Below are 115,343 nucleotides of genomic sequence, written 5' to 3'. Positions count from 1 at the left end.
GGAGTCCCTGCGGGCAGGCGTGCGGGCGATCGAGTCCGGACTCGGCCCCTGCCGGCTGGCGCTCGGCGTGAGCGGGCCGGGGCCGGCGTCCCGGCTGCGGGCCTCGCTGGACGAGGCCCGGTACGCCAGGGGAGTGGCCGGTCATAACGGCGTGCGCGCGGCCGTCGTCGCCGGCTCCGAACTGGCGTCACACCAGCTGTTGTTCGGGGCGCTGCCGGAAGAGCTGCGGCAGTCGTTCTGCCGGCGACTGCTGGGCCCGGTGCGGGCGTACGACCAGGAGCACCACTCGGAGCTGGTGGAGTCGCTGCGGGTGTTCCTCGACTGCTCCGGCTCGTGGAGCCAGGCCGCCGCCCGCCTGCACGTGCACGTCAACACGCTGCGGTACCGGATCGGCCGGGTCGAGGAACTGACCGGCCGCGACCTGTCCCGCTTCGCCGACCGGGTCGACCTGTTCCTGGCGCTGGAGCTGACCCGCTAGACCAGGGCCACGACGGCCAGGCCGGCGGTGACCGCGAGGAAGGCGGCGGCGCCGATCATCGCCCACGACCGTGGCGGGCGGCTGACCAGCAGAATCGCCACCGCCGCGGAGGCCACACCGGCTGCGGCGACGAGCGCTCGTGGGTCCAGGGCGAGCAGGCCGATCACCGCGAAGCAGCAGCCGCCGGCGAGACCCAGGCGCGGCCAGTGCAGCTGCCGGTCCAGATCGTCGGCGAGCATCAGCCCCGACGGCCCCTCGGCGACGGAGATGATCCGCACGTCGTCCTCGTAGGTGAGCCGGCGTCGCCACGCCTCGACGTCGGCCGGCGACGCCGGCAGCACGCGCTCGCCGGTCGGCAGGCTGAGCGTCAGGCTGGTCCCGCTCGCCGCGATCACGGTGCCGTGCACGACCGGGCGTCGCACCCGCCGATAGCGCGGGAGGGACACGGCTGCCGCCAGCACGCCCAGCACCGCGAGGACCGCGCCGACGGCGGGCATCACGAGGAGGCGATCTTCCAGATGCCGTCCTGCTGGACCATGCCGAACGTTGTGTGCTCGGTGGTGGTGCCGCCATTCTTGTACGTGTACGTGATGTCGGCGGTCACCGTGTTCGGCAGCGTCGCGGTGACGTTCGCCAGCGAGACGGCGCTGAACTGCTGCCAGTAGCTCTGGTAGCCCGCGAAGCCATGGGCCTTGTTCTGCTGGTAGTCGGCCGTCATGCGGTTCCAGCCGTCCTGGAGGTCGTTCGGCATCAGCTTGTAGTAGTCGTTGATCGCGTTGACCAGTTGCGTCGCGACGTCGGCCGGCGGGTTCGTGGTGACCGACGACGTGGTGGTCGTGGTCGCCGGCGGGTTGGTGGTGCTGGTCGTGGTCGGCGCGGGCGTCGTGGTGGAGGTCTTCGGGGCCGTCGACGTGGCTCTGGTGGTGGAGGACGGCCCGCCGGCGGTGCCGGACGGCTGCGGCTGGTTGAGGGCGTAGACCACGACGATCACGGCGACGATGACTGCACCCAGCACCAACGCGATCGCCACCCCGCGCCGACGGTCCGGCGCCTCGGCGGTGGCAGCGGGGGCCTCCTCCACCGGCTCTGCCGGCACGGGAGCGGGGGCCGGCATCTCCGCCGGCATCGTCTCGGCGAGCGCGCCCAGCGCGTCCTGGACCTCCTTCGCCTCCGGGCGGTGCTTCGGGTCCCGGCGCAGCATCCACACCAGCGTCGCCGTCAGCGGCACGGCGTGCTCCGGCGGCGGCACCTCCTCGGTGGCGATCCGGTGCAGCAGCGCCACGGCGTTGTCGTCGGTGCCGAACGGCGGCTTGCCCTCCACGGCCGCGTACAGCATCGCCCCCAGCGAGTAGACGTCGCTGGCGAAGGTCGCGTCCTCGCCCTGCGCCACTTCCGGCGGCAGATACGCCGGCGTGCCCGCGAGCAGGCCCGCCGCCGTCACGGTGGCGTCGCCGTCGGCGCGGGAGATGCCGAAGTCGGTCAGCTTCGCCACGTTGTCGCCGGTGAGCAGCACGTTGGCCGGCTTCACGTCCCGGTGCACGATGCCGGCCGTGTGCGCCGCGGCCAGCGCGGAGGCGATCTGCGTGCCGATCCGGGCGACCGTGCCCACCGGCAGCACGCCCTGCTCGGCGATCAGGTCCGCGAGGCTGCTCGACGGCAGGTACTCCATGATCAGGCATGGGCGGCCCTCGTACTCGACCACGTCGTAGATCGAGATGACGTTCGGGTGGTGCAGCCGGGCGGCCAGCCGCGCCTCGCGCATCGCCCGGTTGCGGGCCTCGTCGGTCTGCAACTCGGTCATGCCGGTGCGGACCAGCAGCTCCTTCACCGCGACGTCCCGGCGCAGCAGCTGGTCGCGGGCCTGCCAGACGGTGCCCATCGCGCCGCTGCCGACCTTCCTGACCAGCTTGTAGCGCTCAGCGATGAGGTCACCCTCGGTGGCCACAGCCATTCCTCCCCGACTACTCGACGTCTCGGCGTCCCACCATCCTTTCATCGAAGTTGTGCATGCCCGCCGACGGAGGGGTCGACGGGCATGCGGTCAGACGTGTCGCCCGGCGTCCCCTCGGACGTCGGGCGACACGATTGCCCGCTCAACCTGTGACAGATCCTCGTGAACTGTCACGTTGCGCGATGCGCGGACTCAACGCCGTCCGTCGGCGAATTCGTATCCGGCCGCGATGACGGCGGCGTGCACCTCGTCGTCGGGGACGGGGTGGTGGGCGGTGACGATGACCCGCCCGGTCGCCAGGTCCACGTCGACCTCGTCGACGCCGTCGATCGTGCTGATTCCCTCGGTCACCGATCGCACGCAGTGCCCGCAGGTCATTCCGGTGACCGTGTAGGTGGATTCAATCATGAAAGACCTCCGTTGGGAGTGAATGGCCGTTCCGGTCAGCGCTCGATTTCCATCTGGCCCATCATTCCGGTGCCGTTGTGCTCCATGATGTGGCAGTGGTACACGTATCGGCCGGTGTAGTCGTGGAATCGCACCTTGATGCGCACGGTCTCGCCCGGGCTGATGGCTACCGTGTCCTTCAGTCCGCTTTCGGACGCCGGTGGCCGACGGCCGTTCCTGTCGAGAACCTTGAATCGTTCGAGATGCGTGTGGAAGGAGTGGGGAATCCGGTGCGCGGCGTCTCCGTTGACGATCGTCCACACCTCGGTGTTGCCGACCTTGGGGCGGATGTCGATCCGGTCGGCGTCGAACTCCTTGCCGTTGATGAAATGGCGGTTGTTCCGGACGTCGGAGGTCAGGACGAACCTGCGCTCGACGACCGGCGGCCCGTAGTCCTCGAGCGGGAGGAACCGGTCGGGAATGCGGCTGGTGTCCTGGGCCGGGCGCACCACGTCGAAGCGAAGCACGTCGGGACACTCGTCCTCGCAGGCCTCGGTGTTCTCCAGCACGATGCGGCTGCCGAGCGGATAGCGGCTGAAGTCGATGACGACGTCGGCGCGTTCGGCCGGCGACAGCCGCACCTCGGAGACGTCCACCGGCTCCGGCAGGAGCCCGCCGTCGGAGCCGATCTGGACCATGCCGCCACCGCCGCGCAGGCGCAGCCCGAAGAGCTGGTGGTTGGCCACGTTCGCGATCCGGAACCGGTACTTGCGGGCGGCCACCTGGAAGTACGGCCGGGGCCGGCCGTTGACCAGCACGGCGGGGTGGTCGGGCCCGTCGGGGTCGTCCGCGTCGTAGATCAGGTTCCCCGACGGGGCGAAGCGGCCGCCGCGGATCAGCAGCGGGATGTCGTACTCGTCGCGGGGCAGGGGCAACTGGTCCTCGTACTCGTCGGTGAGCAGGTAGGACCCCGCCAGCCCGCGGAAGACGTTCTCGGCCTCCTGGTGGTGCGCGTGGTCGTGGTACCAGAGCGACGCCGCGGGCTGCGCGTTCGGGTAGTAGTAGTCCCGGGTGTCGCCCGGCGGGATGGTGTCGGTCGGGAAGCCGTCGTCGCGGGACGCGACGTGCCCACCGTGCAGGTGGACCGCCGTCGGCACGCTGAGCTTGTTGGTCTGGCGGATGATGACCGGTTGGCCCCGTTTCGCGAGGATGGTCGGTCCGGGAAACTGACCGTTGAACGTGCGCAGTCTGGTCAGCCGGCCGGGCAGCACCTCCACCGAGGTTTCCGCCATCGTCATCGTGTAGAGCAGGCCGTCGGACGTGCTGGCCGACGGTCGGAGCACGGGCGGCACCGACATCGGCACCGTGAACGACTGCGCCGGCGCGGCGGGCGACGCCGTCGCGGCCCGGGCCAGGGGTCCGGGCAGCAGGGCTACGGCCGCGCCGGCCGTCACGCCTGCCTTGAGAAAGTTCCTGCGTTTCAACAAGCTTCCTTTGACTGAGAGTGCGAATTCCCGCGGAAACGGGTTGCCGGCCCGTCCCCGCTGATCGAGATGGCGCATGCGCCGACGCCGGACGATGCGACCACGTCCGGGGCCTTCCTGGATATTCTCGCGATGCCGGAACGGTGCCGCGGCCTCGCGGATGCAGGGTGTCGAAGCCTCCTTTCGTCTATTGTGGACAGAGTGTTCAGGGCATGCGTGAGTGGCGCGATCGGGTGAAGTCTTCTGTGGTGCAGAAAATGTCGCGGATCGCCTTTGTCGGGTCGAATTCAGGCGTCGGAGACGGATTTCGCTCGGTGTGGCGAAACCCGTTTCCGGTGCGGCGAACCATGGACTGCGGTCGTCGTGCGACGAACCGTCGGGCATGATGGACCCGCGGTCGGCAATCGACCAGAAATCATCCCCAGTGTGACCGAATCGGTCAAATAACCTTGCGACTCCCTTATTGACAACCAATGTCGGCGTATTTGCGGTGATCAGTTTGCTGACAGGTTTTCGCCGATGGAAAGGGGCCACTCGGCTGGCCCCCTGGCGTGCGGAGGTCGGTCGGAGCCTGTTTACGCTGGTCACATCGCCCGTGAAAAGCCGGAGCCGGGCCCGTGTGCGGTGACATCCGTGCCGGGGCCAGGGCGAATCGGGTGACGGCTATTGGGCGCAACGGGGCCGGATGTGAGGAAGGTGTCGACGGCACTCGGCTGCCGGCGAGGCGGTGGAACCCGCTCGACGTCGGGGCCATCGGCGCGTCATAGGCCGGCGGGACCATGGGTGCCGGGAAGCCATGCATGTCCACGCACACGAACGGGCCGCTGGACGGAATGAAAACCGTCCAGCGGCCCGCAGTGGGGACGAGATCGCGACCAGGGTCTTCGGCGGCGTTGCCGTGGGCTCGCCGCCGGACCCATCGGCGGTCAGCTCATCGGGTACGCGCGAACTGCCGGAGTCGCCAGTGGACTCACGCCCGCTGCCCGTGCGCGAGGAAGCGGGTCAGCCCCGCCAGTTCGTAGGCGTTCTCCCAGTGCTCCACGATCAGGCCGTCGCGGAACCGCCACAGGCCGCAGAAGGGCACCGCCACGGTGTCGCCGTCCCGGTGCGCTCGCAGGACGCCGAGCACGGCGCCGAAGTGGTCGTCGGCGACGATCTGATCCACGTCCATCACGAGCGTGTCGCCCGTCAGCCGGATGAGTTCTTTCTCCTTGTCGACAACTGCTCGCCTGCCCACGTACCGGATGTCGGCGGGTCCGCGTTCCGCCGCGTGCAGGACGACGTCGGCACTGGTGTACTCGCCGATCCTGGCCAGATCCGCGTACACGGCGCGCAGGGTCTCGACATTGGGATGCGGGCCGGGGACTGCGGCGGCGAGTTCGTCGGCGCTCAACTGTCGCTCCTACACGGCTTCGGTGGCCGGCTGCTCCACCGACGGACGCCAGGGACGGACCTCCGACCGGACGACCGCGTCGACGATGGCGTTCATGCGGTGTTCGTCGAGCGCGATCTCGGCGGCACGCATGTTGTCCTCGAGATGCCGGATCGAGGAGGTGCCCGGGATGAGCAGGATCTGCGGTGAGCGGTGCAGCAGCCAGGCGAGGGCGAGCTGCGCCGGCGTCACGCCGTACGCCGTGGACAGCGCGGCGAGCGGGCTGCCCTTCCCGGTGAGGTCGCCGTGGCCGAGGGGGAACCACGGGATGAACGCGATGTCGTGCTCCTCCGCGTACCACAGCACGTCTTCGCTGGTCTGGTCGGCGACGTTGTACAGGTTCTCCACGGCGACGATGTCGGCGATCTCGCGGGCCTGGACGAGCTGGTCCACGGTGACCGCGGGCTGCCCGGAGATGCCGATGTGGCGGATCTTGCCTTCGCGCTGGAGTTCGACGAGTTCACCGAGCTGGTCGGCGAGCGGCACGAGCGGGTCGATCCGGTGCAGCTGGTAGAGGTCGATGGTCTCCAGCCCGAGGTTGCGCAGGCTCATCTCGACCTGCTGGCGCAGATATGCGGGCCGGCCGAGGGCGACGATGTACGGCGCCCCGCCGCCGCGCACCCAGTCCGACGGGCCGGAGCGCAGCATGCCGCCCTTGGTGCCGATCACGAGGTCGTCCGGGTAGGGGTGCAGGGCCTGGCGGATGAGCTGCTCATTGGTGTCGGGGCCGTACGAGTCGGCGGTGTCGATGAAGGTGACACCGAGATCCACCGCCCTGCGCAGCACGCGGACCGCTTCGTCCGGATCGGCGGGCGGCCCCCAGTAACCGGGACCGGTCAGATGCATCGCGCCGTAACCGAGTCGGCGCACGGGCAGATCCGTGCCGAGGGTCAGGGCGAGCTCAGGTCGGGCTGCGTTCATCGAGATGTGTCTCCGTTCCGGGGGAGTGGGAGGGATCGCGTTCGCGACGGCGTCAGCTCGCGGTCGCTGTTCGGTGGTTGTCCAGCGTCGGAAATGGAGTCCCGCCAGTCGCCAGTCGCGATCCGGCCACACCTCCGTTTCGGGCCAGTGGGTTCGCGCAGATGCGAGACTGGGCCGCGGCCGGTTCGTGCGTGTGGTCGTGGGTCCACGTGCCGACGGCCATCTCCGCGGTGATGCCGGGGCCGAATCCGGCGATCACACCGCGCCCGTGCTCCGCGACGAGCCCCTCGGCGAACAGCCGGCCGAGGGCGTCGAGCACCACGGCGCTCGCGATGTTCCCGTACTCGGTCAGCGTTGCCCTGCTGTGCCGGAACGCGTGGCCGTCCACCTCGAGATAGGTGCTCAGATCGTCGAGGATGCGGGGCCCGCCGGCATGCACGATGTAGAAGTCGAGGTCCGAGGCGTCCCAACCGTGCGCGGCGGCCAGGTCGCGCAGCGCCGGCGCGAGGGGCTTCATCGTCGTCGGCACGCGCTTGTCCAGCTGGAAGTGGAAGCCGGTGGACTTGACCGCGTAGGAGATCCAGTTCTCGGTGTGCGGGATGAGGTAGGAGGCGTTGCGCTCCAACGACATCCCGGAGCCGCCGGAGCCCCGCACCACCGCCGCCGCGACCGCGTCGCCGAACAGGCCGTCCGAGAGCAGGGAGCCGATGTCGTCGTCGGTCGGCTGATAGCAGAGCGAGCAGAACTCGCAGGACACGATCAGCGCGTTCGTGCCGGGATGGGCGGCGCAGAAGTCGCGGGCGAGGTTGATCGCCGCGCCGCCGCCGGCGCAGCCCAGCTGGGAGATCGGGATCTGGCGGGTGTCGTACCGGAAGCCCATGGTGTTGATCAGCCACGCCGTCATCGACGGCATCATGAAGCCCGTGCAGGACACGTAGACGATGACGTCGATCTCGCGCTCGCGCAGCCCGGCATTGTCGAGCGCCTGCCGCACGACCTCGGGCAGGCGGGCCTTGGCCTGCTCCTCGTAAATCCTGTTGCGAATCTCGAAGCCGGGATGGGCCAGCGTCTTCTCGATCGGCTGGATGATGTGCCGCTTGCGTACGCCGGTGTTCTCGATGAGTCGCAGCACCAGCGGGAGATTGGGATTGCCGGCATGGAGCCTGCGTGCGATGTCCAGAGTCTCGGCTCGGGTGATGACGTATTCGGGGACCATTACGGCAGGGCGACACAAGGTAGGCATGGTGATCTCCCGACCCTAGTCTCGGTGTGGCGGCACGCCGTTCGATTAGTGCGCCTTTTGTTTCTCTGTGTTGCCAAGTGAAACAGACGGCGGTTGTGGCCGGCAAGAGGTCGCGGATGTCACCAATGAGGTGGAAATGCCATCGCGACCCTCCGGCGTCAGAACGGGCTCCTCGGGCGGGGTGTCACGGGGTCGGCGTCCGCAGGCCCCGGGTCCGCCTCTGCCGGCCCGTGTCGACGCCAGGAGCCGAGGTCGGCGAGGATCGCGACCAGGTCCCGTCCGGCCGGCGTCAGGTGGTAGCGCACCTGAACCGGACGCTGCGACCCGTCCACGTCCCTGAGCACGACGTGCTTTTCCTGAAGGCGTCGGAGAATCCTGCTCAGCTGCTTCGCGTCTATGCGCAGCGCGCGGGCCAACTGGCTGTGGCGCAGAGCGCCGTTGTCCAGCAGTGCCAGGACGGGCAGCACCCACTTGAGGGAGAGGATCTCGATTATGGCGGCGATCTCGAGCCAATTCACGAAGTGGGTCTCCGGTGTCGGAGTCGGTGCGTCGTCCGCCCACTCCGAGTCGGTGGCCTCGTTCGGATTCACGGCAATTCAGTCCTCTTTTCAGCGTCGTCGAGCGCCGCTGTGTGCTGCTGCCGCCCGCACCTCTCGCCGTTCGATCCCATGGCGACCGAACGGCTTGGGTTCCTGCTTTCACTGTTTGCAGGATGTCAAGGATTATGTTTGTTGGTTCCGTCCGCAACAAGAGGCCAGACGCTTGGCCCTGCGCCGCTCGCGAAGCCGGCCGGCGGCGGTCAGGCCGCGGTTTCCAGCACCGCGGGGCCCAGCTTCAGCCGACCGTCATCCAGCGGCACGCAGCGCACGCCGCCGTGGCCCCGAAGGCCACGCCATGCGCCCGGCCCGACGACGACGTCCATCCAGGCGCACGGGTGTGCCGGCCGGTGGCCCTGGAACCGGATCGGGCCGTCGCCCGCTTCCAGGCTGAACACCTGCTTCACCAGGTCGTCGACGGGAAATCCGCGCAACACGATGTTGCGGCGCACCACATGCGGATCGGGCTGTGGGTCCAGGCGCAGCGCATCCAGCGACTCGGCCGCGAACAGCGTGACTGCCGCGTTGCGGTGCGCGCGGTGGTTGAAATACCGGTCGCCGACCAGCCCGAGGTCGGCTCGCACGTCCACGTGATCACGCGCCACCGGCAGCGCATCCGGACGCGGTCCGTCCTGCGGGCGTCCCTCGAACGCATGTGTGGGGGAGACGAGCAGCGCGACTATCTCCACGTCGTGCCTGGTCACGGTGCCAGTCTACCGACAAGTTCCTTGCGCATCAGCGTGCAGACGGTGTCGTACCAGACCGTCGTGCCGTCCGGCCCCTCGACGTCCCAGCCGTCCTTCTCGGTGCCGTAGGCACGGTAACCGAGCCGTTCGTACAGCGCCCGCGCCCGGGGATTGTCCTCTTCGACGCTCAATTCCGCGGTCGACAGCGCTCGCCGGAGAATCCGCTCCTCGGCAGCGTTGATCAGAATCGTGCCGATGCCACACGACTGCAACGCCGGCATCACCGCCAACTGCCACAGCACGCCGCTACCGGGCCTGGCGACGTAGTCGACGCCGCCGATCGCCACGGGGAGATCTGCCGGCCCGCACACGGCGAGGTAGTCGACGACGCCATCCCCGGCCCGCGCCAACTGGACATGGAGCTGCTCCAGGTGCAGCCGGCCGCCCGACCACGGGCAGGCCGGCACGTCCTCCGGCGTCAGATCGCGAACGGTGAGCGGCACGTGGATCTCGGTCACAGTGCCAGATTGTCGGTCCACGCCCGGTGCTGGCAACGGGACGTGACTATTCGCCCACGCACCGGTGGGATCGTTTATGGTCGGAAGCAGACGGAGGGGGGCCGTTTCGATGGGACGACGCGAGGCGCTGGCCGCCGACGGCGTGCGCCAGGGCCGGCTGTTCGCCCGTACCTACCAGGCGTTTCTGGCCTACGGTGACCGATCCAGGCCGTTGCTCGACCGGCAACATGAGCGACTGTCGGCGTTGCTGACGCGGGTGCTGCGGACGGTTCCCGCGCTGCGGGCGCGCGGTGTGACGCCCGGCGACGACCCGTTCGCGACGCTGGCGCGGCTGCCGACGATGACCAAACAGCAGATCAGGGACGACTATCGCGGTCACTTCGCCGAGGACATCGACCCCCGCGACTGCGCCTCCGTGGTGACCAGCGGGACCACCGGCGTGCCGCTGAAGATCGTTCACAATTCCGAGCACTTCGTGCACGTGAACGCCCTGGCGCTGCGGCGGGCGCTGGAGTGGGGCCTGCCGCTGGACCGGAAGGTGTTGCGGCCGTTCAAGTCCGAGGCCGACGGGTGGCTCGAGTACACCGTGCCGTCGGCCGGGTTCCTGCGCTACGGCGAGTTCGGCTTCGTCACCGACGAGGCCGCGATCGCGCGCCGCTGCCTGGAGTTCGGGCCGGACGTCGTCTTCACCCACCCGTCCCGGGCACTGGCACTGCGGGACATGCTGGCCCCGCACGGCGTGTTGCGGCCCCGCGTCGTGCAGACCTTCGGCGAACAGCTGACCGACGCCGCTCGGCAGGCGATCTCCGAGCACTTCCAGGCCCCGGTCCGCGACTGCTATGGCGTCAACGAGGCCAGCACCGTCGCCGCCCAGTGCCCCGAGCACGGCCGCTACCATATCGAGGGCGAGCGGGTGTGGGTCGAGATCGTCGACGACGACGGCAATCCGCTGCCCGACGGCGTCGAGGGCGACATCGTCGTCACCAACCTGTTCAACACGGTCATGCCGTTCGTCCGCTACCGCACCGGCGACGTCGGAGCCCTGTCGGCTGAGCGCTGTCCGTGCGGGCGGGAGCAGAAGGTGCTGCGGCTGATCACCGGCCGTCAGCACGGCGCGATCGCCCTGCCCGACGGCTCCCGGACCGACGTGCTGCGGCTGGTCAAGCTGATCGAACGGTTCCCGGTGGAGCGGTTGCAGGTGGTCCAGGACAGCCGCGAGTCGCTGACCGTGCTGGTCCGCCCGGCCGCCGGCTGCACCGACGACGACCTACGCCGCGCCGCCGACGCCGCCACGGCCGCGCTGCACGGGCGGCTCCCCGTGCGCCTGCGCCGCGCCCGACCCGACGAGTTCACGGAGTCCCGTGCCGGCAAGCACCTGAACTTCGTGAGCCTGATGGAGAACTAGCGAGGGGAGGAGGCACGGATGTCCATCGAGGACTGGAACACGATCATCGACGAGATCGACTCCGCCGACGCGGCGGCGGAGACGCTCTGACGGTGGGAGGTGTGGGGCGGGCGGCCGCCCGCATCTCTCGGCCGCCCGCATCTCTCAGCCGAAGGTGCGCGGCAGCGCGGTGTCGTGCAGCCAGGAGCGGAAGAACCGGTCCAGCGGCTTGACCGAGTGCTCCTGCGCGACGGCGACGAACTTGTCGGTGGTGACGGTGCTGTGCCGGTGCTTCTCGGTCCACTGCCGCAGCACGGCGAAGAACCGCTCGTCGCCGAGCCGCACCCGCAGCGCGTGCAGCGTGAGGGCGCCCCGCTGGTAGACGCGGTCGTCGAACATGCGGCGCACGCCGGGGTCGCCGATGCGGATGTCCTGGCGCTGCCGGGCGATCTCGGCGTGCGAGCGCTCGGCCAGGACGGCGGCGGACAGGCCGCCGGACGCCTCCGACCACAGCCACTCGGCGTAGGTGGCAAAACCCTCGTTCAGCCAGATGTGGCGCCAGTCGGCGATGGTCAGGCTGTTGCCGAACCACTGGTGGGCCAGTTCGTGGGCCACGAGGTGCTCGGAACCGCGGTGCCCGTCCACGTGGTTGGTGCCGAAGATGGACAGGCCCTGCGCCTCCACCGGCACGTCCAGCGCCTCGTCGACGACCACCACGTGGTACTCGGTGAACGGGTAGGAGCCGAACATGGCGACGAAGGAGGCCATGATCTGCGGCTGCCGGCCGAAGTCGTGGCCGAACACGCCGACCAGCCGCGGTGGCACCGCGGCCCGCTGGCTCGCGGACACCTCGACCTCGGCGTACGGGCCGATCTGCACGGTCGCCAGGTAGGTGGACATCGGGGCTAACTGCTCGAAGACCCAGGTGGTGGTGCTGCCGCCGACCCGCCGCGACACCAGCGCGCCGTTGGCGACGACGGTGTACGGCGACGGCGTCGTGACGGCGATCCGGTAGGTGGCTTTCTCGCCGGGCTGGTCGTTGCACGGGAACCAGGACGGCGCGCCGATCGGCTGGCTCGCCACCAGCGCGCCCTCGTCGAGCTGCTCCCAGCCGATCTCACCCCAGTGCGGGGTGCGCACCGGCTTCGGCGTGCCGGTGTAGCGCACCTCCACGGTGAACGCCGCCCCGACGGTGATCGGCCGGGACGGCGTGATCCGCAGCTTGTCGCCGCGATGGCTGTAGCGGGCCGGCTTGCCGTTGACCAGCACCCGCTCGACCCGCAGGCCGTGCAGGTCCAGGCTGAACCCGGCCAGGTCCGCGCGGGCCTGCGCGGCGATCCGGGCCCGGCCGGCGAGGCGGCCGGGACCCGGCTTGTAGTCCAGCTCCAGGTCGTAGTGCGTGACCCGGTAACCCCCGTTGCCGTGCTGGGGGAGGTACGAGTCGGCGGAGCGATCCGCGCCGATCGTGCCCCTCACCCGCGCTTGCTCCACGCGGCGATCGGGTTGCCCAGCCAGCGGGTGTTCGCCGGCACGCTCTCGCCGCGCATCACCAGCGAGGCCGGGCCCACCGTGGTGCCAGCCCCGATGGTCGCCCCGGGCAGCACGATGCCGTGCGGCCCGAGCGTCGAGCCGTCGGCCAACGTCACGTCGTCCATGCGCATGATTCGATCATGGAAGAGGTGGGTCTGCACCACACACCCCCGGTTCACGGTCGCACCCACGCCGACGCTGACCAGGTCGGCCTCCGGCAACCAGTATGTCTCGACCCACGCGCCGCGGCCGATCCGGGCCCCGAGACCCCGCAGCCAGGCGTTCATCACCGGCGTGCCGGCGACCGACCCGGCCAGCCACGGCACCGCCAGGACCTCGACGAACGTGTCGGCGAGCTCGTTGCGCCAGACGAAGGAGCTCCACAGCGGGTGCTCGACGGCCTTGAACCGGCCGACCAGCAGCCACTTCGCCGCCACCGCGACCGCGCCGGCGACCAGGCCGCAGGCGATCAGCACCAGGCCGCTGAGCAGCGCCGCGGCGGCGAACCCGGCGACGGCCGCGCCACCGCTGACACCGGCCGTGCTCGCCACACCGGCGAAGCCCGATCCCAGGACGCTCGCCAGGCCGGTGATGCCGAACAGGGCCAGCACGCCCAGCGCCACCGAGGCCATCACCGGGATCACCCGGCAGATCTCCACCAGGCCGCGGGCGACCACCAGCTTGGTCGGCGGGTCGAAGGTGCGGCTCTGGTCGCCGTCCTCGACCGCGCGCGGCAGCTTGATCGGGGGCATGCCCAGGTAGGAGCTGCCGGCCTTGGCGCCCTTCGGCGTCGAGGACAGCACGCCGACCAGGCCGCGCTTCGGGACCGCCCGGCCCGGCGCGGTCATGCCGGAGTTGCCCAGGAAGGCCCGCTTGCCGATGCGGGCGTTGGCGATGCGCAGCCAGCCGCCGCCCAGCTCGTAGCTGCCGACCATGGTGTCGTCGGCGAGGAACGCGCCGTCGCCGACCGTGGTCATGGACGGCAGCGCCAGCACGGTCGAGGCCTCGACCCGGCGGCCGACCTTCATGCCCAGCGCCCGCAGCCACACCGGCGTGAACAGGCTGGCGTACAGCGGGAACAGCGTGGTGCGGGCCATGTTCATCAGGCGCTCGGTGGTCCAGGCCTGCCACGCCACCCGACCGAACACGGGGTGGTAGCCGGCGCGCAGCCCGATAGAACAGAGGCGGACCCCGATCAGCACCAGCAGCCCGTACGCGGCCAGCGAGGCCACCGTGGCCGCCGGCACGGCGAGCAGCGCCGACCCGAGCGTGGGCGTGTCGCGCAGGAACAGGGCCACGATCGCGAGGCCGGGCAGCGCCGCGGTGACCGGCAGCAGGCCCAGGGCGAGGGTGGCGGCGCTGTAGGCGAACGCCCAGCGACGGTTGCGCGGCGGGCGGCTGCTCGGCCACCGGTGGGTGGCCTTGCCGTCACGCGTGGCCGGCACGCCTGACCAGCGCTGCCCGGCCGGCACCGAGCCGGTGACGCCCGAGCCCGGCGCGACCTCGGCGCGCTTGCCGATGCGGGCGCCCGGGAACAGCGTGCTGCGGGTGCCGACGGTCGCGCCGGCGCCGATCCGGATCTTGCCGACGTGCAGCACGTCGCCGTCCAGCCAGTGGCCGGACAGGTCGACCTCGGGCTCGACCGCGGCGCCCCGGCCGATCTTGAGCAGGCCGGTGACGGGCGGCAGCGAGTGCAGGTCCACGCCGTCGGCGATCTTCACGCCGAGCGCGCGGGCGTAGCGGGTCAGCCACACGCCGGTGAGGTTGGTGGCCCCGGTGACGTTGGCCAGCTGCTCGGCGGTCCACAGCCGCAGGTGCGTCTTGCCGCCACGCGGGTAGCGGCCCGGCTTCACCTTGCGCAGCAGCATCCGCGCGCCGCCGGCGGCGACCGCGACGCGACCGGCCGGGTGGAACAGCACCAGCCACGCCAGCGCGATCGCCCACCACGGCACCGTCGGCGCCCAGGCCGCGCCCAGCAGGTTCAGCACCGTGCTGCCGGCGGCCGCGGCCACCGTCCAACGCAGGCCGATCAGCGTGGTCAGCGGCAGCATCAGCAGCAGCTGCTTGACCTGCGCGGCCCGCGGCGTCGGCGCGACCGTGCGGGCCTTCGTCTCACGGGCGTCGAACTCGTCCAGCCGCGCGGCCATCGCCCGCAACGTCGGGAACTGGTAGATGTCGCTGACCGAGCCGCTCGGGTGCTTGGCCCGGATCAGTCCGACCAGGCGTGCCGCGGCCAGGCTGCTGCCACCGCTGGCGAAGAAGTCGGCGTCGCCCTCGGCCGGCGCGACACCGAGCACGGCGCCCCACTGCTCGGCCAGCCACGCCTCGGTGCCCACGAGCTTGGAGGTGTCGGCACTCTGCGGCAGCGGCCACGGCAGCGCGTTGCGGTCCACCTTGCCGGACGTCCGCGTCGGCAGCGTCTCGACCTCGGCCAGCAGCGGCACCAGCGCCGCCGGCAGCGCCGAGCGCAGCCGCTCCAGCGCGACCTCGCGGTCGAACTCGGCGGTCGGCACGACGTAGCCGACCAGCAGCGTGCCGTTGCGCACGGCCGCGGCAGCGCCGGCGACGCCCGGCAGCGCCTGGAGCGCCGCGTCGACCTCGCCCAGCTCGATCCGCCGGCCGCCCAGCTTGACCTGCTCGTCGGCGCGGCCGACGAACAGCAGGCCCTCCGGCTCGGCCCGGACCAGGTCACCGCTGCGGTAGGCGCGGTCCCAGCCCATCGCCGGCAGCGGCGCGTACTTCTCGGCGTCCTTGGCGCGGTCCAGGTAGCGGGCCAGGCCGACGCCGCCGATGACCAGCTCGCCCTGCTCGCCCATGCCGACGAGCTCGCCCTGCTGGTCCACCACGGCCAGCTCCCAGCCGTCCAGCGGCAGACCGATGCGCACCGGGCCCTCGCCGGTCAGCTGCGCGGCGCAGGCCACCACGGTCGCCTCGGTCGGGCCGTAGGTGTTCCACACCTCGCGGCCCTCGACGGCGACCCGCTCGGCCAGCTCCGGCGGGCAGGCCTCGCCGCCGAAGATGAGCAGCCGGACCTCGTCCAGCGCCTCCGCCGGCCACAGCGCGGCCAGCGTCGGCACGGTGGAGACGACGGTGATCTCCCGCTCCACCAGCCACGGGCCCAGGTCGATGCCGGTGCGCACCAGCGCGCGGGGCGCCGGCACCAGGCACGCGCCGTGGCGCCAGGCCAGCCACATCTCCTCGCAGGAGGCGTCGAACGCCACCGACAGGCCGGCCAGCACCCGGTCGCCGGGGCCGATCGGCTCGTCGACCAGGAACAGCTCCGCCTCGGCGTCCACGAACGCGGCCGCCGCGCGGTGCGACACCGCGACGCCCTTCGGCTTGCCGGTGGAGCCGGACGTGAAGATGATCCACGCGTCGTCGTCCAGGCCCGGCGCGCCGAGCACGCCCATCGGGGTGCCGACGACCGACACCTCGCGGTCGGCGCCGATCACCGCGCACACGTCCGCCTCGCCGAAGACGAGGTCGGCCCGCTCCTGCGGGTCCTCGAAGTCCACCGGCACGTAGGCGGCGCCGGCGGCGAGCACGGCCAGGATGCTGACGTAGAGGTCGACGGTGCCCGACGGCGCACGCACGCCGATGCGGTCGCCGACGCCGATGCCGTGTCCGGCGAGCACCTCGCGCAGCCGGTCGACCTCGGTCGCCAGCGCGCGGTAGCTGAGCATGGTGGCGCCGTCGTCGACGGCTGCGGCGGCGGGGTGCCGACGCGCGGTCTCGTTGAAGACGTCGAGCAGCGTGCGGGCCGGGGCCGCCCCACGCGTGGTGAACACCGCGTTCCGAACAAGAACGCGCGGATCCTGAACTGCGGTCAATTCAAGCCTCTCCGAGGTGCCGGGTAGCCCGGCGCACCGGTTAGCTCAGTCCACAGTGGACGAGCAACGATCTTGTTCACCGTCGCGGGCCGACGGCCTACTTTACCCGTTGTTCACCCGCACGTCTCTGTCGGGGGCGTCACAGGTGTACGCCCGGGCCTGCAAGGAATACGACTCCGCGTACCGGCCGCCTGCGTTGACCAGCCCCGCATGTGTGCCCTGTTCCACCACCTTTCCCTTGTGCGGCAAGTAAATCCAGCCGGCGTCCCGGACGCCGGCGAGCCGGTGCGTGATCAGCACGACCGTCCGTCCGCCGGCCAGTTCGCGCAGCGTCTCGTAGACCGCGAACTCCGCCTCGGCGTCCAGCGGCGCGGTCGGCTCGTCACAGATCAGCACCGGCGCGTCCCGGAAGATCCCGCGCGCCACCGCCAACCGCTGCCACTGCCCGCCGGACAGCTCCCGGCCGCCCCGGAAGTACTTGGACAGCACGGTTTCCCACCCGTTCGGCAGGTCCGCGACGACCTCGTCCGCGCGGGCCGGCGCGGCCGCCGACCGCAGCGCCCGGCCGCCCGGGCGTCCCGGTCGTGCCGGCCGATGCGGACGTTGGCGCGGGCGGTGTGCGGCCACCGCACCGCGTCCTGCGGCACCATCACCACCCGATCCGTCACCGCATCGGGTGAGATCTGGGCTACATCCGCGCCGTCCCGGTCGATCGAGCCGGTCGCCGGCCGGTACAGCCCGGCGATCAGCTTGGCCAGCGTGGTCCTGCCGGACCCGTTCCCGCCCACCAGCGCGACCGTCCGGCCGCAGCGCTGCGTGGGATCCGCGCCGGACAGCCGGCCCGTCACGCGCGCCGCGTTCAGCTCCAGGACCAGGGTCCGGGTCACCTTGCGGCGCACCGTTTCCAGCACCGCTACGGCCGCGCCGTCGTGCAGCGCCTTCGCCTCGGCGGGGGTGAGGCTGGCGATGCCGCGTGTCCGGCGGAACGACGTCGGCCAGCTCCGATACCGCGTACTCGCCGCCGACGTACAGCGGGCCGGCGTTTTCCCTGGTGACAGTGCCGAGCGGGGAGGTCACGCTGCCTTCGGAGTGAAGGGCAGCGTTTGCGGCTGGTAGTCGGCGGTGGCGCGCAAGTTACGGCCGGGCAGAGCGAAACGCCTTTCGCGCCGACAACTGCCGTGGCCAGTCCCGCATTTCGGGGAGACCTGCGCGGTCACGGACCGCAGACTCTCCGCCATCGTTCGCGCCGCGGGAGGTTCGATGAGCGAGTTCATCCCGATCGACACCGGTCCGGAGCCCACCACCACGACCGTCAAGACGGACGTGAACCACGGGGTGCAGGCGCAGACGATCAACGGCGGCGTCACGATGTCGCTGTGGCCGACGGAGCCCGAGCTCGTGGCGTGCACACCGACCCGCGGCGACCGGCGCGCTGCCCGCGAGCTCTACGTGCCACGCGACGGAATTGAGCGGGCACGTCGCGACCTGCGGGAGGAGCGCGTCACGTTGCTCGCCGGCCGGGGCAACGGCTGGGAGATCGCGGCGCTGCGGTTGCTGGAGACGGAACTGTCGGCGAAGACGGTGCACCTCAACCCGATCCGCCGCCTCGACAGCGTGCGAGCCGACGAGCTGCCACGCCGCGGCGGGTACGTGTGGGCCGCCCGGCGTAGGTTCGACGAACTCGCGTTTCGGCAGGCCGTCGACGCCGTGGTGGCGGCCGAGGGATACCTGGTGTTGCTGATCGAGCATCCGGACGAGGTGCCGAACGCACTACGCCAGAAGGTGGTCTTCCTCGGCGCGCCGGATGCGATGGACTTGGCGTGCAAGCAGATCCGGGACGTCTGCGCGCCGGCGGAGGACAAGCCGCTGCGGGTGCTGGACGAGACGTTCGGGGCGGCCCTGCGTGCCGGCACCACGCCCCGCAAGGCGGTGCAGGCCGCGGATCTCGCGACGCGTCAGGCAAGCGGCGAGCTCAGCGAGGGCGAGGCGCTCGAGATGTTCGGCGAGGAGTTGGCACAGGCCGTCCGCAAATGGTTCGAGTCGGAGCGCTGGATGACCGAGTACACGGTCATGGTCGCGGTTGCAGTGCTGGAGAACATGTCCGCCGACATCGTCTTCGCGGCCGCCGAGAAGCTGGAACTCGCCGTCCGTGCGGCGGAGCTCCCCGCGGACCGGGCACCCCGGCCCCGCCGCGTGTTCACATTCGCCCGGGACAACCTGTTGGACACCATCGGCGCGACCGTCGACAAGCGAGAACACCCGCGCTACAGCACGCTGACCGAGGAGACGGTGCGGTTCCGGCGTCAGGACTGGGCCAGGGCCCTGGTCAGACACGCCTGGGCGCAGTACCCGGCGTTGCAGTCGACGCTCGTACAGTGGATGGTGGACTCGGCGGAGCCCGCGCAGGGCGCGCCGGCGCTGTGCACGGTGATCCTCGACGTCCCGGCCAACGATCCGCTGCGGCACCTCACCACTCTCGCGGGCGGCGCCCGTAAGGACGAACGCGTGTTCGCCGCGGTCACACTCGCCTTGCTCGCCGGCCATTTCGACCGGCAGAGGCTGGTCGACGAGACGCTGGACCGGTGGATCGACGCCCCGGACGGGGTGCGGCGCAAGCTCACGGCGGCCATGGTGCTCGGGCTGATGTACGGCACGCGGCCGGTGAAGGACGGGCTGGACCGGCTGGAACGGATCGCCGACACGGACAAGAAGCACCTGCTGGACGCGGTGATCTGGGCCGTGATGACGATCCGGGTTCACGGCCGCAACCAGGTGCCGGTGCTACAGACGATGTGCCGGTGGCTGTGCTCTCCGTACGAGTGGGACGGCCAACGCGTGGTGGCCCTGTCGGTCGGCTGGCAGATCGTGGGGTTGGGCCGCAGCGCGGGATTCGCGTTCCCGGAGCCGGCGGAGGTGGACCGGACGGCAGCCACGGCGCTCACTCGGGCCCTGTTCGGCCACATCATGCGGGACCGGGTCTTCGGGGCGAAGGCGATCGAGGTGATGATCGGGCTGGCGGAGCGGGGGCGGTACGACCCGGCCGCGACCCGGCAGCTGTTCGTTCTGATGGCGATGGTGCTCGGCGACCACAGCCGCCGCGCGGCCAGGAAGGCTCTGGTCCGCCGCCATCCCTATCTGCGCCGCCGGATCGGGCGGCTGTTCCGGCTGGTGCGCCTGTTGGAGGGTCGGCCGTGGTGGGCGGTCGTGGCAGGGTGGTGGCATGGATCTCGACGAGCTGGTGACGCGACTGGATCTTGACACGAAGGCGGCCCTGCTGGCGGGACATGACCGCTGGGCGCTCCCCGCGGTGCCGGAGATCGGGCTGGGGTCGCTGGTGATGTCCGACGGTCCGATCGGCGTCCGGGGCACGCGGGCGACGCCGGAGGACCCGTCGGTGGCGCTGCCTAGCCCGACGGCGCTGGCGGCCTGTTGGGATCCGGAACTGGCGCGGCGGGTGGGCCGGCTGCTGGCGCAGGAGGCGCGCCGCAAGGGCGTGCACGTGCTGCTGGCGCCGACGGTGAACCTGCACCGGACGCCGTTGGGTGGCCGGCATTTCGAGTGCTACTCCGAGGATCCGCTGCTGACGGGCCTGGTGGGCGCGGGCTACGTCCGGGGCGTGCAGGACGGCGGCGTGGCGACGACGGTGAAGCACTTCGTCGCCAACGACTCGGAGACGCAGCGGTACACGGTGGACGTCCGGGTGGACGAGCGGACGCTGCGGGAGCTGTACCTGGCGCCGTTCGAGATCATCGTGCGGCAGGCGCGGCCGTGGGGCGTCATGGCGGCGTACAACTCGGTCAACGGCACGACGATGACCGAGCACGGCCCGCTGCAGAACGGGATCCTGCGCGAGGAATGGGGATTCGACGGCTTCATCGTGTCGGACTGGACGGCGACCCGGCACACGGAGCGGGCGGCGCTGGGCGGTCTGGACGTGGCGATGCCGGGCCCGATCACGCCGTTCGGGCCGAAGCTCGCGCAGGCGGTCCGTGACGGCAAGGTGCCGGCGGACGTGGTGGACGCGATGGTCCGCCGGGTGCTGGTGCTGGCGGCCCGCGTCGGAGTCCTGGACGGCTTCGAACCGGCGGTCACGACTCTGCCGGAGCCGATCGACGGCGACAGCCTGGCGCGTGAGGTGGCGGCGCGGTCCTTCGTGCTGCTGCACAACAAGGCGGGATTGCTCCCGCTGGACGCAACGAAGGCGGCAAAAGTCGCAGTGCTCGGCGGCGCGGCGAGGGACGCCCGGATCCTCGGCGGCGGCAGCGCGGTGGTCTACCCGTCGGAGGTGATCTCCCCGCTGGACGGCCTGCGGGAGGCGCTGCCGGTGGTGTACGAGCTCGGCGCGGACCCGCGAACGCAGCTGCCTCCCTTGGGGGACAACGCGGAACTCCGCTGGATCGCGCGGGACGGCGACGGCGACGAGGTGGCGACCGGACCGCTGGAACGCGGCGAGATCCGGTGGATAGGCGAGGCGCCGGCAGGCGTGGATCCACAACGAGTGCGATCCGTGGAGATCGCCGGCACGTTCACACCGGTCGAGTCCGGCCCGCAGACGTTCGGGTTCATCGGCCTCGGCGAGGCCCGGCTCGAAGTCGGCGGCACGGTCCTGTTCGACGGCTCGAACCAGCCCGCGGGCGACGACCCGTTCACGGCGGTGCTGAACCCGCGGGAACGGCGTTTCGACCTGGAACTGCCGGCGGGGGAGCCGGTCGAGGTGAGCTTCCGCCTGACGCCGCTCGGCCTCGAACGCGGCATCAACAAGTACGTGTGGATCGCCCTCACCCTTGGCCACAGTGGACCGGAAGCCGATGCGGAGCGCCGGATCGAGCGGGCGGTGGCCGTCGCCCGGGACGCCGATGTGGCAGTGATCGTGGTGGGCACGACCGACCAGAGCGAGAGCGAGGGCTTCGACCGCACGACGCTGGCGCTGCCGGGTCCGCAGGACGAACTCGTCCGACGGGTCGCCGCCGCGAACCCGAACACGGTCGTCGTGGTGAACGCGGGCTCGCCGGTGGAGATGCCGTGGGCCGACGACGTGGCGGCGGTGCTGCTGACCTGGTTCCCGGGACAGGCGGCCGGCGGCGCGCTGGCCGACGTCCTGCTGGGCCGCGAGGAGCCCGGCGGCCGCCTGCCGACGACGTGGCCGAAGCGGACCGAGGACGCTCCGGTGCTGAACGTGACGCCGGCCGACGGAGTCCTCGGCTACGACGAGGGCGTTTTCATCGGCTACCGGGCGTGGCTGCGTTCGGACGTCGAGCCGGCCTACTGGTTCGGGCACGGAATCGGCTACACGGAATGGGCGTACGAATCGGTCGAATTCACACCGGCGTCCACTGAGGACATTCTCGGCACGGCGACGGTCACGGTGCGGAATTTTGGAACCCGGCGCGGCCGCGAGATCGTGCAGGCCTATCTGGCGCCGGCGGAGGCCGATCCGGAACGGCCGGCGCGCTGGCTGGCCGGGTTCGCGGCGGTGGCCGCCGGTCCCGGCGAGCGGGCCACCGCGGTGATCACCGTGCCGAGGCGCTCCGCCCAGGTGTGGCGGGACGGCGGCTGGCGGGAGGCGGCCGGTCCGCACCGGCTGGAGGTCGGACGCTCGGTGGCCGACCGGCGACTCACTGTTGACCTCAAGAACGGTACAGTAGCCGGTTGACGGTGAGTTCTTCGAGGTGAGAGTGGTGGGTGTGGCAACAGGGCGGGTGCTGCGTTTCGACGATGTGCGCGGCTTCGGGTTCATCGCGCCGGACTCGGGCAGCGAGGACGTGTTCGTGCACGCGAACGACCTCAGCGAGGACAAGTCGGTGTTCAAGCCGGGCACCAACGTCGAGTTCCAGATCGAGGAGGGCGACCGCGGCCTGAAGGCCGTGGACGTGCGGCGGGCCGGCCGGTCGGCCAACCGGGGCGGCGGCGGTCCGGTGTCCGGGTTCGGCGCCGAGCTGACCGAGGCGCTGCTGGTCGAGGTGCCGGAGTTGACCGGCGCGCAGATCGTGCGGATCCGCCAGACGGTGGCGGACGTGGCGAGGGCCCGCGGCGTCTCGCTGTGACGGGGCGGGCGGTGGCCACGGCCGCCCGCCTTTCCGTGCCAGTCCTCGGATTTCCGGACACGAGCGTTCGGCTCCGGTGTAGCGTTCGATCTTGTTAACGCCGTTTATGTGCGGAGGCAAGACCCGTGGCTACTGGTGAAATCACCGCCTGCCCATACCCATTCCCCGAGGCGCCGGCGCTGGAGCTCGCCCCCGAGTACGGCGAATTCCGTCGCGCCGCGGGCCTGCCGACGCTGGAGATGCCCTACGGCGGCCGGGCCTGGCTCGCCACCCGGCTCGAGGACGTCAAGTTGGTGCTGGCCGATCCCCGCTTCAGCCGGGCCGCCGCACTGAACAAGGACATTCCGCGGAACATGCCCATGCTCGAGACGACGCCGAACATCCTTGCCATGGACCCGCCGAACCACAGCCGGGTGCGCCGCGTGGTGGCGAAGGCGTTCACCGCCCGCAACATCGAGCTGCTGCGGCCGCGGGTGGAGGCGATGATCGACGGCCTGCTCGACCGGATGACCGACGGCAAGGACACCGCCGATCTCGTCGACGAGCTGGCCCTGCCGATGGCGGTCACCGCGATCAGCGAGATCCTCGGCGTGCCGGAGGACGAGCGCGACGAGTTCCACGACTGGTCCATGGTCGCGAGCGCGGTCAAGGGCCCGACGATGGAGGAGATCGTCGCGGCCAACGACGCGCTGTGGGCGTTCTTCCGCCGGCTGGTCGCCGAGCGCGCGGAGCGGCCGAGCGACGACCTGATCAGCATCCTGTTGGCCGCGCACGACACCGAGGGTCGGCTGTCCGAGGACGAGATGGTCTCGCTCGGCGTGACGATCCTCTCGGCCGGCCACGAGACCACCGCCAACCAACTCTCCGGCCACGTGTTCACGCTGATGAACCAGCGGGAGCTGTGGCAGCGCCTGGTCGATCGTCCCGGGGACGTTCCGCAGGCGGTCGAGGAACTGCTGCGCGCGACGCCCCTGGGAGTGGTGACCTTCGCGCGCATCGCCAAGGAGGACGTCGAGGTCGGCGGCACGCTCGTGCGCGCCGGCGACTCGGTCGTGACGCAGATCGCCGCGGCCAACTTCGACGAGAACGTCTTCGACCGCGCCGACGAGCTGGACTTCGACCGGGAGGCCAACCCGCACATCGCCTTCGGTCACGGCGCCCACCACTGCCTCGGCGCGCCGCTGGCCCGGCTGGAGCTCAGGACGGCGATGACCGCCCTGGTGCGACGGCTGCCGTCGCTGCGGCTGGCGGTGCCCGCCGAGGAGGTCGCGTTCAAGAAGGGCGGTCTGCTGCGAGGCCCTGACTCGCTGCCGGTCACCTGGTGACGCTGGTCACGTGAGCGGAAACGCGGCGTGGCGCCACCCGTCCGGGGTGGCGCCACGCGAGGCGAAAGCTCGTCGGTCGTCGCCGACCGACTACTTGTGCGGGTCACCTCCGACGAGTTTGACCATGCGGTTGAGCAACCGGGCCACCCGGTTGTCGGGGCGTGCCGGCCGGCACACGGGCTCGTACGTCCCGCAGTGCAGCCGTTCCGCGCCGGTGCTCGTGGTCGCGACCACTGTGGCGTGGCCGCAGCCCGGGCACGGGGCGAGGGTGCCATCCGGATCGGGAATGCTTAAGACACTCACCAGGCGGCCTCCAGGACCAGTCTGTCCATGGCCACAGTGTCCCATCCCGCGGGGCCGGCGGTGCAGGGGTTTGCCCGCCCGGGCGCGTCGCCAGGCCTCTGCGCGCCCGGATTTCTGTGCTAGGCATGACGGATGATCGAGGCGGTGACGGAAGTCCTCCGGACGGCGCGCGAACGGGCCGACAGCGCCGCTGAGCAGGCCGGGGTGGTCGTGCGGGTGCTGCACGAGCTGCCCGAACTGGAACAGGTCGCGGCCCTGTGCGACCAGGTGTGGCGGCCGGACCCGACGGTGCCGACGATGACCGTGGAGTGGCTGCGGGTTCTTTCGCATGTCGGAAACTACGTGGCCGCGGCGTTCCGTGACGACCTGATGATCGGTGCGACGGTGGGCTTCTTCGGGCCGCCGGACACCCGGAGCCTGCACTCCCACATCACCGGCGTGCTGCCGGACGGGCAGGTGCGCGGCGTCGGTTTCGCGCTGAAGACCCACCAGCGGGCGTGGGCGTTGGACAACGGCGTCCGCACGATCGGCTGGACGTTCGATCCGCTGGTCTCCCGCAACGCCCACTTCAACCTGGCCAAGCTGGGCGCGCGCTGCCGTGTGTACCTGGAGTCGTTCTACGGCGACATGCCCGACGAGCTGAACGCCGGCGACGAGAGCGATCGCCTGCTGCTGGACTGGGATCTGGCGGATCCGGCCGTGGAGCAGGTGCTCGACGGCCATCCGGTGCAGCGCGCGCCGGGTGCGGTGGTGGCGCTGGGCATCGCCGGCGACCAGCGGCCGGTGCCGGGCGAGATCAAGGGCCGACACGTGGAAGTCCGTATCCCGCAAGACATCTACGCCGTCCGCAAGGCGCGGCCGGAGACGGCGTTGCGGTGGCGGCTGGCGGTGCGGGACGTGCTCGGCGGCCTGCTCGCGGACGGCGCGGTGATCACGGGATTCAGCCGCGAGGGCGGCTATCTGATCGACCGGGGTGAGGACGCGTGAAGATCGAGGGCCTCGAGCTGCGCTGGCTGTCACTGCCGCTGGTCGGCACGTTCCGGACCTCGTTCGGCAGCGAGGACAGCCGGGATCTGTTGCTGCTGCGGCTGGTCACCGATCGCGGCGAGGGCTGGTCGGAGTGCGTCGCGATGTCGGAACCGGTGTACTCGCCCGAATACGTCGACGCGGCGGCACACGTGATCGAGCACGTGTTGTTCCCCGAGGTGGCGGCACTGTCCGATCCGGACGTTCACGCGGTTTCCCGTGCCATGCAACGGTTTCACGGTCACCAGATGGCCAAGGCCGCGCTGGAGACCGCGTTCCTGGACGCGGAGCTGCGTTCCCTGGACCTCTCGCTGGCCCGCTACCTCGGCGGCGCCGTCGACCGGGTCGCCTCCGGCGTCTCCGTCGGCATCATGGACTCCATCCCGCAGCTGCTCGACGCCGTCGCCGGCTATCTCGACCAGGGCTACGTCCGGATCAAGCTGAAGATCGAACCCGGCTGGGACGTCGAGCCGGTGCGGGCCGTGCGGGAGCGGTTCGGCGACGGCGTGCCGCTCCAGGTCGACGCGAACACCGCCTACACCGTCGGCGACGCGCGGCAGCTGGCCAGGCTGGACCCGTTCGACCTGCTGCTGATCGAGCAGCCGCTGCCCGAGGACGACCTGCTCGGCCACGCCCAGCTGGCTCGGCTCGTGCGGACCCCGATCTGCCTGGACGAGTCCATCACCTCGGCGAAGGTCGCGGCGGACGCCATCACGCTCGGCGCCTGCTCGATCGTCAACATCAAGCCCGGGCGGGTCGGCGGCTACCTGGAATCGCGCCGGGTGCACGACGTCTGCCAGGCGCACGGCGTGCCGGTGTGGTGCGGCGGCATGCTCGAGACCGGCATCGGGCGGGCGGCGAACGTGGCGCTCGCCTCGCTGCCCGGGTTCACTCTGCCGGGTGACACCTCGGCGTCGGACCGGTACTACCACCGGGACCTGACCGGGCCGTTCACACTCGAGAACGGGCACGTCCGGGTGCCGACCGGACCGGGAATCGGTGTCACGCCCGTACCCGAAATTCTGCACGAGCTGACCATGGACACCCGCTGGTTGCCGGCAAGCGGGTGACCGAATGGCCGATCGGTGGAATTAATTGTTCTAGACCTCCCGTCACCCGGCGGATTCATAAATGTATACTTCGGTGTGTGCTGGGTCTCTCGGACTTGCGCCACTGAATCGAACCTGCTCGAATAATGAGGTACCGTCGCCTTGTCCTTGGGGGCAAAGAAATGCAGTACCTCAGCCGGGCCGGCGCGCTCGTCGGCACTGCCGCCGCTGTCGTCGCCGTGTCCACCGGGGCAGCCCAGGCGGATCCGCCGTCGCTGTCGGAGGTCGTCACGGACACCACCCTGTCCACCACGATTTTCCATCCGGGCCGGGATGTCCACGCGACCTGGCACTTCAACGCCGCGTACGCGCCACAGGTGACCGCCGTCCAACTGTGGCTCGCGCACTCCACGGGGATGGGTCACGCGCCCAACACGCTCATCACCGCGAACGTGGACCCGAAAACGGGCGCCGCGGACTTCACGGTGCCGAACGTGACGTCGAGCGGTCCGGGCAACATCTGGATTTTCGACATCGTGTGGGACGACAACGGCCGCCAGACCGAGTTGTCGCTGACGAACATCACCGTGAAGTGATAACGGCCGGGTAGGCGCACGCCGCCGCGCCACCCGGTCGCCATATTCTTCCCAATCGTCGTCGGCCGTGTTCGTTCAGGCGAATTACTTTGTCCGGACGGCCGGCGTTGTTCGGAGAACGGAATACAGCGAGGCCGCGGGGCTCTGCCCCGCGGCCTCGCTGCCGTCCAAGCCCGTCCGGTGACGCATCAGTCCCTATCGCACCCTATTGAGGTGTGCCATGGGGAAGGATGCGGTACGCTACGTGCTGTGTCCCAGGAGATGTACTCCGTCGAGCAGGTTGCCGACCAGCTCGGCCTGCACGTGCGCACCGTCCGCAACTACGTGCGCGAAGGCCGGCTCAAGGCGGTCAGGATCGGCAAGCAGTACCGGATCGCCCGCGAGGACCTGGAGGCCTTCACGGGCGTCGAGTCCAAGGTGCGGCGGACCCGGCACGTCGAGGTGTCGAGCATCGTCGAGGTCGACGCGATCAGCCGGGAGGACGCCGGCCGGATCGCGATGGGGGCCATGGCTGCGGCCAACACCCGTGGCTACCAGGAGCGGCCGCTGCGCATCGAGACCGCGTACGACGAGGAACGCGGCCGGCTGAAGGTCATCGTCCTGGGGGACCCGACCACCACCGCGGAGCTGCTGCGGTGGATCGCGCTGATCGCGGAGGGGGAGTCATGACGGCAACGATCTACAAGACCGAGGCCGGTGGCGAGCAGATTCGTCGCCAGTACGAGGAGTGGCTGGCGCACTGGCCCGTGCCGGCCGAGCGTCGCACCGTGCCGACTCGGCACGGTGACACGTTCGTGATGGTGTCCGGGCCGGAGAACGGACCGCCGGTGCTGTTGATACACGGCTCCGGCGCCAACACCCTGACCTGGATGCCGCTGGTGGGCCGGCTGGCTGACCGGTTCCGGCTGCACGCCGTGGACGTGATCGGCGAGCCGGGGCTGAGCGCCCCGTCGCGGCCGCCGCTCAGGTCGCCGGCCTACGCCGAGTGGCTCGACGACGTGCTGGACGGCCTCGGCCTGACCGAGGTGCAGGTCGTCGCCGCGTCGCTGGGCGGCTGGCTCGCCATCGACTACGTCACGCGGCGACCCGGGCGGGTCACCCGAATGGTGCTGACAGTACCCGGCGGCATCGGGCGGCAGCGGTTCAGCAACGTGGCCGGGTTCCTGCTGGGTAAGCTGCTCGGACGCAAGGACCCGGAGCCGAAATCTCCGCAGGAGAAGTACATCCGCATGGTGTTCCAGCACTTCCGGCCCCGGCTGATCCTGCCCCGGTTCAGCGACGCGCAGCTGCGCAAGCTGACGGTGCCGCTGCTGGTGATCGTCGGCGACCGGGACGAGCTGCTCGACTCGCGGGGCACGCAGCGGCGGCTGGCGGCCTGCGTGCGGAACAGCACCGTGCTGACGCTGGCCGGCGAGGGGCACATGCTGCCGGACCAGAGCGAGCGGATCGGCGGGTTCCTCCATGGCTGACGTGGTGACGGACATCGGTGACACGAAGGCGTACCTACTTGCACCAGACGGTCCGAAGGTCGCATCCGAACAGGACGCGGTCGACATCATCGGGCAGCTTTGGGGGCAGCCCGTCGCCCTGGTGGCGATCCCGGTGGAGCGGTTCGCGGACGGCGTCTTCGACCTCAAGACGACGCTGCTGGGCCACTTCACGCAGAAGTTCATCGGCTACGGCAAGAGGCTCGCCGTGCTCGGTGACCTGGGCGAACACCTCGCGGCGAGCGAGTCGCTGCGGGCGTACGTGCGGGAGTCCAACCGGGGCCGGCACATCTGGTTCGCCGCGAGTATTGACGAGGTGGCGGCCCGCCTGTCCTGACTATCCTGGGCGGATGGACCAACTGGGGGCAGAGGTCGACCAGCTCGCCGTGACCACGTCGTTCTCCGGCGTTGTGCGGCTAGACCGCGCCGGCGAGACGGTGTTCGAACGGGCCTACGGCATGGCGCATCGCGGACTGGGTGTTCCGAACACAGTGGACACCCGGTTCGCGATCGCCAGCGGCACCAAGCCGTTGACCGCGTTGGCGGTGATGACGCTGGTCGAGGACGGCACGGTCGAGCTGTCCACGACCGCGCGGTCCGTGCTGGGCTCGGACCTGCCGCTGATCGACGACGCCGTGACGGTCGAGCAGTTGCTGTCCCACCGCTCCGGTATCGGCGACTACTACGACGAGGACGCTGGCCCCTGGCTGGCGGTGCCCGTCCAGGAGCTCGTGACCACGGAGGACTACCTGGCCGTCCTGGACGGTTATCCCACGAAATTCCCGCCGGGCACGGACTTTCGCTACAACAACGGCGCCTTCGTGGTACTGGCGCTGATCGCCGAACGAGTCAGCGGCATCCCGTTCCACGATCTGGTCGCGCAACGGGTCTGCGCGCCGGCCGGCATGGTCGACACGGAGTTTCTGCGCGCCGACGAGCCGGACCACCGCGTGGCGCTCGGTTACCTGGAGCAGGATGGCTTGCGCACCAACGTGTTCCACCTCCCGGTCAGGGGAACCGGCGACGGCGGAATCTATTCCACCGTCGCCGACTACCACGCGCTGTGGCGGGCCTTCTTCGCCGGCCGGATCGTGTCGCCGGCGCTGGTGGCGGAGATGGTGCGGCCGCGCAGCGTCGTCGAGCGGTGGGGACGCCGAAACGGTCTGGGATTCTGGCTGCACATGTCGTCCGATGTGGTGATAGCCGCCGGCAGCGACCCGGGCGTGTCGTTCGGGTCCGTATGCGACCCGGCCGGCGCGTTCACGTACACGGTGATCGGCAATACCAAGGCCGGCGCGCCGCCGATCGCCCGCCTCTTCGTGTGACACCAACGGAGGTTTTGCCCGCTGGGGCGGCTGGCTAGCATTCCGCCGATGGACGAGTTGACGGACGCGTGGCGCACCTCGCCGGAACGCCGCCGGCAGGTTCGCGGTGGATGGTTCACCGTCCTGGTGGTGATCGCGGTCGGCGTGACGTCCTATGTGCTGTACCGCGACTACCACGTTTCCGTTGGCGTGGAACGGTTTGTCGGGCCGGACCTCGCCGTGCTGGTGCTGGCCGTCGTGACGGCGCTGGTGTTCGCCGTGCTGGCGCTGCTGGTCAACTTGGCGTATCGCGATGCGCTCCAACGGGAGCATCTCGACCGCCAACGGTTGGCGGAGGCGCGTCGGCTGTTGGGCCATGCCGAGCAGGCCGCCGACCGGCAGGGGCCGCTCGACCTGAACGCGTTGTGGTCGCTCACCCAGCGGCGCATGGACTACTACCACACGCTGGCGACGTCCCAGGCGGATCGCAGTTTCCGTCAGGCGCAACGGATGGTGGTCGTCGGCTTCGCCGTGCTGGTGATCGCCGTCGTCGCGGTGGCGTTCACGGGCACCATGGTCGTGGCGATCGTCGCCGGGTCCGTCGGCGCGGTCGGGGCCCTGGTCGCCGTTTACCTCGGGCGGTCCTTCCTCCGTGCCCACGAGGCGTCGGTGGACCGCCTGCACGACCAGTTCTCCGAGCCGTTCACCTTCTCGCGGCAGCTGTCGGCCGAACGGCTGCTGATTCTGCTCGAAGCGGAGGATCGCGCCGCCGCCGTGCGGGACCTGATCCGGGCCATCGTCGCGCTGCCGCCGGCCCAGGCCGAGTCGGTCAGGCGAGGGCGGCACTCCTCGGTCCCGGAGTGACCGGCGCGGCGGCGTAGCCGTTGACGACCACGTCGTCGAGGCGGGTGGGCTCGGACGCCAGTGCCAGGTCCGGAAACCGGCGGCGTAGCTTCGTGATCGCCTCGGTGACGAGGTCGTCGTGGTCGCCGAGGGTGAGGCGGCCGGTGGCGTCGCGGGACAGGTCCAGGTCGTCGGGCCGGTCGAACACGGACGGGTCGCGGTTGGCCGAGCCGATCAGCACCGCCACGGTCTCGCCGGGCAGGATGTCGATGCCCGCCAACGAAGTCGGCTCGGCGACCGGTTGCAGCGCCGTCGCGTACGGGCCGTCGTGACGGGACAGCTCCGCCACGTTGAGGCCCTGCTGTTCGGGGTGTCGGAGCAGGTCGACGATGCCGTTCACGATCAGGTGCGCGACGACGTCGTCACCGGTGGCCGGCTTGGCGAAGTCGGCGAGCAGGTCGAAGTCGCCGTCGAGGCCGGCGAGCACGTCGTCGACGTCCGACAGCGTCGGCGCCTGCGGCGCCGGCTTGAGGATGGCGACCGCGTCCGCGTAGCGGCTGACCAGCCACACCCAGCGGCCGTCGGGCAGGACGGCCTCACAGATCGGCGCCTGCAACCGCAGCCACCGATGCATGGTGTGCCGGTCGTTGATGTACTTGTCGTCGAGCATCACGGCCACGAGTCATTCTACGTGGTGCGGACGACAAGTCCGGTCAGGCCCCGCAGTGTCGGGTCGGCGCGGAACGTCGGAGCGGGGGAGCCGGGGTCGAGGCGCAGACGCGGAAACCTCGCGGCGAGGGCGGGGAACAGCACCTGGCCCTCGAGTCGGGCCAGGGCCGCGCCGAGGCAGTAGTGCGCGCCGGCGCCGAAGGCGAGGTGCGTGGCGGCGTCGGCGCGGCGCAGGTCGAGCCGGTCGGGATCGGGGTAGCGGGCGGGGTCGCGGTTGGCCGCGCCGAGCACGGGAAACACCAGCTCGCCGGCCCGGATCTGCTGTCCGGCCAGGACGACGTCCGCGGTGACCAGCTGCGGGGTGATGATCGGCGCGGGCGTGTCGTAGCGGAGCAGTTCCTCGGCGGCGGTCTTCGCGACGGACGGGTCTTCGCGCAGGAGTGCGAACTGGTCGGGGTTGCGCAGCAAGGCAAGCACGCCGTTGCCGATGTAGTGGGCGGTGGTCTCCAGTCCGGCGTTGATCACCGAGATGACGGTGGTGACAAGGTCCTCGGTGGTCGTTCTGCCGATGTACCTGGTGAGTTCGTCGGCGGCGTCGCTGGCCCGGTGGGCCACGGCGACCGGGTCCGCGCCGAACTGGGCCTGGCCCAGGACGGCCATCACGGCCTTGCTCCACTCGGCCACCATGGCCTGGTCCTCGCGCGGCACGCCGACGAGGTCCATCACGGTGCGGCCGGGAAGCGGATACGCCACCTCGTCGAGGAATTCGACGGGCCCCGGCCGGTCGATCGCGTCGAGGATCTCGGTGACCGTCCGCTCGACCTGGTCCCGCATCGCCTCGATCACCCGGCCGGTGAACCGTCCCGCCACCGCGCGGCGCATCCGGTCGTGGCTCTCGTGGTTGCTGAACGGCAGGCTGGAGTCGAGCCAGTCGATGAACGGGGTGAGCTCGGCGCGGACGTCCGGCGGCAGCCGCGTGAGCAGGGTTGACGTGGACGGGCGGACCACTTTCTGGTCCCTGAGCAGGGCGGACACCTCGGCGTGGCGGGTCAGCACCCAGCCGTCCAGGGCGTCGTCGCGGTGGACCGGCGCGAGGTCGCGAAGCAGGTGGTAGAACGGATACGGATCGGCCAGGAAGTCCGGATCCATCGGGTTGATGTGGATGCTGGACTCGACCCTGGCCGACGCCGGCGGCCGCGGCGCCGGGATCCGGTCTATGCAGCGTCGGACGGCAGCAGCGAGGGAGGTGAGATCCGGCGGGACGAGCGCCGTGAAATGGTTGCCGGGCACGGTGATCACCGTCAGCCGGCCCAGGTCGACGTCATGCCAGCCGTTGGCCGGGTCGTCCAGGCGGAGCGCGATGTGCCGGTCGTCGAACAGCACCTGGGGGAAGCCGCCCTCGGCCTTGATCAGCGTGACGTCCAGATCGGACGGACCCGGGTCGTACCGCACCACGGCCTCGAGTTGCGCCTGGTAGACACGCATGATGGTGGCGATGTGCTCGTCGGCGGGGCCGCTCGCGCCGAGGAACCGCGCCAGCTCGCGGCGCTGCTCGGCGGGGGAGAGCGTCTGGTCGACGCGCCGCCGCGGGGCATCCGCGCCGCGGAAGGCGAGGCCGCGCATGCGCCACAGTTCCTCGATGATCGCCACGTCGTCCGCGGGTGGCTCCGGTTGGTCGGGTTCGGCGAGGTAGGTGTCGATCAGGATCACCTGCGCGACTTCCTCGCCGCGGGCGCGCAGCATGCGGCCGACCTCGTACGCCACGAGGCCGCCGAAGGAATGGCCGCCGAGCAGGTACGGGCCGTGCGGCTGGATGGCCTTGATCTCGTCGATGTACCTGGTAGCCAGCGCCGGCACGTCGTCGAGCGGCTCTTCCACGCCGTCGAACCCGGGGCTCTGCAAGGCGTAGAAGGTCTGTTGCTGGCCGATCGCCCTCGCCAGCGGCAGCAGGTAGTAGGCCGCGCCCACCGCGCCGCCGATGCAGAAGAACGGTCGCGGCGGGGTCAGCGCCAGCGCCAGGCTCCGCGGGGGCGCGGCATGGGGGCCGCGCTCGGTGAGGTGTCGGGCGACGGCGTCCACAGTGGGCAGTTCGAGCAGAAGGGAGTGCGGAACGCGATAACCCAGCCAGGTCGAGAGATCGGCCAGCACGGTGGCCATGGAAAGCGACTCCAGGCCCAGGGTGGCGATCGGCGCGTGCGGATCGACCGGGCGCTTCAGCTCGGCGGACACGCGGCGCACCAGCCACTCCCGGACGTCGGAGCCGAAGTGCCGGGCGACAAAGGTTCGCGCATAGTCGAGGTTGCACTCGATCAGCTCGAACGCCGGCAGGCTGCCCACGTGGAAGGTGCGATGGCGGCCCTGGAGCTGCTCGATCCGGTCGTAGATGCCGTCGGCCAGGTCGGCGCTGCCGAAGTGCGGCATGAACTTCCAGTGCCGCTGGTGCAGGGCGTCCGTCGTCGGTGACGGCCCGTAGGAGTAGCAGGCGTAGACGTCACTGTCGGCATAGCGATGGTGGAAGGAGGTGGTGCCGTGTAGCGAGAAGGCCAGCCGTGGCTGATCGGGCGCGGTGCAGAACGTCGTGCGGTAGTCGTGGTAGCGGATCCCGGCAGCGATGTGCAGTTCGTCCTCGCGGGCGTCCAGCACCGGCAGCAGCTGGTCCAGCGGCACCGTGAGCACGAGGTCGTCGAACCGGAGGGTCTCGCCGTCGACGGTGACGAGCACTCGGGTTCCGTGCCGGCGGATCGTGGAAATCCTGACGCCGCAACGGACATCCGCCAGCTTGGCGGCGACCAGGTCCCAGACCTGGCCAAAGCCGCCGGCGATGGTGAACGCCCGGCCCGGTGCGTCGGACAGGAGGCCGGTCATCTCGGCGTACTTGACGAGGTACAGCGCCGGCAGGTCGCCGTCGAGACGACCGTAGCCCGCCGAGGTGTAGCCGAGTCCGAACGACGCGGCGAACTCCGGCAGCTCACTGAGCCACTCCCGTACGGGCATGGCGAGCGCCCGGGCCGAATGCGCCAGTCCGGCCTTCGCGATGTCGGGGAAGTGCTCGCTGCGGAGGGCTTCGTAGCGGCGGCGTGCCGCCCAGGGCAGAGGCGGTTGCGGCGTGTGCGCAACGACGTCCTCGGTGTTCAGGCCCAGCTCGGCGATCAACGCCGACAGCTGTTTGTACATTGGGGTGCAGACGTGGCCGCCGACGTCGAACACGTGGCCGTCGAGAGTCACCGAGGCGCACTTGCCGCCGACTTCGGGCGCGGATTCCAACACCGTGACCGAGTGCCCGGCACGTTCGAGCTCCCGCGCGACGGTCAGACCGCTGACGCCGGCCCCGACGACACAGACCCGCCTCACGCAGGCACGCCCTCACGCTCCAGGAACGCGGCCCGGCAGGCGCTGCGGCGGATCTTGCCGCTGGTCGTCTTGCGGACCAGGCCCTGCGGCCCGACGACGACCCGTGCGCAGGTCAGCTGGTGGTCGCGGTGCACCCGTGCCGTCACGGCCTCGACGATCGGCTGCGCGTCCGTGCGGCGGTCTCGGGTCTCCACCAGGACGACGACGCGCTCGCCCTCGTCGGCCGGCACCGAGAAGACGGCGACTCCGCCCGGCCGGATGGCCGGGTGGCAGTCGCGCACGCTCGCCTCGATGTCCTCCGGGTGCAGGTTGCGCCCGCGCACGATGATCAGGTCCTTCAGCCGGCCCGTGACGAACAGCTCGTCGCCGTGCAGGAAGCCGAGGTCGCCCGTGCGCAGATAGCGGGTCGGGTCCTCGCCGCCGGCGACCTGGGCGTGGAACGTGCGCCGGGTCTGGTCGGCCTGCCCGTAGTAGCCGAGGGCCTTGGTCGCCGAACTGACCCACACCTCGCCGACCCGGCACGGCGGCAGGACCTCGTGCGTGTCCGGGTCCACGATGCGCAGCCGGGCGTCGAACTTGGTGAGCCGGCCGCAGCCGACGACCGTGGTCGCCGGTCGCTCCGACATGGCCGGCACCGCCCGGCCCGCCTCCAGGCTCGTCCGGTCCAGGCTGAGCGTGCCGCGGCCGCCCATGGTGACGCTCACCGTGTGCTCGGCCAGGCCGTACGCCGCGTAGAACGCGTCCCGGTGCAGGCCGGCCGGCTCGAAGGCGTCCAGGAACGCCTCGACGGTGGCCGGCCGGATCGGCTCCGCCGCGGACATGAACACCCGCACCTCGGACAGGTCCCAGCGGGCGCGTTGTTCGACGGTGGTTTTGCGGACAGCCAGGTCGAAGGCGAAGTTCGGCGCCGCGGTGTGCGTCGCGCGCACCCGGGACAGCACGTCGAACCACACGGCCGGGCGACGCAGGAACGCCATCGGCGACAGCAGATAGCTGTGCGCGTTGCCGGCGAGCGTGGAGACGGTGACGCTGATCAGCCCGAAGTCGTGGTACTGCGGCAGCCAGAACACGCCCCGCGCCCGCTCGCCCAGGCCCAGGTCGACGGCGTTCGCGGTGATCTCGGCGATCAGGTTGCCGTGCGTGATGACCACTCCGCGTGGCGATCCGGTTGAGCCGGACGTGTACTGGAGCAGCGCCGGCTCGTCCGGATCGGACGGCGAGTGCCACTCGACCGGAGCAGTCGCCGGGCGGCAGTTGTCGGTGTGCCGCCAGGTGATCCGCGGCCAGCTCGGTTTCGTCCGGTCGAACACGCCGGCCACCGCGCCGACGCTGCGGGCCCGGTCGTAGGACTTCGTGGTGAGCACCGCCCGGGGCCGGCAGTCGTCGAGCACGGCGGCGAAGGCGGGCAGGGTCTGCCGCAGGCGGAATGGGTCCGGCGGGTACACCGGCACCGGGATCACGCCGGCGATCAGGCAGCCGACCAGCGCGTACACGAACTCCGGGCCGGGCGGGTACACCAGCACCGCGCGGTCGCCGGGCTCGAAACCCCAGCGCCGCAGCGAATCCGCGACCGCCTCGCCGCCGGCCGCGAGCTGCCCGGCGGTGAGCGTGAGGCGATCGCCGCCATCGTCGTCCACGAACGTGAACAGGACACGCCGCGGACTGTCCTGGGCGAGCGCGCGCAACGGCGCCAGTGCCGAATTCCGCAAAACCAGTCACCGTCCTTGTCCATCCGCGACCGCTCGCCCGCTGGTCGCGCCCCCGCACACGCACACCGTGCGGCAGGTGTCGTCCGGCGCGCAAGGACCCTGACCGGTCGTGTCGCCGAAAGCTACATATCTACTGTTGGTGTGCTCGACGGTCGTCCACTGTGGAACATCTGGGGGAAGGGACAGCGGATGGGCGAAGACGGGGTGCTGCCGGACGCCCGGCCGGCCGGCCCGCAGGACCTGATGGCGGCGATCGCGGACGCCGCCCGGCTGGCCTGCGTGCTCACCGACCTGCTGACCACGCTCCGTGCACCCACCCGGCGGCTGGCCGGCCCGGGCGCGGCCGCTTCCCTGGAGGTCGCCCGCCGGCGGTCCGAAGAGGCACTCTTGGAGCTCGAGATCGCCCTCGGCGACGTCCGGGCGGCCGCGGGCCGTACGATACGTCCGAACGGGTGAGGTAGCTGGCGAAGGTCTTCGACCGGGGAAGAATGATGATCCTCATCTGGCCGCCGCTCAGGGTTGCGTGGTGACTAAGGTTGGCAGACATGAGTCCGGCGTCGTGCCCCGACTGCGCTGTGCCGTCGGCGCGTCCGCTGCGCGTGCTGGCGGTCGACGACGAGATGCCCGTGCTCGAGGAGATCGTCTACCTGCTCGGCGCGGACCCGCGCGTGGGCGTCGCCGAGGGAGCGCAGGACTCGACCGAGGCGCTGCGCCTGCTGCACCGCGCGGCCGATGAGGACCGCCCGGTCGACGCGGTGTTCCTGGACATCAAGATGCCCGGCCTGAACGGTATGGAGCTGGCCCGGGTCCTGACCCGGTTCGCCAGCCCGCCCGGGCTGGTGTTCGTCACCGCCGACGAGCAGTCCGCGGTCGAGGCGTTCGAGCTCAAGGCGCTGGACTACGTGCTGAAGCCGATCCGGCCGCAGCGGCTGGCCGAGGCCGTGCACCGGGTCGCGCACAAGGTGATCGCCAGCTCCGTGCACGTGCCGGCGCAGCAGGCCGTCGAGCCGCCCGCGGTGACCCCCGACGACGTCATCCCGGTCGAGCTGGGTGGCGTGACCCGGTTCCTGCGGCTCGCCGACGTCCGGTACGCCGAGGCCCAGGGCGACTACGCACGCCTGCACACCGCCAACGGCAGCTACCTGGTGCGCACGCCGCTGACCGGACTGGAGGAGCGCTGGCGGGAGGCCGGCTTCGTGCGCATCCACCGCAGCCACCTGATCGCGCTGGCGTACGTGGAGGAGCTGCGGCTGGACGGCGGGCAGCTGTCGGTGAAGATCGGCGGCGCCATGCTGACCGTGAGCCGCCGGCACACACCGCAGCTGCGCGACCTGCTCGTGAAGCGGGCTCGGCCGAACATGGTGCGGGCGGGCAAGTGAACGGCGAGCGGCCCAGACGGGTGGTCGTCACCAGCCCACGGACCCGCGCGGCGCGCCGGTCTCGCTCGTACCCGATCGTGCGGGAGATCGACGAGCAGTCCGAGGTCGGCGCGCTGTACATGAGGTCGCTGATGCGGACCCAGTTCCGCCTCGGCGTGCTGGTGGTGCTGCTGGTCTGCGGGCCGCTGGCGGCGCTGCCGCTGCTGTTCAGCCTGGTGCCGCTGACCAAGACGGTGATGGTGCTCGGCTTGCCACTGCCGTGGCTGGTGCTCGGCCTGGCGGTGTATCCGGTCGTCGTGGCGGCCGCCTGCTACTACGTGTGGCGGGTGGAGCGCACCGAGCGGGAGTTCGCCGACCTCGTCGAGCAGTCCTGACCGGTGAACAGCACCTACTCCGCGGTCTTCGTCGCGCTGGTGCTGGTCGCCGCGCTGCTCATCGGCGGCTACGGGCTCCGGATCTCCCGCACCACCTCCGACTTCTACGTGGCCTCGCGGACGGTGTCGCCATGGTGGAACGCGTCCGCGATCGGCGGCGAGTACCTGTCGGCGGCATCGTTCCTCGGCGTCGCCGGCCTGATCTTCGCGTACGGCCCGGACATGCTCTGGTACCCGATCGGCTACACCGTCGGCTACCTCGTGCTGTTGGCGCTGGTCGCCGCGCCGCTGCGGCGGTCCGGGGCGTACACGGTGCCGGACTTCGCCGAGGCGCGGTTGGAGTCGCGGCGCGTGCGGCGGATGGCCAGTGTGCTGTCGGTCGGCATCGGCTGGCTGTACCTGGTGCCGCAGTTGCAGGGCGCGGGGTTGACGCTGACGACCGTGACCGGCGCGCCGGGCTGGCTCGGCGGATTGCTGGTGGCGGCGGTGGTCGCGGTGAACGTGATGGCCGGCGGGATGCGGAGCATCACCTTCGTGCAGGCCGTGCAGTACTGGTTGAAGCTCACCGCGCTGGCGGTGCCGGTGATCTTCCTGGTGCTGGCCTGGCGCGATGCCGGCGCTCCGGCATTGGACGGCTCGCTGCCGGCGGTGTTCCCCAACGACACCAGCGTCACCGTGCAGTCCACTGTGGACGTGGACGTGCCGTCACGGGTGTCGGTCTTCGTGCACGGCAACGTGGACGGGCATGATCGGACCGGATCCCAGGTGCTGCTGGCGCCCGGTTCGCACCGGGTGACCGCCGGCACCGTGCTTGACTTCCCGTCAGGTTCCGCCGTGCCGCAGGTGAAGGGCATTCCCGCCGACACGAACGCGGAGTGGGCCAAGCCGCTCGGCGGCGAGGGCCACGGCGACCCGTTCTACGTGACGTACTCGCTGATCATCGCGACCTTCCTCGGCACCATGGGCCTGCCGCACGTCGTGGTTCGCTTCTACACCAACCCGAACGGCCGCCAGACTCGGCGGACCACCGTCGTCGTGCTGGCCCTGCTCGGCGTCTTCTACCTCCTGCCGCCCGCCTACGCCGCCCTCGGCCGGATCTACACCCCAGAACTACTGCTGACCGGCCAGACCGACGCCGTGGTTCTGGTGCTGCCGTCACGGCTGGTCGGCGGCACTCTCGGGGAGTTGCTCGGTGCCCTGGTCGCCGGCGGCGCGTTCGCCGCGTTCCTGTCGACGTCATCGGGGCTGACGCTGTCCGTCGCCGGTGTGCTGTCCCAGGACGTGCTGTCGCTTCGGGGACTTCGCGGCTTCCGGGTGGCGACGTTCCTCGCCGCTGCGGTGCCGTTCGGGGCGGCCCTGCTGGTGTCCGGCATGTCGCTGGCGGACGTCGTGGGGTTGGCGTTCGCTGTGGCCGCGTCGTCGTTCTGCCCGCTGTTGCTGCTGGGCATCTGGTGGCGGCGGCTGACCCCGTTCGGCGCGATGGCCGGCATGGCCGCCGGTGGCGGACTCGCCCTGGTCGCCGGGCTGGTGACGCTGTTGGTGCCGCCCGGCTCCGGGATCGTCTACGATCTGCTCAGCCGGCCGGCGGCGTGGACCGTGCCGCTGGGATTCGCCGTGATGATCGTCGGGTCGCTGCTGACGCCTCGGACCGTGCCGGCGTCGGTGAACCGGACCATGGTCCGGCTGCACGCCCCGGAGGCGCTCGGTCTCGCCGAGGAGGAGACGCCGTGACGACCGCTGTGCTGGCGGCGCTGCTGTGCGTGATGGCCCTTGCCGTGCTGGCGTTGTTGTGGCGGCTGCGGAGTCTGTACCGCGAGTCCGGCAACGCCGTCGACCGCGCCACCTACGACACCCTGCACACCGCCTGGTCCGCCGCCCCGCCTCTTCGTGCCGGGTTGGTGCCCGAAGCCGCGCGCCGGTCCGCGCCGCATCTTCGTGCGCTGCTGGACACGCCCGCGCTGGCCTTGACCGACGGCGAACGGGTTCTCGCGTGGGACGGCATAGGCGAGCAACACTCGGACTCCGTCCTGGAGATCATCGCGCCCGCCTTCGCCCACGGCCGTTCGCACGTGACTCGCGTCAGCTGCGACGATCCCGAATGCCTCCTGCGCTACGCGGTCCTGGTTCCGTTGCATGTGGACGGTCGCGTGGCCGGCGTGCTCATCGCCTACGCCCTCGAGGCTTCTGCCGGACTTGTCCGTGCGGCCAACGAGGTCGCCCGGTGGGCCGGCGGGCAGCTGGAGCTGGCCGAGCTGGACCGGTCCAAGCAGCGACTCATCGAGGCCGAGGTTCGGGCGCTGCGGGCGCAGATCTCACCGCACTTCATCTTCAACTCGCTCACCGCCATCGCGTCCTACGTGCGGACCGACCCCGAGCGGGCGCGAACCCTGCTGCTCGACTTCGCCGAGTTCACCCGCTACTCGTTCCGGCGGCACGGCGAGTACACCACCCTCGCCGAGGAACTGCGGTCCATCGACCAGTACCTGTCGCTGGAACGCGCCCGCTTCGGCGAACGACTCCAGGTGACCCTCCAGATCGCCCCCGAGGTCCTGCCCGTAGCCGTGCCGTTCCTGTGCATGCAACCGTTGGTGGAGAACGCCGTGCGGCACGGCATGGAGGGCAAGGTCGGTCCCGGCCACATCAGCATCCAGGCCGCCGACGCCGGGGCCGAGGCGCACATCAGCATCGAGGACGACGGCGTCGGCATGGATCCCGAGCGCCTGCGCCGCACCCTCGCCGGCGAGCCCGACGAGCAGACCGGCATCGGCCTCGGCAACATCGACGAACGCCTCCGCCAGGTCTACGGCGACGAGTACGGCCTGGTCGTGGAGACCGCCGTCGGCGCCGGCACCAAGATCCACCTGCGGGTTCCCAAGTACCGCCCCGGCATCCACGCCGACTGACCCGCCCCTCCGCGACCGTCCAACCCCCGCGCGGGACGAGTGGCACAAGCACCGTCACACCGAGTGTCGGTTCGTGCGGAACTGCGACTCGCGGCTCGTTTCTGCCTGAAACCGCATTTCGGTGTGTCTGTGGGCGCGACTCGCGGGGGAAATCAGGCGGCGGCGAGGGCTTGTTCGCCGGTGGGGGTGAGGACGGCGGGGAGCCAGGCGCCTCTGGGGCCGGTGCCGGCGGTGCGGAGCAGGCCGGCGTGGGCGAGGTCCCGGGCCATGGCCTGGTCGCAGCAGGCAAGGCCGTCGACCCGGAGGTCGGGCTCGCAGCTGTCGGTCAGCTCGGCGCGACCGGCCTGCACGGCTCGGAGCATGGCGAGTGCGCGGTGCGGCAGCGGACTGGTCATCGGTGGGCTCCTTCCCGGCGGTGAGGTGACCGGATACACGGCCCGCGCGCCCGGCCGGTTCACGGCGGGTCGGCGAGGGGGCCGATCGGTGGCCGGGTCCCCCTGCGGGGCGACGACCGGCGGCCGGGGTCCTCGGAGGGCGAGATGTGGCCGGGGTCCTCGGGGCGACTGGTGGTCGGGGTCTTCGGGGGACGACTGGTGGCACAGCCGGTCATCGGTGGGCGGGTTTTCGCAGGACAGGCATCGGCGAGCAACGTCCGCGTGAACCGAGGATGTCCGTGGTGGATGTCGAAACCGTCGAACGGTAGGAGAACCGCGGAGAGGGCGTTCCGGGTGCCTCTCGCACCCTGCTCGAACCGGTTCTCGCAGACCGAAGGGCATGTGAGTGAGGCCGAACACTTCTCGCGAGTCGCGGCGCCTTCACCGACGGGTTAACTCGTTCGGGTGGTCCGAAGGCGTTTACGGGAGCGAATCCTTGTGCCGTCAAGTAACGACCCTCGTTATGGCAATGAGTTGTTCGTGATTGGCGCGTGGCTACACCTTTACAAAATTCGCGGATATGCGATGCGCGTCACTGTAACGGGGGTGTTCGTGACTTGCTGCACGTGCATACTTCCTACCGATGGGTAGGAAGGGTAGGATTTACCTGGTGTCAAGCTGTCTGACCTTGAACTAGGGGTCTGGACAGGTCGCGTTCCGTGAGCGAAACCCTGATCGGGTTACCTCAAGCGGGTTATGGACCAGGTCGGCGCGGGGCGAAAGACTCACTCGGGTCGGTCTTGTGCGAGTTAAACCACCCCGACGGAGCAACTTTCCACGGGTGAGTGAAGTTCGGCCATTCCGATGGAGTTCCCACGTGCGTGTTCCGGGCTCGGAACTAAACCCCTCGGGATACTCCATTCGGCGGTAGAATTGGCGGGATCCGTTGGGCACCGTTGCCTACGGATCTCGATGGTTGTGGTGGCCCCAACTGTCGAGTTCATCGATCGCGGTCCGGTGACGACGGGACCCGGTTGTCCATTTCGCGGCACGCCGGCGCAGGGGAATCGCCGTAGCGATGACGTGCGCGCGAACGGGACTCCGGGGCGGTGTCGGCGCGCGGCCGTGAATTGACCTCACCCTCCGGGCAGGCAACGCGTCGTGTCGGCGCGCCCTTCCCACCGCTCGGACTGACCAGTGCCGTGACCGGTTCTGGCGATGCCCCGTGCCTGAAAGGTGCCCTGATCGATGTCGGTCCCACCCGAGTGGAACGCCACTGACCGGCCCGTGCCCGCCCGCACCCTGGCCCAGCTGGTCGAGGGTCAGGTGGCGCGCACCCCCGACGCGCCCGCCCTGCTCGGCGCGGACGGCATGGTCACCTTCGCGCAGCTCGACGCCCGCGCGAACCGGCTCGCCCACCTGCTGGCGGCCCGGGGCGCGGGGCGTGAGCGGATCGTCGCGCTGGCCCTGCCGCGGTCGGCGGACCTGGTCACGGCCCAGCTGGCGGTGGCCAAGACCGGGGCGGCCTTCCTGCCGGTGGACCCGGACTACCCGAAAGAGCGAATTTCGCTCATGTTCGACGACGCCGATCCGGTCCTGGTTGTCACCCGGCGCGCACTCGCCGAGCGGCTCCCCGCCGGGTCGAACAGCGCTGTGCCGATGATCACCCTGGACACCCCGGGCCTGCTGGAGGACCGTCCGGACCACGAGTTACCGGTAAGTCCACAGTGCACCGACCACGCCGCGTACGTCATCTTCACGTCCGGGTCCACCGGGCGGCCCAAGGGTGTCGTGGTCACGCATGCGGGCCTGGCCAGCTTCGCGGCGGCCGAGATGGACCGGTACGAGGTGCGCGCGGGCGACCGTGTGCTGCAGTTCTCCTCCCCCAGCTTCGACGCGTCCATTCTGGAACTCTGCATGTCGCTGCCGGCCGGCGCGGCGCTGGTGGTGCCGCCGCCCGGGCCGCTGCTGGGCGACCGCCTGGCCGAGGTGCTCCAGGGCGAGCGAATCACGCACGCGCTGATCCCGCCGGTCGCGCTCGCGACCGTCCCGGACATGAAGCTGCCCGACTTCCGCACGCTCATCGTCGGCGGTGACGCCTGCACCGCAGACCTGGTGCGCCGCTGGGCCCCGGGCCGCCGCATGATCAACTCGTACGGCCCGACCGAGTCGACCGTCGTCGCCACCTGGAGCGATCCGCTGACGCCGGGCGGGACACCGCCCATCGGCCGGCCCATCTGGAACACCAAGGCCCGGGTCCTGGACGACCAGCTGCGCCCGGTCGCTTTCGGTGTCACCGGCGAGCTGTACGTCGAGGGCATCGGCCTTGCCCGCGGCTACCTCGAGCGTCCGGGCCTGACCGCCGCACGATTCGTGGCCAGCCCGTTCACGCCGGGCGCCCGCATGTACCGCACCGGCGACCTCGTGCGGTGGACGGCGGAGGGCGTGCTGGAGTTCGTCGGCCGCGCCGACCACCAGGTGAAGGTCCGCGGCTTCCGGGTCGAGCTCGGCGAGATCGAGTCGGCGCTGCGCGCGCACCAGCACGTCCGGGACGCCGTGGTGATCGCCCGCGAGGACCGGCCCGGCGTGAAGCGGCTGGTCGGCTACGTCATCGCGGACACCGACGCGGACCTGCGCACCCACCTGGCGGCCTCGCTGCCGGACTACATGGTGCCGGCGGTGATCATGCGCGTCGATGCCTTCCCGCTGGGCCCCAACGGAAAGCTCGACCGCAAGGCGCTGCCGGAGCCCGACTGGGCCAAGGCGCGCCGCAGCCGGTACGTGCCGCCACGCACCGAGGCGGAGCGGGTGCTCGCCGAGTTGTGGGGCGACCTGCTCGGCGTGGCGGAGATCGGCGTCCAGGACGACTTCTTCGAGCTGGGCGGGGACTCCATCCTCGGCGCGAAGCTGTTGGCCCGCATCCGGACCAGCTTCGACGTCGACCTGTCGCCGCGCGTCGTGTTCGACGCCCGTACGGTCGCCGGCATCGCCGAGCTGCTGCCGCCGCAGGCCCACGCGGCCGGGGACCGGATCCGCCGCGTGCCAAGGACTTCGCCGATCCCGATCTCCCCGGCGCAGCGCCGGCTCTGGCTGCTGAACGACCTGACCGCCGGCGACACCGAGTACAACTCCGCCATCGGCCTCCGCCTGCGGGGCCGCCTGAACCCGATGGCGTTGCAGAAGGCGTTGGACGCCTTGGCCGAGCGGCACGAGTCGCTGCGCACGACATTCGACATCGTCGACGGCGAGGTCGTGCAGGTGATCGGCCAGCACGGATCCCTGCCGCTGCAGCGGATCGACGACATCGAGGCGGAGCTTGAGCAGCCGTTCGACCTGAGCGAAGGTCCGCTGACCCGCGTGTCTCTGATCGAGCTCGCCGCCGACGATCACGTGCTTCTGCTGTGCCAGCACCACATCATCACCGACGGCTGGTCCGTCGCGCTCCTCATCGACGAGCTGATCACCCTGTACACCGGCGGCGAGCTGCCGGCTCCGACCATCCAGTACGCGGACTTCGCCCGGTGGCAGCAGGAACGGCTGACCGGTCGGCTGAAGGACCGGCAACTGGCGTACTGGCGGCGCAAGCTCGCCGGCCTGGCCCCACTGGAGCTGCCGACCGACCGCCCCCGGCCGCAGGTGCGCACCACCGCCGGCTCGATCCGCCGCTACGACCTGCCGGCCGACCTCGTGCACCGGCTGACCGAGATCGGCCAGGACCACGGCGCCACCCTGTTCATGACGCTCACGGCGGCGGTGCAGCTGCTGCTGGCCCGGCACAGCAACCAGCAGGACGTCGCCCTCGGCACCGTCGTCTCCGGTCGCGACCACGCCGAGTTGGAGCAGGTCGCGGGCTTCTTCGTGAACACGCTGGTGCTGCGGTCGTGGGTGGACCCGGCGCAGGCCTTCCCGGACTTCCTCGCGGACGCGCGGGAAACCGTCCTGGAGGCGTTCGCGTACGCCGACCTGCCTTTCGACCAGGTGGTCGCCGACCTCCAGCCGGTCCGCGACCCGAGCCGGACCCCGCTGGCGCAGGCCCTGATCATCCTCCAGAACGCGATGGTGCCCGCCCGCACGGCCGGCGACCTGACCGTCCGGGATCACGATCTGCCGCGGCCGCGGGCCCGTTTCGACCTGGTCTTCGAGTTCGTGCCGCGTGACGGCGGCCTGGTCGCGGCCATCGAGTACAACACCGACCTGTTCGACGCCAGCACGATCGACCGTGTCGCTGGCCACCTGCGCGTGCTGCTCGACGGCATCGCCGCCGACCCGGCCCGCACGGTCGGCGAGCTGCCGCTGCTGAACGACGCCGAGCGCCGGCAGGTGCTGACGGAGTGGCAGGGCCCGGTGATCACCGTGCCGTCGGTGACCCTGGCGGACCTCTACGAACAGCAGACCGAACGCACGCCGAACGCCGTGGCGGTGGTGTGCGAGGGCCGTGAGCTGACGTACCTGGAGCTGAACGAACGCGCCAACCGGTTGGCCCGCCGGCTGATCGAGCAGGGTGCCGGCCCTGAGCGGCTGGTCGCGATCTCCATGCCCCGCTCGGAGCAGATGATCGTGGCTGTGCTGGCGGTGTTGAAGTCCGGCGCCGCCTACCTGCCGGTGGACCCGAAGTACCCGGCGGAGCGCCGGGAACTGATGATCGCCGACGCGCGGCCGGTGGTGGTGCTGACCGAGATCGGCGACCTGCCGCACAGCGCCGACGACCTCGGTGATGTCGGCCTCACGCCGGCGCATCCGGCGTACGTGATCTACACGTCCGGCTCGACCGGCCGGCCCAAGGGCGTGGTCATCACCCACGCCAGCGCGGTCGAACTGATGGCATGGGCGGCAAAGGACTTCGGCGCGCCCGGACTGTCCACTGTGGTCGCCTCGACGTCGCTGAACTTCGACGTCTCCGTGTTCGAGATCCTGTGCCCGCTGATGATCGGCGGCACGATCGAGATCGTCCGGGACGTGCTGGCCCTCGGCGAACGGCCCGGCGGCGACTGGCAGGCGAGCCTGGTCAGCGGCGTGCCGTCGGCCTTCGCACAGCTGCTGGCACAAGGTGCGGTGTCGGTGACGCCCGAGCACGTCGTGCTGGCCGGCGAGGCACTGACCGCAAGCGCGGTGAGGGACGTCCGCAAGGCGCTGCCGGGCGTGAAGGTCGCCAACATCTACGGCCCGACCGAGGCGACCGTCTACGCCACCGCCTGGTACGACGACGGCACCGACCGCAACCCACCGATCGGCCGACCCATCGCCAACACCAGGGCCTACGTGCTGGACTCGGCGTTCCGACCGGTCCCGCCCGGCGTGACCGGCCAGCTCTGCCTGGGCGGCACCGGCCTTGCCCGGGGCTACCTCAACCGCGGCGGACTCACCGCCGATCGGTTCGTCGCCGACCCGTTCGGCCCCGCCGGCAGCCGCATGTACCTCACCGGCGACGTCGTGCGCTGGACCGCCGACGGCGAGCTGGAGTACCTGGGCCGCGCCGACCACCAGGTCAAGATCCGTGGCTTCCGGATCGAGCTCGGCGAGATCGAGAACGCCATGCGGGCCCACCCGAACATCGTCGACGCGGTGGTGGTCGTCCGGGAGGACAACGGCCACAAGCGGCTCGTCGGCTACGTGGTCGGCGACGGCCGCGCCGATCTTCGTGCGCACCTGGCGAAGTCGCTGCCCGAGTACATGGTGCCGGCGGGCTTCGTGTTCCTCGACCAGTTCCCGCTGAATCCCAACGGGAAGCTCGACCGGGCCGCGCTGCCCGCACCGGATTGGGAGGCGCAGGGCGAGGACTACGTCGCGCCGCGCACCGACACCGAGCGCGTGCTGGCCGAGATCTGGGCGAAGGTGCTGGGCATCGCGCGGGTGGGCGTGCTGGACAACTTCTTCGAGCTGGGCGGGGACTCGATCCTCAGCATCCAGGTCGTGTCGAAGGCAGCCCAGGCTGGGCTCACAGTCTCGTCCAGGGACGTGTTCCTCAACCAGACGATCGCCGCGCTCGCGACGACCGTGGTGGCGGGGGAGCGGATCGAGCGCGGGCCGGCGACGGGCGAGGTGCCGCTGACCCCTGTGCAGCGGTGGTTCCTCGACACGGAGCCGGCGACGCCCGGGCACTTCACGCAGAGCGTGGTGACCCGCTTCGACGAGCCGATCGACGCCGAGCGGCTGGCGAAGGCGTTGCAGGCGCTGGTGGACCACCACGACATGCTCCGCGCCAGATTCACGGACCGGCAGGTGATCCCCACCGCCGAGCCGGTGACCGTGCTCGGCGAGCCGGATCCGGTGTTCGACCTGACGAGCGGGCCGCTGATCCGGGCGGCGATCACCGGTCCGGACCAGGTCACGCTGTACGTGCACCACCTCGTCGTGGACGGCGTCTCGTGGCGGATCCTGGTCGAGGACCTGCACACCGCCTACGACGGCGGCGATCTCGGCCACCGCACCACGTCCTTCCAGGAGTGGGCGCACCGGCTGCGGAACCACACGTTCGACGATGTGGCGTACTGGCAGGCGATCGAGGACGTTCCGGTGCCCGTCGACGGCCACGGCCCCGACACCGTCGCCGACACGCGCGAGGTCGGCTTCAACCTGGACGCGGAGCAGACGCGGGCGTTGTTGCAGGACGTGCCCGGTGTGTACCGGACGCAGGTCAACGATGTGCTGCTGGCGGCGCTCGGCAAGGCGCTGACGGCGTGGACCGCTAGCCCGCGCGTTGTCGTGGACCTGGAGGGGCACGGCCGCGAGGACCTGTTCGACGGCGTGGACGTGTCGCGGACGGTCGGCTGGTTCACCTCGATCTTCCCGGTGTCGTTGGAGATCACCGGCGACTGGTCCCGGGATCTCAAGGCCGTCAAGGAACAGTTGCGGTCGGTCCCGAGCCGCGGCGTGAGCTACGGGGCACTGCGCTACCTCACCGGCTCGGTGCCGGCGATCGAGCCGGCGGTGAGCTTCAACTACCTGGGCCAGTTCGATGGCGCCGGCGAGATGGCGCTGTCGGAGGATCCGGCCGCCCCACGCCGGCACCTGTTGGACGTGGTCGGGCGGGTCGAGAACGGCTGCCTCGAGTTCACCCTCTTCCACGGCGCGAACCACAGGACGGCGACCATCGAGGGGTTGGCCGCCGCGATGCGGGGAGCGCTGCTGGAGATCATCGAACACTGCGGGCAGCCGGGAGCGGGCGGTCGGACGCCGTCCGACTTCCCACTTGCGGCCCTCGATCAGTCCACGGTGGATCGCCTTGTCGGTGACGGTCGTGGCGTCGAGGACGTCTACCCGCTGACGCCGACCCAGGCCGGCATGGTGTTCCACCGGCTCGTGGAGAAGGGGCAGGGCGCCTACTTCCAGCAGGTCAGCTTCGTGGTCGACGCCGGCGCGGACGAGCTGGTGGCGGCCTGGCAGACGGTGGTCGACCGGACCCCGGTGCTGCGCAGCGACATCGTGTGGGAGGGCGTCGACCGGCCGTTGCAGGTGGTCCGGCGCGGCGTCACGCTGCCGATTCGCCGCTACGCCGGCAGCTTCGAGGACCTGCTAGCCGAGGATCGTGCCGCCGGCCTGGATCTGACCCGGGCGCCGCTGATGCGCATCACCTTGGTCGACGAGCCCGGCGGCACGCAGGTGCTGTGGACCTTCCACCACCTGCTGCTGGACGGCTGGAGCCTGTTCCAGGTGCTCGGCGACGTCATGGCGGCCGTGAGCGGCAGTGAGCCGGCGATCAGGCGCCCGTTCCGGGACTACGTCGCCTGGTTGTCCACACAGAACACCGCCAAGGCGGAGGAGTTCTGGCGTGGCATGACGTGTGATCGGACGCCGCTGCCGTTCGATCGGCAGCCAGGTGGCGTCACCGAATCGACTGCCAGCCTGCGTATCGTCTTCCCGGCCGACAGCCTGCGGGCAATGGCGCAGCGCAACGGCTTGACCGTCAACACGGTCGTGCAGGGCGCGTGGGCGTTGTTGCTGGCCCGGCACAGCGGTCAGCGGCGGGTGTGCTTCGGCAGCACGGTTTCCGGCCGCCCGGCCGCCCTGCCCGGCGTGGACGAGATCACCGGCATCTTCATCGCCACCCTGCCGTCCGTCGTGGACGTCGACGAGAAGCAGGCGCTGGTGCCGTGGCTGCGGCGGATCCAGGACGAGCAGGCGGAGGCCCGCCGCTTCGATTTCGCGCCGCCGACCGGCAACCTGTTCGACAGCATCCTGGTGTTCGAGAACTACCCGGTGGACGCCGACCTCGGCGTGCGGGAGCTGCGCGGCGTCGAGACGACGAACTACCCGCTGGCGGTCGTCGCGTATCCCGGCGACAATCTCACGCTGGCCTTCGGCTACGACCCGAACCTGTTCGACGAGTCGACCATCGCCGGCCTGGCCGGACGGCTGCGAACGCTGATCGAGGAGATCGCCGCCGAGACCGACCGGCCGCTGGCGGCGGTGCCGATGCTCAGCGACGCCGAACGGAACCTGCTGCTCCACAAGTACAACAACACGGCGCATCCGTTGCCGGAGCTGAGCGTGGTGGAGCTGTTCGCCGCGCAGGTCCGGCGCCGGCCGGACGAGCTCGCGGTCGACGACCTGACGTACGAGGAGCTGGACCGGCGGTCGAACCGGTTGGCGCACAGGCTGATCGAGCTGGGCGTCGACCGTGACCGCCCGGTGGCGCTGTTGCTGGAGCGGTCGCCGGAGCTGGTCGTCGCCGAGCTGGCGGTGCTGAAGGCCGGCGGCGCATACCTGCCGCTGGATGCCCGCGCCCCGAAGGACCGCCTGCGGACGCTGGCGGCGGACGCAGTGGTGCTGATCACCGACGCGACGTGGTGCGAAACGGCGGCGAATGTCCACGATGGACGGATCGCGCTGATCGGCGAGGGACGGAACGAGTCGCCGGTCGAGGTTTCGGTGCACCCGGCCAACCTCGCGTACCTGATGTTCACATCCGGGTCGACCGGCGTGCCGAAGGCCGTCGCCGTCACGCACCGGGACATCGTCGGCCTGGCGGCCGACCGCTCGTTCCGGCGTGGGCACAAGACCGTGTTGCTGCACTCGCCGCAGGCTTTCGACGCCTCGACGTACGAGTTGTGGGTGCCGCTGCTCAACGGCGGCCGCGTGGTCGTCGCGCCGCCGGGCACCGTGGACGCCTCCGTGATCCGGTGGGCGATCGACCAGGGTGTGACCGGGATGTTCCTGACCATCGGCCTGTTCCGGCTGGTGGCTCAGGAGGATCCGGAGTGCTTCAACCGCCTCGCCGAGGTGTGGACCGGCGGTGAGGTGGTGCCGGCGGAGGCGCTTCGTCGGGTGCTGGCTGCCTGCGCCGGCCTGTCCGTCGTGGACGTCTACGGTCCGACGGAGACGACGACCTTCGCCTCGCGTCACGTGATGACGGACGTGGTGCCCAATGTGGTGCCGATCGGATCGCCGCTGGACAACATGCGGCTCCACGTCCTGGATGGCGACCTTCGCCTGGTACCGCCGGGCGTCACCGGCGAGCTGTACATCGGTGGTGTCGGCGTGGCGCGCGGTTACTACGGCCAACCAGGACTGACGGCGGCGAGGTTCGTCGCGGATCCCTTCGGCACCGGTGAGCGGCTGTACCGCACCGGTGACCTGGTGCGGTGGCGAGACGGTGTGCTGGAGTTCGTCGGTCGCGCCGACGACCAGGTCAAGATCCGCGGCTTCCGGATCGAGCTGGGGGAGATCGAGGCCGCTCTGGCCGCGCACCCCGATGTTGAACAGGCTGTTGTCGCCGTCCGCACCGACGACGGTCGCAAGCGGCTCGTGGGTTATGTCGTTGGTGCGGCGGTGAACGTTAGCGAGTGGCTGGCCGACCGGCTGCCCGACTACATGGTGCCGGCGGTGATCGTTCGGCTGGAGTCGTTGCCGCTCAACGCCACCGGCAAGGTCGACCGCAAGGCGCTGCCCGCGCCGGAGATCACCGAGCGCGGATACGTCGCCCCGGGCACCGACGCCGAGCGGACGCTGGCGAGCATCTGGGCCGAGGTGCTGCGGCTGCCGCGGGTCGGCGTCGAGGACAACTTCTTCGAGCTCGGCGGCGACTCGATCGTCAGCATCCAGGTCGTCTCCCGCGCCCGGCAGGCCGGGCTGAGCCTGATGCCCGGCGACCTGTTCGCGCACCCGACCGTCGCCGCGCTCGCCGCGGCCGCCGGCACGGCCACCGCGGTCACGGCCAGCCAGGACGCCGTGACCGGCGAAGCGCCGCTCACCCCCGTTCAGCACTGGTTCCTCGACGCCGACCCCGTGCACGCCGAGCACTTCACCCAGTCCATGCTGCTCGATCTCGACGGCGACCGGGATGCGTTGGACCGCGCCCTGAATGTGCTGCTCGCGCATCACGACGCATTGCGAACCCGGTTCGACGGCCGGCAGATCACGCGGCCGGTCGGCTCCACGAGGATCCTCGACGGGGCGGAGTTCGACCTGGTCGACGGGCCGCTGTTCCGGGCCTCGATCGTCGACGGCAAGCTGCTGATCGAGGCCCACCACCTGGTCGTCGACACCGTGTCGTGGCGCATCCTCGCCGAGGACCTCGCGGCGGCTCTGCGGGGCGACGAGCTGCCGGCCAAGACCACCTCGTTCCAGGAGTGGTCCCGGCGGCTGGCGGCCTTCGCCGAGTCCGGCGGCTTCGACGACGAGCTGGACCACTGGAAGTCCCTGGCCACCAGCTCCCCGCTGCCGGTCGACGCCGGCGGCGTGAACACCCAGGGCTCGGTGCGGACGATCACCGTCAGCCTCGACGCGGAGCGGACCCGCGCCCTGCTCCAGGACGTGCCGGGCGTCTACCGCACCCAGGTCAACGACGTGCTGCTCAGCGGCCTCGCCCGGGCGCTCACCGACTGGACGGGACGGGACAGCGTGCTCGTCGACCTCGAAGGTCACGGCCGCGAGCAGCTGTTCGACGACGTGGATCTGTCCCGCACGGTCGGCTGGTTCACGTCGATCTTCCCGGTCGAGCTGGCCGTCGGCGCAGACTGGGACGAGACCCTGAAGGCGGTCAAGGAGAACCTGCGGGCCGTGCCGCGGCGGGGCGTCGGCTACGGAGCGCTGCGGCACCTGACCGGCGCCGCGCCGGCGATCAACCCCGAGATCAGCTTCAACTACCTGGGCCAGTTCACCGGCGACGGCTCGATCGGCGGCTCCGCCGATCCGGCCCAGCACCGGCCGCACCTGCTCGACGTCGTCGCGCTGGTCCAGCACGACCGGCTCGACCTGACCTGGTACTACTCGGACCAGGTGCACACCGAGGCCACTGTGTGCCGGTTGGCCGATGCGATGGTCGAGGCCCTCACGGACATCGTCCGGCACTGCGCACGGCCCGGCGTCGGTGGGCGCACGCCGTCCGACTTCCCGTTGGCGCGACTGAGTCAGTCCGATGTGGACGGTCTGGTCGGCGACGGCCGCAGTGTCGAGGACATCTACCCGCTGACGCCGCTCCAGGCCGGCATGATCTTCCACAGCCTGGTCGACGGTTCGTCCGGCGCCTACTTCAACCAGGTCCAGCTGCAGCTGACCGGCGTCGAGGACGTTCAGCGTTTCGCCGAAGCGTGGCAGCGGCTCGTGGACCGCACGCCGGTGCTGCGCAGCCGGATCGTATGGGACGGACTCGCCGAGCCGGTGCAGGTCGTGCAGCGGGACGTCACGCTGCCCGTGAGCATGCTCGACTGGACCACGGGCGGCATCGACTCGAAGCTGCGCGAATTGCTGGACAACGACCGCGCGCTCGGGCTCGACCTCGCGGCCCCGCCGCTGATGCGGGTGACGCTGGCCAAGCTTGCCGCCGACGAGGTGCTGCTGGTCTGGACGTTCCACCACGTCCTTCTCGACGGCTGGAGCTGCGCGCAGCTGGTGAGCGAGGTCTGCGCGGACTACAAGGCCGTCGGCACGCCGCCGCGGCGAACTCCGTTCGCCGACTACCTGCGCTGGCTGTCCACTCAGGACATCTATGCGGCGGAGACGTTCTGGCGGAGTGCCTTGCGGAACGTGGAGGGCCCGACGCCGTTGCCGTTCGACCGGCAGCCGGTGGAGTCGCACCGTGCGCAGTCGTGTGCGACTGTCCGCGTCGAGTACGCGTCCGGACAGCTGACGGAGTTGGCGCAGCGGCTGGGCCTGACCGTGAACACGATTGTCCAGGCGGCCTGGGGACTGTTGCTGGCCCGGCGTGCTGGTGTCGACGACGTCGTGTTCGGGACCACTGTGTCCGGGCGGCCGGCCGACCTGCCGGGCGTCGAGTCGATGGTGGGCATGGTGATCAACACCCTGCCCAGCCGGATCCGGCTCGACGGCGGCAAGTCCGTCGCCGACTGGCTCAGGGGGGTGCAGCAGGAGCTGTCGCAGGCCCGGCAGTACGACTTCGTGTCGCTTGCGCAGCTCCAGGGCTGGGTCGGGACGACCCTGTTCGACAGCCTGCTGGTGTTCGAGAACTACCCGTTCGACGAGGAAGCCATTGCCGCGCAGGGCATCGGCATGCACGGAATGGGCGAGGTCCAGCCGACGAACTACCCGCTGAGCGTGGTGGTGCAGCCGGGGCGGTCGCTGGAGGTCAGCTTCGACTACGACCCGACGCTGTTCGACGAGTCGACCATCCGCGGCCTCGCCGACCAGCTCGAACTCGTGCTCGCGGCCGTGACGGGCGGACCGGAGCGGCCGGTGCGGGAGCTCGACCTGCTCACCGACGAAGACCGCCGCCTCGTGCGGCACGAGTGGAACGCCACCGCGACCGCGCCGAGTTTCGACACCGTGCTGACGGCCTTCGCCCGGCAGGACCCCGATGCGCCGGCGGTGGATTCCCTCACCTACGCGGAACTCGACGCCCGGGCCAACCGCCTCGCGAATCGCCTGATCAAGCTCGGCGTTGGCGTCGAGGACCGGGTCGGGTTGCGCGTCGAGCGGTCGGTCGACCTGGTGATCGCCGAGCTGGCAGTGCTCAAGGCGGGTGCCGCGTACGTGCCGATCGACCTGCGGGCGCCGGCGCAGCGACAGCAGGCGGTGCTGGAACAGGCCGGCGTCGACATCGTCATCACCGACGGCGAGATCGACGTGGAGGAGCCGTCGACCGCGCCGGAGGTCCGGGTCAACCGGTCGAACCTCGCGTACGTGATGTTCACGTCCGGATCGACCGGCGTGCCGAAGGGCGTGGCCGTCACGCATGCGGACATCGTCGAACTGGCAAGGGATCGGTCCTTCGCGACCGGTCACACGACGACGTTGCTCCATTCGCCGCAGGCCTTCGACGCCGCCACGTACGAGGTGTGGGTGCCGCTCCTCAACGGCGGCCGGGTCATCGTCGCTCCGCCGGGTGACGTGGATGCGTCGGTGATTCGGTGGGCGGTCGGCCAGGGCGTGACCGGCATGTGGTTGACGGCCGGTCTGTTCCGGTTGATCGCGCAGGAGGACCCGGCCTGCTTCACGGGCCTTACCGAGGTCTGGACCGGCGGCGATGTCGTCCCGGCAGAGGCGGCACGGAGGGTGATCAGCAGCGGCGTGTCCGTTGTGGACGGTTACGGTCCCACGGAGACCACGACTTTCGCCTCGCGGTACAAGATGTGCGGCGAGGTGCCGGATTCGGTGCCGATCGGATCCCCGCTGGACAACATGCGGCTGTACGTCCTGGACGGCGACCTCCGTCTGGTTCCGCCGGGTTCGACCGGCGAGCTGTTCATCGGCGGCGCCGGCGTCGCCCGCGGTTACATCGGCCGACCCGGCATGACCGCAGCGAGGTTCGTGGCCGACCCCTTCAACAGCGGCGAGCGCCTCTACCGCACCGGTGATCTGGTGCGGTGGCGGGACGGTGTGCTGGAGTTCGTCGGTCGCGCCGACGACCAGGTCAAGATTCGCGGCTTCCGGGTCGAGCTGGGGGAGATCGAGACCGTCCTGGCGGCGCATCCCGCGGTCGACCAGGCCGTGGTGATCGTGCGCGCCGACGACGGTCGCAAGCGGCTCGTCGGCTACGTCGTGGGGGAGACCCAAGACCTGAAGGAATGGCTGGCCGAGCGGCTGCCGGACTACATGGTGCCGGCGGCGATCGTCGCCATGGACGAGCTTCCGCTCAGCCGCAACGGCAAGGTCGACCGCAAGGCGCTACCCGCCCCGGAACTGGCCGCCAGCAGCGGCTACCTCCCGCCGCGCACGGACAACGAGCGGATCCTCGCCGGCATCTGGGCGGAGATCCTCGGGACGGAGAAGGTCGGCGTCGAGGACAACTTCTTCGAGCTCGGCGGCGACTCCATCCTCAGCATCCAGGTGGTGTCCCGGGCCCGCGCCGCGGGCCTCAACCTCACGCCGCGAGACCTGTTCGCGCATCCGACGGTCGCCGCGCTGGCGGCCAATGCGACGGCCGCCGTGCAGATCGTCGCCGAGCAGGGTGCGGTGACCGGCGAGGTGCCGCTCACCCCGATCCAGCGCTGGTACCTCGACGACGCTGTCGCGCCCGAGTCCTTCACGCAGTCGATGCGCATCGAGTGGCCGCAGGACATCGACCCGGACCAGTTGCGGACCGCGCTGTCCACGGTGGTCTCGCATCACGACGCTTTGCGCCTGCGGTTCCATCGGATCGACGGCACGTGGTGGCAGCACAACGCCCCCGACGAGGCGGCGCAGATCCTCGACGCGGAGATCGACCTCGCCGACGGCCCGGTGATCACCGCGAAGATCGTTGAACCGAACGTGCTCGTGCTGACGGCGCACCACCTCGTGGTCGACGGCGTCTCCTGGCGGGTCCTGATCGAGGACCTGGAGGCGGCCTACCACCGGAAGACGTTGCCGCCCAAGACCACCTCGTACCGGGAGTGGGCGCACCGCCTGGCGCAGAGGGACTTCGGGGCGGAGATCCCGTTCTGGACGAGTATGGCCGCCGACCCGACGCTGCCGACGGATGGCAACGGCCCCAACACATACGCCACCACGACGACGGTCACCGTCGGTCTGGACGCCATCCAGACCAGGGCGCTTCTCCAGGACGTGCCAGGCGTGTACCGCACGCAGATCGACGACGTGCTGCTGGCGGCGCTCGGGCGCGTGCTGGCCGATTGGACGGGTCGACAGCACGTGCTGGTCGACCTCGAAGGCCACGGCCGGGAGCAGCTGTTCGACGACGTGGATCTGTCCCGCACGGTCGGCTGGTTCACGTCGATGTACCCGGTGGAGCTGGCCGTCGGGGCCGACTGGGCCGAGACCCTGAAGTCCGTCAAGGAACAGCTGCGGGCGGTGCCGAACAAGGGCGTCGCCGGCCTGATCCACGCCACCGCCGAGCCGCGGATCAGCTTCAACTACCTCGGCCAGTTCACCGATGCCGGCACCCTCGACTCGGACATCGGCCCGGACGAGCGCCGCCCGCACCAGCTCGATGTCGTCGGCGTGGTGCAGGGCGGCAAGCTGGAGCTGACCTGGCAGTATTCGACCAACCTGCACCGCGGGTCCACGGTCCGACGGCTCGCCGGTGATCTCGTGGCCGCCCTGCACGAGATCATCCGGCACTGCGCCGAGCCCGGTGCCGGCGGCCGCACGCCGTCCGACTTCCCCCTCGCCGGCCTCGCCCAGCACCAGGTCGACCGGATCGCCGGTGACGGCCGCGACGTCGAGGACATCTACCCGCTCACGCCGATGCAGGCCGGCATGGTGTTCCACGGCCTGTCACAGCAGGACCGGGGCCTCTACTTCGAGCAGGTCGCCTTCGTGCTCACGGATTCGCCGGACATGCAGCGGCTCGCCGAGTCGTGGCAACGGGTCGTGGACCGGACGCCGGTGCTGCGCAGCCGGATCGTGTGGGACGGCGTCCCGGAGCCGATGCAGGTCGTCGACCGGCACGTGAAGGTGCCGATCGCCCGGTACGACTGGCACGGCCTCGACCGCGAGGCGATGTTGGAGGACCTCCTGGCCTCGGACCGAGCGAAGGGCTTCGACCTCGCTGCCGGCCCGCTGCTGCGGATCACCCTGGCCCGGCTGTCGGCGACCGAGGTGCAGCTGGTCTGGTCCTTCCACCACGTGCTGCTCGACGGCTGGTCCGTGTTCCAGGTGCTGTCGGACGTGCTGGGGACGGCGGAGCAAAGGGTTCGGCGGCCGTTCGCGGACTACGTCGCGTGGATGCGCCGTCAGGACGTGCAGGCGGCCGACCGGCACTGGCGGGACGTGCTGGCGGACATAGAAGGACCGACGCCGCTGCCGTTCGACCGGACGCCGACCTCCAGTCACGACACGGCATCCACCGAGTGGGTGTCGGCGCGGCTGGACCAGGGGGCGGCCGGCCGGATCAACGAGTTCGCCCGCCGCCGCCGGCTGACCGTGAACGCGGTCGTGCAGGGCGCGTGGGCGTTGCTGCTGTCCCGTTACAGCGGGCAGGGCGACGTCTGCTTCGGCGCGACCGTGTCCGGCCGGCCCGCTGACCTGCCCGGCGCCGACGACATCGCCGGCATCTTCATCAACACGCTGCCGGTCCGAACGGCCGTCGACTCTCGACTGTCCGTCGTGGACTGGCTGCAGGAGATGCAGCAGGCGCAGGCCGAATCGCGGCGGTTCGAGTACGTTCCGCTGTCCCGCCTGCAATCGCTGGTCGGCCTGCCGTCGCTGTTCGACAGCGCCGTGGTGTTCGAGAACTACCCGGTCGGCGAGCAGCAGGGCATCCGCGACCTGGACGCCACCGAGGCGACGAACTACGCGCTGACCGTCGTCGGCGTGCCGGGGGAGACTCTCACTCTCGGCATCGGCTACGACCCCGAGTTGTTCGACGTCGGCACCGTGCAGCGCATGGTCGGCCACCTGGTCCGGGTCGTCGAGGCCATGTGCGACAACCCGACCCTCGGCGAGATCGACGTGCTCACCGATCGGGAGCGGTTCCACCTCCTGACCGGCGTGAACGCGACCGACCGGGTCGTGGTGCCGGCGACGCTGCCGGAGCTGATCGAGGCCCAGGCCGACCGCACGCCGGACGCGCCGGCGGTGCTCGCCGACACCACGCTGACCTTCGCGGAGCTCGACCGACGGGCGAACCGGTTGGCGCGCCGGCTGATCGCCGCCGGCGCGGGACCGGAGACGATCGTCGCGCTGGCCCTGCCGCGGTCGCTGGAGATCATCGTGGCGCAGCTCGCGGTGCTCAAGGCCGGCGCCGCGTACCTGCCGATCGACCCGGCCTACCCGGCGGAACGCATCCAGTTCATGCTGGACGACGCCGAACCGGTGCTGGTGGTCGGCGGCGACTTCGCCATGGACGGCTCCGAAGCGTCCTATTCGGACGAACCGGTGACCCGGTCGCTGTCGCCGGCCAGCCCGGCGTACGTGATCTACACCTCGGGCTCCACCGGCCGCCCCAAGGGCGTCGTCGTCACGCACGCCGGGCTGGCCAGCTTCTCCGCCGCCGAGATCGAGCATTTCGACGTGCGCCCCGGCGACCGGGTGCTGCAATTCGCGTCGCCGAGTTTTGACGCCTCGGTGCTGGAACTGTGCATGTCCCTGCCGGCCGGCGCGGCGCTGGTGGTGCCGCCGGCCGGGCCGCTGCTGGGCGAGCACCTCGCCGCGGTGTTCAGCAGCCGCGAGGTGACGCACGCGCTGGTGCCACCGGTCGCGATGGCCACGGTGCCGGACGTGGCGTTGCCGTCACTGCGGACCCTGATCCTCGGCGGCGACGCCTGCACGCCGGACCTTGTCGCCCGCTGGGCCCCGGGTCGCCGGCTGATCAACGCGTACGGGCCGACGGAGTCCACGGTGGTCGCCACCTGGAGCGACTCGCTCGAACCCGGTGGCACGCCGCCGATCGGCCGCCCGATCTGGAACACCAGGGCGTACGTGCTGGACGACGAGCTTCGCCCGGTGCCGGTCGGCGTGCCGGGGGAGTTGTACGTGGCCGGCATCGGCCTCGCTCGCGGCTACCTCGACCGCCCCGGCCTGACCGCGTCCCGATTCGTCGCCAATCCGTTCACGCCCGGCGCCCGCATGTACCGCACCGGCGACCTGGTCCGCTGGAACGCCGACGACCAGCTGGAGTTCCTCGGCCGCGCGGACAACCAGGTCAAGATCCGCGGCTTCCGGGTCGAGCCCGGCGAGATCGAGGCCGCCCTGACGGCCCGGTCGGACGTCAGGGCGGCGGCCGTGATCGGCGCGGACCAGCGGCTCGTCGCCTACGTGGTCGGCGAGACCGACGGCCTGCGGGAGTACCTCGGCGCGCGGCTGCCGGAGCACATGGTGCCGGCGGTGTTCGTGCCGCTGGCCGAGCTGCCGTTGACCCCCAACGGAAAGCTCGACCGCAAGGCGCTGCCGGCGCCGGCGCAGGAGCTGCCGACCACCGGCTACACCGCCCCGGAGACGGAGACCGAAGAGGTGCTCGTCGGGATCTGGGCGGAGGCACTTCAGCTCGAACGGGTCGGCGTCACCGACAACTTCTACGACCTGGGCGGCGACTCCGTGCGCAGCCTGCACATCACCTCGATGGTCCGCACCGCGTTCGACGTCGAGCTGACGCCGCGCGACGTGCTGGCCAGCGGGACCGTGGCCGCGCTGGCCGAGCTGATCGAGGAGCGGGTCCTGCTCGAACTGGAACGGGTCGCCTTCGGCGATGAAGAGATCTGAACAGCGGAAATCTGAGAGGAAGCAATGCGCGACGACATCGACTACCAGGTGCTGGTCAACGACGAGGAGCAGTACTCGCTGTGGCCGCTGGCCAACGAGGTGCCGGCCGGCTGGCGGCCGACCGGTTTCCAGGGTGGCAAGCAGGAGTGCATGGACCACGTCGACCAGGTGTGGACCGACATGAGGCCGCGCAGCCTGCGGGAGTGGATGGCCGCGAACCACTGAACCAATAGCACTATCACTTCAGTGAAGATCAAAACTAATTCCTGGGGAGGGACGCCGTGACCTCGTCCGCCGCGACGATCCGGTCCGTTGTGGACAAGACCAGCCTCGAACACACCCTGTCGGGACTGGTCGACCGCCACGGGGTGCCGGCGGCGCAGCTGTCGGTGCACACCGGCGGCGAGACGATCACCGTCGGCGCCGCCGGCAAGTATCCGATCGGATCGATCACCAAGCCGTTCACCGCGACGTTGGCGATGCTGCTGGTCGCGGACGGCGATCTCGACCTGGAGGACCGGCTCGCCGAGCACCTGGGGGACCTGGGGCCGCGGGTGGGCGAGCTGACCGTGCGGCAGCTGCTCAGCCACACCAGCGGCCTGCCGGCCGCCGTGGCCGGCGAGAACTCCTCGACGCGCCAGTACTTACGCGCCTGCCGGGACGCGGAGCTGGTGCTGCGCCCCGGCGTGGGGTTCTCCTACTCCAACGTCGGCTACGTGCTGCTGTCGCGGCTCGTGGAGGAGATCACCGGCATGGACTGGTGGGAGGCCGTCGAGGCCCTCCTGCTGACGCCGCTGGGCATCGAGCCGGCGTTCACGGTCGAGCCGGGCGGCAAGCGGTCCACCGACACCTTCGTGACCGGCCACGCTCGTCGCGGCGTGCCGGTGGATCAGACGTTGTCGGAGGTCGAGGCCGGCGCCGGTGCGCTGGCGCTGAGCGCCGAGGACCTGGTCACCTTCGGGCTGATGCACGTCACCGGTGACGGCCCGCTGTCGCCGCAGCTGCTGCGCACCATGCGCCGCCAGGTGCCCGGCGTCGTCCCTTTTGGACTGGCCAACGGCTGGGGACTGGGCCTCGCGGTGTTCGACGGCTGGGTCGGCCACGACGGCACCGCCGACGGCACCTCCTGCCACCTGCGCATCAACCCGACCGGCGGCCAGGTGGTGGCCCTGACCACCAACGCCGTGTCCGGCGCGGCGCTGTGGGTGGATCTCGTCGGCCGGCTCCGCGAACTCGGCCTGGACGTGGCCGACTACGACCTGTCGCAGCGGCACGACGAGATGCCGATGCCGGCGGGGCTGACCGGCAGCTACGCCAACGGCGACATGGAGTACTTCGTCGACGCCGGCGACGGCGTGCTGCGCGTCGGCGGCGAGCTGTACCCGGAGCTGACGGTGCACCGCGACTGGGCGTTCTCCGTGCTGGAGCCGGAATCCGGCCGGCGCGTGCTGGGCGGCCGCTTCCTGCGCGACCCGTCGACCGGCCGGATCCACGGCCTGCAGACCGGCGGCCGTGTCGCCGCCCGCCGCTGACCGAGACTAGAGAAACGGACATCATGACGACATCGAGGCAGAGCCGCATCGACGCGCTGCCGGCGGAACTCCGGGAGCAGCTCAGGCGACGGCTCGCCGGGCGGGCGAAGGCGTCCGACGGCATTCCGCGCGCCGACCGGTCCTCGGCGCTGCCGCTGTCGTACGCCCAGCAGCGCCTGTGGTTCCTGGACGAGCTGCGGCCGGGGGAGTCGGAGTACAACAGTGCCGTTGCGCTCCGCCTGTCCGGCGACCTCGACGTGCCGGCGCTGACCGCCGCGCTCGAGGCCTTGGTGCTGCGGCACGAGTCGTTGCGTACCACGGTGTCCGTCGTGGACGGCGTCGCGGTCCAGAAGATCGCCGACGCGGTGGACGTCCCGCTGCGGATGGTCGAGGAGCCGGCCGAGCTGGACCAGGTGCTGGCCGACGAGTACTCGCGGCCGTTCGACCTGCGGGAAGGCCCGCTGCTGCGGGCACTTCTGGTCCGGCTGGCCGCCGAGGACCACGTGCTGCTGCTGACCGCGCACCACGTCGTCACCGACGGCGCCTCGATGGGCATCATGATCGACGAGCTGGGTCGCCTCTACGGCGGCGCCGATCTGGCCGAGCCCGCGGTGCAGTATGCGGACTACGCCGTGTGGCAGCGCGGGCGGCCGCTGGACAAGCACCTGGAGTACTGGACTTCGCAGCTCGCCGGCGTGGAGCCGCTGGCGATCCCCACGGATCGGCCGCGCCCGGCGGTGCGGACCTCGGCCGGTGCGGTGCACGACTTCCGCTTGCCGCCGGCGGTTTCGACGCGCCTGTCCGAACTGGCCCGCGAGCACGACACGACCCTGTACGCGGTGCTGGTCGCGGCCTGTCAGGTGCTGCTGGCCCGCTACACCGGACGGCAGGACATCGCCGTCGGCTCGGTGGTGAACGTCCGCAACCGGCCCGAGCTGGATCGCATGGTCGGCTTCTTCGTCAACACGGTCGTGCTGCGGTCCACAGTGGATGACGAGGTGTCGTTCGGGGACTTCCTGGCGCAGGTCAGGGAGACCGTGCTGGCGTCGCTGGCGCACGCCGAGGCGCCGTTCGACAAGGTCGTCGAGGCGCTCCGGTTGGAGCGGGACCCCAGCCGGAACCCGCTGTTCGACGCGTTGGTGCTGCTGCACGGGGCCGCCGGCACCCCGCCGGAGTTCGGCGCGTTGGCGGTCGAGCCGGTGGACGTGAGCCGGCGGTCGGCCACCTTCGACCTCAGCTTCGAGTTCCAGGACACGCCCGAGGGCCTGGCCGGCTCGGTCGAATACAGCACCGATCTGTTCGACGTGGACACCGTCGAGCGGATGGCGGAACACCTTTCCCAGCTGCTGATGGAGATCACTTCGGTGCGGCGGGTCGGTGACCTGCCGCTGCTCACCGAGGCGGAGCGGTCCCGGCTGCTGATCGAGGCCAACGACACCGCGCTGGACGTGACAGCCTCCACCATTGTCGAGGTCTTCGAGGAGACGGTTCGCTCGGCCCCGGCGGCCCGCGCACTTGTGTTCCAGGACACAGAGTTGAGCTACGCCGAGCTGAACACCCGCGTGAACCGGTTCGCGCACCACCTGATCGCGCACGGCGCCGGTCCGGAGCGAGTGGTCGCCCTCGCGCTACCCCGTTCGGCCGAGCTGGTCATCGCGATGCTCGCGGTGTTCAAGGCGGGCGCGGTGTACCTGCCGGTGGACCGCCGACTGCCGAAGGACCGTGTTGATCTGCTGCTACGCGACGCCGGCACCACACTTGTGGTGGTCGCCGAAGATGACACCACCACACCTGTGGTGGGAGAGCGGATCCTGCTCGCGGACGCCGATCACGAGCCGGAGACCAACCCGGACCGTCCGATCCGGACGGACAGCACCGCGTACATCATCTACACCTCCGGCTCCACCGGCACCCCGAAGGGCGTCGCGGTCGAACACCGGAACCTGGTGAACCTGCTGTTCAACCACCGCAACGACTTCGCCGCCGGCCGCCGGCTGCGGGTGGCGACCACGGCGGTCTTCTCCTTCGACACCTCGCTCGAGGGCCCGGTGCTGCTCGCCGACGGCCACGAGCTGCACGTGATCGACGACGAGACCCGGATGGACGCCGACGCGCTCGTGGACTGTGTGGCGCGGCACCGGATCGACTTCCTCGACCTCACCCCGACCTACCTGCGCCAACTCCTTCCTGCGGGCCTGCTGACGGATCCCCGCCACCGCCCGGCGGTGCTGATGCTCGGCGGCGAGGCGCTCAGCGACGAGCTGTGGCGGGAACTCGCGGCCGTCGACGGCACGACCACGCACAACTTCTACGGGCCCACCGAATGCACGGTCGACGCCCTGTCCTGCGTTGTCGCAGGTGACCGGTCCTCGCTGGGCCGACCGCTGCACAATATGCAGGCGTACGTGCTGGACGACTACTTGCGGCCCGTTCCGACCGGCGTCGTGGGTGAGCTTTGCCTGGCCGGCGCGCAGGTGGCGCGCGGCTACCTCAACCGCCCCGGCGTGACCGCGGATCGGTTCGTCGCCAACCCCTTTGGCGACGGCCGGCTCTACCGCACCGGCGACCTGGTGCGGTGGCGCGCCGACGGCCGGCTGGAATACATCGGTCGCGCCGACGACCAGGTGAAGATCCGCGGCTTCCGCATCGAACCGGGCGAGGTCGAGGCGGCCCTCCTCGCGTTGCCGGAGGTCAGCCAGGCCGCGGTGGTCGTGCGGGACAACCGGCTGATCGGCTATGTCGTCGGCGCCGCGGACACCGTCCGCGAGCGGCTCCGCGCGGCGTTGCCGGAGTACATGGTGCCGGCGGTGATCGTGCAGCTGGACCGGCTGCCGATGACCAGCACCGGCAAGGTGGACCGGAAGGCGTTGCCGGCGCCGGTGGTGCAGGCGGCGGAGTGGGTCGCGCCGCGTACCGAGACCGAGCGGCAGCTGGCGGAGATCTGGGCCGGGGTGCTCGGCGGCGAGCGGATCGGCGTGCAGGACAACTTCTTCGCGCTGGGCGGCGACTCCATCCTCAGCATCCAGGTGGTGTCCCGGGCACGCGCCGCCGGGCTGCGGCTGACCTCGCGGGACCTGTTCACCCACCAGACGATCGCCGAGCTGGCGCTGGTGGTGCGGAGCCTGGACGCCACCGTCGCGCCGGTGATCGCCGGTCCCGCGCCGCTGACCCCGATCCAGCACTGGTTCTTCGAGACCTACGGTCCGCTGAACCACTTCACCATGTCGATGCTGCTGGAACTGCCGGCCGATGTGGACCGCGACCGGCTCGCCACGGCGATCGACACCGTGATCGACCACCACGAGGCGCTGCGCACCCGATTCACCTGTGTGGACGGCGTTTGGCAGCAGGAGCCGATGGACGCGCCGACCGGCGTCCTGGAGGAAAGCGCCGAGATCAGCCGTGACGGCCTGGACCTCTCCGCCGGCCGCATGGTGAAGGCGATCCTCCTGCCGGGGGAGACCCCGCTGCTGTTCCTGGCGATCCACCACCTCGCCGTGGACGGCGTGTCGCTGCGGCTGCTGCTCGGCGACATCGAGGCCGCCTACCGGGGCGAGCCACTGGAGCCGACCGGGACCGCGTTCGCCCAGTGGTCGCACCGGCTCGTCGGACACGACTTCTCGGCGGATCTACCGTACTGGCAGCAGATCCCGGAGTCGGCGCTGCCGGTCGACCGAGACGGTGAGAACCTGTCCGGCTCGACCCGGCAGATCACCGTCAGCCTCGGCCACGCCGAGACGGACGCCCTGCTGCACCAGGTGCCCGACGTCTACCGCACGCAGATCAACGACGTGCTACTGAGCGCCCTCGGCCAGACGCTGGCCGACTGGATCGGTCGTAACGACGTGCTGATCGCGCTGGAGGGACACGGCCGCGAGGACCTGTTCGACGGCGTCGACCTGTCCCGCACTGTCGGTTGGTTCACGACTCAGTTCCCGGTGGCGCTGTCCGTGCCCGCCGGCCGCGATTGGGGCAGCACGCTCAAGGCGGTCAAGGAGCAGCTGCGGGCGATCCCGCGCCGCGGCCTGAGCTACGAGGCCCTGCGCTACCTCGGCGGCCATGACCTGAACTCCCCGCCGGGCATCTGCTTCAACTACCACGGCCAGTGGGATTCCGGCGCGTCCGCGCTGTTCCTCGGCCAGCGCGACGCGACCGGATCCGACCTCGCGCCCGGCGAGCGCAACGGCTACCTGCTCGATGTCGCCGGCGCCGTCGAGGACGGCAAGCTCACTCTGACCTGGCTGTATTCGGAGAATCTCTACGAGTCGGAGACGGTGCGCCGGCTCGCCGACGCGATGCTGCGGTCGCTGCGGGAGATCGTCGGCCACTGCGCCTGGCCGGCCGCGGGCGGCCGCACCCCGTCCGACTTCCCGCTGGCCCGGCTCGACCAGGCAGGAGTGGATGATCTGGTCGGTGGCGGGCGGGACGTCGAGGACATCTACCCGCTGACCCCGCTCCAGGCCGGCATGCTGTTCCACAGCCTGGTGGAGCCCGAAATCTACGTCGACCAGGCGCAGATGGTGCTGGACGGCATCAGCGACCCGGTGGCGTTCGGCGAGGCCTGGCAGGCGGTCGTCGACCGCACGCCCGCGCTGCGGACCCGGCTGGCCTGGGACGGGCTCGACGAGCCGGTGCAGATCGTGCAGCGGCACGTCACCGTGCCCATCAGCCACGAGGACTCCGACGACACCACCCTCGATCTCACGCAGGCGCCGCTGATGCGGCTGGCGATCGTGCCGCTGGGCGGCGACCGCGTCCGCCTGACCTGGACCTCGCACCACATCATGCTCGACGGCTGGAGCCTCGGGCAGGTGTTCGAGGAGGTCTGCGGCCAGTACGGCGGGCAGGTCACCACGGTCCGGCGGCCGTTCCGGGACTACCTGGCCTGGCTGGCCGCACAGGACGAATCCGCCGCCGAGGCGTTCTGGCGCGAGGCGCTGGGCGGATTCGAGAGGCCGACGCCGCTGCCGTATGACCGGCAGCCCGCGCAGGCGCACCAGGCCCGGTCGGGGCAGTCGATCAAGGTGTCGCTGTCGGAGGAGCAGTCGACCCGGCTCCGGGAGTTCGCGCAGCGCAACGGCCTGACCGTCAACACGGTCGTGCAGGGCGCGTGGGCGCTACTGCTGTCGCGGCAGAGCGGTGAGCCGGACGTGGTGTTCGGTACGACGGTCTCCGGCCGCCCGGACGACCTGCCGGGCGTCGAGTCGATGATCGGCATGTTCATCAACACGGTGCCGACCCGGGTGGCGGTTCGCAGCCAGGACAAGCTGGTGCCGTGGCTGCGCGAGGTGCAGGCGCGGCAGGCCGCGACCCGCCGCTACGACTTCGTGGCGCTGAGCCGGCTGCGCTCGTACAGCGACGTTCCCGCTGGTCAGAGCCTGTTCGACAGCATGGTGGCGTTCGAGAACTACCCGTTCGACGAGCAGGCCGGCGTCGCCGTGCAGCATGTGGACGCCAAGGACAGCACCAACTTCCCGGTCGTGCTGCGGGCATACCTCGACCCGAAGCTGAGCTTCGAACTCGCCACCGACCCCGACCTGTTCGACCTGAGCACCGCCCGCGCGATGGCCGCCCGGCTGGAGACGCTGCTCACCGGTTTGACCGACGTGCCGCTGCACACGCTGCCGTGGATGTCCGCTCACGAGCGAGAGAACGTCCTCGCCGGTTGGCAGGGGAGCGCGGTCGACCTGCCGGCGCCGACGATCACCGAGTTGTTCGCGGAGCAGGTGCACAGGACCCCGAACGCCGTCGCGGTGACGGCCGACGGGACGAGTCTGACCTATGCGGACTTGAACGTACGGGCGAACCGCCTGGCGCACAGGTTGATCGCCGTCGGTGCCGAACCGGAGAAGTTCGTCGCGCTGTGCCTGCCGCGCACGGCCGACCTGGTGATCGCCGTCCTCGCGGTGCTCAAGGCCGGCGCGGCCTATCTGCCGATCGACCCCTCGTACCCGCAGGACCGCATCGACCGGATGCTGGCCGACAGCAACGCCCTGCTGATGCTGGCCTCGGTCGATGCCGACGGCGAGCCGGACACCGATCCCACGCCGACCGCCGTGCCGGAGAGCCCGGCGTACCTGATCTACACCTCGGGCTCGACCGGCGTGCCCAAGGGCGTGGTCGTCACGCACGCCAACGTGACCCGGCTGTTCGCCTCGACGCGTGACCTGTTCTCCTTCGGCGCCAACGATGTTTGGACGCTGTTCCACTCCTACGCGTTCGACTTCTCGGTGTGGGAGCTGTGGGGCCCGCTGCTGCACGGCGGCCGGCTTCTGGTGGTTCCGCATGCGATCTCCCGGTCGCCGAGGGACTTCCTGCGGCTGCTGGTCGACGAGCGCGTGACGGTGCTGAACCAGACGCCGTCGGCCTTCTACCAGCTGGAACCGGTCGACGGGCTGTCGCTGCGGTACGTGATCTTCGGCGGCGAGGCGCTCGACGCGCGGCGCCTGGACGCGTGGTGGGGCAAGGTCGAGCTGGTCAACATGTACGGCATCACCGAGACCACAGTGCACGTGACGCACCGCGCGCTGGATCGCGCTGCCGGCAACACCATCGGCGTCGGGCTGCCCGACCTTCGGGTGTACGTGTTGGATGCGGACCTCAACCCGGTCCCACCCGGCGTGATCGGCGAGATGTACGTCGCCGGCGCGGGCCTGGCGCGGGGGTACCTGAACCGGCCGGGCCTGACGGCGTCCCGGTTCGTCGCGAACCCGTTTGATGCGGGCACCCGGATGTACCGGACCGGAGACCTCGCTCGGTGGCGGGCCGACGGCGAGCTGGAGTACTTCGGCCGCGCCGACCACCAGGTGAAGATCCGTGGCTTCCGGATCGAACTGGGCGAGATCGAGGCGGCGTTGCTCGACGCCGAGCAGGTCAGCTCGGTCGCGGTGATCGCCCGCGAGGACACGCCGGGACATCAGCGGCTTGTCGCCTACGTCGTCGGCGAGACCGAGGGGCTGCGCGAGCACCTGGCGAAGTCGCTGCCGGAACACATGATCCCGGCCGCGATCGTCCGGATCGACGAGATTCCGCTGACCCGCAACGGCAAGCTCGATCGGCGGGCGCTGCCCGCGCCGGAGGTCGTCAGCCGCGGCTACGTCGAACCGGTCACCGAGGCACAGCGCAAGGTCGCCGCGATCTGGGCCGAGACGCTCGGCGTGGAGCGGGTCGGCCTGGAGGACAACTACTTCGAGCTCGGCGGCGACTCGATCCTCAGCATCAAGATCACCTCGAAGCTGCGCGCGGAGTTCGGCGTCGAGGTGTCACCCCGCGTGCTGTTCACCGCGCCGACCGTCGCCGCGCTGGCGGCGGCTATGCCAGCCGCCGCCGAGGTCACAGTCATCCCGCCGGCGCCGAGAGACCGGGCACTACCGCTTTCCTCTGCGCAGCAACGGCTCTGGTTCCTGCACCAGTTCGACCCCGACAGCACCGAATACACCACGGTCTTCGCCGTCAAGCTGCTGGGCTCGCTCGATGTGCCGAAGCTGAAGGCGTCGCTGACCACGTTGATCTCCCGGCACGAGTCGCTGCGCACCACGATCGGCGACGGGCCTCGGCTGATCGTGAATCCACCGTTCGAAGCGGAGTTCACCGACGTCGAGGGGCCGTTCGACCTGGTCAACGGCCCGCTGCTGCGGATCCGGCTCACCGAGATCGCCCCGGCCGAGCACGAACTCGCGCTGGCGATGCACCACATCATCACCGACGGCTGGTCCATCGGCGTCCTGGTCGACGAGCTCGCCGCCCTGTACAACGGATCCGAGCTGCCCGAACCCGGCCTTCAGTACGCGGACTTCGCCGCCTGGCAGCGAACCCTGAACCTGGACGACCAGCTGTCGTACTGGCGGGACCGCCTGCGCGATGTGCCGGCGCTGGAGCTGCCGACCGATCGCCCGCGCCCGGCGACGCAGACCCACAACGGCGCCGCCATCGAGTTCGACGCGCCAACGGTTCGTGTCGCCGACGGCACGCTGTTCATGACGCTCGTCGCCGCCTGCCAGGCGCTGCTCGCGCGGTGGACCGGCCAGGACGACATCGCCGTCGGCACCGTGACCTCCGGCCGTGACAACGCCCAGGTCGAGCGGATCGTCGGCATGTTCGTGAACACCGTCGTCCTGCGGTCCCATGTGGACGGTCGGCAGACATTCCGCGAGTTCGCCGCCGCGGTCCGGGACACCGTGCTCGGGGCGTTCGCACACCAGGACGTGCCGTTCGAGCGGGTCGTCGACGAGGTGCAGCCGGAGCGCGACACCAGCCGTTCGCCGCTGTTCCAGGCGATGGTGACCTTGCAGAACAGTGGGGCCAAGCTGCCGGCGCTCGACGGGCTGACCGCCGAGGAGCTGCCGCTGCCGATGACCACCGCCAGCTTCGACCTGACCTTCGAGTTCGCCGAGGACGGCGACCGGCTGCGCGGCCTGGTCAACTACAACACCGACCTGTTCGACGCCTCGACCATCACCCGTCTGATCGGCAACCTCCGCACGCTGCTCGCGGCCGTCGCGGAGAATCCGGACCGGCCGCTGGCCGAACTGGCGCTGCTGACGTCGGCCGAGGTCGCGCAGCTCGTCGAGTGGAGCGGCACCGACCGCGAGGTCCCACCGCTGACCTTCCCGGAGCTGTTCTCCGTTCAGGCCCAGGCCACGCCCGACGCGGTGGCCCTGGTCCACGATGGACGGCGGATGACCTTCGCCGAGGTGGACGATCTTTCCTCCCGCCTCGCCGCGAGCCTGGTCTCCCAAGGCGCGGGCCCGGACCGGTTCGTCGCCGTGTCGATCCCGCGCTCGGCCGACGCGGTGATCGCAATCCTCGCCGTGCACAAGGCCGGCGCGGCCGTGCTCTACCTCGACCCCGAGCTGCCCGCCGACCGCGCCGAGTTCATTTGCGCGGACGCCAACCCCGTTCTGACCGTCACCTCGGTCACCACGGATGCAGCGGTCAGACCGCTGCCCAAGCCGCACCTCGACAGCGCGGCCTACGTGATCTACACCTCCGGTTCGACCGGCACGCCCAAGGGCGTGGTGATCAGCCACCGTGCCCTGGCCAACCTGCACCACGACCACGGTGACGACTTCGCCGACGGCCGCTGGCTGAAGGTCGCGCTCACGGCTGCCTTCTCGTTCGACGCCGCCTGGGAGGGCCTGCTGCTCATGGCCGCCGGCCACGAGCTGCACGTCGTCGACCCGGAAACCGTGCTGGACCACGACGTCGACCTGATCAACTCCACGCCGTCGTTCGTTCGGCACCTGCTCGCCACCGGCCGTCCGATGCCGCCCGTCCTGGTGCTCGGCGCGGAGGCCATCGACGACCAGCTCTGGCATGACCTGCAACAACTCCCCGGCACGCGGGCGTACAACCTCTACGGCCCGACCGAGTGCACCGTCGACGCCACCCTCGCGCCCATCAGCGGCTCGCGGCCGGTGATCGGCAAGCCGCTGAGCAACCTGCGCGCGTACGTGCTGGATGACTCGTTGCGGCCGGTGCCGATCGGCGTCGCCGGACAGCTCCACATCGCCGGCGTCCAACTCGCCCGTGGCTACCTCAACCGCCCCGGACTCACGGCGGCCAGCTTCATCGCCAACCCCTTCGGCAGCGGTCGACTGTATGCAACCGGCGACCGAGTGCGGTGGACCGCCGACGGTTCGCTGGAGTACGTCGGCCGCATCGACGAGCAGGTGAAGGTGCGCGGGTTCCGCATCGAACCCGGCGAGGTCGAGGCGGCGCTGCTGCGGCTCCCTGACGTCACGCAGGCGGCGGTTGCCGTGCGCGACAACAGGCTGATCGGCTACGTGGTGGGATCGACGGAAGATCTCCGCGAGCGCCTTCGTGAATCGCTGCCGGACTACATGGTTCCGACGGTCTTCGTGTCGTTGGACAGCCTGCCGCTGACCAGCACCGGCAAGATCGACCGGCGCGCGCTGCCGGAGCCGGTGGTGGAGGTCGCGGAGTGGGTGGCGCCGCGGACCGCGAACGAGCGGCTGCTGGCCGGGATCTGGGCCGAGGCGCTGGGCGTGGACCGCGTCGGTGTGACGGACAACTTCTTCGCGCTCGGCGGCGACTCCATCCTCAGCATCCAGGTGGTGTCTCGGGCCCGTGCCGCAGGCCTGGCGCTGGTGTCGAAGGATGTGTTCCGCCACCAGACGGTCGCCGAGCTGGCGCGGGTGGTGCGCGCGGAGACGCCGATCGTCACCGACGCGAGTGGCACCGCGCCGGTGACGCCGATCCAGGCGTGGTTCCTGAACACCGGCATCGAGGCGTTCACGATGTCGCTGGTCGCCGAACTCGGCCCGGACATCGACCTGGCGCGGCTCAACGCCGCACTCGAGACGGTGATCGCCCATCACGACGCCCTGCGGACCAGGTTCACCCGCGTCGAGGGCGGGTGGCAGCAGGAGGTGCAGGCCGAGAGCGAGCACGTGGGCTGGTGCTTCAACGCCCCGCGGCTGGCGCTGACGATCAACCACCTCGTCGTCGACGGCGTGTCGTGGCGGATCATCCTCGACGACATCGACTCGGCGTATCACGGGCGCGCGCTGCCAGCCAAGACGACGTCCTATGTGGACTGGGCGCGGCGCATAGCCGCCCACGACTTCTCCCAGGACCTCCCGTACTGGGAAAGCACGGCGACTGTCGACGGCAGCTTGCCGCTGGACCGTGAAGGAAGGCCGGCCACCAGCCAGACATTCTCCGTCCGGCTCGAGCGGGAAACCACCGATGCCTTGCTGCGCAAGGTGCCGGACGCGTATCGCACGCAGGCCAACGACGTGCTGCTGAGCGCCCTCGGGCGGGCGGTGGCCGACTGGACCGGTCACGACAAGGTGTTGATCGGCCTGGAGGGGCACGGCCGCGAGGATGTCGTCGACGGTGTGGATCTGTCCCGGACGGTCGGGTGGTTCACCGCCGAATACCCGGTCGCGCTGGACATGCCGGCAGGGGACTGGGGCGCGACCCTCAAGGCGGTCAAGGAACAGCTGAGGGCCGTGCCGTCGAAGGGCCTCGGGTACGGGGCGCTGCGGCACCTGCACGGGACCGCGCCGGCGATCAGGCCCGGGATCAGCTTCAACTACCACGGCCAGTGGGCCGACGACCGGTCCGGCTTCTACCGGTCGATCACCGGCGGTGACCAGGACGGCGAACGCACCCACCTGATCGACGTGATCGGCATCGTCCAGGACGGCCGGCTGGAACTGGGCTGGACGTACTCGCCGGAGATCCACGACGAGCAGACCGTGCGCAACCTCGCCGCCGCGACCCTCGACGGCCTCAGGGAAATCGTCGAGCACTGCAAGGACCACGGCGGTCGGACGCCGTCCGACTTCCCGCTGGCGCGGCTCACCCAGTCCGAGGTGGACACGGTCGTCGGCGACGGCGTCGAGGACGTCTACCCGCTGACGCCGCTGCAGTCCGGCCTGTTGTTCCACAGCTTGGTCGACCCCGACCTGTACGTCGACACGCTGCGGATCCGGATGGCCGGCGTCGACGACATCGAGCGGTTCCGCCAGGCCTGGCAACGGGTTGTCGATCGCACGCCCGCGCTGCGCACCCGGCTCGTGTGGACGGGCGTGGACGAGCCGGTGCAGGTCGTGGACCTGGTCGCACAGCTGAACGACGGCCCGATCAGCCTGGACAAGTCGCCGCTGACCCGGATCGAGGTCACGCCGGTCGGCGACGAGGTCGAGCTGGCATGGACCTCACACCACGTGCTGATGGACGGTTGGAGCCTCGCCCAGGTGTTCGGCGAGGTCTGCGAGGAGTACTGCGGCCGCACACCGACCGTCACGCGACGGCCGTTCCGCGACTACCTGGAATGGCTCGCCGGCCAGGACAAGCGTGCTGCCGAGGAGTACTGGAAGCGTGTCGTGGACGGCGTTGCCCGGACGCCGCTGCCGTACGACCGGCAGCCGGCTGAGGCGCACCGGTCCCGGTCGACTGCGTCGACGCGGATCACGGTGAGCGGCCTGGGCGAGGTCGCGCGTCGATACGGCATCACCGTCAACACGATGATCCAGGCGGCGTGGGGTCTGCTGCTCTCGCTGTACTCGGGGGAGCGGACGGTGCTGTTCGGCACCACGGTGTCCGGCCGGCCGGCCGAACTGCCGGGCGTGGAGTCGATGATCGGCCTGTTCATCAACACCGTGCCGACGCGGGTGGACATCCGCGACGAGACGGTCGGCGACTGGCTGCGGCGGTTGCAGGACGAGCAGAGCGAGGCCCGGGAGCTCGGGTTCGTGCAGGTCGGCAGCCAGTTCGACAGCATGGTGGTGTTCGAGAACTACCCGATCAGCGAGCCGTCGGTGACGGGGGCGCCGCGGGTGCTGTCGGTGGAGTCCGGCGACACCACGAACTTCCCGCTGTGCCTGCGGGCGTCGATGGACGACGAGCTGACCATGGACCTGGGCTACGACCCGGCGCTGTTCGACGCGGAAACCGCTGTTGACCTGCTGGAACGCATCGGGTTGTTGATCAACGCGCTGGCCGGCGACAGCGCAGCCCCCGTTTCCAGCCTACCGTGGGTGTCCGACATCGAGCGGGCGCGAGTGCTGGCGGAGGCCGCCGGGGCGGAAACTGTCGTACCGGCGACTACAATCGCCGCCCGGTTCGCCGAGCAGGCGGCGCGGACGCCGGACGCACCGGCCGTGACCTGCGGCGACGTGACCCTGACGTACGCCGAAGTCGACGGACGGGCCAACCACCTGGCGCATCGGCTGGTGGCGATGGGGGTGCGGCCCGAGGACCGGGTCGCGCTGCTGCTGGAGCCGTCGATCGAGCACGTGATCGCCGAACTGGCGGTGCTCAAGGCGGGCGGGGCGTACGTGCCGCTGGACGTCCGAGCGCCGGAGGAGCGGCGACGGGTCGTCGCGGGCGACAGCATCGTCGTCGGCCCGGAGATGATCACCCGGGACATGGCCGCCCACGCCCCCGTCGTCGAGGTCCACCCGGAGAACCTCGCCTACGTCATGTACACCTCGGGCTCAACCGGCACGCCGAAGGGCGTGGCGGTCCGGCACCGGGACGTGCTCGCGCTGGTCCTCGAAGGCCGGTTCGCCGGCGGTCACCTGCGGGTGCTGGCCCATTCGCCGCTGGCGTTCGACGCCTCCACCTACGAGCTGTGGGTGCCGCTGCTGCGCGGCGGCGAGGTCGTGCTCACTGGCGCCCCGGACCTGACGGTGGAGGACCTCCGCCGAGCAGACGTCACTGGAGTCTGGCTGACCGCCGGCCTGTTCCGGATGATCGCCCAGGACGCGCCGGAGTGTCTGGCCGGCGTCACCGAGGTGTGGACCGGTGGCGACGTCGTGCCGGCTCACGCGGTCCGGCGCGTGCTCGACGCCTGCCCCGGCATCACGGTCGTCGACGGCTATGGCCCGACCGAGACCACCACCTTCGCCACCGCACACCGCATGACCGGCGATGTCCCGGATTCGGTGCCGATCGGCCGTCCCCTGGACAACATGCGCACCTACGTCCTGGACGCCGACCTGCGGCCGGTCCCGGACGGCGCGCCCGGCGAGCTGTGCATCGCCGGCGCCGGCGTGGCCCGCGGCTACCTCGACCAGCCGGGCCTGACGGCGGACCGGTTCGTCGCCGACCCGTTCCGGCCGGGCGCCCGCATGTACCGTACGGGCGATATCGTCAAGCGGGTCCACGGAGAGCTGGAGTTCCTCGGCCGTGGGGACGACCAGGTCAAACTCCGCGGCTTCCGGATCGAGCTCGGCGAGATCGAAACCGCCCTGGCCGCGCAGCCGGCCGTCGACCAGGCGGTGGTGATCGTCCGCGACAAGCGGCTGATCGCCTACGTCGTCGGCGCCGCCGACCTGGCCGGGTTGCGGACCGTGCTGCCGGAGTACATGGTGCCGGCGGTTGTCGTCACCCTTGACGAGCTTCCGTTGAACCGCAACGGAAAGGTGGACCGCCGGGCGCTGCCGGAGCCGTCGGTGATCGAGGCCGACTTCGTCGCGCCCCGCACCGACCTGGAGGCGGCCGTGGCCGGCATCTGGGCGGAGCTGCTCGGCGTGCCGAAGGTCGGCGTGGACGACAACTACTTCGAACTCGGTGGCGACTCCATCCTGAGCATCCGGCTGGTGTCCCGGCTCCAGGCCGAGTGCGGGGTGACGGTCTCACCGCGTGCCCTGTTCACCCACCCGACCGTCGCCGAACTCGTCACCACCTTCGCCACGGGCGCCGAGATCCCAACTGCGCCAAGGGAACTACCGCTGCCGCAGTCGTACAACCAGCAGCGGCTCTGGTTCCTGGACAGCTTCAGCCCCGGCGACCACGTGACGGCCCTGGCGATCAAGCTCCGTGGCCCGCTCGACGTCGATCGGCTCACCGACGCCTTCACCGAGATCGTCGCCCGGCACGAGTCGCTGCGCACGACCTTCGAGGACGGCGTCCAGATCGTGCACCCGCCGTACGAGGTGAGCCTGACCGAGACCCGGCCGCTCGACCTGCGCCGTGGCCCGCTGATCCGGCCGCGCCTGGAGTGCGTCGCCGACGACGAGCACGTGCTCACGCTGGAGATCCACCACATCGTCACCGACGGCTGGTCCAACGGCGTCATCCTGGACGAACTGATGGCGCTCTACCGTGGCGAAACCCCGGAACCGCCGAAGATCCAGTACGCGGACTTCGCCGCCTGGCAGCGGACACGCGACCTGGACGGTCAGCTGGCGTACTGGATCGACACCCTGGCCGAGCTCCCGGCGGCCGACCTGCCCACCGACCGTCCCCGCCCGGCGGTCCGCACCACCACCGGTGCCGTGCACGAAGCCGTTGTGCCGCAACGGGTCGTCACGAGTCTGAAGAAGATCAGCCGCCGTCACGAGACGACGCTGTTCACCACCCTGGCCGCCGCCAGCAACATCCTGCTGTCCCGCTGGACCGGCCAGTACGACGTCACCATCGGCACGGTCACGAACGGCCGCGACCGTGCCGAGCTGGAGCGGGTGGTCGGCTTCTTCGTCAACACCCTGGTCCTGCGCTCGACCGTCGGCGGCACCTTCGACGACTACCTCGACGCCGTCCGCCGCAAGGTGCAGGATGCCTTCGCGCACCAGGACGTCCCGTTCGAGCGGGTGGTCGACGCCGTCCAGCCGGAGCGCGATCCGAGCCGGACGCCGCTGTTCCAGGTGATGGTCGTGCTCCAGAACGCCCCGCAGGCGACGCCGCAGCTGCCCGGCATCGAGGTCGAGGACGTCGCCCTGCCGCTGACGACCGCGAACTTCGACGTCACCATCGAGTTCCAGGAGCAGGCGGGCGAGTTGCTGGTCGCGGTCACCTACAACGCCGACCTGTTCGAGGCCGACACCATCGCCCGGCTCACCGAGCACCTCGGCATCCTGCTCGACGGCATCGCCGCCCACCCGGCGGCGAAGATCGTCGACCTGCCGATGCTCACCGACGCCGAGCGCCGACAGTTGGCCGCCTGGAACGACTCCGCCGTCGCCACCAAGCCGTGCACGCTCGCGGAACTGGTGGAGGAGCAGGCGCTCCGCACGCCGGATTCCACAGCCGTCATCGGCACCGAGACGCTCACCTACGCCGAGCTGAACGCCCGCGCCAACGCGTTGGCTCACACCCTGATCGACCGCGGCGTCGGCCCGGAGAAGATCGTCGCGCTGGCCCTGCCCAGGTCCGTGGAGATCGTCGTCGCCCAGCTGGCGGTGGCCAAGGCCGGCGGCGCTTTCCTCCCCGTGGATCCGACCTACCCGGTCGAGCGGATCGCCTACATGCTCGCCGACGCCAAGCCGCACCTCGTGGTCACGCAACGAGACCTGGCACCGGATACCGGCGTCCCGGTGCTGATGATCGACGAGGTCACCGGTCGCGACGACGTGAACCCGCAGCGCCCCAACCGGATCGACCAGCCCGCCTACGTCATCTACACCTCCGGCTCGACCGGCCGCCCGAAGGGCGTTGTCGTCACACACGCCGGCCTGGCCAGCTTCGCGGCGGCCGAGACGGCGCACTTCCGGGTGCGGCCCGGCGACCGGGTGCTGGCGTTCTCGTCGCCGAGCTTCGACGCGTCGATCCTGGAGCTGTGCATGGCGCTGCCGGCCGGCGCGGCGCTGGTCGTGCCGCCGCCGGGCCCGCTGCTGGGCGACCAGCTCGCGGAGGTGCTGCAAGAAAACGGGATCACGCACGCGCTGATCCCGCCGGCGGCGCTCGGCACGCTCCCGGACGTCGACCTGCCCGACTTCGGCACGCTGATCGTCGGCGCCGACGCCTGCCCGGCCGAACTGGTCGACCGCTGGGCGCCCGGCCGCCGCATGATCAACGCCTACGGCCCGACCGAGTCCACCGTCGTCAGCACGTGGAGCGATGTGCTGGCACCGGACGGAATCCCGCCTATCGGACGGCCGATCCGCAACACCAAGGTGCACGTCCTCGACGACGCCCTCCGGCCAGTCCCGGTCGGTGTCCCCGGCGAGCTGTACGTCGCCGGCAGCGGCCTGGCCCGCGGCTACCTCGACCGCCCCGGCCTGACGGCGTCCCGGTTCGTCGCCAACCCCTTCGAGGCCGGCACGCGGATGTACCGCACCGGCGACGTGGTGCGCCGGCGGCGGGACGGCCAGCTCGAATTCCTCGGTCGCGCCGACGACCAGGTCAAGATCCGCGGCTTCCGGGTCGAGCTCGGAGAGGTCGAGGCCGCGCTGCGCCAGCACCCGGACGTCCGCGAGGCGGTGGTGATCGCCCGCGACAAGCGGCTGATCGCCTACGTCGTCGGCGACGCCTCCGGCCTGCGGGACTTCCTGGCCAGGACGTTGCCCGACTACATGGTTCCGGCGGCGTTCCAGGAACTCGACGCGCTGCCGCTCAACCCGAGCGGCAAGGTCGATCGCAAGCGGCTCCCGGACGTCACGGTCGTCGCCGGCGGTGAGCACGTCGAGCCGCGCACGGACACCGAGCGCGCGCTGGCCAAGATCTGGTCGGACGTCCTCGGCGTCCAGAACGTGGGCGTCACCGACAACTTCTTCGAGCTCGGCGGTGACTCCATCCTCAGCATGCAGGTCGTCTCGCGAGCCCGGCAGGCCGGGCTGCACCTGGCGTCCAAGGACGTGTTCCTCCACCAGACGATCGAGCAGCTCGCGCCGGTCGTCGGCGCGGCCGACCTCAACGAGAACCGCCAGCTGGTCACCGGCCCGGTGCCGCTCACCCCGATCCAGCACTGGTTCTTCCAGCACCACACCGTGAATCCCCACCACTTCAACCAGTCCATGCTCGCCGAACTCGTCGACGGCGTGGACGAGCAGGCGTTGCAGCGGGCGCTGGACGCGCTGTGGAGCCAGCACGACGCGCTGCGGATGCGGTTCGACGGCGAGCAGTACAACGCCCCGCTCGAGTCAGCGCCGCAGCTCGTCCGGCACGAGTTCAGCGAGGACTTCGCCAACGAGGTGCACGCGAGCTTCGACCTGACCACCGGTCCGCTGTTCAAGGCCGCATTGCTCGAAAAGGACGGCAACCCCTGGCTGTTCCTGGCCGCGCACCACGTCGTCGTGGACGGCGTGTCGTGGCGGATCCTGCTCGACGACCTCGACACCGCGTACCGGCAGGCCCTGACCGGCGAGATCGACCTCGGCCCGAAGACCACCTCGTTCCAGGAGTGGTCCAACCGACTCACCGAACACGTTCGCAACGGCGGCCTGGACGACGGGTACTGGCAGGACGTCGAGGCCGCCGACCTCCCCGTCGACCACGACGGCGACGACCCGGCGACCGACACCGTCTCGATCGTCCTCGACGAGGCCGACACGGATGCGTTGCTGCGCAAGGCACCCGCGGCCTACCGGACGCGGATCAACGACGTGCTGCTCACCGCGCTGGCCTCCGCGCTGTCCAACTGGACGGGGGAGGAGCGGGTCACCGTCGACCTCGAGGGCCACGGCCGCGAGGACGTGCTGGACGACGTCGACCTGACCCGAACGGTCGGCTGGTTCACGACGATCTACCCCATCACGCTCAAGATCGGCGACGGTGACTGGCGCAGCCGGATCAAGTCGGTCCGCAAGCAGTTGCGAGCCGTGCCGGACAACGGTTTCGGCTACGGCGCACTCCGGTACCTCGGCGGCGACGTGCCCGCTGTCGAGCCCGGCATCGCCTTCAACTACCTCGGCCAGTGGGACGCCTCCGACGGAGAGGGCGAGAGCCTGTTCGCCGCCACGCACGGCTCCTTCGGCCGCGACCACGACCCCGCCGAGCGGAAGGCACACCTGCTCGACGTCGTCGGTGCCGTGCAGGACGGCAGACTCGCGTTCTCCTGGCTGTACCAACCCAGCCGGCACGAACGGTCCACAGTCGAGAGAGTCGTGCGGGACTTCGAGGCAGCGCTGCGGGCGATTGCCGAGGACAGCCGATGAACCGCCGCGACCCGACACGGACGCAGCCGAACGCCACCGACCCGCAGGCGACAGCGTCCGGGCCGCGGGCGACCGCTGCGAGTGACCCCGATGCCGCACCCAAGCGCCGGCGTCCGGCGATGAGCCGTTCCTACCGTCTGCTCTGGGCGGGCCAAGCTCTCTCCACCGCCGGCTTCAGTGGCTCGATGATCGCCTTCCCACTGCTCGTCCTGGCGGTCACCGGCTCGCCCGCCGTCTCCGGTTTCGTGCTGGGCGTGGACGCGGCGGCCCAGCTGATCGCGGGCCTGCCCGCCGGAGCGCTCGTCGACCGCTGGAACCGCAAGGTCGTGATGCTGTGTTGCGAGGCGGCACAGGGCATCGCGGTCGCCAGCCTCGTCATCGCGTTGTGGCTGAACACGCCGACGGTGCCGCACATGATCCTGGTCGCGGCGACGATGGGCGTGTGCCGGGCGCTGTTCCTGCCGGCGGAAAACGCCGCGGTGGCGCAGATCGTGACGCAGGAACAACTGCCCACGGCCGTGGCGATGAACTCGGCGCGTGGGGCGTTGGGGCAGCTCACCGGGACTGCCGTCGGCGGTTTCCTCTACGCGATCGGTCGGGCGGTGCCGTTCGCGGTCGAGGTGGTCACGCACGCGATCAGCTTCGGTGCCCTGCTGTTCGTGCGGGTGCCGTACAAACGCCCGGAACAGCACGAGAGCGGGCATCTCATCAGCGAAATGGTCGAGGGCCTGCGCTGGGTGTGGAGCCAGCGGCACGTCCGCGCCACCGTCGCCTGCGCGGTCAGCCTGAACTTCTTCTTCTCCGCCTACTACGTGATCCTCGTGGTGCTGGCCAAGGAACGCGGCGTCCCGTCCGGCGAGATCGGCATCATGGCGGCGATGCTCGGCGTCGGTGGCCTGCTCGGAGCGCTGCTCGCCCCGACGCTGCAACGGATGCTCAGCCCGTACCTGTCCATCGCCGGCGTGTTCTGGGTGCTCGCGGGACTGACACCGCTCGCCGTCTTCATCGACAACGGCTACCTGCTCGGCCTGCTGTTCGCCGCGATGGCCCTGCTGCCGCCGACCGCGAACACCACCATCAGCACGTCGCAGCTGCTGCTCACGCCGGATCGCCTGCGCGGCCGGATGACCGGCGTGATGGCCGTGATCGCCGGCGCATCCGCCGCCACCGGCCCGGCCTTCGGCGGCGTGCTCGTGCAGCAGTTCGGCGGCGCCGACGCGATCCTGCTGTGCGCCGCCGGCATCGCCCTGATCACCGTGGTCGTCACGGTCAGCCCCACCATGCGCGCGTTTCCCGCCACCGATCGAGTCAAGGAGCCCACCCGATGACCCTCGCGCCGCCCCGCTACGCCTTCGAGGAACGCCTGGACCACTGGATCGACCGGCGCGGCGTCGAGCCCGTCTACCTCGACGAGGAGAACGGGATGTGGCGGCTGCTCGACCACGCCACCGTCTCCCGCGTGCTGTCCGAGCCGGGCACGTTCTCCAGCGACTTCTCCGGGCTGGCCCCCGTGCAGGAGGACTTCGAGGCGTTCCGCACCGGCATGTTCCTCACCATGGACCCGCCCAACCACCGCAAGCTGCGCACGCTGGTGAGCCAGGCCTTCACCCCGCGCACGGTGGCCGGCCTGGAGCCGCGGATCCACCAGATCACCGAGGAGCTGCTGGACGCCGTCGCCGGGCAGCGGCGGTTCGACCTGGTGGAGGCGCTGGCCTATCCGCTGCCGATCCTGGTGATCGCCGAGCTGCTCGGCATCCCGGCGCAGGACCGGGAGCTGTTCGAGAAGTGGGCGAAGGTGCTGTTCAGCGGCGACCAGCTGACCGAGAACTCGACCATGGCGGAGATCGAGGCGGCGCTTCAGATGATCGCGCCGACCATCCGCGAGATGAACGAGTACATGCTGGCGCACATCAAGTACCACCGCGCCAACCCCAGCGACGGTCTGACCAGCAAGCTGTGCCGGGCCTCGGTGGACGGCGAGAGCCTGGCCGACCAGGAGATGGTCGGCTTCGTGGCGCTGCTGCTGGTCGCCGGGCACATCACCACCACCGCGCTCATCGGCAACGCCACCATCAGCCTCGACCGGCACCCCGCGGCGGCCGCGGCGCTGCGCGAGGACCCGTCGGGCATTCCGGTGGCGCTGGAGGAGGTGCTGCGCTGCCTGCCCCCGTTCAACGAGCTCGGCCGGCGCACCACGACGGAGGTGGAACTGGGCGGCCGCACGATTCCCGCCAATTCGATCATCATGGCCAACATCGCGTCCGCGAACCGGGATCCACGCGTTTTCGCCGACGCCGAGAGCTTCGACTTCACCCGTACGCCGAATCCGCATCTGACATTCGGCCACGGCATCCACTTCTGCCTCGGCACGCCGCTGGCGCGGATGGAGGGGCGGATCGCCTTCGAGGCGCTCAACCGGCGCTATGCTGGGCTTTCCGTGGCCCGGAGCGAGCCGGTGGAGTTCCAGAATCCGGCGATGATCGTGAGTGTCCGAAAGCTGCCGGTGGACGTGGTCCCGCGCTGACCCTCGTTACTCACCCCGTCGGGTGTTTTCCTTGCACGATGGGATGATTGCCGCGATTTCGGCGCGCGGATAGCGTTTCGTCGTGACTCCCACCCTGCGCTCCGAGCGCCTTCTGCTGACGCCGTACGCACCCGAGGACGAGAACGACTTCGTCGCGCTGTTACGCGACGAGGAGGTCTGCAAGTGGATGGGTCAGGAACGGCAGCCCGAGGAGACGATCAGATCGCTCTTCGCGCTGCTGTTCACCGAGGTGTACCCGAACAACATGTTCGACGTGTGGGCGGTGCGGCTGGACGGCCGCTACGTCGGCCACGCCGAGCTGAAGCGCACCGGCAACGTCGACGGGCACGAGCTGATCTGCGCGCTGGTCCGCGACGTCTGGCACATGGGCCTGGGCACCGAGCTCTCGTACCGGGTCGTCGACTACGGCTTCGACGACCTGTGCCTGGACGCCGTGCACGGCTGCGTGAACGCCGCCAACACCCGGTCGCTGGCCATGGCGCGCAAGGCCGGCTTCGAGGTGGTGCGGGACGTGACCGGCGAGGACGGCGCCGTCACCCGCGTGGTCACGCTGAAGGCCGCCGCCCGCAACCTGCTCCGGAAATAATTGCGCGGCCCGCAACTTTTGCTATGGTGGGCGGGTGTCCGGTCTCCGTGAGCGCAAGAAGCAGGCCACCCGCGAGGCGCTGAGCTGGGCCGCGCTGTCGCTGGCCGTCGAGCGCGGGCTGGACAACGTGCTGGTCGAGGACATCGCCAACGCCGCCGGGGTCTCGCCCCGGACGTTCAACAACTACTTCTCCAGCAAGTACGAGGCGATCACCTCCCGCGCGGCCGACCGCATCCACCGGGTCGGCGAGGTGCTGCTGGACCGCCCGGCCGACGAGCCGCTGTGGGATGCGATCACCGCCGCCGTGCTGGCGGTGCACGCGGAGGCCGGGTCCGTCCCGCAGCCCGAATGGCTGGCCGGCCTGCGGCCGGTGCTGTCCGCGCCGGCGATGTCCGGCGAGCTGCTCAAGTCGTACGTGAAGATGCGGCAGGCCCTGACCGACGCGATCGCGGCGCGGCTCGGCGAGGGCGACCACGGCATGTATCCGGAGATCCTGGCGGCGGCGGTCGCCGCCGCCACCCAGGTGGCGTCCGACCACTGGCTGCGGGCGGACCCTCCGGTGCCGCTGCTCGGCCTGCTGGAGACGGCGCTCGAGCAGTTGAGGGGGATTCGGTGAGCTTGTACACCAAGAGAATCGGCAGCGGACCGACGCTGCTGTTCGTCGTCGGCGGCAACGGCGACAGCACCGTGTTCGAGCAGGCGGCGGCGCAGCTGGCCGACCGGTACACGGTGGTGCTGTACGACCGTGCCGGCTTCGCCCGCAGCCCGATCGACGCGATCCCGGCCGACCGCCTGGCCGCCGACGTCGAGGACGCGCGGGAGCTGCTGGGCGACGAGCCCGGCTACGTGGTCGGCAGCAGCTCCGGCGCGATCGTCACGCTGGAGCTGCTGGCGAAGTACCCGTCGGCGGTGCAACTGGCCGTGCCGCACGAGCCGCCGCTGATCTCCGTGCTGCCGGACCGCGACGACTGGCTGGCCCGGATGGACCGCGTCTACGACCTGTTCCGCAGTGATGGCCCGGACGTGGCGATGGCGTTGTTCCGCAAGGAGGTCGGCCTGGGCGGCGAGGCCCCGACGCCGCCCGCGGCCGAGCTGCCGCCGGTCGTGCGGGAGATGTTCGAGCGGATGGCGTTCAACGTGTCGTTCTGGATGGAGCACGAGCTGCGCCAGTACCCCCGGCACGAGCTCGACCTGGACGCGCTCGCCGACAGCAAGGGCAAGCTCGTGCTGGCCAGTGGTGTCGAGTCGCGCGGGCTCCTGCCGTACCGGCCGAACGAGGTGCTGTCCGACCGGCTCGGCGTGGACGTCGTGGAGTTCCCTGGCGGCCACCTCGGCTACCTCCAACATCCGGTCGAGTTCGCCGCGCAGCTGCACGAGCTCCTCAGCTCGGCTGCCGCCTCCTGACCGGGCGGAGAATCCCCATGCCCAGCAACACGATCAGCGTGGGCAGACCGTAGAAGGCGATGTCCCTGAGGTACGGATTCCCGTACGCCCAGGGGCCGGCGAACGCTTCGACGATGAAGGTGACGGGCGGCAGCGCCAGCACGAGCGCCGCCCGTCGCCCGATCCGGCGGTCACGCACCGCGCGGCAGGCGAGGTGCGCGGTGAGCGCCATCGCGGCGAAGGCCAGCCACCACGCGAACATCATGCTGTGCAAGACCATGGCGGCCAACACCAGCGCGTCGCCGCCGAAGGCGAGCGGCACAGCCCACTTCCCGGCCAGCATCCGACCGTGAACCGGTCCCGGCGACCAGGTGAGCGCGACCGCCGTGAACGCGCCCAGCACCAGGTAGCCCGCCCCCGCGGAGCGCAGCAGGTAGCCCTGGCTCAGGATGGGGGTGACGACCACGAACGCACCCAGCGCCAGCCATGCCGACACCGCTGCCGCCCGCCGCTGGCCGAAGAACGCCAGGAACGCCACCACCAGCCAGGCGCCCCAGGCGGGCGCGTCCGGGACGTACCAGGTCGGCAGCGGCTCCATATTGTCGTGCAGGAGCCACCAGGCCGCCTCGCGGACGTCGGCCGCCGCCCCGGCCAGGATGACGATCGGGCCCAGCAGGCTCACGACCGACAGCACGTCCCGACGCCGCACCTGGCCGTCCAGACCGAACAGGCGGCGCAGGTGCAGGGCGATCGCGCCGCCGACCAGGTCGACGGCGTCGCGCCAGCCGGGGGAGCTGTCCAGCAGCACCCCCAGCATCTCCTCGCCGTGGCGTTCGCGGTGATCGCGTGGGTACAGGGCGAGCAGTCGCCGTAAGCGCCGCTCCTGGGTCTCGCTCACGCCGTCCTCCTGATTGGACGGAGAACTCCATTGCCGGCCAACACCAACAGGACCGGAATGCCGTAGAGCACGGTTGCCTCGACGGCCGGCACCCAGTACAGCGGCGGGCCGATGATCGTCACTTCGACGTACTCCAGCGCGAAGGCCACGGCCGGCAGCGCGAGCACGAATGCCGCACGCCGGCCCGTCCTACGGTTTGGAACCGACCGGCAGGCGAGGCACGCGCCGCCCGCCAGCGCGAGGTAGACCAGCCACTCCGACATGTCGAGCGGCCAGCGGCCGATCATGACGAAACGCGGCGCGAAGAGCTGGCACGACATCGCCACGGCGACAGTTGCGAGGGTGAGGACGATGCCGCGGCGGCCGACCAGCTTCCGGCCGCGCGCCGGACCGGCCGACCACGTCAGGGCGATCGCGGTGACCAGGCCGAGCAGCAGCCAGCCCTTGCTCTCGTAGCTCCACGTCCAGTTGCTGGCCTTATAGGGGATCACGAGGTGCACGATGTCGGCCAGCCAGGCGAAGACCGCGGCGGTCCGGCGCAGGCCGAACAGAACGAGCCCCGCCACCACCAGCCAGACCGCCCACACCGGCGCGTCCGGGACCTGCGACAGCGGCATGTCCGCGAGCCCGCCGTTCTTGGTGAACCACGCGACTTCGTGCAGGTCGCCGACGGCGGCGGTCAGGATCATGAGCGGGCCCAGCAGGCCGACCACTGCCAGCACGTCGCGCCGGTTGACACCGCCGTCCAGTCCGAGCAGCCGGCGTGCGTGCAGCGCGATCGCGCCGCCGACCAGGTTCAGGCCGTCGCGCCAGCCGGGGGAGCTGTCCAGCAGCACCCCCAGCATCTCCTCGCCGTGGGCTTCGCGGTGATCGCGTGGGTACAGGGCGAGCAGCCGCCGTAAGCGCCGCTCCTGGGTCTCGCTCACGCCGTCCCTCCAGCAAAGCGCGCCCGCAGGCGCGTCTCGGCGGCGCGGGTGTTGGCCCGCATCCGGTCCACTTCGGTCGCCAGCCTGGCCGCCCCCTGGTCGGTCAGGCGGTAGTAGCGGCGCAGCCGGCCGTCGACCACCTCCTCGCGGTCCACCGCCACCCAGTCGTCGGCGACGAGCCGGTCCAGGGCGGTGTACAGCGTCCCCGCGCGCAGCCGGACCCGGCCGGCGGAGATCTGCTCGACCTCGAGCAGGATCCCGTAGCCGTGCCGGGGTCCGGCGGCGAGCGCGGTGAGGACGAGGAAGGTCGGCTCCCGCAGCGCGCCGTCAGTCACGTGATCGGTATATACCGATCATCGGACTATGGCAACCGGTTTCGCGGAGTCAGCCCTGCCACTCGGCGATGTTCACCATCCAGTAGATGCCGAACTTGTCCTGGCACGAGCCGAACACGGCGCCCCACATCTGCTTCTCCAGCGGCACGTTCACCGTGCCGCCGTCGCACAGCTTCTCCCAGTAGCCGCGCAGCTCCGCGTCGTCGTCGCCGGACAGGCTCACGGTGATGTTGTTGCCGGGGTTGTGTGCCATGCCGGGCGGCGTGTCCGACGCCATCAGCGTGTAGCCGCTGGGCGTGGTCAGCTGGCCGTGCATGATCTGGTCGGCGCCGTCGCCGGTCTGGCCGAACTGGCCGAAGGTGTTCAGGCTCAGCTCGCCGCCGAACACGGCCTGGTAGAACTCCAGCGCCTGGCGGGCGTCGCCGGCGAAGCTGATGTAGGGGTTGAGCAGTGAGCCCATGGGGTGCTCCTTGGGTCGGGAACAGCCGCCATCCTCGCACCGGGACCGGGGCCCGACAACGCGTGGTGTCCGCCGATCACGTGAAAACCCGAGGTCAGGACTAAGGTCCCTGGTCGGGCACGCCGATCATCTCCTACAGCGACGTTGCGCGGAGGCAGCCATGAGCGCTCGATCCCCAGAGGACACTCTCGTCCACTCGTACCTGTACCTGCGGCGTGCCATCGGCGTGATCGGCACGGCGCTGCCGGCGGTGCTGATCATCGGCAAGCTGATCGTCGACGGCGGCGGACTCCAGGACTCCATCAGCTCCTACTTCTGGACGGACATGCGCGGCGTGTTCGTCGGCAGCATGTGCGCGGTGGGGGCATTCCTGTTGTCCTACCGCGGATACGACGTCATCGACGACATCGCCGGCAACGTGGCCGGCGTCGCCGCGATCGGCGTCGGCCTGTTCCCGACCGCGCCGGACCACCCGTCGAGCACGGCTCAGGTGATCGGCGTGCTGCACCTGGTGTTCGCCGCGATCTTCTTCCTCACCATCGCCTTCTTCGCCATCGTGCTGTTCCGGCGGACCAGCGAGATGGGGCCCACCGAGCGCAAGCTCCAGCGCAACCGGCTCTACCTGACGTGCGGCATCGTGATCATCGCGTGCCTGCTGGCGATCGCCGCCGTGCACCAGTTCTTCGACGCCGCGCTGGCTCCCGTCCACCCCGAGCTGTGGCTGGAGTCGATCGCGGTGATGTCCTTCGGGGTGGCGTGGCTGACCAAGGGCGAGGCCATTCTCGGCGACGTGTTCCCGACGCCGGCGGTGGTGTCCACGGAGGCTTGAGAGCTACCAACCGGCAACGGACCGAGTCGCTCGGCCCGCCGCTGCCCGGAGCGAAATCCAGCAAGCGAAGCCAGCGGGCCCGAGGGGCCGAGCCGCGACGCCGAAGGCGGCGCCGTAAACACAGCTTGATCTCCAGGATGGTGGAGGTTGCAGACTGGGGTCGCAGCCTCCACCACAACGGAAAGGTCGGCCATCGTGTCCTTCACCGACGCCGAGCTGGACTACCTCGCCGCGCAGCCGCTCGGCCGGCTCGCCACCGCCAAGCCGGACGGCACGCTCCAGGTGAGCCCGGTCGGATTCTCGTACAACGCGGCGACCGGCACCATCGACATCGGCGGCCACAACATGGTCGCCAGCCGGAAGTTCCGCAACGTGGCCGCCAACGGGCGGGTCGCGTTCGTCGTGGACGACATCGTCTCCACCGACCCGTGGCGGGTGCGGTGCCTGGAGATCCGCGGCGACGGCGAGGCGCTCGCCGACCCGTCCGACAGCGCCAGCCGCGTCCCCGGCGCCATCATCCGCATCCACCCGCGGCGCATCGTCGCCTTCGGCATCCTGCCTGCCGACCGGGACAAGGAGCCGCACACCCTGCGCGCCGACATGCGTGACGTCTGAGCCATTCTCTCCGGCGTGGAAGCACTTCTGATCGGCGGCCGGGCCGGCGTCGGCAAGACCACCGTCGCGTGGGAGGTGTCGGCGCTGCTCCAGGCAGCCGGCGTCTCCCACGCGCTCGTCGACGGCGACTTCATGGGCCAGGTCCATCCCGCGCCCGCCGACGACCCCGACCGCGCGGAGATCACCGCCTGCAACCTGGCCGCCGTGTGGGCCAACTTCGCCGCGCTCGGCCACCGCCGGCTCGTCTACGTGAACACGCGTGTGGTGCTGGCGGAGAACGCCATAATGTTCGCGCGGGCGATGGGGCCGTCTGTACGGCTGGTGCGGGTGCTGCTCACCGCCTCCGACGCGGAGACCTATTCGCGGCTCGCTGGCCGTGAGGTCGGTTCCGGGTTGGAGCGGGAGATTGCCGGTAGCCTTCGCAGTGCCCGGATCCTCGAGGAGCAGGCACCCGCCGACACCGTTCGCGTGGCCACGGATGGATGGACCGTCGCGGATGTCGCTCGCGCGGTCGTGTCCGCTACCGGTTGGACCTGATCACGGGTTCCGCCCGGCGCGGTGCAGGAACGCCGCCTGCCTCTCCACCGGTGCCGCACCCACCGGGGTCGCGAACACGCCCGGCCGGTCGAGCAGCCCCGCATACGTCTCCGCGAACGCGTCATCCGCCCACGCCACCAGCTCGGGGTTCAACGTCTCGTCGGCGCCGATCGCCCGGGCCAGGTCCCAGGTGTGGATGATGACGTCGGTCGTCCGCAGCGCAAGGGCCCTTGATGCCGGGATCGGCCCCATCGGGTAGACGAGCTTCGCGTCGGGGTGCTGCCGGAACGCCTCCGCGCAGATCTGGGTGCTCTCGGCGAAGGCCTGGAGCGGATCGTCGCCGAGGACGTCCTCCGCGGCGGACCGGCGGTAGTCCATTGCCTGCGCGGGCCGGGTGAGCATGATGTGGTTCAGGTGGTTGCCGCGGACCACGTGGTTGACGAGCTGCCGGACGTTCCACTCGGTGCAGGGCGTGCCGGCGGTCCAGCCGTCCGCCGACACCGCCCGCAGCACCTTCTCGAACCCGGCGCTCGCCGTGAGGTACCTGGTGATCATGACCCCATTCTGGCATCAGCGGAGTTCGTAGACGGTGGTTCCGGGGAGTTCCCGCTCGACGCGGAAGCGGCCGGTGGCGACCAGCTCCCGGTGTTCCTCCGGATTGACGTAAACCAGGCGAATACGACGGGGAGAGCGGTCGTGGGAGGCGATCAGCGAGTCGATGGCGGCAGTCCACACGGGACCGCGGAACGGGTTGAAGGCGAATACGACGCTGACGTCGTCGGGCACGGCGAAGGTGCGGATGTCCTGGTTGATCAATTCGACCCGGCCGCGGATTCGGCGGTGCCGGCGCTGCGCGTTGTGGATGTTGCGGACGGCGTGCCGATATATCTCGGGCACGAGTTCGACGCCGACACACCGGCGGAACCGGTACGAGCTGACGGCCTCCAGGACCATGCGCCCCTTGCCGCAGCCGACGTCGAGGAAGACGTCCGACGAGGTGACGTCGGCGGGAGACAGTGCCCGGCGTAGCGATCGCCACGGCGAGGCGATGTAGTAGATCTGGTCGGCGCCGTGAATTCCGGGTAGTTCGATTTTCCCGGCGGTGTCGGTGTTGTACCAGAAGTCGAGGGCGTGCGACGCGGTGCGACGAAGTGCGCTGATGGCGGTCACATCGGACGCTTCGGGGCCGCGAACGCGGTCGTTACGATTACTCCCATGGAATATCTGCCTTAAGAGGAAGAAAGTTGATCCGAACGAGTGGAGTGGCCGGAACGGTCCTTGCGTCGGTCGGCCGACAACCCTTCCCTGACGTGTATCAGGCGGTTTGGCCGAGGCTCCGAAGGCCGTGGACTACATCGACCTCATCGGGCAGTTCTTGAGCCAGGCCGGGGTGGACATCGACCCCGGCCAGCTGCGCACGGCGGCGATCACCCTGTTGGTGGTCGTCGCCGGCGGCATCGCCTACGCCGTCGGCAAGCCGCTGACCCGCTGGTCCAAGCGTCAGATCGACGAGGAGTTCTGGCGGCACCCGGGCAAACTGGCGACGGCGGTGTCGACCGTGCTGCTGGTGCTGGCGTACGGCTTCTACGGCGCGGACCAGACCGAATCGCTGACGGACGAGCTGATCTACCTGGGCAGGGACCGGCTGGCCGGGGTGATGCCGCTGGCGATCCTCACCCAGTGGGTGCTGCTGTGCGCCTGCTGGACGCTGTTCGGCCTCCTGCTGGGCATCCCGCGCGCCCAACTCCTGCGACCGCTCCGCACCATCGGCGCGTTCCTGACGTTCACGGCGCTGCTGATCCTGTACACGATCCTGGTGCTGTCGCTGCTCGACGGTGACTTCGGCACGGCCGCGGCGGTCACGTCGGCGATGGTCGGCATGGCATACCTCACCGCCGTGGCGACGTCGAAGAAGCGCTGGCGGGTGCCGCTGAAGCAGGTCCTCACGGTGAGCGGCGTCTGGCTGGGCATCCTCGGCCTGCTGACGGCGCTGGCCACGATCGTGCTGGCCGTGGCGAACCTGCCGGCCCCGACGCTGGACGAGGCGATCACATTCGACCTCGTCGGGGTGTCGGTGCTGTTCCTGTTCGCCTGCTACCGGTATCGCGCCGACGTCCTCAACGACACCGACGTCGACCCGGTCCTGCTGCATTTCGTCGACTTCACGGTGGCCCTCTCCGCCTGCGCGATCGCGATCTCCGGCCTGCCGAACTCGCCGGTGACGCTGGGCCCGGTGCCCACCTGGCTGATCGCCGTGGGCCCGCCGGTCCTGGTCGCGGCGATGGTGTTCGGCGTGCACCTGGCCCGGAAACGCGCCACCACGCCGGCCTGGGCGGTGTGCCTGACGGCCAGCGTGGTGGCGGGTGTTCTGGTCGGCCCGGCGAGGATCGTGCTGGGCGTGGTGCTCAGCCCGGTCGCCGGATTGCTGCCGACGCTATGAGGAGGCTGTCGTCGCCGTGACGGTCACGGCGGCGCCGGGCCCGTCGGCGGTGACGGCCGCGATGGTGAAGGTGTAGGCGGTGGCCGGCGACAGCTTGTCGACCACACGGGTCATCGCCTTCGCGGTCGGCTGCGACACCAGGGCGTCCCGGCCGTTCACGGTGATCGTCCGCCCGTCCGACACGGTGATCACGTACGCGATGATCGGCGTGTCACCCATCTTGGCCGGCGGCGTCCAGTGCAGGCTGACCGCACTGGACGACGGCAGCGCCTTGGTTCCGGTCGGCGCGTCGGACTTGACGCCGGCGAGCGGACCCGGCGTCACCGCCGCGGCCGGCAGCGACGGAGTGCTTGCGCCGAAGCAGTTGTGCGCCCGCACGGTGACCACATATGACGTTCCGTTGGCCAGCCCGTCCACCTCGGCGTAGCCCTGCTTGTCGAACTGGGCCGCCGGGATGCTCACCGTCTTGTTCCCGGCGGTGATCAGGTAGCTGTCCAGCGGCGCGTTGTTGAAGGCGTAGCTGGGGTTCCAGGTGACGTAGACCTTGCCGTCGGCGGCGAATGACCCCACCCGCGTCGGCTGCGCCGGCGGCCCGTCGCCGCCGACCCGCCGCGACAGCAGACCCCGGTACGCCGGTTCCAGGCCGGCGTTGTCCACAATGGACTTCGGCGCGGCCGCCGGGTTGTCCAGCAGGTGGTTGCCCTGGGTGATCACGCCCTTGTTGTTGCCGTCCTTGTCGCCCTGCTCCCAGTAGTTGCCCTGGATCAGCGTCGGGTCGTTGTTGCCGAGCTGGTCCCGGTAGTCCACGTGCGCGGTGCCGACATTGGCGTACGCGGTCCCGTAGACGACGTTGCCGACCACGTTCTCGTAGGTGTTGCCGTTGTCGGTGTAGATGCCCTTGCCCAGGCCCAACTGCCCGTGGATGAGGTTGCCGGTCACCTTCTCGCCGGTCTCGATGGAGCTGCCGGTGATGCCCTGGGTGTAGATGGCGCCGCCGTCGTCCAGCGACAGCATGTAGTCGTGGATCAGGTTGTCGGACACCACGTTGTCGTGCGAGTTGTTCGGCGTGGCGGCCACCTTGATCTTGTCCGGCCAGCCGCCCCAGCCCATCGAGATCGCCGAGTACGCCACGTGGTCGATCTGGTTGTGCGAGATCACGTCGTGCTGGCTGTAGCCGTTGATGATCGCCACCCCGCCGTGGAACTCCCGCGGCAGCCCGTAGAGGTGGTTGTCCAGCACCTGCACGTCGTGCGTGCTGCCGGTGGTCGGCTGGTCCACGCCGCCGATCTCGATGCCGTTGCCGGAGATGTCGGTGAAGATGTCGCCGCGCACCACCGTGTTCGCCGTGTTCCCGCCGAGGCGCAGGCCGGCCGCGCCGAGGTGGGTGAACACGGAGTCGGTGAACTCGAGGCCGGAGCTGTCCGTCACGGAGATGTTGCCCGGCTCCGGTGTCCACGACGCGTACGGGCAGGTGCCGCCCGGCACGAACTGGCACAGGCCCTGCACGGCCCAGCCGTCGGGGCCGGTGTTGGTGTAGCCGGCCTGGATCTCCGAGAAGCCCTCCGGCGACGACGGCGTCAGCCAGGTCGCGTAGGAGTACTGGATGTCCCGGAACGACACGTTCTGGAGGTGCGACGCGGTGACCAACTGTTCCAGCGCCGGCGCCTCGACGTCGGCGGTGCGGAGGTTCTCACCCGGCCGCGGCATGTAGTAGACGGTGTGCGCGGACCGGTCCAGGTACCACTCGCCGGGCGTGTCCAGCACCTCGAACGCGTTCTCCACGTATGTCGGCTGCCGGCCGTTGGTCAGGTCGTAGGGGCCGACCATGTTCACGCTGCGGCCCGGGATGTTCGGGAACACCACCCGCTTGGTGGAGTTGTCCCAGCACGGCTGGGCCATGGTGATCGTGGTGCCGCTCATGGACCCGATCGGGCAGCGCGGCTCGGTCCACTGGCCGAGGCCGTCGCGCTGGATGTTCCACAGCGCCTCGCCGGCCGTATACACGAACTCGATGTCGGACGGGTTGCGCCAGCCGGCCATCGTCGGCGCGGACGCGGTGTAGCCGGTCGCGGTCGCCGTCAGCGTCACCGGCAGTGTGCCCTGCGCCCGCTGCTCACGGACGCCGTTGACGTATAGCTGCCGCGTGTTGTCCAGGCCTTTCGGCGCCGGCGCGGCGAACAGCCCCGGCCGTCCCGGCACCGGCCGCCAGCCGGTGACCTGCTTGCCGCCGCTGATCTCGGTGCCGTTCGAGCCCTGCCAGATCACCCGGTGGCCGTTGACGCCGGAGTCCCGCGCGTCCAGCTGCAAGGGCTGCGACAGGTCGAACACCCCCGGCGCCAGGTGCACGGTGATGTCGCCGTCGGCGTGGGCCGCCCGGTCGCGCACGATGGCCTGGGCGCGTTGCAGGGTGCGCACCGGCAGCATCGCCGTGCCCGGCAACCGGTCGTTCCCGCGCGGGGACACGTAGACGTCCGAGCCGCGCGGCCCGGACGCGTCAGCCGGGGTGGCGGTCAGCGCCACGGCGGAGGCCACCGCCGCGGCCACGCCGACCGCCAGTTGGACTGATCGTTTCATGAGCACTCCACATCGTGATGACACAACGACCGGCGTACGGTGCACGCATGGACATCGGTGCTGCCGTCTTCGCCACCCCTGACACCGTCGCCCCCGGGCCGCTCGCGCGGCTGGTCGAGGAGCGCGGGCACGAGTCGCTGTTCTTCACGGAGCACACCCACATCCCGGCGGACCGCCGCACGCCCTACCCTGCCGGCGGCGAGCTTCCCCGCAAGTACGCCCACACCTACGACCTGTTCGTCGCGCTCACGGCGGCCGCCGCGGCGACCACGAGGCTGCGGGTGGGAAGCGGGATCTGTCTGGTGAACCAGCGCGACCCGATCATCACGGCCAAGGAGGTCGCCAGCGTCGACCACCTCTCCGGCGGGCGGCTGGAGTTCGGCGTCGGGGCCGGCTGGAACCGTGAGGAGATGGAGAACCACGGCACCGACCCGCGCACGCGGATGCGGCTGATGGCCGAGCGGATCGACGCCATGAAGCGGATCTGGGCCGACGACGAGGCCAGCTACGACGGCGAGTTCGTGAAGTTCGAGCGCATTTGGTCCTGGCCGAAGCCGGCGCAGCGGCCGCACCCGCCGATCCTGCTCGGCGGCAACGGGCCGACCGTGGAGGAGCGGGCGCTGGCCTTCGCCGACGCCTGGATGCCCAACTACGCCGGCCGCGCCGACGACCTGATCGGCCGCGGCAAGGCGCTCCAGGACCGGGCCGACCGGCCGATCGACCTGGTGCTGATGGGCGGCCCGACCAAGCCGGCGGTGCTGGAGAAGTACGAGGCGGCCGGCTTCCGGCGCATCCTGTTCTGGCTGCCGTCGGCCGGCCGCGGCCCGATCGAGCGGCGGCTGGACGAGATCGAGACCGCGGTCGCGGAGCTGCACGGCGAGTAGGCCCTCAGCCGGCGGCGAACGAGCCGAAGTCGGCCCGGCCGTCGACGTACTTGTTGTGGGACGAGGTGAACACGCCGACGTCCTCGGTCCCGGTGGCCGACGGCACGGTGATCGTCGCGACAGTGCTCCAGGTGGCGCCGTCCACGGAGTACTGCCCGGTGAACGCCGTGCCGTCACGGGTGATCCGCAGCCACACCGGCGCGGTCACGCCGCCCACGGTCCTGGACGACTCCAGCTGGCCGTTGCCGTCGGCGTCCCACTGGAGCTGAATGCCCTTGCTCGGCGTCACTTCCAGCGTGACGTAACCGGCCGAGCTGTCCGCCTTGGACAGATCGTTCCGCACGATCAGGCCGGACTTGGTGGACGCGTTGCGGTTCTGCTGGGACAGCACCTGGGTGGTGGCCGTGCCGGTGGCGGGCAGGCCCTGCGGCCGGTAGATCGTGCCGTACTGGTTGTTGGTGCCGGACACGTCCGCGCCGGCGGCGACGATCGCCAGCCGGTCGCCGAGCTCGCCGAACTGCGGCCGCGTGGTGCCGTCCACCGCGGCGAAGGTCTTCAGCGGCGCCTGCACGGGCGTCGGCCGGTGCACGTCCTCGGTGAAGGACTGCCTGCCGTTCAACGACACCGCGAGCTGATCGGTCGGCAACGGGGTGTTCACGGCCGGCGGCGTGAGTTGGTAGGTGATCGACCGGCTCTGCCCTGACGGCACGACCGGGATCAGCTCGTCGTGCGACGGCCGGGCCGTCCAGCCGGCGGGCAGCGTGAGGTGCAGCTGGTTCCAGACCGCCGGCAGCAGCCCGTCGTTCGTGACGGTCGCGGTGACAGACGTCGGGTTCGCCGGGTCCACAGTGGAGAGTCCGACGACCACGTGCGGCAGCGCCAGGTGCCGGTTGGGGGAGACCCGGTACATCGCCGACGCGTGCGCCGGCAGCGCCGCCGTGATCTTGCCGGCGGACTCGGACGTGGTGTGTGCGAACAGGTCCCGCACCTGGTAGTCGAACGCGCGACCCAGCCCGACCTGCGTGGCGGTGGTGGAGATCGTGGCGGGGGAGTCGGTCTCGTTGAACAGCGTGACGGCGCGGCTGCCGTCGGCCAGCGGCTTGGTCAGCACCCACTGGCCGTCGGCCGACGAGACGGCTCGGCCCTGCGCCCCCGACGGGTCCTGGTCCACCGCGATGATCTCGCGGTTGGTGAGGATCTCCTTGGTGGCCGGCGACATCGTGCGCACCTCGGTGCCGGCGATCAGCGGCGCGGCCATCTCCGCCCACAGCGCGAAGTGTGACCGGTACTCCACGTCCGACATGCCGCCGTTGCCGATCTCCAGCATGTCCGGGTCGTTCCAGTGGTCCGGCCCGGCCAGGTCGGCCAGCGTGATGTTGGTGTGGAACAGGGCCACCATGCGGTTGTAGTTGTCGTGGATGTCGCCGGTGGTGCGCCACAGGTTGCCGACCGTCGGCCACGCCGAGTTCGGCACGCCGAAGTCGGTCTTCTCGCAGATGCTGAACACGATGCCCTTGCCGGCCAGCGCGTCCCGCATGGCGTCGTAGCGGGCGATGGTCGAGGGGATGTTCTGCCCGTCGGCGGGCACGTTGCAGTCGTCGTACTTGAGGTAGTCGACGTGCCAGCTCGCGAAGAGGTCCGCGTCCTGCTGCTCGTGGCCCAGGCTGCCGGGGAAGCCGCCGCTCTTGGAGCACGTGTGGATGCCGGAGTCCTCGTAGATGCCCAGCTTGAGGCCGCGCGCGTGCACGTAGTCGGCGAGCTCGGCGATGCCGTCGGGGAACTTGGCCGGGTCGGCCACCAGGTTGCCGGTGGTGTCCCGGTTGGGCAGCGCCCAGCAGTCGTCGATGTTCACGTACTGGTAGCCGGCGTCCCGCATGCCGCTCGACACCAGCGTGTCCGCGGTCTGCTCCACGAGCTGCTGGTCCACGCTGCACCCGAAGGCGTTCCAGTCGTTCCACCCCATCGGCGGCGTGGCGGCCAGCCCGTTGTCGAGCGCGTTCGCGGGCGTGGCCAGCCCGACGAGCATCATCGGTACGACCGCTAAGACCCGGAACACATCCGACCTCCTCGTCGAGACTGAGGCGAAACCTAGGCCGGAGAACCTTTGCAAGCAACAGTGACCCGGTCAACTTGGGCCAAAAGGCCTACCGTCTTGATTGATACATCGGATCATTGTTCAGCCCGCTGAAACTGGCGACGGCCGCGCCGACTCATTGCCGGAGCGTGGACACCACCGAACGCACGGCCTCGGTCAGCTCGCCGATCACCTGCTCCCAGGTCGTGGAGTCGTCGTGCGAGCTGAGCGCGACCACGATGTACCGGTAGTTCTTGCCGAGCAGGCCGGTGGTGTGCAGCACGCGGTTCGGCTTGCAGCAGGCCCAGCCCTGCTTGACCGCCCACGGCCACCCCGTCGCCGCGTCGGGGATGCCGAAGTACTGGTCGAGCCCGTCGGCGGCGGTCTGGCTGGCGCCGGACAGCGCTCTCAGGATCACGCTGCGCACGTGCTCGGGGACGGTGTCGAGGATGTACCGGTAGAGCGCGACGAGGTCCTCGGCGGTGGTCTGGGTGTCGCCCCATCGGCCGGGATCGTTCGGCGGGGTGGTGTTCACCATGCCGGCCTTGGCGGCGATTCCGGTCACGATCGCCGTTTCACCATAGGTCGTCCACAATTTGTTCGCGATCTCGTCGTCGCTGTGCGCGAGCATATCCACCACCGACTCCTCGTCACCGCCCGCCTCGAGTGCCGTGATCGCGATGAATAGTTTCACGACGGATTCCGCGGGATAGTGGATCGTTGGCTCGTGACTGGCGACGACCTGCCCGGCGACGCGGTCGAACACCAGTAGGGAGAACTGGCCGTCGGCTTCCGCGGCGGCGGCCGCGACCCCCGGATCGGGCGGATTACTGCTGGTCGTGGCGTCGGCACTGCTCGTGGCCGCGGCCACGGGGGACACCGCGGTAGGGGTGCCGCCGGTGGCGCGCACGTGACCACAGCCCACGAGTGCCAGCGACGCGACCCCCATGACAAGGCTCGCTGGGATTCGCATACCCGGTAGTCGCGGTAATCGTGGAACGGGTGCGCGTTCCTAGTCGACGGTATTGTCACAGACGCTGTGACAATACTGTTTCAGAACGCGAGGTCACGGCGATGGGTCTCGCGACGTACAGTGCGGCCGAGATCGCGGGCACTCGGTGCGCCGAGCACCCGGGAAATGCCGCGCGCCGCCGCGACCACCGCCGGCACGATCTCGCGCGGCTGCGCGGAGGCGGCGGGCACCACCACGGAGATCGCCGCGACCACTGTGTCCGCCGGGCCTCGAACGGGGGCGGCGACCGAGAGGGCGACGGTCTCGACCGTGCCGTCGGTGATCGCGTAACCGTCGCGGCGGACATCGGCCAGAATTCGTCGGAGCTCCGATGACCTCGTGACCGTCTTCGGCGTGAACCGCCGCAGCGGCCCGGCGAGGATCGCCTCCTGCACTTCTACCGGCGCATGCGCCAGCAGCACGACGCCGACACCCGTGGCGTGCGGGGCGAGCCGGCCGCCGACCCGGGAGATGATCGACACGGCGTCCCGGCCGGAGATGCGCTCCAGGTACAGCACCTCCCGGCCCTCCAGCACGGCGAGCTGCACGTGCTGGTGCGTCGCCTCGTACAGATCCTCCAGGAACGGCAGCGCGCTCTCGCGCAGGCCGACGCCGCGCGGCGCGAGAGAGGCGATCTCCCACAGCCGCAGCCCGATCCGGTACCTGCCGTCCGCGCCGCGTTCCAGCAGCCCACCCGCCACCAACTCGCCGACCAGCCGGTGCGTGGAGGTCAGCGGCAGCTCGGTGCGGCGGCTGAGCTCGGACAACGTCAGCGCCGGCGCCCGCTCGGTGAAGGCGTCCAGCACGGCGATCAGCCGCGCCCCGACGCTGGCCGGCGAGGTGGTGCGAGGCGGCACGGGAGCCAATCCTTCCGTTCAACGGAAACCGGCGGTGACCCCGTGCAGTCTGGCTTCCATGCTGGACGCCGGCAACCAGGGAGGCATCATGCGGACACAGGTCGGGATCATCGGAGCCGGTCCGGCCGGGCTGCTGCTGTCGCATCTGCTGCACCTGAACGGCATCGAGTCCGTGGTCATCGAGGAGCGCAGCGAGGACTACGTGCGGCAGCGCGTGCGCGCCGGCGTCCTGGAGAACACCACCACCGACCTGCTCCGCGAGGTCGGCCTCGGCGAGCGCATGGACCGCGAGGGCCTGGTGCACGGCGGCGTCTCGTTCCGCTTCGACGGCGCCGACCACCGCATCGCCTTCGAGGAGCTGATCGGCCGCAACGTCACCGTCTACGGGCAGCAGGAGGTCGTGAAGGACCTCATCGACGCCCGCAACCGCGATGGCGGCCGGCTGCTGTTCGAGGTGAGCGGCACCGCCGTGCACGACATCGACACCGACCGCCCGCGCATCACCTTCACGGATTCCGCGGGCCAACCGCAGGAGCTGGTCTGCGACGTCGTCGCCGGCTGCGACGGCTTCCACGGCGTCAGCCGAAAATCCGTGCCGCACGAGGCCTACGACCACACGTACCCCTTCGCGTGGCTGGGCGTTCTCGCCAAGGCCGCGCCCACCCGGGAGGAAATCGCCTACACGCACCACGAACGTGGGTTCGCCCTGTACAGCATGCGGTCGCCGGAGATCACCCGGCTCTACCTCCAGGTTGCCCCGGACGAGGACATCGCGAACTGGCCCGACGACCGCATCTGGGCGGAGCTGCACACCCGGATGGCCGTGGCCGGCGAGAGTCCCGTGCTGGAGGGGCCGGTTCTGGACAAGGGCATCACCGCCATGCGCAGCTTCGTCGCCACACCGATGCGGCATGGCCGGCTGTTCCTGGCCGGCGACGCCGCCCACATCGTGCCGCCGACCGGCGCCAAGGGCATGAACCTCGCCGTCGCCGATGTCCGGCTGCTGTCGATGGCCCTGACGGAACTGCTCCGGCGCAACGACTCCCGACTCATCGAGTCCTATTCGGACACCGCGCTGCGCCGCGTGTGGCGGGCCGAGGCCTTCTCCTGGACCATGACGTCGATGCTGCATGTGATGCCCGGCGCGGACGCGTTCCAGCGCCAGGTGCAGCTCGCCCAGCTGCGCTACACCGTCAGCAGCACCGCCGCCATGACCAGCATCGCCGAGAACTACGTGGGCCTGCCCTGGTAGGGCGGCGCGATGTCCAGCCGGCGGGCGGCCCACGACAGGGCGACCTCCAGTCGCCGGCGACGCTGGGCGAACAGCTCCGGATCGGCGTCCCGTGACGGCGTGAGCAGGGGCTGCTGGCCGGCGATCAACGCCGCGTGACCGGCCGCGTGGGGTCCCTCGGCGGCATCCGGGGCGGGGCCACCCTCGGCGTGCACGGCGACCAGCCAGAGGTGGTGGTCCAGCCAGGGGTCGCCGATCGCCGCCGACGCCCAGTCGACGAGCACGAGCCGCCCGCCCTGGCACCACAGGTTGGCCGCGCGGACGTCACGGTGGATGAGGCTCTCGCCGGCGGTCGGCGCGGTCGCGGCCGCCGCGCGCAGGGTGTCCAGATGCTTGGACAGCCATTCGTCGGTGCAGACGAGCATGCGGAGCAGGCGGGTCGGATCGGCGGCGATGGCGTCCCACGGATTGGCGACGGCTCCCAGCGCCGGAACGCCAGGCACGGTCAGGGCATGCACCTCGCGCAGCAGGCCGCGGGTGGCGTCGATCAGCTGTGGTGTCCATTCGTGGACCCAGCCGCTCGGATCCAGCGCCTCCAGCACGAGCGTGGGCACCGGCTCCCTGGTGGCCGCCAACTGCCTCGGGAGGAACGAGCTGCCGCTCAGCGCCTCGTACACCGTGACCTCAAGCTCAGAACCGGCCTTGGCGAACACTGTGCCGCCGTCGGCTCGATCGGCCAGCCGGGTCACGGCCCGGCTGTGACCGCCACTGACCGGCCGCAGGCCGGTGATCTCGCAGCCCAGCAGGCGGCTTGTCGACTCGGCGAGGTCGCGGTCGGTGATCGGCGCAATGGTCGGGGGCCGGCCGGCGACGCGGGACAGCAGCAGGTCCACCACCGGCTCGTTCGCCCGGCGGACCGCTCGCCGACTGTCCGCGTCGGTCCGACCGAGCGACTCGGTGACGAGGCGCCACGCCAGGGCGCGGAGCAGGAGCTGATCGATCTCCTCGTCGTCGGCGAGCTCGTCGAGGATGTCGGGCGGCGCGGCCGACCACGCCAGGACGTCGACCGCCGCCACCGCCAGCGCATAACCGGCCGGCCGCCACCCCGGCGAGAAGTCGATCACGGCCGGCGGCTGCCCGTCGGCGAACAGGACGTTGCCCGCGATGTCGCCGTGCACCAGCTGGGACGGCAGCCGCAGCGGCCGGCAGGCCGCCATCAGCGCGTCGACCAGATCGGCCAATTCCGGTGCGACGTCGACGTTCACGCCCTCCCAGATCACGCGATCGGCGACCGCCCACCGGTCCCGGCGGCGACCCACCCAACGCGGCGCAGGCACGCCGGCCAGGGCGGCATGGAACCCGCGAGTCGCCGTCACCAGTTCCGGCCAGCGCTTGACCGGGGCCGGCTCGCCGTCGAGGGCGGTCCACGCGGCCCAGCCGTCGACCACCCACGAACCGTCCGCGGCGCGCACCGGCCGCGGCACCTGGAAACCCGGCCCGCTGAGGTCGGCGAACACCTCGGCCAGCCACGAGCCCGCCGCCAGGCTGTGACCGGGCTTGAGCACAAGCCCGCCGGCGCGCCAGCATTCGCCCGCCCCGCCGGGCAGCCGGACCGCGGAATCGGCCGCCACCCCGAACGCCGCGCACACCTCGACTGGAAGCACCGCGCCACATTCCGGGCTACTCGCCAACGGCGTCAACCGAAATAGCGTCCACCTCTCCGGTCAGCACGACCAGGTTGTGCGAGACGACATAGCCGAGCGCGGTGTTGACCCGGATCATGTGTGTGTTGTCGCTGCCGGTCGACGTGGTGACGCGGGTGATCTCGGGGCGCTCGGCGCGCAGCCGCTCGGCCATGCGCGCCTTGATGTGCAGGCCCAGCCCGTGACCTCGGTGGGCCGCCAGAACCGCCGTGTCGTATTGGTGGGCGACGTCCTCGCTGGCGGGACTCAGCTCGACCTCGGTGAAGCCGACGACCTCTCCGGTCGCCTCGTGCACCGCGACGACGACGTGTTGCTCGACGCCGGTTTCGCGCTGTTCGGCCTCGATGCGGCGGATGCGTTCGACGGTCCAGTCCGGGGCCGCGAAGGACGACTCACCGACCGGGGCATCCTCGATCGCCCGGCGCGCGGCGGCGTACGACACGACCAGCTCCTCCGGCGCGTGGTTCACCCACTCCACGATCCGATAGCCGGCCGGCGTTCGGGCCGCCGACGACACATCCGCGTCGGGCAGCGAGAGATTCTGGATCACGGTCGCGTGGGTGCGGCGGAATCCCCGTCTCCGAGCCCAGCGTTCGCCGACGCCGTCGGCGGCGATCCACCAGCCCTCGATCGTCGCGCGACCGCGTTGTCCCAGCACGGCAAGGACCGTCCGCAGCAACGCAGTGCCGGCGCCGAGCCGGCGGAACTGGGGATGCACCGTGAGCTCGACCCCGCCGTCATGTCCGTCCTCGGGAAGGACGGCAACCATGAAGCCGGCCATCCGGTCGCCGACGTAGGCGGCCCAGCGCAGCCGTTCTCCCTCGCCGGGATTCGGGACACACATCCGCCTGATGATCATCTCGGCGGTGGCGTGCTGCGGGGTGTCCGGCCAGTCCACGGCCCGGCTGGCCAACACCAGCGCGGCGAACTCCTCCAGCCGCGCCTGGCCTGCACGGTCCGGGTCGAACGGGCTGACGCGCGGAATTCCCAATGCCCGCCTCCTTCCGAGGATCTATCGTCCAGGTCTCGACTCTCCCTACCACGCGAGGATCCCGCAGTTGACCACTACACCGGATCTCGGTCCCATGCCCCGGCGGATCACCGTCGACGCCGAGCAGGCGCGTCGGCTGATCGGCGACCAGTTCCCGCAGTGGGCCGACCTTCCGGTGCGGCCGGTCGCCAAGAGCGGCTGGGACAACGTCACCTTCCACCTCGGCGACGACATGGTGGTGCGGCTGCCGACCGCGTCCGAGTACGCCCTGGCAGTGGAGAAGGAACAGCGATGGTTGCCGGCGCTCGCCACACAACTGCCGTTGCCCATCCCTGTGCCGCTGGCACAGGGAAAGCCCGGCGCGGACTACTCCTTCCCGTGGTCGATCTACCAATGGCTGCGAGGAGAACCCGCCGACGCGGGCCGTATCGCGGACCCCGTCCGCTTCGCCCTCGACCTGGCCGAGTTTCTGGCTGCCTTGCAGAGCGTCGATACCGCCGACGGTCCGCAGCCGGGCAAGCACAACTGGTTCCGCGGCGCGACCCTGCGCACCTACGACGGGCTGGCGCAGCGCGCGTTGACGGCTCTCGGAGGCCACGTCGACGTCGCCCTGGCCCGTGAGATCTGGCAGACCGCGCTGGACACGCCGTGGGACGGCGTGGACGTCTGGTTCCACGGCGACATCGCGCCGGGGAACCTCCTAGTGGACGGCGGCGCGCTGACGGCGGTGATCGACTTCGGGACCTCCGGCGTCGGCGATCCGTCCTGTGACCTGGCCATTGCCTGGACGCTGCTCACCGCCGAAGGCCGGCAGGCGTTCCGCGAGCGCCTGGCCGTCGACGACGCGACGTGGGCGCGCGGCCGCGGGTGGGCGCTGTGGAAGACGCTGGTCGCCTGCGCTCAGACCGTCGGCCGGACCGACGAGGAGGCGATGGACGCGCGTCGCATCCTCGGCGAGATCGTCGACAACTGTACGATCCGGACAGTGATCGGGACCGGTGAGCAGGGGGCGAAGTGAGCGGTACCAAGGTGTTGGTGGCCGGCGCGAGCATCGCGGGGCCGGCGCTGGCCCACTGGCTGCGCCGCCGGGGAGCCGAGGTGACCGTGGTGGAGCGGGCCCCCGAGCTGCGCCCGGGCGGGCAGGCGGTGGACGCGCGCGGCGTGACCAAGGACGTCATCCAACGGATGGGGCTGGACGCGGCGGTGCGCGCGGCCCGCACCAAGACCGCCGGCGCGCACACCGTGGACGTCGACGGGAACGTGCTGGAGACCTTCAGCGCGGAGGACGACGGCGGCGACGGGTACATCTCCGAGATCGAGATCCTGCGCGGGGACCTGTCCCAGGTGCTCTACGACGACACCCGCGACGGCGTCGAGTACGTCTTCGGCGACCGGATCGCCGAGCTCACCCAGGATGCGGGCGGCGTCGACGTGACCTTCGCCGGCGGCGGCCGGCGGCGCTTCGACCTGGTGATCGGGGCGGACGGGCTGCACTCGGCGACGCGCGAGATGGTCTTCGGGCCGCGCGAGCAGTTCGTCCGCCACCTCGGGCTCGTGCTGGCTTTCTACAGCGTGCCCAACGAGTTCGAGCTGGACCGCTGGGTGATCGACTACCAGGACCAGGTGTCCGGGCGCTCCGCCGGCCTGCGGCCCATCCCGGACGCCACCCGGGCGATGGCCATGTTCTCCTTCCCAGCGGCCGACTTCGACGTCGACCACCGCGACGTCGAGGCCCAGAAACGCCTGCTGCGCGAGCGGATGGACGGCTTCGGCTGGTTGACCCCGCGCATCCTGGCGCACCTGGACGACGCTCCGGACTTCTACCTCGACCAGGTCGCGCAGGTGGTGATGGACCGCTGGTCGAGCGGCCGGGTCGGGCTGATCGGCGACGCCGCGTTCAGCTCGTCGCCGATGTCCGGGCAGGGCACCGGGCTGGCCCTGATCGGCGCCTACCTGCTGGCCGGCGAGCTGGCCGCCGCCGGGTGGGACGCGGAGGTCGGGTTCGCCGCCTACGAGGCGCGGATGCGGTCGTTCGTCGAGGCCAACCAGGAGATCGGCCGGTTGCACGTGCAGAGCCGCGAGGCACCCGGGCCGGACGCCGAGCCGAGCCCGGAGCCCGACATGGAGGCGCTGATGGCGCTGGTCGAGCGCGCGCTCAACGGCGTCGAGCTGCCCGACTACGCGGGGCTGCCGGACTCCGGGGCCACCGCCTGAGACTCGAATCGCTGGCTATTCGAACAGGCGTTCGATAGTGTCGGGTGTATGGCGTTGCAAGCTTCTCTGTTCGATCAGGCCGAGGCGCCCACGCTCGGGCCGCTGACCCGCGTCCGCCGCACGGAGCTGACCGACGGCGCGTGGGTGGACGTGCTGCCGGGCTGGCTCACCGGCGCGGACCTGCTGTTCGAGCGGCTCGTCGGCCACGTCCCCTGGTACGCCGAGCGCCGCCAGATGTACGACCGGATCGTCGACGTGCCCCGGCTGGTGTGCTTCTACCGGGAGCAGGTCCCGCTGCCGGATCCCGTGCTGGACCAGGCGATGGCCGCCCTCACCGAGCACTACGGACCGGAGCTGGGGGAGCCGTTCCGCACCGTCGGCATGTGCTACTACCGCGACGGCCACGACAGCGTCGCCTGGCACGGCGACAACAGCGGCCGGCTGGTGGACAACACCATGGTGGCCATCGTGTCGCTCGGAGCGCCGCGCGCGCTCCTGCTGCGTCCCCGGGGCGGCGGCGAGAGCATCCGACACATGCTCGGCCACGGCGACCTGATCGTCATGGGCGGCACGTGTCAGCGCACGTGGGAACACTCCGTGCCCAAGACCGCGCGGCCGGTCGGGCCGCGGATCAGCGTCCAGTTCCGGCCACGGGGCGTGCACTGATCGCTGCGGTCGCGGTGAGTCAGGCCGAGGGATAGTCCTCGAGGAGAATGCCGACGTAGTCCTGCTCGGCGTGCCGCAGATTGTCGGTGCGGGTGTGGACGTCCAGGTACTTCTGGCTGTGCTTGACCTGGAGCTTCAGGTACTGACCCGATTGCACGTACCGCCAGCGCTGGTTATCGCCGCCGTCGCAGGTGTACTGAATGATGTTCGCGTAGTCGCTTATGGAGCCGCCGGCCACGTCCAGGCACTTGCCGCTGTGCATGGCGATGACCTGCGAGTAGCCGTCGCCGGTCGACCGGAACTGCCAGCGCTCGTTCGACCCGTGGGTGCACGGGTACATCAGAATCGTGGCACCGTCGGCCTTGTCGGCGCCGGCGACGTCGATGCAGTTCTGCGTGCCGGCCTGGTGGATCTCGCGGATCGGCGGCTCGGCGGACGCCGGTGTCGCGGTGACGGCGGCGAACGCTAGTGCCGCTGCGAGCACGGCGAGCAGTCGTTTCATGGCAACCTCCCGGTGAGTTCCCCCAGGGCCGACCGTAGGGGGCCGCTACCCGGGACGGTGCGGTCGCCGTCCCGGGCGTCGCGAGGTCGTGCCCGTCTTGCCGGATGTCCTGATACACAACCGGTTTTGGTGAATGTGAGGTTTTCTAACCGTGAATGAGGCGGTGGGCGGCGCCGATCGCCGACTTGTACGCGACGCCCCACGTGTCGCGGGCGATCGCCGCCCGGGCGGCGTTGCCGCCGGGACCGCCGTGCACGCCGCCGCCCGGGTGCGCGGAGGAACTGGCCAGGTAGAGCCGGTCGACGGGGGTGTCAGCACGGCCCAGCCCCGGCGTCGGGCGGAAGATCAGCTGTTGGGCGATGACCGACGTGCCGCCGTTGAGCGCGCCGTCGACCAGGCCGGCGTTGCCGGCCTCGAAGTCCGCCGGGCCCTGCACGTGCCGGCCGATGATCAGGTCGGCGAAGCCGGGGGCGTGCTTGTCGACGATCTGCTGGATCTTGTCCGCGAGCCGCGTCGAGCGGTCCCTGGTCCAGCGTTGTCCTTGCGGCACATGGGTGTAAGCCCACGCGGACTCGGTGCCGGCGGGGGAGCGGGACGGGTCGGCGGTGGTGGTCTGCCCCAGCAGCAGGAATGGGTTGCGCGGCGTGCGGCCGATTGCCATGTCCGCGCAGCAGCCCGACATGGTGTCCATGTCGCCGCCGACGTGCACGAACGCTGCCCCGGCGGCTTCCTTTGCCGCCCAGGGAATCGGGCCGGACAGCGCCCAGTTCACCTTGATGGTGGCGGGATCCCACTGGAATCGCTTCAGATCGTCGAGCAGCCGGGACGGAAGGTGTTCCGCGCCAACGAGGTCGCCGTAGAGTTGCGGCGCGGCGACGTCCGCGAGCACCGCCCTGGTGGCCCGGATGGCCGTGCCCTCGTGATCCCGGACGCCGACGGCAGTGCCGCGGGCGATCAGCACTTCCGTGACGCGGCGGCCGCATTCCACTTGCCCGCCAAGGGATTCCAGCCGTCGCACCAGCGCCGCCGTGATCTTGCCGGCGCCGCCTTCGGGCACCGGATAGCCGAGTTCCTGGCCGATCATCGCCAGCATCCAGCCGAACACGCCGCTGCCAGCGTTGTCGATGCCGGCGTCCACGTGCATCGCGTTGCCGCCCAACAGAAGCCGCGCGCCCTCGCCGGTGAAGTTCTCGGACGCCATCTGCCGCGCCGACAACGTCAGCATCCGTGCCAGACGCAGCGCTTCGGCGGTGCCGGCTGCCCGAACCAGCCGGCCGGCCGGGGCGATCGGCGGGAACGGCCGGAACAGGGCCTCCAGCAACGGAGTTCGCACCGTCAACCACTGCTCGTGCATGCGCCGCCAGGCGTCGGCGTCGCGTGGGTCGAACTCGGCGACGGACTGCGCCGTCCGGTCGAGGTCACGGGACAACGTCACGCCGCGGCCGTCCGGGAGGACGTGGGCCAGGGCGTCCGGCGCGTGCCGCCAGCGCAGGCCGTGCCGTTCGAGGCGGAGGTCCGCGAAGACCGGTGACGCGACGGTCATCGGGAAGCCGGAGCTGCACAGGTCGGTGACGAACCCCGGGGCGGTCACCTCGGCGCTGACCACCGCGCCGCCCGGGTGATCAGCCGCCTCCAGGACGAGCACCCGCCAGCCCCGGTCGGCCAGCAGGTTCGCGGCGACCAGCCCGTTGTGCCCCGCGCCGAAAACCACCGCGTCGAAGTCCATGCCCCATCCTAAGATCGTTCCCGTGCTGGCTCTCTTCGATCTCGACGGAACGCTGGTCGACCGGGCCGTGGGCCTGTGGGCCTGGGCCGACGAGTTCTGCGGGGCGCACGGGCTCGACCCGATCGAGGCCGAGTGGATCGTCGAGGCCGACGGTGACGGGCGTGTGCCCAAGGAGCAGTTCTTCGCCCGGATCCGCGACCGCTACGGCCTCGCCGCGTCAGTGGACGAGCTGTTCGGCCAGTACCGCGATCGCCAGCCGACGCTGATCCCCGTCTACGACGGTGTGCTCGCCGGACTCGCCGAGCTGCGCGCCGCCGGCTGGCGCATCGGCGTCGTCACCAACGGCTACGGCGACGTCCAGACGAACACCCTGACCAGCTCCGGCATCGCCGACCACGTCGACGGCTGGGCGATTTCCGGCCCGGAGGACATCTGGAAGCCCGATGTCCGCCTTTTCGAGATCGCCGCGACCCGCGCCGGCGCGTCGCTCGCCGACGGCGGCTGGATGACCGGTGACAGCGCGCGTGGAGACATCGCCGGGGGCCACGCCGCCGGTCTGCGCACCGTCTGGGTGCACCGCGATCGGCCCTGGCCGGCGGATCTCGATCAGCCCGTTCACCGCGTTTCCACTGCGGCGGAAGCGGTTCCGCTCATACTGGCGAGTTCTCAACTGTGAACGGGTGAACCTTGTTCGGGTCCTGAGCGCCCGGCAGCATGGGAGGTGCGAACGACGTGACAACGTTGTCAAAGCGCTGCCGCCACAGTGCCAGGATGAATGGGGACGACCCGTGGCCAAGAGCTGGCCCCTGACAAGAATCGGCGCAGTGGTGCTCGCCGCCCTGACCGCGGTGGCGCTGGCGGGGCCGACCACCGCCAGCGCCGCCACCACCATCACGATCGACGGCACGCACGGCGGCCGCACGTACGACGGCGTCGGCGCGATCAGCGGCGGCGGTGGCAACTCCCGACTGCTGACCGACTACCCGGAGCCGCAGCGTGGCCAGCTCCTCGACTACCTGTTCAAGCCCGGCTACGGCGCCGACCTGCAGGTGCTGAAGCTGGAGATCGGCGGCGACGCCAACTCCACGGACGGCTCCGAGCCGAGCATCGAGCACACCAAGGGCGCCGTGAACTGCAACGGCGGCTACGAGTGGTGGCTGGCCGAGCAGGCCAAGGCCCGTAACCCCAACATCGAGCTGTACGGGCTCGCCTGGGCCGCCCCCGGCTGGATCGGCGGCGGCAACTTCTGGTCCCAGGACATGGTCGACTACCTGATGACCTGGCTGGGCTGCGCCAAACAGCACGGGCTGACGATCAACTTCCTCGGCGGCTGGAACGAGCGCGGCTACGACAAGGCGTGGTACGAGAACCTGCACAGCACGTTGGCCGCCAAGGGTTTCGGCACCGTGAAGGTCGTCGGCGCGGACTCCGGCTGGGAGATCGCCGACGACATGAAGACCGACGCCACCTTCGCCAAGTCGGTGGACATCGTCGGCGCGCACTACCCGTGCCGCGGCGGCGACGGCGGCGACGCGATCTCGTGCAGCACGACCGCGAACGCGCTGGCCACCGGAAAGCAGTTGTGGGCCAGCGAGAACGGCTCGCAGGACATCAACACCGGCACGGCGGCGCTGATCAGGTCCATCACCCGCGGCTACATCGACGCCAAGATGACCGCCTACCTGAACTGGCCGCTCATCGCCGCGATCTACCCCAACCTGCCGTACTCCACGGTCGGACTGGCGGTCGCGCCGTCACCGTGGTCGGGGGCCTACAGCCTGGGCAAGAGCACCTGGGCCACCGCGCAGGTCACCCAGTTCACCCAGCCCGGCTGGCACTTCATCGACACCGCCAGCGGATACCTCGGCACCAGCGGCAGCTACGTCACCCTGACCGACGGCCACGACTACAGCACCGTCATCGAGACCACCACGGCCACCGCCGCCCAGCCCGTCAGCTTCACGATCACCGGCGGCCTGAAGACGAGCACCGCGCACGTGTGGACGACCGACCTCGGCAGCGGCGCGGACTTCCAGCACAGCGCCGACCTGACGCCGTCCGGCGGCAGCTACTCGCTCACCCTCCAGCCGAACACGATCTACACCATCTCGACGACCACCGGCCAGGGCAAGGGCACCGCCGTCAGTCCCGCCCAGCACGGCCTTTCTTTGCCGTACAACGACAGTTTCGAGTCATACGCCGCCGGCACGGAGGCGAAGTACCTGTCCGACATGCAGGGCTCGTACGAGGTGCAGTCGTGTGTCGGCCGCGGCGGCAAGTGCCTCACCCAGATGGCGCCGATCCGTCCGATCGAGTGGCAGGACGACTCCGACGCGTTCTCGCTGATCGGTGATCAGGACTGGGGCAACTACACCGTCAGCGCCGACGTCCGCCTGGCCAGCGCCGGCACCGTCGAGCTCATGGGCCGAGCCAACGCCCAGTCCCGGCCGCAGTCCCACCAGGACGCGTACTACTTCCGGGTGAGCAACACCGGCGCGTGGTCCATCGTTTCCGGCGACACCACCGGCACCTTGACCACCCTGGCCAGCGGCACCACCACCGCCCTCGGCACCGGTGCGTGGCACACGCTGTCGGTGACGTTCCAGGGCACCACCATCACCGGTTCGGTCGATGGCCACACCGCCGGCACCGCGACCGACGGCCGGTGGACCAATGGCCAGGCCGGCATCGGCATCGTCGGCTACGCCACCGACCAGTTCGACAACCTCGCCATCACGCCCGGCACCGGCTCGTCGACGCGATCCGGCCCCATCACCTCCGGCATCTCCGGCAAGTGCGCCCAGGCCGGGGCCAAGGTCGTGCTGTCCGACTGCGACGGCTCCGCCGCCCAGACGTGGACCGTCCGCAACGGCACGCTCGTGAACGCCGGGCAGTGCATGGACGTCACCGGTCAGGCCACCGCCAACGGCACCCTCGTCGAGCTGTGGGACTGCAACGGCGGCGCCAACCAGCAGTGGTCGCAGGCCGCCGACGGCAGCCTCCACAGCCAGCAGTCCGACAAGTGCCTCGACGACCCCGCCTTCTCCACCACCAACGGCACCCAACTGGAGATCTGGGACTGCAACTCCGGCGCCAACCAGCAATGGCACCTCCCCTAACCCCGGCGAGTCGCGCTCTGAGGCACACCGAATGTAGGTCTCAGGCATAACCCCCGCGAGTCCCGCCCAGCGTCACACCGAATGTCGGCTTCGTGCGGAACTGAGCCTCCGGGCTCAGTTCTGCACGGCCCGCAGCACCGCGTCGAGCAGCCCGGGGAAACGGGTGTCGAGGTCCTCGCGACGCAGCCGGACGATCCGGGTGCGTCCCTCCACAGTGGTCACGGTGACGCCGGCTTCGCGTAGCACGCGGTAGTGGTGGGAGATCGTCGACTTGTGCAGGTCGACGTCGACGTCCCCGCACGGATCGCTGCCGGCCGCCGCCAGCTGCGCGACGATCGCCAGCCGAACCGGGTCGGACAGCGCGTGCATCACCGAGGGCAGGCTGAGGTCGGCCGTCGCCGGATGGAACATCGCACGCACGCCCCGACGCTAGCAGACGGTTTTATGGTTTGATGATCGTGCAACCGTCAAACCGTAGGGGGAGAGATGACCGCCGTGACCGTCCTCGGCCTCGGGCCGATGGGCACCGCCCTGACCAGAGCCTTCGTAACAGCAGGCCACCGGACGACGGCCTGGAGCCGCACCGCGAGCACCCCGGCCCCGGACGGCGCCACCCGGGCATCGACTGCGGCCGAGGCGATCGCGGCCGGTGAGCTGACCGTCGTATGCGTACGGGGCGACGCCGCCGTGGCGGCCGTCCTCGACCCCATCGGCGACCTCACCGGCCGCGTGGTGATCAACCTGACCTCCGGCTCGCCGACCCAGGCCCGCTCTCGGGCGGAGTGGGCCGGCGAGCGCGGTGCCGACTACCTCGCCGGCGCGATCATGACGCCGACGCCGAGCATCGGGACAGCCGCGGCCCTCACGCTGTACAGCGGTCCCGAGTCGATCTACGGGAGGTGGTCCGAGACCCTCGCGGCGCTCGGTGGCACCGCCCGCTACCTCGGCCCGGATCCCGGCCGCGCCGCCGCCTTCGACGTCTCGCTGCTGGACATGTTCTGGCAGTCGGTCAGCGGCATCGTGCACGGCCTGGCACTCGCCCGCGCCGAGGGCATCAGCGGCGCCGACCTGGCGCCGTTCGGCCGTACCATGGCCGGCCTGCTGCCTGACATGGTCGCCGGCTTCGCCGCTCAACTCGACCAGGGCGAGTTCCCGGGGACCCGGTCGACCATCGCCTCGGCGGAGGCCGGCCTGGCCCACATCACGGAAACCGCCGAAGGCCACGGCATCGACGCGTCGGGCCTGCGCGCCGGCCTCGACCTCATCCGCAAGGCAATGGACGCCGGCCACGCCACCGACGGCCTCGCCCGCCTCGCCGACGTCCTGTACCCCGGCGAGTCGCGCGCTCAGACACACCGAATGTAGATCTCAGGCAGAAGCCCCAGCTCACGCCAGCCTCCACCCCGCGAGTCGCGCTCAGCGTCAGACCGAATGTCGGTTTCGTGCAGAACCGAGACCCAAGGCTCATTTCTACACGAAACCGCATTTCGGTGTGTCTGAGAGCGCGACTCGCGGGGGTTCTAGAAGGCGGGGAGGGTGTGCCAGGCTAGGCCGGGGTCGGGGGCGTCGTCGCGGAGGACGGTGCCCTCGATCAGCCCGTACGGGCGGTCCGCCGCGTAGAAGACCTCGTTGTCGTTGGCGAGCCCGAACTTGCTGAGATCGACCACGAAGTGGTGCTTGTTGGGCAGCGACAGCCGCACCTCGGCGATCTCCGACCGCGCCGCCAGCACGGCCTCGCCCATGGCGTACAGCGTCTGCTGCAACGACAAACTGTGCGTCGAGGCGAACGCCTCCAGCAGGGCCTCCCGGGCCTCGACGAAGCTCTTCGCCCAGTCGGCGTCCAGCGACGAGAACCGCCACTGCGCGCTGACTGCCGTCGCCAGGATGCGGTCGTTCGTCTCCGGCAGCGTCGTGTACTTGTCCCGCGGATACCCGTGGAACTCCGACCCGGTCGTCTTCAGCACGATCAGGTCCCGCAGCCCCGACACCACCCACGCCTGGGAACCCTCGATGGTGACGGCGGTGGTCCGCTTCTCGTCGGACCCGCGTACGAAGGAATGGTCGTTGGCGGCGATCCGCCCCCACCCGTGCTCGTCGATCAACACCCGCGCGCCGGTGATCTGCTCGAACGACCCGACGAAGTGCCGGCCCAGCCGCAGCGCGAACTCCTCGATCTCGCCGACCGGCGCCTCCTTGGCGAAGGCGTACACCGTGTTCTTCTGCGTGTCGGTCGGCACGACCCCGGAGTTGTCGCCGGTCAGATGCGTCGCCGCGAGGTCGCCACGCAGCGACGTGCTCACGGTGAGGTCCCGCAGCGTGTGCACGGATCCGTTGCGGGACACCGTCACCAGGCGGTTCTCGGCCTTGCCGTACTGGTTGGGCCCAAGGTGGACGGCCACGCGATCAGCTCCCTCGGTAGCTGGTGAAGGAAAAGGGGCTCAGCAGGACCGGCACGTGGTGGTGCCGGTCGGGGTCGGTGATCCGGAACGTCACGGTCACCTCGGGGAAGAACGACTCGCGCCCGATCCGCGCGAAGTACGTGTCGGTGTCGAAGACCAGCCGGTACACGCCGGCCGCCACGTGCTCGGGGCCGAGCGTTCGGCATCGGCCGTCGGCGTCGGTCACGCCGTCGCCGATGATCCGGCCGTCGGCCTCAAGCCGCACCAGCACGCCCTGCGCCGGCTGGCCCGAAGTGGTGTCGAGGACATGTGTGGTGATCATGCGATGACCTTCGCCAGGCGCAGCAGCGCGATCTTGCCGAGTTCCCGCACGGTGACGGCGAGCTCGGTGTCGGGGTCGTTGGCCAGCCGGGCCCGCAGGTCCGCCAGCAGTTCCACGCCGCTGCGGCCGGCGGCGCAGACCAGGTAGATCCGGCCGAACCGCCGCTCGTACGCGACGTTGGCGGCGAGGAACTCGTCGGCGTTGTCCACTCCGGACTGTTCGGCCCGGGACGTGGCGCTGCCGGTCTTGTCGCCGATGCGCGGGTGGTCGGCCAGCGCGAGCTCGATCTCGTCGGCGGTCAGCGTCGCCGCCGCCCGCTCGGCCACCGCGAACAGCTCCTCGGACGTGCCGTACGGGCGGCCGTCCAGCACGGTCCGCACCCACCGGGGAACCGCCAGGCAGGCCGTGAGCGACGCCTCGTCGAAGTCGAGGTTCATGTCCAGCGACGGTAGAAGCGGCCGCCAACCCGTGTCAACAATTTGTTGAAAACGATCATGGCTGGGACCGGTTCAGGTAGTTGTAGACGGTGAATCGGGTGACGCCCAGCGCGTCGGCCACCGCCGGCACGGACTTGCGCACCTCGAACGCCCCGCGCTCCTCGAGCAGCCGCACGGCCCGCTGCTTGTCGGCGCGCGACAACTCCCGCAGCGGTGCCCCGAGTTCCGACTCGACCTCCGCGATGACCCTTTCGAGCGAACCGATTCCGGTCGACGTCGTCTCGTCGCCACCGGGCACGCCCAAGCGCAAGGTCACGCGGGTCGCGCCGCCGGCCAGCGCCGCGCGGAAGATCTCCGGCAACGCGTCCAACACCTGATCCGACGAGCCGCGCACGGTGGTGCCCAACGGGCCGAGCGTGGTGTCGAGGCCAGCGCGTTGTGCCTGCTCGGCGGCCCGCGACGCGTGCTCGGGCGGCTCGCCGCCGGGCGCTGCGCGAAACGGCTCGGTGGTGAACTCGGCCTCCAGATCCACCGTCGAACCGTAGCGCCGACCGTTGACCGGCCGCAGCGGCGCGTTCTACTCTCTCACTAATCGGAAAACTAATTCCGCGATACGGAAATCGGAGTGATCCGGTGCTTCTCGACGCCAACCTCTCGATCCTGTTCACCGAGCTGCCGCTGCTGGACCGGCCGCGCGCCGCGAAGGAAGCCGGCTTCGACGCCGTGGAGTTCTGGTGGCCGTTCGACACCGCCGACCCGACCCCGGCCGAGGTCGACGCGTTCGTCGACGCCCTCGACGGCGTAGAGCTGGTGGGCCTGAACTTCTTCGCCGGCGACATGCCCGCCGGCGACCGCGGCGTGGTGTCCTGGCCCGGTCGGCAGGCCGAGTTCCACGCCAGCGTGGAGATCGCCGTCGACATCGCGCGCCGAACGGGCTGCCGCACCTTCAACGCCTTGTACGGCAACCGGATCGCCGGCGTATCACCGTCCGAACAGGACGAACTGGCGATCGCCAACCTGACCGTCGCCGCCAGCGCCGTGCAGGCGGTCGGCGGCACGATCGTGCTGGAGCCGCTGTCCGGCGCGCCGGACTACCCGCTGCTGACCGCGGCGGCCGCGCTCGCCGTCGCCGATCGGGTGCCGCTGGACAACGTCGCCCTGCTCTGCGACCTCTACCACCTCGCGGTCAACGGCGACGACCTCGACATCGTGACCACCAAGCACGTCGAACGCATCGGCCACGTGCAGATCGCCGACGCCCCCGGCCGCGGCGAACCCGGCAGCGGGCAGCTCGACCTGCTGCGACACCTGACCACCCTGGCGGCCAGCGGCTACCGCGGGCACGTCGGCGCCGAGTACCGGCCGACCGGCGCGACCGCCGACAGTTTTGGCTGGCTCAAAGCTTTCCAGGAGGACCAATGAGTTTCCTAAGTCAACCCCTCGGTCTTGTTGATCTTGTTGGCGGCGTGGTGGATGTTGGGGT

At 70.5% G+C, this 115,343-nt stretch carries 79 protein-coding genes and 1 pseudogene (2 of these 80 only partly in view); 41 read left to right on the top strand and 39 right to left on the bottom strand.

The window, feature by feature from the left end; all coding sequences use genetic code 11:
* Window positions 1-478, top strand: partial view of a PucR family transcriptional regulator gene (locus BCF44_RS39190; RefSeq protein WP_116179559.1) — the 3' portion only. 1,001 nt of this gene lie to the left of the window's left edge; the window shows 478 of its 1,479 coding nt (coding positions 1,002-1,479); its start codon lies beyond the left edge, outside the window; the stop codon is at window positions 476-478.
* On the opposite strand, the gene BCF44_RS54895 is transcribed toward BCF44_RS39190, so the two are convergent.
* The 10 genes from BCF44_RS54895 to BCF44_RS39145 all read right to left on the bottom strand — a co-directional run bounded on the left by BCF44_RS54895 (window position 475) and on the right by BCF44_RS39145 (window position 9,696).
* Window positions 475-975, bottom strand: coding sequence for a hypothetical protein (locus BCF44_RS54895; protein ID WP_147328795.1), 501 nt, complete (start codon window positions 973-975; stop codon window positions 475-477). The two genes, BCF44_RS39190 and BCF44_RS54895, sit on opposite strands and share 4 nt — an antisense overlap.
* The gene (locus BCF44_RS39185; RefSeq protein ID WP_246016065.1) at window positions 975-2,423 is read right to left on the bottom strand and encodes a serine/threonine-protein kinase; all 1,449 of its coding nucleotides are present in this window, start codon (window positions 2,421-2,423) and stop codon (window positions 975-977) included. Before BCF44_RS39185 ends, BCF44_RS54895 begins: the two co-directional genes overlap by 1 nt.
* Before the next feature lie 198 nt (window positions 2,424-2,621).
* The gene (locus tag BCF44_RS39180; RefSeq protein ID WP_116179557.1) at window positions 2,622-2,837 is read right to left on the bottom strand and encodes a heavy-metal-associated domain-containing protein; all 216 of its coding nucleotides are present in this window, start codon (window positions 2,835-2,837) and stop codon (window positions 2,622-2,624) included.
* Between the two features lie 35 nt (window positions 2,838-2,872).
* The gene (locus tag BCF44_RS39175) at window positions 2,873-4,300 is read right to left on the bottom strand and encodes a multicopper oxidase family protein (protein ID WP_211353423.1); all 1,428 of its coding nucleotides are present in this window, start codon (window positions 4,298-4,300) and stop codon (window positions 2,873-2,875) included.
* A 970-nt stretch (window positions 4,301-5,270) separates the two neighbouring features.
* The gene (locus BCF44_RS39170) at window positions 5,271-5,693 is read right to left on the bottom strand and encodes a nuclear transport factor 2 family protein (RefSeq protein WP_211353422.1); all 423 of its coding nucleotides are present in this window, start codon (window positions 5,691-5,693) and stop codon (window positions 5,271-5,273) included.
* Between the two features lie 9 nt (window positions 5,694-5,702).
* Window positions 5,703-6,653, bottom strand: a complete 951-nt coding sequence (locus tag BCF44_RS39165) for an aldo/keto reductase (RefSeq protein ID WP_116179555.1) — start codon at window positions 6,651-6,653, stop codon at window positions 5,703-5,705.
* Between the two features lie 52 nt (window positions 6,654-6,705).
* Window positions 6,706-7,869 carry a type III polyketide synthase gene (locus tag BCF44_RS39160; RefSeq protein ID WP_281283192.1) on the bottom strand — a complete coding sequence of 388 codons (1,164 nt, stop codon included), beginning with the start codon at window positions 7,867-7,869 and terminating at the stop codon, window positions 6,706-6,708.
* A 185-nt stretch (window positions 7,870-8,054) separates the two neighbouring features.
* A complete protein-coding gene (locus tag BCF44_RS39155; protein WP_170217983.1) occupies window positions 8,055-8,486 on the bottom strand; it encodes a winged helix-turn-helix transcriptional regulator in 432 nt (143 codons plus the stop codon).
* A 209-nt stretch (window positions 8,487-8,695) separates the two neighbouring features.
* Window positions 8,696-9,196 (bottom strand): molybdenum cofactor biosysynthesis protein, encoded by a 501-nt coding sequence (locus tag BCF44_RS39150; RefSeq protein WP_116179552.1) that lies wholly within the window; start codon window positions 9,194-9,196, stop codon window positions 8,696-8,698.
* Window positions 9,193-9,696, bottom strand: a complete 504-nt coding sequence (locus BCF44_RS39145) for a GNAT family N-acetyltransferase (RefSeq protein ID WP_116179551.1) — start codon at window positions 9,694-9,696, stop codon at window positions 9,193-9,195. The genes BCF44_RS39150 and BCF44_RS39145 overlap by 4 nt, the downstream gene beginning before the upstream one ends.
* A 109-nt stretch (window positions 9,697-9,805) precedes the next feature.
* Between BCF44_RS39145 and BCF44_RS39140 the strand changes: the two genes are divergently transcribed.
* Window positions 9,806-11,101, top strand: coding sequence for a phenylacetate--CoA ligase family protein (locus BCF44_RS39140; RefSeq protein WP_170217982.1), 1,296 nt, complete (start codon window positions 9,806-9,808; stop codon window positions 11,099-11,101).
* 144 nt (window positions 11,102-11,245) lie between these two features.
* Here the strand turns inward: BCF44_RS39140 and BCF44_RS39135 are convergent, their stop codons facing one another.
* The 4 genes and pseudogenes from BCF44_RS39135 to BCF44_RS58735 form a co-directional block, all read right to left on the bottom strand.
* Window positions 11,246-12,556: a M1 family metallopeptidase gene (locus BCF44_RS39135; RefSeq protein ID WP_246016064.1), complete on the bottom strand. Its 1,311-nt coding sequence runs from the start codon at window positions 12,554-12,556 to the stop codon at window positions 11,246-11,248.
* Window positions 12,553-16,398 carry a Pls/PosA family non-ribosomal peptide synthetase gene (locus BCF44_RS39130; protein ID WP_246016063.1) on the bottom strand — a complete coding sequence of 1,282 codons (3,846 nt, stop codon included), beginning with the start codon at window positions 16,396-16,398 and terminating at the stop codon, window positions 12,553-12,555. The genes BCF44_RS39135 and BCF44_RS39130 overlap by 4 nt, the downstream gene beginning before the upstream one ends.
* A gap of 144 nt (window positions 16,399-16,542) precedes the next feature.
* Window positions 16,543-17,067, bottom strand: coding sequence for an ATP-binding cassette domain-containing protein (locus BCF44_RS58035; RefSeq protein ID WP_281283191.1), 525 nt, complete (start codon window positions 17,065-17,067; stop codon window positions 16,543-16,545).
* A gap of 14 nt (window positions 17,068-17,081) precedes the next feature.
* Window positions 17,082-17,228: pseudogene (locus BCF44_RS58735) on the bottom strand (ATP-binding cassette domain-containing protein); the annotation flags it as partial.
* A gap of 472 nt (window positions 17,229-17,700) precedes the next feature.
* On the opposite strand from BCF44_RS58735, the gene BCF44_RS39120 reads away from it, so the two are divergent.
* The 4 genes from BCF44_RS39120 to BCF44_RS39105 all read left to right on the top strand — a co-directional run bounded on the left by BCF44_RS39120 (window position 17,701) and on the right by BCF44_RS39105 (window position 23,809).
* Complete coding sequence (locus BCF44_RS39120; protein ID WP_116179547.1) at window positions 17,701-19,698, top strand: hypothetical protein; 1,998 nt, start codon at window positions 17,701-17,703, stop codon at window positions 19,696-19,698.
* A complete protein-coding gene (locus tag BCF44_RS39115) occupies window positions 19,661-22,093 on the top strand; it encodes a beta-glucosidase family protein (protein WP_116179546.1) in 2,433 nt (810 codons plus the stop codon). Before BCF44_RS39120 ends, BCF44_RS39115 begins: the two co-directional genes overlap by 38 nt.
* A 25-nt stretch (window positions 22,094-22,118) precedes the next feature.
* Complete coding sequence (locus BCF44_RS39110; protein WP_246016062.1) at window positions 22,119-22,484, top strand: cold-shock protein; 366 nt, start codon at window positions 22,119-22,121, stop codon at window positions 22,482-22,484.
* A 125-nt stretch (window positions 22,485-22,609) separates the two neighbouring features.
* Window positions 22,610-23,809, top strand: coding sequence for a cytochrome P450 (locus BCF44_RS39105; protein WP_211353419.1), 1,200 nt, complete (start codon window positions 22,610-22,612; stop codon window positions 23,807-23,809).
* A gap of 90 nt (window positions 23,810-23,899) precedes the next feature.
* Here the strand turns inward: BCF44_RS39105 and BCF44_RS54890 are convergent, their stop codons facing one another.
* Window positions 23,900-24,112, bottom strand: coding sequence for a hypothetical protein (locus BCF44_RS54890; protein WP_147328794.1), 213 nt, complete (start codon window positions 24,110-24,112; stop codon window positions 23,900-23,902).
* A gap of 144 nt (window positions 24,113-24,256) precedes the next feature.
* On the opposite strand from BCF44_RS54890, the gene BCF44_RS39100 reads away from it, so the two are divergent.
* The 8 genes from BCF44_RS39100 (at window position 24,257) to BCF44_RS39065 (ending at window position 30,438) form a co-directional block, all read left to right on the top strand.
* A complete protein-coding gene (locus BCF44_RS39100) occupies window positions 24,257-25,099 on the top strand; it encodes a GNAT family N-acetyltransferase (protein ID WP_147328793.1) in 843 nt (280 codons plus the stop codon).
* On the top strand, window positions 25,096-26,208 hold the full coding sequence (gene menC / locus BCF44_RS39095) for an o-succinylbenzoate synthase (RefSeq protein WP_116179544.1): 1,113 nt from the start codon (window positions 25,096-25,098) through the stop codon (window positions 26,206-26,208). The genes BCF44_RS39100 and menC overlap by 4 nt, the downstream gene beginning before the upstream one ends.
* 161 nt (window positions 26,209-26,369) lie before the next feature.
* On the top strand, window positions 26,370-26,783 hold the full coding sequence (locus BCF44_RS39090; RefSeq protein WP_116179543.1) for a hypothetical protein: 414 nt from the start codon (window positions 26,370-26,372) through the stop codon (window positions 26,781-26,783).
* A 249-nt stretch (window positions 26,784-27,032) separates the two neighbouring features.
* Complete coding sequence (locus BCF44_RS39085; protein ID WP_116179542.1) at window positions 27,033-27,452, top strand: helix-turn-helix domain-containing protein; 420 nt, start codon at window positions 27,033-27,035, stop codon at window positions 27,450-27,452.
* The gene (locus tag BCF44_RS39080) at window positions 27,449-28,252 is read left to right on the top strand and encodes an alpha/beta fold hydrolase (protein ID WP_116179541.1); all 804 of its coding nucleotides are present in this window, start codon (window positions 27,449-27,451) and stop codon (window positions 28,250-28,252) included. Before BCF44_RS39085 ends, BCF44_RS39080 begins: the two co-directional genes overlap by 4 nt.
* Window positions 28,245-28,607, top strand: a complete 363-nt coding sequence (locus tag BCF44_RS39075) for a DUF4180 domain-containing protein (protein ID WP_116179540.1) — start codon at window positions 28,245-28,247, stop codon at window positions 28,605-28,607. Before BCF44_RS39080 ends, BCF44_RS39075 begins: the two co-directional genes overlap by 8 nt.
* 13 nt (window positions 28,608-28,620) lie before the next feature.
* Window positions 28,621-29,595 (top strand): serine hydrolase domain-containing protein, encoded by a 975-nt coding sequence (locus BCF44_RS39070; RefSeq protein ID WP_116179539.1) that lies wholly within the window; start codon window positions 28,621-28,623, stop codon window positions 29,593-29,595.
* Window positions 29,596-29,643: 48 nt separating this feature from the next.
* Window positions 29,644-30,438 carry a TRADD-N-associated membrane domain-containing protein gene (locus tag BCF44_RS39065; RefSeq protein ID WP_116179538.1) on the top strand — a complete coding sequence of 265 codons (795 nt, stop codon included), beginning with the start codon at window positions 29,644-29,646 and terminating at the stop codon, window positions 30,436-30,438.
* Here the strand turns inward: BCF44_RS39065 and BCF44_RS39060 are convergent.
* From BCF44_RS39060 to BCF44_RS39050, 3 genes are read right to left on the bottom strand one after another with little or no spacing between them, the layout of a single operon-like run.
* Complete coding sequence (locus tag BCF44_RS39060; protein WP_116179537.1) at window positions 30,404-31,096, bottom strand: cytochrome P450 family protein; 693 nt, start codon at window positions 31,094-31,096, stop codon at window positions 30,404-30,406. The genes BCF44_RS39065 and BCF44_RS39060 overlap by 35 nt on opposite strands.
* An 8-nt stretch (window positions 31,097-31,104) precedes the next feature.
* Window positions 31,105-34,437 carry a cytochrome P450 gene (locus tag BCF44_RS39055; protein ID WP_116179536.1) on the bottom strand — a complete coding sequence of 1,111 codons (3,333 nt, stop codon included), beginning with the start codon at window positions 34,435-34,437 and terminating at the stop codon, window positions 31,105-31,107.
* A complete protein-coding gene (locus tag BCF44_RS39050; protein ID WP_170217981.1) occupies window positions 34,434-36,146 on the bottom strand; it encodes a fatty acyl-AMP ligase in 1,713 nt (570 codons plus the stop codon). Before BCF44_RS39050 ends, BCF44_RS39055 begins: the two co-directional genes overlap by 4 nt.
* A 189-nt stretch (window positions 36,147-36,335) precedes the next feature.
* Between BCF44_RS39050 and BCF44_RS39045 the strand changes: the two genes are divergently transcribed.
* The 5 genes from BCF44_RS39045 (at window position 36,336) to BCF44_RS39025 (ending at window position 40,802) form a co-directional block, all read left to right on the top strand.
* Window positions 36,336-36,602, top strand: coding sequence for a hypothetical protein (locus BCF44_RS39045; RefSeq protein WP_170217971.1), 267 nt, complete (start codon window positions 36,336-36,338; stop codon window positions 36,600-36,602).
* An 89-nt stretch (window positions 36,603-36,691) separates the two neighbouring features.
* Window positions 36,692-37,525 carry a LytR/AlgR family response regulator transcription factor gene (locus BCF44_RS39040; protein ID WP_116179533.1) on the top strand — a complete coding sequence of 278 codons (834 nt, stop codon included), beginning with the start codon at window positions 36,692-36,694 and terminating at the stop codon, window positions 37,523-37,525.
* On the top strand, window positions 37,522-37,899 hold the full coding sequence (locus BCF44_RS39035) for a hypothetical protein (RefSeq protein ID WP_116179532.1): 378 nt from the start codon (window positions 37,522-37,524) through the stop codon (window positions 37,897-37,899). The genes BCF44_RS39040 and BCF44_RS39035 overlap by 4 nt, the downstream gene beginning before the upstream one ends.
* A 3-nt stretch (window positions 37,900-37,902) precedes the next feature.
* On the top strand, window positions 37,903-39,630 hold the full coding sequence (locus BCF44_RS39030; protein WP_116179531.1) for a sodium/solute symporter: 1,728 nt from the start codon (window positions 37,903-37,905) through the stop codon (window positions 39,628-39,630).
* Window positions 39,627-40,802 carry a sensor histidine kinase gene (locus BCF44_RS39025; RefSeq protein ID WP_246016061.1) on the top strand — a complete coding sequence of 392 codons (1,176 nt, stop codon included), beginning with the start codon at window positions 39,627-39,629 and terminating at the stop codon, window positions 40,800-40,802. The genes BCF44_RS39030 and BCF44_RS39025 overlap by 4 nt, the downstream gene beginning before the upstream one ends.
* Window positions 40,803-40,954: 152 nt before the next feature.
* Here BCF44_RS39025 and BCF44_RS39020 read toward each other — a convergent pair whose 3' ends face one another.
* A complete protein-coding gene (locus tag BCF44_RS39020; RefSeq protein ID WP_116179530.1) occupies window positions 40,955-41,197 on the bottom strand; it encodes a hypothetical protein in 243 nt (80 codons plus the stop codon).
* Window positions 41,198-42,424: 1,227 nt separating this feature from the next.
* On the opposite strand from BCF44_RS39020, the gene BCF44_RS39015 reads away from it, so the two are divergent.
* The 9 genes from BCF44_RS39015 (at window position 42,425) to BCF44_RS38975 (ending at window position 84,130) form a co-directional block, all read left to right on the top strand.
* The gene (locus BCF44_RS39015) at window positions 42,425-59,713 is read left to right on the top strand and encodes a non-ribosomal peptide synthetase (protein ID WP_116179529.1); all 17,289 of its coding nucleotides are present in this window, start codon (window positions 42,425-42,427) and stop codon (window positions 59,711-59,713) included.
* 24 nt (window positions 59,714-59,737) lie between these two features.
* The gene (locus tag BCF44_RS39010; RefSeq protein WP_116179528.1) at window positions 59,738-59,938 is read left to right on the top strand and encodes an MbtH family protein; all 201 of its coding nucleotides are present in this window, start codon (window positions 59,738-59,740) and stop codon (window positions 59,936-59,938) included.
* Window positions 59,939-59,994: 56 nt separating this feature from the next.
* Window positions 59,995-61,245, top strand: coding sequence for a serine hydrolase domain-containing protein (locus BCF44_RS39005; RefSeq protein WP_246016060.1), 1,251 nt, complete (start codon window positions 59,995-59,997; stop codon window positions 61,243-61,245).
* Between the two features lie 23 nt (window positions 61,246-61,268).
* Window positions 61,269-79,595, top strand: a complete 18,327-nt coding sequence (locus tag BCF44_RS39000; protein WP_116179527.1) for a non-ribosomal peptide synthase/polyketide synthase — start codon at window positions 61,269-61,271, stop codon at window positions 79,593-79,595.
* 119 nt (window positions 79,596-79,714) lie between these two features.
* A complete protein-coding gene (locus BCF44_RS38995; RefSeq protein ID WP_116179683.1) occupies window positions 79,715-80,923 on the top strand; it encodes an MFS transporter in 1,209 nt (402 codons plus the stop codon).
* Window positions 80,920-82,119, top strand: a complete 1,200-nt coding sequence (locus tag BCF44_RS38990) for a cytochrome P450 (protein ID WP_116179526.1) — start codon at window positions 80,920-80,922, stop codon at window positions 82,117-82,119. Before BCF44_RS38995 ends, BCF44_RS38990 begins: the two co-directional genes overlap by 4 nt.
* Before the next feature lie 82 nt (window positions 82,120-82,201).
* Window positions 82,202-82,726, top strand: a complete 525-nt coding sequence (locus BCF44_RS38985) for a GNAT family N-acetyltransferase (protein ID WP_116179525.1) — start codon at window positions 82,202-82,204, stop codon at window positions 82,724-82,726.
* Between the two features lie 34 nt (window positions 82,727-82,760).
* Complete coding sequence (locus BCF44_RS38980; RefSeq protein WP_116179524.1) at window positions 82,761-83,342, top strand: TetR/AcrR family transcriptional regulator; 582 nt, start codon at window positions 82,761-82,763, stop codon at window positions 83,340-83,342.
* Window positions 83,339-84,130: an alpha/beta fold hydrolase gene (locus BCF44_RS38975; RefSeq protein ID WP_170217980.1), complete on the top strand. Its 792-nt coding sequence runs from the start codon at window positions 83,339-83,341 to the stop codon at window positions 84,128-84,130. The genes BCF44_RS38980 and BCF44_RS38975 overlap by 4 nt, the downstream gene beginning before the upstream one ends.
* Here BCF44_RS38975 and BCF44_RS38970 read toward each other — a convergent pair.
* The 4 genes from BCF44_RS38970 to BCF44_RS38955 are packed head-to-tail and all read right to left on the bottom strand — an operon-like array spanning window position 84,108 to window position 86,728.
* Window positions 84,108-85,007, bottom strand: coding sequence for a hypothetical protein (locus tag BCF44_RS38970; protein WP_116179522.1), 900 nt, complete (start codon window positions 85,005-85,007; stop codon window positions 84,108-84,110). The genes BCF44_RS38975 and BCF44_RS38970 overlap by 23 nt on opposite strands.
* Window positions 85,004-85,933: a hypothetical protein gene (locus BCF44_RS38965; protein WP_116179521.1), complete on the bottom strand. Its 930-nt coding sequence runs from the start codon at window positions 85,931-85,933 to the stop codon at window positions 85,004-85,006. Before BCF44_RS38965 ends, BCF44_RS38970 begins: the two co-directional genes overlap by 4 nt.
* Window positions 85,930-86,268, bottom strand: a complete 339-nt coding sequence (locus BCF44_RS38960) for a PadR family transcriptional regulator (protein WP_246016059.1) — start codon at window positions 86,266-86,268, stop codon at window positions 85,930-85,932. The genes BCF44_RS38965 and BCF44_RS38960 overlap by 4 nt, the downstream gene beginning before the upstream one ends.
* A gap of 49 nt (window positions 86,269-86,317) precedes the next feature.
* On the bottom strand, window positions 86,318-86,728 hold the full coding sequence (locus tag BCF44_RS38955; RefSeq protein WP_116179520.1) for a VOC family protein: 411 nt from the start codon (window positions 86,726-86,728) through the stop codon (window positions 86,318-86,320).
* 160 nt (window positions 86,729-86,888) lie between these two features.
* Between BCF44_RS38955 and BCF44_RS38950 the strand changes: the two genes are divergently transcribed.
* From BCF44_RS38950 to BCF44_RS38940, 3 genes are all read left to right on the top strand, one after another.
* Window positions 86,889-87,557: a DUF998 domain-containing protein gene (locus BCF44_RS38950; protein WP_116179519.1), complete on the top strand. Its 669-nt coding sequence runs from the start codon at window positions 86,889-86,891 to the stop codon at window positions 87,555-87,557.
* A 195-nt stretch (window positions 87,558-87,752) separates the two neighbouring features.
* A complete protein-coding gene (locus tag BCF44_RS38945) occupies window positions 87,753-88,172 on the top strand; it encodes a PPOX class F420-dependent oxidoreductase (RefSeq protein ID WP_116179518.1) in 420 nt (139 codons plus the stop codon).
* A gap of 15 nt (window positions 88,173-88,187) precedes the next feature.
* Window positions 88,188-88,709: a DEAD/DEAH box helicase family protein gene (locus BCF44_RS38940; protein ID WP_116179517.1), complete on the top strand. Its 522-nt coding sequence runs from the start codon at window positions 88,188-88,190 to the stop codon at window positions 88,707-88,709.
* Here BCF44_RS38940 and BCF44_RS38935 read toward each other — a convergent pair whose 3' ends face one another.
* Window positions 88,710-89,264: a TIGR03086 family metal-binding protein gene (locus BCF44_RS38935; RefSeq protein ID WP_116179516.1), complete on the bottom strand. Its 555-nt coding sequence runs from the start codon at window positions 89,262-89,264 to the stop codon at window positions 88,710-88,712. It lies immediately after the preceding gene.
* A 15-nt stretch (window positions 89,265-89,279) separates the two neighbouring features.
* A complete protein-coding gene (locus BCF44_RS38930; RefSeq protein ID WP_170217979.1) occupies window positions 89,280-89,879 on the bottom strand; it encodes an SAM-dependent methyltransferase in 600 nt (199 codons plus the stop codon).
* A gap of 175 nt (window positions 89,880-90,054) precedes the next feature.
* Here BCF44_RS38930 and BCF44_RS38925 point away from each other — a divergent pair, with 175 nt between their 5' ends.
* On the top strand, window positions 90,055-91,149 hold the full coding sequence (locus tag BCF44_RS38925) for a hypothetical protein (RefSeq protein WP_147328792.1): 1,095 nt from the start codon (window positions 90,055-90,057) through the stop codon (window positions 91,147-91,149).
* Here the strand turns inward: BCF44_RS38925 and BCF44_RS38920 are convergent.
* Entirely contained in the window at window positions 91,144-93,723 is a 2,580-nt protein-coding gene (locus tag BCF44_RS38920; RefSeq protein ID WP_116179513.1) for a fibronectin type III domain-containing protein, read from the bottom strand. The genes BCF44_RS38925 and BCF44_RS38920 overlap by 6 nt on opposite strands.
* Window positions 93,724-93,770: 47 nt before the next feature.
* Here BCF44_RS38920 and BCF44_RS38915 point away from each other — a divergent pair, with 47 nt between their 5' ends.
* Complete coding sequence (locus tag BCF44_RS38915; RefSeq protein ID WP_116179512.1) at window positions 93,771-94,607, top strand: LLM class F420-dependent oxidoreductase; 837 nt, start codon at window positions 93,771-93,773, stop codon at window positions 94,605-94,607.
* A 4-nt stretch (window positions 94,608-94,611) separates the two neighbouring features.
* Here the strand turns inward: BCF44_RS38915 and BCF44_RS38910 are convergent, their stop codons facing one another.
* The 3 genes from BCF44_RS38910 to BCF44_RS38900 form a co-directional block, all read right to left on the bottom strand.
* The gene (locus BCF44_RS38910) at window positions 94,612-96,663 is read right to left on the bottom strand and encodes an NEW3 domain-containing protein (RefSeq protein ID WP_147328791.1); all 2,052 of its coding nucleotides are present in this window, start codon (window positions 96,661-96,663) and stop codon (window positions 94,612-94,614) included.
* Window positions 96,664-96,817: 154 nt separating this feature from the next.
* Complete coding sequence (locus BCF44_RS38905; protein ID WP_116179510.1) at window positions 96,818-97,630, bottom strand: serine hydrolase; 813 nt, start codon at window positions 97,628-97,630, stop codon at window positions 96,818-96,820.
* 104 nt (window positions 97,631-97,734) lie between these two features.
* Window positions 97,735-98,550 carry an IclR family transcriptional regulator gene (locus tag BCF44_RS38900; RefSeq protein WP_116179509.1) on the bottom strand — a complete coding sequence of 272 codons (816 nt, stop codon included), beginning with the start codon at window positions 98,548-98,550 and terminating at the stop codon, window positions 97,735-97,737.
* 85 nt (window positions 98,551-98,635) lie between these two features.
* Here BCF44_RS38900 and BCF44_RS38895 point away from each other — a divergent pair, with 85 nt between their 5' ends.
* Complete coding sequence (locus BCF44_RS38895) at window positions 98,636-99,802, top strand: 4-hydroxybenzoate 3-monooxygenase (protein ID WP_116179681.1); 1,167 nt, start codon at window positions 98,636-98,638, stop codon at window positions 99,800-99,802.
* Here the strand turns inward: BCF44_RS38895 and BCF44_RS38890 are convergent.
* Window positions 99,781-101,445: a hypothetical protein gene (locus tag BCF44_RS38890; RefSeq protein WP_147328790.1), complete on the bottom strand. Its 1,665-nt coding sequence runs from the start codon at window positions 101,443-101,445 to the stop codon at window positions 99,781-99,783. The two genes, BCF44_RS38895 and BCF44_RS38890, sit on opposite strands and share 22 nt — an antisense overlap.
* A 16-nt stretch (window positions 101,446-101,461) precedes the next feature.
* Window positions 101,462-102,475, bottom strand: coding sequence for a GNAT family N-acetyltransferase (locus BCF44_RS38885; RefSeq protein WP_116179507.1), 1,014 nt, complete (start codon window positions 102,473-102,475; stop codon window positions 101,462-101,464).
* A gap of 94 nt (window positions 102,476-102,569) precedes the next feature.
* Here BCF44_RS38885 and BCF44_RS38880 point away from each other — a divergent pair, with 94 nt between their 5' ends.
* The 3 genes from BCF44_RS38880 to BCF44_RS38870 are packed head-to-tail and all read left to right on the top strand — an operon-like array spanning window position 102,570 to window position 105,355.
* Window positions 102,570-103,493, top strand: a complete 924-nt coding sequence (locus BCF44_RS38880; RefSeq protein WP_116179506.1) for an aminoglycoside phosphotransferase family protein — start codon at window positions 102,570-102,572, stop codon at window positions 103,491-103,493.
* The gene (locus BCF44_RS38875) at window positions 103,490-104,689 is read left to right on the top strand and encodes an FAD-dependent monooxygenase (protein WP_211353418.1); all 1,200 of its coding nucleotides are present in this window, start codon (window positions 103,490-103,492) and stop codon (window positions 104,687-104,689) included. Before BCF44_RS38880 ends, BCF44_RS38875 begins: the two co-directional genes overlap by 4 nt.
* Window positions 104,690-104,737: 48 nt before the next feature.
* On the top strand, window positions 104,738-105,355 hold the full coding sequence (locus BCF44_RS38870; protein ID WP_116179505.1) for an alpha-ketoglutarate-dependent dioxygenase AlkB: 618 nt from the start codon (window positions 104,738-104,740) through the stop codon (window positions 105,353-105,355).
* Between the two features lie 19 nt (window positions 105,356-105,374).
* Here BCF44_RS38870 and BCF44_RS38865 read toward each other — a convergent pair whose 3' ends face one another.
* Entirely contained in the window at window positions 105,375-105,857 is a 483-nt protein-coding gene (locus BCF44_RS38865) for an RICIN domain-containing protein (RefSeq protein WP_116179504.1), read from the bottom strand.
* Between the two features lie 145 nt (window positions 105,858-106,002).
* Window positions 106,003-107,583, bottom strand: a complete 1,581-nt coding sequence (locus BCF44_RS38860) for a phytoene desaturase family protein (RefSeq protein WP_116179503.1) — start codon at window positions 107,581-107,583, stop codon at window positions 106,003-106,005.
* Between the two features lie 22 nt (window positions 107,584-107,605).
* Between BCF44_RS38860 and BCF44_RS38855 the strand changes: the two genes are divergently transcribed.
* Window positions 107,606-108,259: an HAD family hydrolase gene (locus BCF44_RS38855; RefSeq protein WP_170217978.1), complete on the top strand. Its 654-nt coding sequence runs from the start codon at window positions 107,606-107,608 to the stop codon at window positions 108,257-108,259.
* Window positions 108,260-108,371: 112 nt separating this feature from the next.
* Window positions 108,372-110,702, top strand: coding sequence for a ricin-type beta-trefoil lectin domain protein (locus BCF44_RS38850; RefSeq protein WP_246016058.1), 2,331 nt, complete (start codon window positions 108,372-108,374; stop codon window positions 110,700-110,702).
* A gap of 114 nt (window positions 110,703-110,816) precedes the next feature.
* Here BCF44_RS38850 and BCF44_RS38845 read toward each other — a convergent pair whose 3' ends face one another.
* The gene (locus BCF44_RS38845) at window positions 110,817-111,113 is read right to left on the bottom strand and encodes an ArsR/SmtB family transcription factor (protein WP_116179678.1); all 297 of its coding nucleotides are present in this window, start codon (window positions 111,111-111,113) and stop codon (window positions 110,817-110,819) included.
* A gap of 75 nt (window positions 111,114-111,188) precedes the next feature.
* On the opposite strand from BCF44_RS38845, the gene BCF44_RS38840 reads away from it, so the two are divergent.
* Complete coding sequence (locus tag BCF44_RS38840) at window positions 111,189-112,067, top strand: NAD(P)-dependent oxidoreductase (protein WP_116179501.1); 879 nt, start codon at window positions 111,189-111,191, stop codon at window positions 112,065-112,067.
* A gap of 155 nt (window positions 112,068-112,222) precedes the next feature.
* On the opposite strand, the gene pucL is transcribed toward BCF44_RS38840, so the two are convergent.
* From pucL to BCF44_RS38820, 4 genes are read right to left on the bottom strand one after another with little or no spacing between them, the layout of a single operon-like run.
* Window positions 112,223-113,101 (bottom strand): factor-independent urate hydroxylase, encoded by an 879-nt coding sequence (gene pucL, locus BCF44_RS38835; protein ID WP_116179500.1) that lies wholly within the window; start codon window positions 113,099-113,101, stop codon window positions 112,223-112,225.
* A gap of 4 nt (window positions 113,102-113,105) precedes the next feature.
* Window positions 113,106-113,423, bottom strand: a complete 318-nt coding sequence (gene uraH / locus BCF44_RS38830; RefSeq protein ID WP_116179499.1) for a hydroxyisourate hydrolase — start codon at window positions 113,421-113,423, stop codon at window positions 113,106-113,108.
* Window positions 113,420-113,860 (bottom strand): 2-oxo-4-hydroxy-4-carboxy-5-ureidoimidazoline decarboxylase, encoded by a 441-nt coding sequence (uraD, locus tag BCF44_RS38825; protein ID WP_116179498.1) that lies wholly within the window; start codon window positions 113,858-113,860, stop codon window positions 113,420-113,422. Before uraD ends, uraH begins: the two co-directional genes overlap by 4 nt.
* A 55-nt stretch (window positions 113,861-113,915) precedes the next feature.
* Window positions 113,916-114,392, bottom strand: a complete 477-nt coding sequence (locus BCF44_RS38820) for a helix-turn-helix domain-containing protein (protein ID WP_116179497.1) — start codon at window positions 114,390-114,392, stop codon at window positions 113,916-113,918.
* A gap of 101 nt (window positions 114,393-114,493) precedes the next feature.
* On the opposite strand from BCF44_RS38820, the gene BCF44_RS38815 reads away from it, so the two are divergent.
* Window positions 114,494-115,282: a hydroxypyruvate isomerase family protein gene (locus BCF44_RS38815; RefSeq protein WP_116179496.1), complete on the top strand. Its 789-nt coding sequence runs from the start codon at window positions 114,494-114,496 to the stop codon at window positions 115,280-115,282.
* A 5-nt stretch (window positions 115,283-115,287) separates the two neighbouring features.
* On the opposite strand, the gene BCF44_RS38810 is transcribed toward BCF44_RS38815, so the two are convergent.
* A protein-coding gene (locus tag BCF44_RS38810; protein WP_116179495.1) for an IS110 family RNA-guided transposase crosses the window boundary here: on the bottom strand, window positions 115,288-115,343 show its 3' end. The gene runs 1,156 nt beyond the window's last position; only the last 56 of its 1,212 coding nucleotides appear in the window; its start codon lies beyond the right edge, outside the window — the gene reads right to left on this strand; its stop codon occupies window positions 115,288-115,290.

This window comes from Kutzneria buriramensis (genome assembly GCF_003387475.1).
Classification (GTDB): Bacteria; Actinomycetota; Actinomycetes; order Mycobacteriales; family Pseudonocardiaceae; genus Kutzneria; species Kutzneria buriramensis.
The sequence above is the reverse complement of the archived record's forward strand: the minus strand, read 5'-3'. Positions and strand labels throughout refer to the sequence as shown.

What these genes read in the sequence shown, in the direction of transcription:
- BCF44_RS39165 (WP_116179555.1), bottom strand. Translation starts at nt 6,653, where the DNA reads ATGAACGCAGCCCGACCTGAGCTCGCCCTGACCCTCGGCACGGATCTG.
- BCF44_RS38865 (WP_116179504.1), bottom strand. Translation starts at nt 105,857, where the DNA reads ATGAAACGACTGCTCGCCGTGCTCGCAGCGGCACTAGCGTTCGCCGCC.
- BCF44_RS38845 (WP_116179678.1), bottom strand. Translation starts at nt 111,113, where the DNA reads ATGTTCCATCCGGCGACGGCCGACCTCAGCCTGCCCTCGGTGATGCAC.
- BCF44_RS39015 (WP_116179529.1), top strand. Translation starts at nt 42,425, where the DNA reads ATGTCGGTCCCACCCGAGTGGAACGCCACTGACCGGCCCGTGCCCGCC.
- BCF44_RS39115 (WP_116179546.1), top strand. Translation starts at nt 19,661, where the DNA reads ATGGATCTCGACGAGCTGGTGACGCGACTGGATCTTGACACGAAGGCG.
- BCF44_RS39070 (WP_116179539.1), top strand. Translation starts at nt 28,621, where the DNA reads ATGGACCAACTGGGGGCAGAGGTCGACCAGCTCGCCGTGACCACGTCG.
- BCF44_RS38905 (WP_116179510.1), bottom strand. Translation starts at nt 97,630, where the DNA reads ATGGGGGTCGCGTCGCTGGCACTCGTGGGCTGTGGTCACGTGCGCGCC.
- BCF44_RS38950 (WP_116179519.1), top strand. Translation starts at nt 86,889, where the DNA reads ATGAGCGCTCGATCCCCAGAGGACACTCTCGTCCACTCGTACCTGTAC.
- BCF44_RS38860 (WP_116179503.1), bottom strand. Translation starts at nt 107,583, where the DNA reads ATGGACTTCGACGCGGTGGTTTTCGGCGCGGGGCACAACGGGCTGGTC.
- uraD (WP_116179498.1), bottom strand. Translation starts at nt 113,860, where the DNA reads ATGAACCTCGACTTCGACGAGGCGTCGCTCACGGCCTGCCTGGCGGTT.
- BCF44_RS39140 (WP_170217982.1), top strand. Translation starts at nt 9,806, where the DNA reads ATGGGACGACGCGAGGCGCTGGCCGCCGACGGCGTGCGCCAGGGCCGG.
- BCF44_RS39010 (WP_116179528.1), top strand. Translation starts at nt 59,738, where the DNA reads ATGCGCGACGACATCGACTACCAGGTGCTGGTCAACGACGAGGAGCAG.
- BCF44_RS38840 (WP_116179501.1), top strand. Translation starts at nt 111,189, where the DNA reads ATGACCGCCGTGACCGTCCTCGGCCTCGGGCCGATGGGCACCGCCCTG.
- uraH (WP_116179499.1), bottom strand. Translation starts at nt 113,423, where the DNA reads ATGATCACCACACATGTCCTCGACACCACTTCGGGCCAGCCGGCGCAG.
- BCF44_RS39075 (WP_116179540.1), top strand. Translation starts at nt 28,245, where the DNA reads ATGGCTGACGTGGTGACGGACATCGGTGACACGAAGGCGTACCTACTT.
- BCF44_RS39080 (WP_116179541.1), top strand. Translation starts at nt 27,449, where the DNA reads ATGACGGCAACGATCTACAAGACCGAGGCCGGTGGCGAGCAGATTCGT.
- BCF44_RS38995 (WP_116179683.1), top strand. Translation starts at nt 79,715, where the DNA reads ATGAGCCGTTCCTACCGTCTGCTCTGGGCGGGCCAAGCTCTCTCCACC.
- BCF44_RS38935 (WP_116179516.1), bottom strand. Translation starts at nt 89,264, where the DNA reads ATGATCACCAGGTACCTCACGGCGAGCGCCGGGTTCGAGAAGGTGCTG.
- BCF44_RS38870 (WP_116179505.1), top strand. Translation starts at nt 104,738, where the DNA reads ATGGCGTTGCAAGCTTCTCTGTTCGATCAGGCCGAGGCGCCCACGCTC.
- BCF44_RS39040 (WP_116179533.1), top strand. Translation starts at nt 36,692, where the DNA reads ATGAGTCCGGCGTCGTGCCCCGACTGCGCTGTGCCGTCGGCGCGTCCG.
- BCF44_RS38955 (WP_116179520.1), bottom strand. Translation starts at nt 86,728, where the DNA reads ATGGGCTCACTGCTCAACCCCTACATCAGCTTCGCCGGCGACGCCCGC.
- BCF44_RS39120 (WP_116179547.1), top strand. Translation starts at nt 17,701, where the DNA reads ATGAGCGAGTTCATCCCGATCGACACCGGTCCGGAGCCCACCACCACG.
- BCF44_RS38920 (WP_116179513.1), bottom strand. Translation starts at nt 93,723, where the DNA reads ATGAAACGATCAGTCCAACTGGCGGTCGGCGTGGCCGCGGCGGTGGCC.
- BCF44_RS39065 (WP_116179538.1), top strand. Translation starts at nt 29,644, where the DNA reads ATGGACGAGTTGACGGACGCGTGGCGCACCTCGCCGGAACGCCGCCGG.
- BCF44_RS39000 (WP_116179527.1), top strand. Translation starts at nt 61,269, where the DNA reads ATGACGACATCGAGGCAGAGCCGCATCGACGCGCTGCCGGCGGAACTC.
- BCF44_RS39020 (WP_116179530.1), bottom strand. Translation starts at nt 41,197, where the DNA reads ATGACCAGTCCGCTGCCGCACCGCGCACTCGCCATGCTCCGAGCCGTG.
- BCF44_RS39090 (WP_116179543.1), top strand. Translation starts at nt 26,370, where the DNA reads ATGCAGTACCTCAGCCGGGCCGGCGCGCTCGTCGGCACTGCCGCCGCT.
- BCF44_RS54895 (WP_147328795.1), bottom strand. Translation starts at nt 975, where the DNA reads ATGCCCGCCGTCGGCGCGGTCCTCGCGGTGCTGGGCGTGCTGGCGGCA.
- BCF44_RS39160 (WP_281283192.1), bottom strand. Translation starts at nt 7,869, where the DNA reads ATGGTCCCCGAATACGTCATCACCCGAGCCGAGACTCTGGACATCGCA.
- BCF44_RS39045 (WP_170217971.1), top strand. Translation starts at nt 36,336, where the DNA reads ATGGGCGAAGACGGGGTGCTGCCGGACGCCCGGCCGGCCGGCCCGCAG.
- BCF44_RS38990 (WP_116179526.1), top strand. Translation starts at nt 80,920, where the DNA reads ATGACCCTCGCGCCGCCCCGCTACGCCTTCGAGGAACGCCTGGACCAC.
- BCF44_RS38915 (WP_116179512.1), top strand. Translation starts at nt 93,771, where the DNA reads ATGGACATCGGTGCTGCCGTCTTCGCCACCCCTGACACCGTCGCCCCC.
- BCF44_RS39180 (WP_116179557.1), bottom strand. Translation starts at nt 2,837, where the DNA reads ATGATTGAATCCACCTACACGGTCACCGGAATGACCTGCGGGCACTGC.
- BCF44_RS38880 (WP_116179506.1), top strand. Translation starts at nt 102,570, where the DNA reads ATGCCCCGGCGGATCACCGTCGACGCCGAGCAGGCGCGTCGGCTGATC.